We start from the raw sequence: 115343 nt of genomic DNA on the forward strand, positions 1-115343 counted from the left end.
TATTCTAAAAGCCATTTTTTTTGGGAGATATTACGCTTACAAATGTAAGACTGCAAATTCTATATTTATCTGATTTTTATCATGTAATTATTTGAAACTTAAATGCCCTCAAATAAATTTTAAACAAATACTTAAATGTTGATAAATATTTAAGTTTAACATTATTTTTAAGAAGTTTATTTGTGTAATTAAAAATTAAATTTGAATATTTGCAAATAAATAAACAATACATGAATTTTATTCAATTACATCATCATCATTTTTACAATTGCAGTCAAGCGATTTAAAGATGTATTGAATAATATCAAGATATTTATAAACCCGTTTGAGCAAATCAAGCGGGTTTTTTAATTTTAAACCGTATTTGCTCAGGCATAAAATAAAACAAAAATGAGTAATTTAAGAATTGCAGTACAAAAGTCAGGAAGATTAAATGAAGATTCAATGAGAATCTTAAAAGACATTGGTATCGCTATAGACAATGGAAAAGATCAATTAAAAGCATCCGCTAGAAATTTTCCGGTAGAAGTTTTCTACCTAAGAAATGGTGATATTCCGCAATATTTAAAAGATGGAGTGGTTGATGCAGCTATTATTGGTGAGAATGTTTTAATTGAAAAAGGAGCTGATATTCAGTTTATTGAACGTTTAGGCTTTTCTAAATGTAAAGTCTCTATTGCAGTACCAAAAGAATCCGAGGCGAATTCCTTAAAAGATTTAGACGGAAAAAGAATTGCTACTTCGTATCCAGAAACTGTAAAAAAATTTTTAAAAGAGCAAAATATAAAGGCAGAATTACATATTATAAATGGTTCTGTAGAGATTGCGCCAAATATTGGATTAGCAGATGGAATTTGTGATATTGTTTCAAGTGGTTCTACACTTTTTAAAAACGGATTAAAAGAAATAGAAGTTCTACTAAAGTCAGAAGCAGTTTTAGCCGTTTCTTCGCAAATATCTGAGAACAAAATGGCTATTTTAAGAAAGATTCAATTTAGAATTCAGTCGGTTTTAAAAGGACGAAATTCTAAATATGTTTTACTAAACGCACCTAATGATAAATTAGAGAGTATACTGAAACTGTTGCCAGGAATGAGAAGCCCTACTGTATTACCATTAGCTGAGAAAGGCTGGAGTTCAGTACACACCGTAATTAGCAAAAATGAATTTTGGGAAATTATAGACGAGCTTAAGGCTAATGGAGCGGAAGGTATTTTAGTATGTCCTATTGAAAAAATGGTATTATAAAATGAAAACAATTATAAACCCATCAAAAAAAGATTGGACTCAAATATTAGAAAGACCAACAAAAACGGTTGATGATATCGAAAAGACAGTGAATCAAATTTTTGAGGATATTCATAGAAATGGAAATGCTGCAGTACAAAAATATACAGACTTATTCGATGGTGTTTCCTTAGAAAATAACATTGTTTCTGTTGAAGAAATTGATGAAGCAATTACAGAAGTTACACAAGAATTAAAGGAAGCTATAAAACTTGCAAAAGACAATATCACCAAGTTTCATATAGCTCAAAAAACAGATAAATTATTTGTAGAAACTGCAAACGGAATCTCTTGCTGGCAAGAAAAAAGAGCCATTCAAAAGGTTGGTTTATATATTCCTGGAGGAACAGCACCATTGTTTTCCACTGTTTTAATGTTAGCTATTCCTGCTACAATTGCAGGTTGTAAAGAAATTGTGTTATGCTCTCCACCAAATAAAGAAGGAAAAATTCATTCTGCAATTTTGTATGCTGCTGATTTGTGTGGCGTTACAAAAATTATAAAAGTTGGCGGAATCCAAGCAATTGCAGCCTATACATTTGGTACAGAAACAGTTCCAAAAGTATATAAAATATTCGGGCCAGGAAATCAGTTTGTAACGGTCGCTAAACAATTAGCAACAAAATATGGTGTTGCAATTGATATGCCTGCTGGTCCTAGTGAATTGTTGGTGGTTGCCGATGATTCCGCAAACGCAAGTTATGTTGCATCAGATTTATTGAGTCAAGCAGAACATGGAGCAGACAGCCAAGTAATTTTGGTTTCTACTTCAAAAAAGATGATAGATAAAGTTTCAATAGAAATACAAAAACAACTTTTAGAATTGCCCAGAGTTGACATTGCACAGAAAGCAATCGCGAACTCAAAATCTATTTTTGTTGAGAATGATGAAACTGCTTTAGCTCTAATTAATGAATATGGTCCTGAACATTTCATTGTTTGTACGAATAACAATAATTTTTATATTGATAATATAGAAAATGCAGGTTCTGTTTTTATTGGAAATTATACTCCAGAAAGTGCTGGTGATTATGCTTCAGGCACAAATCATACATTGCCAACAAACGGATTTTCTAAAGCGTATTCAGGTGTAAATTTAGATAGTTTTACAAAAAGTATTACATTTCAAAAAATATCTAAAGAAGGAATAAAAAATATAGGAAAGGCTATTGAAGTTATGGCAGAGGCAGAAGGATTACAAGCTCATAAGAATGCAGTTTCAATTCGTTTAAAAGATTTAAAGTAACATCTTAATTGTAATGCTAAGCTTGTCTAATTTTTAGTAATATGAAAATAACTTTTAACATCAACAACCTAATTAGAGAAAACATTAAATCTCTAAAACCTTATTCCTCTGCAAGAGACGAGTATAAGGATGTATCTGCTGCTGAAATGATTTTCTTGGATGCAAATGAGAATCCATTTCAAAACGGTGTAAATCGATATCCAGACCCACAACAACATACGGTAAAAGATTTGTTATCTGAAATTAAAGGAATTGACAAGAAAAACATGTTATTAGGAAATGGTAGTGATGAAGTTTTAGATTTAATTTTCAGAGCCTTTTGTGAGCCAAATAGAGATAATATTATCACGTTACCTCCAACTTATGGCATGTATAGCGTTTTGGCAAATTTAAATGCTATTGAAAACAGAACCGTTTTATTAAACGAAGATTTTCAGCCTAAAGTGAGTCAGATTATAGAGGCAGCGGATTCAAATAGTAAAATTTTGTTTTTGTGTTCTCCAAATAATCCCACAGGAAATAGTTTTACTGCTGATGCCGTTGAAGAATTACTTTTAAATTTTAATGGCGTAGTGGTTTTAGATGAAGCTTATATTGATTTTTCAAATAAAGAAACTTGGTTAACAAAATTAGACGAATTTCCTAATTTAATAATAACACAAACTTTATCAAAAGCCTATGGTCTTGCAGGAATACGTTTGGGGATCTGTTATGCTTCAAAAGAAATTATTAAAATTTTAAATAATATAAAACCGCCCTATAACATAAACGAGCTAACCCAGCAAAGAGCAATGATAAGATTGCAAAAAATGACTGAGATTAAAAATGAAATTGCTCAATTAATTAGTGAAAGAAAACGCCTGAAAAAAGAGTTGGAATATTGTGTTCCTTTTATTGAAAAAGTATATCCTTCAGATGGTAACTTTCTATTAATAAAAGTTGACGACGCTACAAAACGTTACAATGAATTAATAGCCTATGGAATTGTCATAAGAAATAGAACGACACAGCCTTTATGTGATAATTGTTTACGTATAAGTGTTGGAGTTTTTGAAGAAAATCAACGTTTGATTAGAACTTTAAAATCCATATCATAAAGCATTATTCCGAGCATGCCTCGGAGTTATTAAAGAAAATAAAATGAGTAAAAAAGTATTATTTATTGACAGAGATGGAACTTTAGTTATTGAGCCACCTGTAGATTATCAATTAGATAGTTTAGAAAAGTTAGAATTTTACCCAAAAGTATTTCAATACATGGCAAAAATTGCTTCAGAATTGGAATATGAATTGGTAATGGTTACAAATCAAGATGGTTTGGGTACAAGCTCTTTTCCCGAAGATACTTTTTGGCCAGCGCAAAATAAAGTGATGAGTGCCTTTGAAAAAGAGGGCGTGATTTTTTCTGATGTTCTCATTGATAAGACTTTTCCGCATGAAAATGCTGCAACTAGAAAACCAAGGACAGGTTTGTTAACCAAGTACTTTTCTGAAGAGTATGATTTAGAAAATTCGTTCGTTTTAGGTGATCGGATTACAGATATGGAATTGGCTAAAAATTTAGGGTCTAAGGGAATTTATTTATCTGAAAACCCTTTATTAGGATTTGATGAAATAGAAACTTCAAAACAAGAAATTTCAGATTGCATCGCTTTAACTAGTAAGAATTGGGCTGAAATTTATGAGTTTTTAAAATTAAAAGATCGAGTTGCAGAAATCACAAGGAACACCAATGAAACCAAAATTTATATAAAATTAAATTTAGATGGTTCGGGTAAAAATGATATCAGTACTGGTTTATCATTTTTCGACCATATGCTCGATCAAATTGGAAGACATGGTGCTATGGATTTAACCATAAAAGTTGATGGAGATTTAGAAGTTGATGAACATCACACAATAGAAGACACCATGATTGCTTTTGGTGAATTATTCAACAAAGCACTTGGGAATAAATTAGGTATTGAAAGGTATGGTTTTTGTTTACCCATGGATGATTGTTTGGCGCAAGTTGCGGTTGACTTTGGTGGTAGAAATTGGTTAGAATGGGATGCTAAATTTAAACGAGAAAAAGTTGGTGATATGCCAACAGAAATGTTTTTTCACTTGTTTAAATCTTTTACAGATGGCGCAAAATGTAATTTAAATATAAAAGCTGAAGGAGTAAACGAACATCATAAAATAGAAGGTATTTTTAAGGCGTTTGCAAAAGCAATGAAAATGGCCGTTAAAAGGGATGCTAATAAAATGTTTTTACCATCAACAAAAGGAATGTTATAGATGAAATTAGTCATTATAGATTATGGAGCAGGTAACATTAAAAGTATTCAGTTTGCTTTTAAGCGTTTGGGTATAGATGCTGTTTTGTCAAATAATATTGATGAAATAAAACATGCCGATAAAGTAATTTTTCCGGGAGTTGGAGAGGCAAGCTCAGCAATGAAAATGCTCAAAGAAAGTGGACTAGATAAAATAATTCCTACTTTAAAACAACCTGTTTTAGGTATTTGTTTAGGAATGCAATTAATGTGTAATTCATCTGAAGAAGGAAACACGAAAGGCCTGGGTATTTTTAATACTACTGTGAAAAAGTTTTCAAATGAGCTTAAAGTTCCTCATATGGGATGGAATGTTATCAAGGGTTTAAAATCTAGTTTATTTTCAGGAATAAATGAAAATGAATTTATGTATTTGATACACAGTTTTTATGCAGAGCATTGTAAAGAAACTATTGCAGCGACAGATTATGGATTAAATTATGCATCTGCATTGCGGCATAATAATTTTTACGGAGTACAATTTCATCCGGAGAAAAGTGGACTTAAGGGTGAGGTATTATTAAAAAATTTTTTAGAATTATAATATGAGAATTATTCCAGCAATAGATATAATCGACGGAAAATGTGTTCGTTTAACCAAAGGTGATTATACTACTAAAAAAATTTATAATGAAAATCCGTTAGAGGTTGCGAAAGAATTTGAAGATGCAGGTATAGAATACTTGCATGTGGTAGATTTAGATGGGGCAAAAGCGAATCAGATTATCAACTACAAAGTACTGGAAAAAATTGCTTTAAAAACCAATTTGAATATAGATTTTGGTGGTGGATTAAAATCTGATAAAGATTTAGAAATCGCTTTTAATTCTGGTGCTAGTCAAATAACGGGTGGCAGTATTGCTGTGAAAAACACAACAATTTTTGAAAGTTGGATTGAAAAATTTGGTTCGGAAAAAATTATTTTAGGAGCTGACTTTTACCCAGATACTGAAGGAGGAAAAATAGCTATAAATGGTTGGCAAGAAGAAAGTTCTTTAGCATTAATTCCTTTTATAAAAGAATATCAGCAAAAAGGAATTCAATATGTAATATGTACAGATATTTCTAAAGACGGCATGTTACAAGGTCCAAGTTTTCATGTATATCAAGAAATATTATCAGAAGTGAAAGATATAAAACTAATTGCTTCAGGAGGAATTTCAACTTTTAATGAACTTCCTAAATTAGCAGAAATGGGCTGTGAAGGAGTTATTATTGGAAAAGCAATTTATGAAAATAGAATAAGCTTAAAACAGTTAGAAAATTTTATATTAACAAACTAAATGTCATTGATGGAACCGAAGCAATCTCGTTATTTATAGATTGATTGCTTCGTCATTCTTCCTCGAAATTACAAATATGAACAAAAAATGTTAACGAAAAGAATAATACCTTGTTTAGATATTAAAAACGGAAGAACTGTAAAAGGAGTTAATTTCGTGAACTTAATTGATGCGGGAGACCCTGTGGTTTTAGCAAAGCAATATGCTGAATTAGGAGCAGACGAATTGGTTTTTTTAGATATATCTGCTACTTTAGAAGGCCGAAAAACCATGATAGAAATGGTACATCAAGTTGCCGAGCAAGTAAATATTCCGTTTACCGTTGGTGGAGGAATTTCATCCGTAGAAAATGTAAATGAATTATTGAAATGGGGCGCAGATAAAGTATCTATCAACTCATCTGCGGTAAAAAGACCAGAACTAGTAAACGAATTAGCAGAAAAATTCGGAAGTCAATGTGTGGTTGTGGCTATTGATGCAAAACAAATTGATGGAGAATGGTTTGTACATTTGGCAGGAGGAACAATTCCTACAGATATAAAGTTATTTGAATGGGCAAAAGAAGTAGAAGAACGTGGAGCAGGTGAAATTTTATTTACTTCAATGAATAACGATGGAACAAAAACTGGTTTTGCAAATACAGCTTTGGCTCGTTTATCAGAATTATTAAATATTCCAATAATTGCTTCTGGAGGTGCAGGAACTATCGAGCATTTTGTAGATACATTTAAAGAAGGAAAAGCAGACGCAGCGCTAGCAGCAAGTGTTTTTCACTTTGGTGAAATTCCAATTATGGAATTAAAAAAAGAATTAAAAGAAAATAATATTCCTATCCGAATTTAATTTCAAAACTGTATAAATGAATGATTTAGAAATTAGACCTTATGAAGATAAATATCATAAAGATTTTAAAAAAATCAACTTACATTGGTTAAATAAATTCGAACTTTATGAAAAAGCAGATGATGCTTTATTAAACCATCCAGAGGTATTCATTAAAAATGGTGCAACTATATTATTGGCTCATTTAGATAGTAAAATTGTAGGTACTATTTGTGTCAATCCAATTGAAAAAACTTTAAATGAAATTTTAAAATTTGCAGTTATAGATGGTTATAAAGGTTTAGGAATAGGAAAAAAATTAATGAATTGTGGTATTGATATATGTAAACAAAATAAGGTAAAAACAATAATTTTAGAATCTAGCAGTAAATTAAAAGATGCTTTAAAAATGTATGAAAAATTCGGTTTTCAACATATAAAAGTTAAAAATACTCACTTTGTAACAGCAGATATAAAAATGGAATTAAAATTAAAATAATGAATATAGATTTTAATAAAAATAACGACGGATTAGTGCCTGCAATCATTCAAGATGCAATAACAAAAAATGTATTGATGCTCGGTTATATGAATAAAGAAGCTTTTGCTAAAACTAAAGAATCAAAATTAGTCACTTTTTTTAGCAGAACTAAAAATCGTTTGTGGACAAAAGGTGAAGAAAGTGGAAATACTTTGAATTTAGTCGACATAAAATTAGACTGTGATAACGATACATTGTTAATTCAAGTAAATCCAAATGGACCAACCTGTCATAAAGGGACTGATACTTGTTGGAATGAAGAAAATAAATCCAATTACGGTTTCTTTTCAACGTTAGAAAATGTAATTACTGAAAGAGTTTCAAACAAAAATACTCAGAAGTCTTATGTAGCGTCATTATTTGCTAAAGGAATTAATAAAGTAGCTCAAAAAGTAGGTGAGGAGGCTGTAGAGACAGTTATTGAAGCTATGGATAACAATGATGAGTTGTTTTTATATGAATCAGCAGATTTGATGTTTCATTACTTGATGCTATTACAAGCCAAGGGGTTCACTTTAAAAGATATTGAGGCAGAGTTAAAAAGTAGACATAAATAATAATCAGCTTATTTCGTCGAGCGCAATCGAAAGATTAATAAATAAAAAATGTTTTTGACTGCGCTTATACATGCATAAACTTAGGAGTTTATCAAATCTAGAGTGACCAAATAGACATCCTGTTTGGTCATTTTTGCTTTTAACCAAGCGAAAAAACTCATTATAAAAATATCTTCTTTTTTTCTTTCAATCCAATCAAAAGAATCTTCTACTTTTTTATGAAACGCATCAGAAGTCACAATTTCAGGGTTTTTATAATAAGTTTCCACCAATTTTAAGTAGGTAATAACTCTTTCCTGTTTAATTTCTTTAAGGTGCTTAAAATAGTTTCTTTTAAAACTTAAAATTCTAGAGTCTACAATATCAATATTTCCTAAATCGATTTGGAGTAAAATTTCTAATATGCTTTTTTTAATAGTCCAATAAATTCCAGCCTTCTCAATATACCATTTATCTGTGTGATAAAATTTTGAAAATAAACGCTGCGATTCTTTGTACTTTTTTTGTTGAGAATAAAACACAATTAAAGACAAATAAATATCTAGTTGAGAAACAATATCAATATCCTTTTTATTGATAAAAGGTGTTAATTGGTTTATTGCAAAATCTTGATTTTGAATATAATTATGATTTAAAGCTAGCAGTAATCGATACTTTAAATGAAACTCTTTAAAGTATTTGTTGCTGTTTTTATGCATATACAAATTCATCAAATCTAAGTAGTTCAAAGAAACTAAAAACTTTTTATTTCTAAATAACGTATTGGCAATTACATACAACACTTTTATATGGTAATACAATTGCTTGTCTTTTGATTTATGATGTTTTAATATTTCATATGTTTCTAATAAAAAAGGTTCAATATTCCAATATTCATAATTTTGAGATGAAGAGATATTGGTAATTTCTATAATTTGATATAACGATTTAAAGGATAAAGAATCAGAAATTGTAATTGAACTCTCTTCTAAAACCTCTTTAATCATTGATTTTATGTCGATAATTTTATGTTGATGATTTACTTGATTTAATAGAATTCTAATTTTAGCATATGCAATATTTAAATATTCTTCTAACTGATGTTGTTTTTGATTCTCCTTAAATTTTTCTATTAAATCATCTATATTTAACGTTGAAATATGATGCGTATATTCAATTTTTGTGTGATAAATTTCAGTTAATATTGAAAAGAGTTGATGCTCATTCGCAATAATTTCGGCTTTCTCTAAAATTTTATAGCCTACTTCATATTGCTCTTTTTGTAGAAAAGTTCTTGCAGATAAAATAAATTTAATGAGTTGTATATCAATAGAATTCTCTTCTTTTAAGCTAGAATTTGCAGTAAAATCGATCAAAGATTGAAACAAACGCTTTCTTAAAGCGTGGAATGCTACTTTATTATCCTTTCGATATAATTGAATACAAATTTCTTTTGATGATACTTCTGAATTGATTAAAAGGTGCACCAATTGTACGTTTTTTGCATCTTTTCTTTTATTCTTTTTATGCAAATAACTGACAAAATTTTGTTGTTGTTCTTTAGTAAATGAATTTATTATTTCTCTTAAATCAATCATTATATCGTCAGTAATATTTAATCAAATATATGATATAGTTTGTAAATTATAAATTATTTATTATTTAATTCGTCAGTATTTTTAAAAAATAGATTTTACAGAGTTGTATATATGACGCAAATTTGTAGTGTAATTAAAAACAAATAGTATGAAACAAGATCTAAAAAAAATAATCGTAATCGTGGCATTTGCAATAGGTGTTATAGGATTTAATTCCATTAAAAAAACAACTGAAAATCAAATATCAAAAGGCATCAATTTTATATGTAAAAATTCTGAAAAGGGAATCACTATTAATTACTAATTATCAAATTATTACTACTAATTATTAAACTAAACATTATGGATTATCAAACTACAGCTTCTACAAATGAAGGAACAAAAAAACAAACAAAAACAAACAAATTAAAAAACAAATTCAACATGAAACCAACATCAGCCTATATTGGCGCAACTTGGGGAGTAGTTATTATTGGATTGCTATCTTACTGTATTGGTTTGTGGAACGCAAATATGGAGCTCAACGAAAAAGGATATTATTTTGCCATTCTTTTAATGGGAATTTATGCTGTTATTTCGTTGCAAAAAGCAATTAGAGACAAGGCCGAAAATATTAAAGTAAGTGATATTTATTATGGCATAAGCTGGGTTATTGTTATCACTTCTTTACTTTTATTAATTATAGGTTTAAGAAATGCAGACTTGTTATTAAGTGAAAAAGGATTTTATGCTATTTCATTTCTGTTGAGTCTTTTTGGTGCCATTACGGTTCAAAAAAATATTAGAGATATTGATTTTACCAACGCTAAAAATGAAGAAGAAAATAGTTAGTTTGATAATGGTTTTGTAAACCAAAACCTCATAAGTGTAGGCTTGTGAGGTTTAAAAAACAACCCTCGCCATTGGCGAGGGTTTTCTAATTTTTAATAGAATAGAAAGTTTAATACTCATTCATTAGAATTACCTCTAAGTTTGGATAGTTTTCTTTAAATTCTTTTTATAAACCAATTTTCATGAATTTCCCTAATGTTGGCGTAATTCCTGTTTTACCTTTTTCTTTTTTAACAATAGGTTAAAAAAACCGATTGCTGATAAACTAAAACAGTAAAAAGCAAATAAACCTTGATAAGTAAACCCTTTTACATAAAACGCTGTTGAGAATGGTAGTAGTAAAATAAAAAAAAGAAGTAAGAAGTTATCCCACAATATTTTACTATCTATTGTAGATGAAAATTTAAAAATTCTCATATTAGCTTTCCAATATAAAGCAGTAACCATAAAACTAACAATTAAACCAATATAACTGGGAATCCTATTTTGTAAAATTTGTACTGTATTGCCAGTTTGAAGTTCTTTATTGCCAGGAATAAATACTTCAAGAACTAATAAAGGCATCGCAATGGAGAATACTGCATCGCTAAAGCTATGGACTCTTGACTTATCATAATTTTCATTTTCAATCATAATTTAATTTATTCTTCTCGGACTAACATTTTTTTTTAAATACAATACTTAATAATAGTACTTTTGTGAAAATAATTTAATTAATTGAAAAATTCAAAAACACTTATAATTTTAGCGTTTATAGCTATTTATTTTATTTGGGGGTCTACCTATTTATTTAATAAAATTGCGGTTACAGAATTACCACCATTCTTTTTAGCTTCCATTCGTTTTTTTGTTGCGGGCATACTAATGTCTGGTCTAGCTTTACTTTCAAAGCAAAAATTAGCTATTTCTAAAAAGCAATTATCAAACTCAGTGATAGCAGCATTCTTCTTTATGGTTTATGGAAATGGTGTTTTCGTTTGGGCTCTAAAATTTGTTGATAGTGGTTTTGGAGCACTATTGGCATCTACACAGCCTTTATTTGTTTTGTTTTTATTAAGATTGATCGATAGAAAACCCTTTCAAAAAAAATCACTAATTGGTGTGGCTTTGGGCATGATAGGAATGTATTTATTAGTAAGTCAGGTAGAATTAAGAGCCTCTGAAGGAAGTTTACTGGGTATTTTTATGATACTAACTTGCGTCTTAAGCTGGAGCTATGGTAGTGTTTTTGTTTCAAAAGCGGATTTACCTAAAAGTTTTATGGTAAGCACGGGTTACCAAATGTTAGCAGCGAGTTTTATTTTATTCATAGTTAGTATTAGTTTAAATGAACAATGGAGCTCTCCATTAACTTGGAGTACAAATGTTCAAATATCAATGCTAATACTAATTGTTTTTGGAGGTATTTTTGCTTTTACAGCCTTTAATTATTTATTAAAAGTAGTTTCACCAGAAAAGGTTTCAACTTCAGCTTACGTAAATCCAGTCATTGCTTTGTTTATGGGATGGTATTTTTTAGATGAAGTTTTATCAACACAATCCGTCATAGCATCGGTTGTTTTATTGACGGGTGTTTATTTTATTACTTCTAGAAAAAGGAAATAGAAAATACTTAGAATTCCTATTAAAACCGAATGCACTTAAAATTGGCATTCATTTTCGAATAAATTTGTGTTTAGCTTTTATGCTTTTGTAACTATGAAAATAGAATCAAAAAAACACCTATTAAAATCCCAAAAAGAGGAACTAATTTTTTGCGCTTATTTTGTTCTTTAAAAATGACGCCACCAGCAACAACAGCTATCAATATTTGACTTCTTTTTATGGCAGATAATAATAATATAAGGGCCTCTGGGTCCTGCAGCGCTTTAAAATAAAAGTAATCTGCTGTTTGCAATAATATTCCAACTGCAGGTATAGACCATCTCCATTTAAAAACTTTTCTTTTTGCTGCGAAAGGAAACCATGTCAAAGATAATATTACAAATAAAACAAGCACGGTGTAAAAGCAAAACCAAAATTGCAATGTTTGCGGATTTAAAGCTAAATTCTGAATTAAAAATTTGTCGTATAAACCGCTTGAAGCTCCTAAAAAAGTAGCCCCAATAATAGCATAAATCCATTTGTTCTTTTTAAAATGAATTCCTTCTTTTTTTCCTATTCTAGAATATAATAATACGGATGTTATAATAAGAATAAAACCAATCCATTGTAGATAACTTGGTCTTTCTTGATAAATAATTAGTGCACCAATAAAAGTAAAAAAAGGACCTGCAGAACGAATTGGAGTTACAATTGTGATGGGTAAATGTTTTAATGCTTGATAAGCCAAAATCCAAGAAGATGCCATTATCATAGACTTTATAACTATAAATCCATGAGTTTTCCAAGTAATATCTGTAATATAGAAACCTATTTTCAGCATATAGTCAGGATACCAAATGGACCCCACATAAAAAGGAACAATTAATATAAAACCCGCAGAAATAGTGCCCAACAAAACAGGAAAAACTTCATTTCCCTGCAGTGCATGCTTTTTACATAAATTGTGTAACCCTAAAAATAGAGCAGCTAAAAGTCCTAAGTACATCCACATAATGCGCGCGAAGATACTAGAATGAAAAAAATACTTAACAGTAATTAATTAATAATATTTAAATTATTTTTTAACAAGATTAAACTCATTTTATTTTGAACTAATCACTAGTTAGTTAACTAAAAATTAATCAAGAATGCAGTATCATAAATTGTTTATTCTAATCAAAATGAAGTCTGTAAAACAGCTCTATTTTAAAAATAGCGCCATCTGAAAAGCCTTCATTTAACCGTGTTCTGTTATCCCCAAAATAAAAAGAGGTAACAGCCAAGTCTATTTTATCATCAGCATCAAACACTTTATAGTTTCTTCCAAAAGCATATCCCAGTTTAGTATTTAAATATAACGATTTACTCATTTTAAATCTTAAATAGGGCGCAAATTCAATAGAATTTTTAGAAACATAAGCACCATTATTACTGTAATTTTGATTATTTAAATTATAACTAGTACCTATGCCATCAAATCTAAATCCTAACCAGAATTTCTTATTTAACTCATAATTAATATCTGCTAGAAATGGCAATGTGAGTTTAGTTTCAAATTTTTTATTAGGACTTAAATAATATAAACCAAAAATTGGAATTACTGCCAATCCAAATTCTTCAGTATTCACAAATACTCCGTATTTATATTTTAAGTTTGTGCGCTTTTTTTTAATAAATAAAGATAAAAAACCTAGCTGTAAATTATCACTAGAAAGTGCAAGATTATCTGAGGAAATTTTAGGATAAACCATAAATGTAGCTGACCATTTATCGTTAAACGTTTTATTAATTCCTAGATTAAACCCTAAAACTTGTAAATTTGAATTAGATACATTAGCATCTAAACTTACCCTTGTTTTGTTTGCAAAAAGACCTGTTAATAAAATTGTTTTTTTACTCAGTACTACTGGAAAATTAACTTCTAAATTTAACTCATTTACTGCAGTTTGGTCATTTGATACTTTAAAATTGTTTGCTGGGGTATCTATATATGTTAAATTTGCAATATCAAAATAATTTTGTGAGGCTCCTTGAAATACAATACAGAAAAATGCAATACTTAAAATATACTTCATTTCTTTTTTTTGTGCAAGATACTATTATTACCAGGAGCATAATTATATATCTTAATTACACAAAATACTACGCTTTCTTTCTTTTAGAAAAATATTTTTTTTTAAAAAAATTAGTATTACTTAAAATTGTTTGTAAACAATCTAGTGATTAACAATATTAAAGTCCTTTTTAAATAAATAAAATAAACGTTATTACTATTTTAAATTCTTAAGTTTTATCGGTTTTAATTGAATAACACCAAATGTATTTAATAGTTTAATTATTAAATAAGTTATATCAATCTCATACCATTTTACACCAAAATTAGCCCTACTGGCATGTTTATGATGATTATTATGATATCCTTCTCCCATCATTAAAAAATCAAAACGAAAGAGATTTTTACTCGTGTTTTTCATTTTATAATTGACATAACCATAAATATGACCAAACCAGTTGATGATTACACCATGGATCGGCGCCATTAAAAATGTTATCGGTAATAATAGCCATTGCCACCAAGCGGTCGCAAAGAATGCAAAGAATAAAATATAACCCGTAATCCAGAGTAGGCGAGAAAAACGAGAACCAGCAAACAAATCAAAAGATTTCCATTGAGGCACATTTTTAGTAAAACGATCATCAATAAAAATACGTTGATTATTGATGTCTTGATAAGTGTTTTTTGTTTTCCACATCATGGCAAACATATTAGGATCATGCGATGGAGAATGTGGATCCTTTTCCGTATCTGTATATGCATGGTGCATACGATGCATAATTCCATAACCATAAGCACTTAAATAACTGGACCCTTGAAAAATCCAAGTTAAAATAAATGCAATTTTTTCCATGGTTTTGGACATGGTAAACACTTGGTGTGCCGCATACCGATGTAAAAAGAACGATTGAAAAAACAGACCTCCATACCAAAGCACTAAAACGAAAGTAACAATAAGCATCTCTTTATTTTTTTGACAAAGATAGTTCGACACTATAAGCGAAACAATGAACCTAAATCAATTAAATTCGTTTTCTAATTCGACTTAACGCCTGTGCCGTAACTCCTATATAAGAACTAATATATTTGAGTGGAATAACTTTCAAAAGCTCTGGACGCTCTTTAAATAATTTCAAATAACGTTCTTCTGCAGTAAGATTCAAAAGATTTTGTTCTCGTTTAGATTTTATTAAAAAAAGACGTTCTGCTGTTAATCTGCCAATAAGATTACCGATTTGAGTTGTTTTATAAACTGCTTGTAAATCATTATAAGAAATACTTAAAAGAGTTGTTTCGGTCAATGCTTGTAATTGATATGCTGATGGTCTTTGTGTTAAAAAAGAATCATAGGCACTAATAAACTGATCTTTAAAACTAAATCCAAACGTGATTTCTTTTTCTGGATTTTCTTTGGGAAGATATAATCGAACAACACCATATTCAATAAAAGAAATATAATTTTCTATCTCATTTAGTTTTAAAAAAATAGTTTTTTTTTGAATGACACGACGATGTAACTTTGAAGTAAAAAAATCCCAATCTGATTTAGATATTGTTGCTATTTGATCTAAGTATGCTTTTATCTGTTGCAAATCTTTTATTCCTATTGATTTATAAATACAAATATAAGGATTCATAAAAACTGCACTAAAAGAAATGTAAGTATATAATTGTTATTTTATTTTCAAATGAAACATTTTAAATTCACAAGTAATTATTTGTCCATTTTACAAGAACGTTATCAGTACCTTTGCAAAAATTTTATTTAATGTCAACAACGTTTTCAGAGTTAGGTATTCATGCAGCATTGCAGAAGAGTTTAGCTAAATTAGAAATTTCTATACCTACAGATGTTCAAGAAAAAACTATTCCTTTAATTCTACATAAAAAGGAAGATGTTGTGGTTTTAGCAAAAACAGGAACAGGAAAAACAGCTGCTTTTGGATTACCTATTTTACAATTAGTAGATTCAGAAAGTAAAGATATACAAGTATTAATACTAGCTCCAACTAGAGAATTAGGACATCAGATATACGATAACCTAATATCTTTTGCTGCAGAAGATCAAAAAGCAACAATTGCCTCTATATGCGGAGGTATCCCTATAAAACCTCAAATAGAACGTTTAAAAGAAACGATTCATATCGTTGTTGCAACACCAGGACGTTTGGTTGATTTAGCAGAGCGTGGCGCTATAGATATAAAAAACATCAACTATTTTATCCTAGATGAAGCAGATGAAATGGTTAGTGCCTTGAAAGAAGAAGTAGATACCATTATCAAAGAGATTCCTAAAACTAGAAGAACATTCTTGTTTACGGCTACAATGCCCGGTGCTATCAAGCAATTAGTGCAAAACTATATGTCGAAACATGTTGTACATGTAGAAGCAGATATGGCAACTATAGGGCATCAAGGAATAGACCATCAATTTGTGGTCGTTGAACCCATAGAAAAACTAAATGTTTTACTTCATTTCTTATCTTCTAAAGAAGGAGAACGTGGAATTATCTTCTGTAAAACGAAGGCTGCTGTTAATAAATTAGCAAAAAACTTAGCCATTAACAAGTTCTCTTCTGGAGCTTTACACGGCAGTTTAACCCAAGGGATAAGAGATCGTATTATGGGGCAATTTAGAGAAGGTCATATCGATATTTTAGTAGCGACAGATTTAGCTGCCCGTGGAATAGATGTAAAAGAAATATCTTATGTGGTCAATTATCATTTACCAGATAGATATGATACATATGTGCATAGAAGTGGTCGTACTGCGAGGGCAGGAGCAGAGGGGCTTTCTTTAAGTATCATACAAAAAGAAGAATTGGAAGAGATTCCTGAATTTGAAGAAGATTTAGGGTTGGTTTTTAAAGAATACAAAAAGGCAGATGCACAAAGTATTGAAGAGAACAATGGTTTGCTGTGGGCTAAAAAAATATTTAAAATTAAACCAAATCGTGATGTATCTGAAGATTTTAAAGCGCAGATAAAAACAATATTTCATCATTTAACAAAAGAAGAATTGGTGGATAAAATACTTGCAAATTACTTAGCACAAACTGCGACTGCAAAAACAAAACCTGAAGTATCTAAAAAGAAGAAAAAGAAATAAGTATGGCAAATATTATAAAAACGCAACAGGATATTCTAGAAAAGTTACAAATAGAAGCTTTGAACCCTATGCAAATTGAGGCTGTTTCAGTAATTGAAAAGAATGCTAACACCATCTTATTATCTCCAACAGGAACCGGAAAAACATTGGCTTTTTCTCTGCCTTTGTTAAAATCATTAGATCCTGAATGTAAAGACCTACAAGCATTGATATTAGTGCCGTCTCGAGAATTGGCCATACAAATAGAACAAGTTATTCGTTCTATGGGATCTGGATATAAAGTTAACGCGGTATATGGCGGTAGACCAATGTCTAAAGATAAAATAGAATTAAAACATATTCCTGCTATTTTAATAGGAACACCAGGTAGAATATCTGATCACTTTGCAAACGATCGTTTTTCTAAAAACAATATAAAAACCTTAATTTTAGATGAGTTTGACAAGTCTTTAGAAGTAGGTTTTGAGTATGAAATGCGGAATATAATTAATCAATTATCTACTGTAGATAAACGCATTTTAACCTCTGCTACTCAAGGTGTTGAGATACCTGATTTTGTGCAATTAGAGGAGCCTAGAATTATCAATTACTTAAAAGGAAAAAGAACCTCTCAACTAGCTTTTAAAACAGTGGTTTCTCCTAATAAAAACAAAATGAGAACCTTGGTAGATTTAGTACAACATATTGGGAATGAACCTGGTATTGTTTTCTGTAATTTAAAGGATACCATTACACAGTTAAGTGCTTTTTTAGACCAGCACAAAGTAAGTCATGCTTGTTTCTCTGGAGGAATGGAGCAAAAAGACAGAGAACGTGCTTTAATTAAATTTAGAAACGGAACCTGTCAATTATTAATTGCTACAGACTTAGCGGCGAGAGGAATAGATATTCCAGAAATGAAATTTATTATTCATTACGAATTGCCAAAACATGAGGAGGAGTTTATCCACAGAAATGGACGAACTGCAAGAGTCAATGAAAAAGGAACGGCCTATATTTTAAAATGGGAGAATGAACGTTTACCAGATTTTATTAAAGCTAGTAAAGGGATAAACATCTCCAAAAAAGCAGAGTATGTGCCTCAATATTGGGAAACTTTGTTTATTTCTGGTGGACGAAAAGATAAAATATCTAAAGGTGATATCGCAGGATTATTCTTTAAACAAGGAGGTATTTCTAAAGATCAATTAGGTGCTATTGAGTTGAAACCAGATTGCGCTTTTGTTGCAATTCCTTTAGCACTTGCAGATGATTTGGTCGAAAAATTAAACAATACCCGTTTAAAAAAGAAAAAAGTAAGAGTTACCGTATTATAATTTATATGAGTGAAAAAGATCATAATCAAGACATTGCAAGGTGCATAAACACATTACAGCAATTATTAGAAGACACCAATCAACTTTTTGATTTACCTGAAGCACAAAGAGTTGCACTTTTTAAAGCAGCTGGTGAATTAACGAGACCGAATCGTGCTGAATTTGAGCGTAGAAGAAAAGATGCCAAAAAAGCAGCGAAACGTAAAATGATTGCGAAAGATACGCATGCTAGAAAAACAACTGGTATTCGTTCTGCACGTGAAGCGGCACTATTTGTAGCACCCAAATTACTTGGGACGGCAGCAATTAATGAAGATACTTTAGAACTAGAATCACCAAGAAACTGTTATGTATGCAAAACAGTATATACAAAATTGCATCATTTTTATGATACCATGTGCAAAGAGTGCGGTGATTTAAATTATGCCAAACGTTTTCAAACCACAGATTTAAAAGATCAAGTTGCCGTAATTACAGGCTCTCGATTAAAAATCGGATATCATATAACTTTAATGTTGTTGCGTTCTGGAGCTACAGTTGTTGCTACCACACGTTTTCCTGCAGATTCTGCGATTCGTTTTTCTAAAGAAGACGATTATAAACAATGGAGTGATCGTTTACATATCCACGGACTCGATTTAAGACACATACCAAGTGTAGAAATTTTTTGTAATTATATTGAACAAAAGTACGATCGATTAGATATTTTAATTAATAACGCAGCCCAAACAGTAAGACGGCCTTCCGGTTTTTATTTCCATTTAATGGAAAATGAAAAGTTACCTTTAGATCAACTACCAAAACTTGCGAGAACGTTGTTAAAGGATCACACTAGTTGTTTAGAAGAGTTAGCAAATTTAAGTGTATCCACTTCTAAAACAAGTAAAAACAATGTTCTGCCAGTTACTTGGCATGGTCCAGAACCAGGAATTGGATTACGTAATTCGGCAGAATTATCCCAAATTCCGTATAGTTTTGACAACTCCTTGCAAACTGCAGAAGTGTTTCCCGAAGGCGAATTAGATGCTGATTTACAACAAGTGGATTTAAGAAAAACCAATAGTTGGCGTTTAAAATTAGGCGAAATTGAAACCACAGAAATGGTGGAAGTACAGCTAGTAAATTCGGTAGCTCCCTTTGTTTTATGCAATCGTTTATCTCATTTAATGATGAAAGAAAATACCGGCAAAAAACATATTATTAATGTCACAGCCATGGAAGGTAAGTTTCACAGATTTAAAAAAGTTGACAGACATCCACATACTAATATGGCAAAAGCGGCATTAAACATGTTAACACACACATCTGCATCTACATTGGCTAAATCAGGAATTTATATGAATGCAGTGGATACAGGCTGGGTTACAGATGAGGATCCAGCTGAATTATCTAAAAGAAAAGTGGCAGTGCATGATTTTCAACCTCCTTTAGATATTGTAGATGGCGCTGCCAGAGTGATGGATCCTTTAATTGACGGAATTAATACTGGTAAACATTGGTGTGGTAAATTCTTGAAAGATTACTTTCCTATTGATTGGTAGATTTATATAATAACTAGTGGAGATAAGCCAAAATTAAAATGATAAATTCTTAATATTTATGAATTTAGAAAACACCAACTTTATCTACAAAATTGGTGATCATTATAAAAAAAAATTAATTAATATGTTGAATATCAAAAAAATGGTAGGATATTTGAAGATTAATTAATAATATATATAATGAGCAAAGGAACAGTAAAATTTTTTAATGATGCCAAAGGATTTGGTTTTATCACTGAAGAAGGAGTAGAGAAAGATCATTTTGTACACATTTCAGGTTTAATAGACGAAATCAATGAAGGTGACAATGTTGAATTTGACTTACAAGAAGGAAAGAAAGGATTAAATGCAGTAAACGTAAAAGTTATCTAAAAAATATACTTCAAGTTTTACAAAAGCCCATCAATAATTGATGGGCTTTTTTTATCTTTATTTTTATTTACATATTAATATATAATTATTAGTGGTGTTCTTTGAAAACTTTATAAAATTAGAAATTAATAAAATACTCTATTTTGATTATTTTAAAGTGAAAAATCAAATTATATCAATACTCTTTGATTAAATTAAGTTAGAATAATTAATATTGGATTAATTACAAAGTTTAAATTCTAAATTTATTAGAAATATTTTAATAAAGAATTAGGGGTTTACATGAGGTTTTCATTTTTTGCCTTTTAGTTTTTAAAAAAACTTCACAGCGCGTTTACTCCTCAAGAATTTTGAAGCCTTTTTAGAAAGGTTATGCTATATCTTTAGTAAGATTTAATGCTTGTTATCTTTTTAAATTGAATTCCTTTTCTACTATCCACATAAACTTTTTCTTCTTTAGAAATTCCGTTAGCAGCTGTTAGTAATATAGAAATAGTATTCTTTCCTTTTTTTAAAGGAATTCGAGCATAATAAATACTATTCGGTAAACTTTGCCAGTTCCTTGTATCTGCTCTTTCAGTTAAGGCGTTAAAGATTCCTAAAGCAGCTCCTAAATCTTTATTTTCTTCTTTTAAAAGGTGTTCTGATATTTTTTTTGTGCCTAATCTAATAGCTGCTTTACTTACTTCACGCACGGCGCGGTCTTTTAATGTTTTAAAAGCAACATCCTCATAGTTTTGAGCTAATTGAAAATCAGCAGTTGTAATAGAATCTTTTATAATGCTAGCTTTAAAAAAATAAGGATTTCTTTTAACGTATTTAGGAAAAGCTACGTTAAAAATCTCAATATCAGAAAATTTATTATTTTTTCCTTTTCCTTTACTTATTGGAACTGGAAGTGTAAGGTTCAGCTCCTCATTATAGATAGAAACAACACCATCTGTATTTCCTGGTAAAACTGTAAAACTATAAAAAGTTTGATCTTTAAAGGGAATTAAACCGTTTTCCCAAAAAAGAATTAACTCTCCTTCTATATTTTCTTCTTTTGGAGAATAAGTAGTTGCAAGTAGTTTTTGATACCGATCAAGTTCATCTGTAAAACCCAGTGCTGCAGCTGTCCTTAAAACATCTTTTTTCAATTGCTCGGGTAAAGTAGTTCCAAAAAAAGAACCACTATTAGCTAAATATAAATTTACGGCATTTCTGTAAGAAATAAAAGCGTTATTCAAATCTCCAGAAGCTTCATACAAAAAACCTTGTATATTTAAGGAGAATCCGTCGGAGGTATATCTATTTTTTTGCCCTGCAGGATATTTGTCATTAAGCTGCTGCAGTTGAAGGTTAATTCTTTTTGCTTCTACTAGAGCTTCATCTAATTTGTTTAGAAAAATATAGTTTAAGGCTTTGTAGTAATGAATAGTAACTTTTTCAAAATCTTCACCTGTATAAGTCTCCATTTCCGAATTTAAGAGCATACCCAAAACTTTTCCTCCCAAATATTTTTTATTTTCTTCAATAAACAGATCTGCTTTATTCAATAAAGAATTACTTAATTCATAATCTCCATTGAGGTATGCTATTTTTCCTTTTTCGAAATAATAAAGTAGTAAATTTCTTTTCTTTTTTAAAAAAGAATTCGCATCGATAAACTTAAGTGCTTTCTCAGTTTCACCCTGTTGAAGAGCTGTTTGAAATTCTTGACTTTTTAAATTGTAAGTAGCGCAACTATTAAAAAATAGAAAAAACAACAATAAGGTTGTATATAAAGCAGTTTTCTTCATATTAAAAAAAGAAGTTATTTTTATTAAAAAAGCTTTTCTATAAATGAGAAAAGCTTTTTTAATATCTAATTAAGTAATATTAATTTTTAACAAACTTTTTAATTTTTTTATCACCTATCCAAACTTTTTCACTTGTCTGAAGGTTTGTTAGCTCTAAATCTATTTGGTAATATGTAATTTTCTCTCTTTTATGAGCATCTACAATAGAATTAATACTTCCCTGTAACATAAAATCAGCACCTGTTTCTAATCCGAATTTTTTTACAGTAGAACTTGCTGAATTTGTTTGTTGATCAGCTCGTTCTGCTCTTAATTCTTCCCTCATTTTTCCGCCAGAAACAATTCGAGCACTTTGTTTTTTAATCAAAACTTTTTCAATATCTTTAATAAAAGTTTCTGATTCAATATGTTCATGAGATTTATTTCTAACTAAGCCAACAATTAACACAGGCTTTTTTCCTTCATTTGCTTGCATAAAATCAGTAAGCCAATCGCCATTTAAAATTTCATCAGTTAGTTCTTCGGCCGCTAACCTAGAATCTGTGTCATTCCATCGTCCACTAATATCTATTTGAGTATTCGAATTTACACGCGTTACTTGCCTAGCACAAGATGCTAAAGCTAATGAACCAGCAATAATTAACGTTACAATAATAAGTTGTTTTCTCATAATTTTTCTAATATATATATTCGTTTTTGTGATAATCAAATTTAGTCAAAATTTAATAAAGTAGGACTCTTTAGTTTAATAAAGAATGGTTATTAAACCAACTTCTATTAAAGAAATTATTACCATATCTAGTATTAAAACTTCTATTTCTACCTCTAAAGAAAGATGGGTTTTTAGCACGCTCAAGACGTTCTTGATGTCTCCATAAAGGGCGCTGAGATCTAAAATATTTTCTTAACTCTTTCCGTTTTCTTTTTTCTTCCATAGGATCTATCGCTACATAGGTTTCTTGAGAAGTAGTGCCTTGAGTTAAGGTTTGACTAATATCTTTACTTGCTGCAACATATTTATCTAAACTAATTTTATAGTTCGGATTCTGATCAGTTCCTAATTCAATGGAGTTCTGAGCTATTCCCATAAAACTTAATAAAGTACATAGGATTATTGTAAAATTCTTAATTTTCATTTTTTCTTTATTTAACAACTAAAATACCAACTACTATGCCAATAATTTAAAAAAACAAAAACTTTTTGTAAAATATACCTAAATATTTTTTTTTAAGAATAACTCTTTTGGCTTTTTCTAGAGCTTAATGTAATTTGTTTTGAACAAATTTAATTTAAGTTTATTTTTGGTAATAAAAAATATTTTTTTCAATAAACCTTACTTGAATATGATTCCATTCCTGATATCTATTTTTAATTGATTGAAAATAACTTCAAAGTAAATTTCTTTTCTTTTTTCAGAATGAAATAAAATTTTACAAATTTGAAGCTTAATAGAACACTACAATCAGATTATTTTTTATAAATTCGTTTCAATTCATACTAATTAAAAATATAAATTAATGGATCTAATCGACTATGTAATTATTGTATTAAAAATTATTATCTCAATCAGTATGTTAAATGTTTGGTTAATTCAATCAAGAAAACCTACAAAATGGAGAGGTGGTGCTTCCAAAAATATTATTGAAGAATTTAAAGTATATGGTTTATCAAAAGAGTTTTGTTATGTAATTGGCTTTTTAAAAGTAAGTTTGGCTTTAGTATTAATAGCTTCGATTCGATTTGATAACTTAGTTTTAATAGGAAGTTTAGGTTTAACCATTTTATTGATAGGATCAATAATAATGCATATTAAAGTAAAAGACGAGTGGTATAAATCATTTCCTGCCTTTTTATTTATTGTAATGAACCTGATTATTGCCTATGCATCTCTTTAAAAGTATTGATTAAAAGTCTTAAAAGCGATACATAAATTTAAAACTGCAAAAATAAAAGAAGGAGAAGATTTTATAAAATTATCTTTAATTTTTATTCTCACTACAAAACCAGCAAACATTAATAAAGATAACCCTATGGATGCTGCTAGTAGTAATATTGGAATAAGGTATAGACCACTTAACGAACCCATTGCACCTATTAATTGTAGAAATCCAGTCATTTTTCTATACTGTGGTAAACCATAACGTTTAAATTCTGAAATAATAAATTCTGAATAAAAACAATTAATTCCGAAATAAATAAACGCCAAACTCGAAAACCAAGTTAATACTGAAAGTAAATCCAATTTATTTTTATTTAAAGTTAAAGAGTTCTAGTTTTGTACAAGTTTACGATAAAACAGTTAATATTTAAGCTAACAACAAAGTTTTATATATAATTTAAAAAGTAATTAAACATTTCTGATTCAACACGGATAGGTTGAAATTAATATATATATTCTAATTTGTATTCATAAAACTTGCGTTACTAGGAAATTCAAAAATTTCTAAACTAAAATAGGGCACCGCAGCTATGATATGATCGAATATGTCTGCCATAATATATTCATAATTTTTCCAGCGTTTATCATTGCTAAAAGCATAAATTTCTAAAGGAATTCCTTGCGTGCCTGGAGCTAGTTGACGTACCATAATCATCATCTCTTTATTAGTGCCAGAATGGTTTTCAATGTAGGTCTCAATATACTTTCTAAACACCCCGATATTTGTCAAGTTTTTACCATTTAATAGTAACTCTTTGTTGATATTATGATTCGTATTATAGTCTTCAATATCAGATTGACGGGTTTCTAAATAAGAAGCAATAGAATGAATTTTTTTTAACTTAAAAACCTCTTCTTTAGTTAAATAACTAATACTATTTAACTTAATATTTAAAGACCTTTTTATACGTCTTCCGTCTGAATTTTCCATTCCTCTCCAGTTCTTAAAGGAGTCAGAAATTAAAGCATAGGTAGGGATCGTAGTAATGGTTTTATCAAAGTTTTGCACTTTTACCGTAGATAGATTGATCTCAATAACATCACCGTCTGCTCCATATTTTTCAAAGGTTATCCAATCACCAATTCTTACCATGTCATTTATAGAAACCTGAATACTGGCGACAAAGCCTAGAATGGTATCTCTAAACACAAGAATAATAACCGCCGAAGCTGCACCAATAGTAGTAATAAATTTAATGAACTCTATTCCCGTAATAATGGCAAAAGCTGATAATATACCAAATACCCAAGCCAATATCATAATAACCTGAATATAGCTATCAATGGGTTTATCTTTTAAACTAGATAATGTTTTGAAGTAATCTTTGAGAGTATTTAGGAGGCTTCGAACAATCCAGAGTATAAGGACAATTGCAAACACTTGCAATCCTTTTTTAACAATCCCTGCAAAAAAAGTAAAATCAATAAAAACAATCGGCACAAGTTCTAAAACCACAATTAATGGAATAATTTGAGCGATATTTCTAGGAGCTTTATTTTTTACAAGTAAATCATCAAAATTACTCCTAGTTTTTGCTGCAAACTTCGTGAATAACTCCATTATAATTTTTCTAATGATAAAATGTACTAAGAACGAAATCACTAATAATGATGCTAGTAAAACGAGCATATTTAAATATTTTGCTGATGTCTCAGACATTCCCTTCATTACTAAATAGTCATATAAAAAGTGACCAATATTCATAAGTATGCAGTTTTATAAAAAGTAAAAGAGTAATATCCCTTAAACTTCTAATTTGTCATAAAAATAAGTATTCCTGTATATATATCCTTTAGTTTCGTAAGTTTTATTTCAATGGATTTCTCAATAAACAAAATGAATATAGAATAAGAAATAAAGAAATTGAAAGAAAATTAATTTTTAGTGCAAAACAACATATCTAGACTCAGAATTAAACTGTAATAATTTGCATCACATCTGCGCATTCTATTTGAATGTATGGCGCAACTCTTTTGTTGAAGAAGCTTTTAATAATTGATTAAATGTTCTTATAACATCAAAATTCTTAGTGATTACATCCGATACAGCAATTCCAGAAATACCCGTTTCTAAAATCGCTGTAACGTCTTTTGTATTGATGCCTCCAAAACCAATAATTGGTGTCTCAGTTTTTAAAGCTTCAATAATTTCGTTATATCCGTTTAAACCTAAAACTTTAAATATATTGCCTTTAGTTACTGCATGCCTAAAAGGACTTAAACTGATATAATCAACTTGTTTACTGATTAATGTTTCGCAATCTTGTAAGGTATTTGCGGTTCCTCCAATAATTTGCCAAGTGTATAAATGCTTTCTTGCCTCTAAAGGGCAGCAATCTGTTTCACCTAGATGAACACCATCTGCTTTTATGGCTTTTGCTATTTTATAGTAATCGTTTATTATCAGTCTAGTTTGAAAATGAGAAGTAATTTCTCTAGCTTCGGTAGCTAATTTTAAGCATTTTTTTTCTGAGATATTTTTTAAACGCAATTGTACTAATTCTGAGCCACTTGAACATGCTTTTTGGATATTATCTAGATGCTCTTTAGGAGAGTTCCCCTGAGAGATGTAGTGTAGTTTAGGAATCATAATGTCTTCATTTTAATAAAAAAATAACTTAGATAATTAAAAAACGTTTTTATCCAGCTACCGTCCTAGAATACTGCATAAAATTAGTTTCTAAGCGTTTTAACATAGAATTTATTTTTTCTGAATATAACACATATTGACATTTTTGAATGCCTTGTGTAATCGCCAAAAGATCTGTATAAGCAGATTTAGAGCTCAAAAAATCGGCATCGTCTATATTAAATATTTTTAATTGCGTTAAATTTATACCTTCTAATAATAGCAACTTACAGACTGTTTTGGGCGTAGCAATAAGAATATCTACACCTTCAAAAATCTCTGAAGTTAGCAATTCAATGTGATGTTTATCATCACATGCATAAACACGCAACGAACTATGTCTCGTGTATGGCATAAAAGCTTCATGTAAAGCTAATACACAATCTCTATCTTCTACTAAAACCATCGCTCTCGGTGCAGCTCCAACTTCTTCACATTTTAATTTATGTAAGGTGGTAAGTATAAGGGTAGTAGTTTTTCCTGTATTTTTAGAGCCTGTACAAAATATATTAGCACCACTTTTTATTACTGGTATGCTAGTCTTCTGAAAAGGGGTTGGTGTTGTGATTTCTAAAGATTCGAGCTCCTCTTTTATATGAGAATGTAATTTATTAAAAGGCATAAGAATTAAATAGATAATTGTTTCGTAAACTATTGACTATAAAGTGGACAAATGTACAACTAAATTGACGTAAGTATTTTTATGTTATGCTTTTTGTTGGTAACAATTTACTAGATAAATTCAGATCCTTTTACTACTTTTTATCTCGCTTATTTATAAAGTTTATATAGAGTTAAATATCAAATGATAAATATTATTAATTTGTCTGTAGCATGAGTAACTTATTGTTTAAAAATCGTAGCCGAAACACTTGCACCATTGATAAACTTCAAATTTAAAAAATAGGCTCCCTTGTGAAGTGCACTTATATCAATTTCTCCTGACTTAAAATTGACTTTCGTTGCTCTTAATTCCTGCCCTAAAAGATTGAAAATTGTGATTTTTTGTATGGTTTGTTCCGAGTTTATTTTCAACTTATCTTCGGCTGGATTTGGATAGACATTAAAAACGAATGCACTGTGATTATAAGCATTCGTGTCTAAAACTAAATTTGAACTAGCTTTCCAACTACTCGCCAGCGAATTATCAGAATTAATATCTATAAGCTCTAAATAAAATCCAGCACCATCTGCAGATTCTGGCCAAGGTGCCTTATCCGAATATTCAACTTGATCAATGAGATTTCCAAAAGCATCTACTAAAACTAAATTATGGCTGCTATTTGATAAATCTCTTTGAAATGTATCAAAAGGTACAACACCATATCTAGCTATGAAAGTATCTCTATCTCCTGCTAATTGAATAGATTGACCAGCTTCAATGGTTGCATTATTTTCGAATTGATATGAAACACCTAGTTTAATCAAATAGATTCCGGTTAAATCTACGTTTGTAGTTCCTGTATTTTTAATTTCTATAAACTCTAGGTCATCACTCTCAGGAAACTCATTTGTTTCTTGCGGATTGTAATCAATTTTAGTAATTACTAAAGAAGGCGTGTTTATCGCTGTACAATTAGAAAATCCACCAAGGTTATTCCCCATCCATGTAATTCGTTCTTGTATCCACGTTTTCATATTACTCACTTCGCCTGAAAAATCAGGAATTGTATTCCATCGTTGATTTTCACGAACTACAGCTTCAGAAATTAATGCAACGGTGTTGTCTATTAAATCTGATATGTAGCTATAATTTAAGGCTCCTCCGGGATTTGTAACTTCATCAAATCGTTTAGATAAATAACATTTAAACGTTGCGTTTTGAAATAAATCTCCCCAAAAACCTGCTCCTGTATTACTATAGTTAAACTGCCAAACATCCGTAAAGCTTCGGTCATAATAAGTTCCAAATGCATTAAACAAGTCATTACCAAAGGTTAAATTATAATCCCAAATAGGACCCGCTCTTAATTTACCACCTCGATCTTTATGGTAATACGTGCTAAGTGCATAGGCATCCACATTCGATGCTATTTCTGCCATAAGCATATAATCTACAAATGAAGGCACATCGATAATAGATGGGTAGCCACTTGTAACATTTGAATTCGTAGCATTATCGTCTAAATCTCTGAAAACTGATTCTATATAAGAAGACTGTATTTGTGTGATATCATCTGAATTTGGTTTTTCATGAATGTACCCAGCGCCATTGTTATACCAAGCCTCAGGGTCTTCGGCATCTGGTCTATCGGTCTGCATTAAATATCCACCAGTTACCTCTGGAAATGAATTTTCATCATCAGATAATTTTGCGATATCTACTCGGTCTCCATCACGTTTTATTTTTTCTGAAAGTGCATACAAGCCTATGTAATCTCCATTAAGTACGACTTCACAATATTTTAAATTAGCTGCATATTGTCCCATTTTTCTGGCCATTTCGTAACTAATATAGTCACGCATCATACTGTCATCAAAAGCAAATGAATTTAAAATCCAGTCATCTTCCTTTGCCATGCCTAATAATTCCACACCTTTATCTTCTATACCATCATCCTCTAAAGTATCAATTCCATAGGGTTTTTTTGGTAAGGTTTGAGAAGAAGAACCTCTGGTTTCGATTCCAATTGTTCCAGAGTAATTTAAAAATTCTTCAGTATTGGCATCGGCTAGAAAATTCCTATCACCATCAGGCCTTTGAATTATTTTCATAGTCCCAAGTATTTTTGGTTCATCAGGAATTGTAGCACCATTTTCTGTGTTGATAATAACGATAGGTAAATTACTACTCGTAAATGAACTATTGTTTAAAATATATGATTTAGTATATACTTGAGATGGCAAATAATTTTCAGAAAATATCTGTGCGCGCACAGTAATACTCTCATTAATTTGAATAGGACTTGTATATATTGGCGAGGTATCTGTAGGATTATTTCCATCGATTGTATATCGTATTGTTTCCTCTGAAGTATTTCCTGATAAAATTAAACTAAGTGGTACATCAAAAAGACCACCTGGTTGAGAAAAAACAACTTCACTCTGAATACTTCCTAAATATTCTTCGTTAGAATTTTCATAACCTGGCGTAGTCTCCAAATAACTTACAATCTCTCCAGAAGTTCTAGATGTACCAATAGAAGTATTTTGGGGAAGATTTTCTGCAATTATTTGGTAAACAAGAGTTCCTGAAGCATCCGTTAAGCTTAAAGTTTCTGAACTAGATGATATTTTAAAATTTGTATGAAGATTATTCTTTGTTAAATCCAAAATAGCCGGTGGATCAATACCAGAATTGTTAGGAACTGAAAAAACTGCAGATAAAAAAGGTATTATTGTGAAATCCGAAGAGTTTGAACTGATATTGTGTGCTTGAATTGTTAAAATATTATCACCTTCATTTAAAATTGAATTGACATTTGTTATAAAAAATCTTTCTGGATTACCCCCAGAATACATTCGAGCTTCATGATCAGTAATAGTACCTGAATCATAAGCGGGTGGATTGCCATTAATATTAGCTCTTGCAACTTCAACACCATTTATGTAAGCAACGAAGGCATCATCATAGTCTAAATCTAAGATTAATGAGGAAACAGTTGATAAGTTACTTATATTAAAATTTTTTCTCAGAAATACAGACTGTGTGCCATTCGGAATGAGCGTAGTATCATCTCCATCAGCATATCCAAACCCTGAAGAACCTGAGGACCAATTTGCATCATCAAAATCTAAAGTATTCCAGTTAGAAGGAGGCTCGGAGTTAGGAATTAAGTACTTAAATTCATCTCCTTGATTGATAAGTGTTCTATAATAATTATTGGTTCGACGATCTTTTGATGAAGCCCATAAAAGCATGTATTGATTGGGACTTAATGTAATATTTGGAAATGTCCATTTTGTAAGATCATTTACATCATCTGATAAAGACCAACCATTAATTGAAACCTCTTGATTTCCAAAATTATGAATTTCTAACCAGTCTGGAGAATCTCCATCTTCATCTGTATATTCAGAATTAGAGGAAACTACTTCATTTATTCTTATTGTTTGGCCATAAGAGAATATAGTAATTGATATAAAGAATAGTGTAAATAAATTTTTCATAAATAAAATTTCGAAAATAAATGATGTACAAAATTAATCTATCTTTCCTCATTGAACAAAATAAACGACAATACATTTGCCATACAGATTAAACAAAACGTCTGTAAAAGAGAAATAAACGACAATACATTTGCCACACAGATTAAACAAAACGTCTGTAAAAGAGAAATATAGATTAAATGACCAGTCTTTTAAGTTTAATTTCAGAAAGGTTTTTTAGAGCTTATAGCAAGAATTAGTTCTTTTAAAAAAAAGAGGCGAAATTTAAATTATATTAATCCACTTCTTTAAGTATTGGCTCTAAAATTTTCCAAACATTTTTAGCTAATATTTGATGGCCTTCCTTTGTTGGATGAATTCCATCAGATTGATTTAATTCGATAACGCCCCCTACATCTTTTAATAAAAATGGAATTAATGATAATTTGTTCTTTTCAGCTAAAACCGGAAAAATAGTTTTAAACTCAGCTGTATATTCTTGTCCCATATTTGGAGGGATTTGCATACCTGCCAAAACAATTTTAGTTGCTGAGTTTTTGGATACAACAGCATTAATAATTACTTGTAAATTTTCTTTAGTTTCTTTTAAAGAAACCCCACGTAAACCGTCATTTGCTCCTAACTCTAAAATAAAAATATCTACTTTTTGATTTAGTACCCAATTAATTCTACTTTTACCTCCAGCACTTGTTTCGCCACTTATACCAGAATTTATCACCATATAATCTAATTGTAGTGAGTCAATTTTTTGTTGAATAATTCCCGGAAACGCATCATTTACATCCTCCAAACCGTATCCAGCTGTTAAGCTATCTCCAAAAAACACAATCCTTTTTGATGTACTATTTTCTTTTAAATTATTGTTAGTTTCAATTTTATCTTTTTCAATATTTTTTTCTTTTTTAGAGTTATCTGACCCACAAGATATTAACAGTAATACTCCTGAAAAATAACAAAACTTTAAGAAAATCTTCAGAACCCTTTCCTTAAAATTAAGGATCAATTGTTTATTTTTAAATTTTCCCATTTCTTGGTAATATATATTAAATGAATACTATGTCAAAGATATTAAAGATACATGAACTAGAGAAAACTTATACCAGTGGTTCAAAAAATTTAACGGTATTAACCCATATTTCTTTTGAAATAGAGCAGGGCAGTATATTTTCTATTGTTGGTCCTTCAGGAAGTGGTAAAACTACACTGCTTGGTTTGTGTGCTGGTTTAGATCACCCAAGTGCTGGCGACATTGAATTATGCGGAGTAAATTTAAAGGATTTAGACGAGGATCAACGGGCACAATTGCGGAATAAAGAGGTTGGCTTTATATTTCAGAACTTTCAATTATTGCCTACACTAACTGCTTTAGAGAATGTAATAGTACCTCTAGAATTACAAGGCGAAAAGAATGCTGTTAAGGTTGGTATGGAATTGTTAGAAAAAGTAGGATTATTAGATCGTTCCCATCACTATCCCTCTCAATTATCCGGAGGAGAACAGCAGCGTGTTGCACTAGCAAGGGCATTTTCTAACAAGCCTTCAATTTTATTTGCTGATGAACCTACAGGCAATTTAGATGAGGAGACTGGTGAAAAGGTTATTCAATTACTTTTTCAATTGAATAAAGAAGCCGGAACAACTTTAGTGATTATTACACATGATTTAGATTTAGCTAATAGAACGGAACAAATATTGAGATTAAAAGGAGGGAAGGTAATGTCTAACGAAAAAACAACAGTTCTTTAATGAACAAAATATTTTCAAAAGTTTTGATGCAATGGCTTTTTAAAATGGCCTGGAGAGACGGGAAGGCAAGTATCTCTAGATTACTACTTTTTATGGCCTCTATTATTTTGGGTATTGCGGCGGTTGTTTCAATACAATTATTTAGCGAAAATTTAAAAGACAATATTAAAAATCAGTCGAAAGCTTTAATGGGTGCTGACTTTATTATCGATAGCAAACAACTTCCTACAAAAAAAGTTCAATTTATTATAGATTCTTTAAATGCGTCTGGTTCAGAGGTTAATTTCGTCTCGATGGCTGCTTTTCCTAAAAATAAAGAAACAAAGCTTGTAAAAGTTCGTGCCATAGAGGGTCATTTTCCTTTTTACGGAAACTTAGTTACAATGCCACCAAATGCTGGTTCGGAATATCAAGAATTGGGCGGTGCAATTGTAGATGCCACACTTTTATTACAATTCAATTTAAAGACAGGAGATTCTATCAAATTAGGGAAGCTCATGTTACCTATACTAGGCGCTTTAAAATCCATTCCGGGTAGTACAGCGATTTCTTCTTCAGTAGCGCCAACTGTGCTCATTCCTTTCCGACTTTTAGACAAAACAGAATTGTTACAATTGGGAAGCAGAAAAGAATACCAATACTTTTTTATTGCACCACCGGCAATGGATCTGGAACTTTTAGATAAAAAAATAGATCCTATTTTAGATGATGAAAATGCTGATTTAGATACACATACAAGCACTAGTAGACGCTTGGGTAGAAGTTATGAAAACGTTTTTAAATTTTTAAATTTAGCTGCATTTATTGCCCTTTTATTGGGATGTATAGGTATTGCAAGTTCAGTTCATATTTATATCAAAGAAAAATTAAAAAATGTAGCCGTCTTAAAATGTTTAGGAGCTACAAGAAAACAGACTTTTTTCATTTATTTATTGCAAATTATTGGAATTGGACTGATAGGAGGGATTATCGGTTCTATAATTGGTATCGGTTTACAATACGTATTTCCATATATTTTAAAAGATTTTTTACCATTTGATGTTCAAATATCAATCACTGCCCAACCATTGATGATTGGCGTAACATTGGGTGTTTTAATGTCAGTATTATTCGCTTTACTGCCATTGTTAGGTACTTGGTATGTTTCACCGTTAGAGGTATTAAGAGGATCAGAAGAAAATTCGATAAAACCAAGAAAGGCACGACTTCTTATATTAGCAACTATCCTACTTTTTATCTTTTTATTTTCGTTTTGGATGTTAAAAAACGCCCTTAACGGATTCATATTTACGATTGGCATTTTAATTACATTCTCTATTATGGCAGGTATTGCAAGTCTGTTTATGAAAGTGATTAAAAAATATTTTCCCACGAACTGGGATTTTACAAAACGCCAAAGTTTACTAAACCTATACCGCCCAAATAATCAAACAATGGTATTGATTTTAGCAATAGGTTTGGGTACTTTCTTAATTAGCACACTTTATTTTACGAAAGATATTTTGCTAGCTAAAACGGCTATTGATAACAAAAAAAATAGTGCAAATATTATTTTAATGGATGTTCAAACCCAACAAAAAGAAGCAGTTCTGAATACCATGCAAACAAAAGGTTTAGAGGTAATAGATAACATTCCGATTATCACTATGAGGATGCATCGCATCAAAGGAAAGTTGGTAAATGATATCCGCAAAGACACGGTTTCGAAAATGAATAGATGGATTTTAAATCGAGAATTTAGAACAACCTATCGCGATTCATTGCTTGATTCGGAAGAACTATTGGAAGGAAGTTGGACCAAAGAAGTGACAGCGGGTGAACCTATTTTAATTTCTATTGCCGATAATATTGCAAGAGATGCAGATTTAAAAGTCGGAGATTTTGTCGTTTTTAATATTCAAGGGGTTTTAATGAAAACCACCATTGGAAGTATACGAAAAGTAAATTGGGGAAATATGCAACTTAATTTTTCAATTGTATTTCCTGCTGGCGTTTTAGAAAATGCACCTCAATTTAATGTGATGACGACCTATGTATCAGATAATGTGAGCTCTGCTGCTTTGCAACGAGATTTGGTCCAGAACTTTCCTAATATTACAATTTTAGATTTAAGACAGATTTACACGATTGTTGAAGACATTTTAGATAAAGTCTCTTGGATTATTAATTTTATGGCCTTCTTTAGTATTCTTACGGGTATTATTGTTTTAATAGGTTCAGTTAGAAATAGTAAATATCAACGAATAAAAGAAAGTGTATTACTAAGAACACTAGGAGCTAAGAGCAAACAAATTTCACAAATTACGGCGCTAGAATATGTCTATTTAGGAATGTTAGGAAGTCTAATTGGTATTTTACTGTCTTTAATTAGCAGCCAGCTATTAGCAGCACTTTTATTTAAAGAACCTTTTATACCCTCTGCAATTCCTTTTTTAGTATTTCTTCCCGGAATTACTATATTGGTTGTAATCATTGGATTAACAAATATTAGAGCTGTTTTAAAAAGCCCTCCATTAGAAGTTTTAAGGAAAGAAGTTTAATACAATATGTCTGTCATTTTTAACTTTTTTTGAGGTCATCTTCATCGAAGATTTTACTGATGGCCATCAAGGGGTATGGACACATTATGGACTTATTATAGTAGGTGTTTCATGTTTTGTTAGTGCATTACATAAAATATTAGATGTTTGGAATGATAAGGATTGATATTTTGACAAGAAATTGAGAAATTTCAGACTTGATATTTAGCGCCATATAAAAGGAAAGGGTTGATAACCCTTTTTTTACGATTAAAAATCTCGTTTTACTGCAAAACTGCTTTGTAATTATTTTAGGTAAATCAAATTAATTAAATAATATCTAATAAAAACAACCAAAAATAAAATTTCAAAAATTTTCTCAGTTTGATTTAATTGAAATTTTATTTTTGGTTGTTTCTTTTAATTATTATAATCAATAATATTGAACCTTTTTAAGAGAATACAATTTTTTAAATACATCATGTGTTTTTATTAATCATCGGGTAAATCCGGAATTATATCCTTTATAAATTCAAATAAAGGACTATCAATAACTCTCTCTTTATTTACATTCTGTATCAATTCTATTATTTTTTCTTGACATTCTTCAGCTTCACGATCTCCAATAACTTGCCCTAAAGGAGTATAAATACACATTTTATTTTGACCTACATCAAATCTTTTTTCTCCTTGTTTCTTGTTTAAAATTATGGTTGAATTAGGGTGAACTGCCTCTCTAATTCCTACTTCATACATTGCGTTTGCATTATCTGTAGTTACGTATGCAATTACCAAGTCAGCTTGCATTAGTATTGCATACATACTTTTTTCGATTATCCCTGAATCGTCAATTTCATTAGCTCTAATACATTCATATCCTAATTTTTCAGCCGCGGGTCTTATAATTTTTTGATACGCTTTGTCTAAGTCAAATGTTATGCCAAAATCAGTATGGTTTTTTTTTCCAAAACCCATTATTACAAAACATGTGTTTTTCTTTAATTTCATTTTAATTAGCTTTTTAATTTAAGTTTCGGATTACCAAAAATGAGTGTAAAAACATTTTAAATACAATGCTTATTTAGCCTGCATAACTTTCTGCGATATATTCATAATAGTGAATTATGGCTATCATTTATTATTTCAATAAAACTGTACTATAATGTTCTGCGTTATGTAACTTCAGCTTTGCTTAAAAGCGAAAGTTTATCTACAGTTTCTTAAAAAAATTATTCTCAAAAGTTTCTTCTACAATGTTAATGGAACACTTTTTATGCGACGACATAGGAGGGAAGCATATTGTGTGTGAAATGAAAAAATAAAACTTATTACATTCTTTTATAGTATTCAATTTGAATATTAGATTATATTCAAAAACACATTAAAGTTAGATCTAAAAATTCTTCACTAAAAATTTATCTACTTACTAAAATATTTTACGAACGATTTAAATTTTGTTTTAAATAAGTTTTGTATCAACAAACGAATATAATTCATTTAAAACACATGATAAAAGAATAGTTTACTGTAATAATAATTATATATGAATATATATATAGTTTTGTCCTATAACAATGAATTTAAATAATTATAAATGATAAAAATAGTATATGTAGGATTTGGAATTGTATCACAAGGATTAGCTGAAATTATTTTAAGAAATAATTCGATAGTACCGCTAGCTAAAAATCTAGAAATACAAACAGTAGGAATTTTGGATACAATGAAAGGTAGTAAGATCGATGCTAATGGTATAAATATGCAGAATATACTTGCAAATGCTAATAATGGTGATTATAGTTTATTAACAGAAAATATACTTGACATTCCTAAAGCAATACAAGAAATTAATGCAGATATCATTATTGAGGCTAGTTTCACAGATATTAATACAGGACAACCAGCACTATCCCATATAGAAACTGCATTAGATTCTGATAAACATGTTGTTACTAGTAATAAAGGTCCTTTTGCTTTAGGGTATAAACACATCTTTAATTTGGCTAAACTAAAAGGAAAGACGTTAGCAATTGAAGGAACAGTAATGAGTGGTACACCTATTATAAATGTTTTAAACAATGGTCTTTTAGGTTCAGATATTACTATTGTAAGTGGTATTATGAACGGAACATCTAATTATATTCTGTCTAAAATGGAATTAGGAATGTCTTATAATGATGCACTTTCACAAGCACAAAAACTAGGATATGCAGAGGCAGATCCTACAAGTGATGTTGAAGGTTTAGACACGTTGGCTAAAGTAATGATTTTGGCAAATGTTGTTTTTAATGTGCAATTAATTCAAGAAGATATTGAAGTGAAGGGAATATCTAAAATTACACTTTCGGATGTAAAAGAAGCATCAGCAAATAATAAGAGATGGAAACTAATTGGAAGCGTTTGGAAGGATGATAAAGGTAATGTTCATGGTTCAGTTTGCCCTAAATTGATACCAATGAATGATTCATTATATGGTATTTCAGATGCTACTAATGCCTTAAAAATCACCTCTAGTATTTTAGGAGATACTACGATAGTTGGAGCAGGAGCAGGAAAAATTGAAACAGGTTTTGCTTTGTATAATGATATCATATCAATAGTTAACGGTTAAAACTCAAAACATGGTGATAGATAAAAAAAACACAATTACTGTACCTGTTTATAATAGTTACACAGGAGATAAAATCGGAACAGTTCCTCAGTCGACTAAGCAAGATGTAATGAATGCACTTAATTTAGCAAAAATAGGAGAGGCTATTGGTAAAAAAATGTCTCCTTCAAAAAGAATAGCAATTCTTAGAAAAGTCGTAACCATAATGGAGCGAGAATTTGATGTATTATCGAATCTTATAGCAACAGAAGGAATAAAAACAATAGTTCAGGCAAGAAAAGAAGTCAGTAGAGCTCTAAATACTATGCAACTTTCTGCAGAAGAAGCAGGAAGAATAATTGGAGCCACCATTCCTTTTAATGCTGTTCCAGGTTCAGAGGATAGAATTGGGTACGAAACCAAAGTCCCTATTGGTATTGTTGTTGCCATTACACCTTTTAATGACCCTTTAAACTTGATTTGCCACAAATTGGGACCCGCAATTGCTGCAGGAAACCCGGTGATATTAAAACCGAGTGATTATACACCTTTAGTAGCCATTAAGTTTGGAGAAATTCTTTCTGAAGCTGGTTTACCAAAAGAAATGTTAAGCATAATTACAGGTTCTCCAGAATATTTTGGAGATGCGCTCATTAGCGATGATAGAATAAGATTGATAAGTTTTACGGGTGGAGTGGAAGCAGCAAAAATTATCCAGAAAAAAGCAGGTTTAAAGAAAATAGTGATGGAACTTGGTTCTAATTCTCCTGTAATCGTTTTATCTGATGCTGATTTAGAAGACGCTGTTCAATCTTGTGTTTCAGGCGCATTTTTTGCAAGTGGTCAAAATTGTGTTGGTGTAAAACGAATTTTTGTTGAAGAGGATATTTACGATTCATTTTTAAATAATTTTTCTCAATTAACTTCTACTTTAAAGATTGGTTCACCATTATCTGAAGATATAGATATTGGACCAATTATAAGTAAAGAATCGATTAATCAAATTGATAAATTTATTAACGAAAGTATTGAGCATGGAGCTAAGATAATTAGTGGTGGAAAAACAATTGGAAATTGCTATACACCAACCATATTGGAGGCTGCCTGCAATAATGATATTGCCAATTACAAAGAAGTTTTTGGGCCTGTGGTAACTATTTCAAAAGTAAAAAACTTAGATCAAGCTATAGAGAACTGTAATAAGTCTCCTTTTGGATTACATATGGCAATTTTTACGAATGATATCAGTAATGCACATAAAGCAATTAATGAACTAGAGTGTGCTGGTGTAATGATTAACGATTCTACAGATTATAGAATTGATGCGATGCCTTTTGGTGGCGTTAAAAGTAGCGGAATAGGTAGAGAAGGAGTAAAGTCCGCTATTGAAGCGATGTCTGAAACCAAAGTTGTTTGTTTCAAATTAAAAATATAAACAAAATTTATTTTTTCAATTAGTAATTATAGAGGAGAAGATCTAATCATTAATTTAATTAGATTTTCATCTCTATTCATCTTTTAAATAAATTGGAAACAATGGGTTTTGTGAAAAATCGTAAATCAAAGAGGTTTCTAAACTTTTTACATAATCTTTTGTGACATGATCCATTACAAAATCTCTTAAATGATTTTTATCTCTTACTGCAATGTAAAGCAGAAAATCTATTTGCCCCGCTAAATGGTAAATATTCACAACTTCAGGTAACAAAGACATTGCGTTTTTAAAATGATCAACTTGATCTTTTGTGTTTTTAGTTAATTTTATAGCAACCATTGCTTCTATATTCGTACCAAGTTTAGAAGAATCTACAATAGCATGAAACCCGAAGAATATTTTTTTTCTCTGTAATTTCCGCATCCTTTCAGAACAGGTAGATTCTGCAATACCAACTTCTGCAGCAATTTGCTTATTAGATAATCTAGCATTCTTCTGTAAGAGTTTAATTATTTGTTCGTCAATTTTGTCTAATTCGTTAGTAGAGTTGTTTTTTCGAATAGTATCCATATTTTTGATATTTTTATTATTTATTACATTGTAAAAGTGTAATAATACAAAATTAAAATAATTATGATTGATAAACCAAAAGTTTAGTTTTATAATATTATGTAAAATAGAATCTCGATATTTAACTTGGCCTCATAAAATTTTGGTAAAACAATAGGTGAGTGGAGCGTACATATTTTAGGCTATACAAATGCAATTATCCTGTGGATGATTGTATTAGGATACAATACTTTACTAAAACCTTGTTTCAAATCGTATTTAACTAAAAATGTACTTTGGGTACATTTTCTTAACGCTAAATAGTCTAAAATATAGCGAATGAACCGTTAATTGTTTCCAAAATTATATGCAGCCTTGAATTTTTGTTTCTTTTGTTTCAAGACATTATTTTGAAGAATTGATTGAGAATCAATTTTTAAAATACTTAATAATGAAACATTAAAAAAAGGATTATTTGAAGTTCTAAATATAACAAGTGCATAGAATTTTATTTTTACTCACATATTTAATTATTTGCAGAAACTTCAAATGTGTTCGTGAATCTCCTAAAAAGCGATTTCTTAAAATTTATGCTCTTGTGGCAAGCTCACGAGAATCGTCTAAATTTTTTTATTGTGTACATTTTATCGAATACGCGATTTTTAATAAGAGTAAAAAGGTTAGCTTTTATTTTGGCGTTGGCAAGCGATGGATAATTACTCGCGTTATTTCTATTTAATATTTTGGAGCTCGTGAATGCTACGCATTTGAGTTATAAAACAATCGAGCGCTTGGTAGCGGCTATTTTACATAACGGCTAATTATAGATACAAATGTTTTATAAACGCTGCGAAGCAAACCGCTTAATAGTTTAATGACCCAAGTAATAAGGTTTCTTTTGAATACTAGATATTCTGGGATATTTTACATAATACTACATTATAGCTATCATTTTTTTTATAAATAAAATGTGTAGGACTAAACATCATAATTTCGCCAGCGCGCCACCATCTGTGTTATAAATAGCTTCATCCACAAGATAAACCTATTTATAAAATGTACTATAATGTACTGCATTATGTTACTTTGCTTTGGTAAAAAGCTTAAAAAAACCAATCTTCTTTATTTTTTTTCTTCTAAAATCTTTCTTTAAAAATGTAATGGAATACGCTTTTTACGAAACGGAGCTTGTCTTTATCGTAGTCGAAAGGATAGGAGTGGAGTGAAATGTGTATGGAATGGGATTGTTGTTTAAATATTAATTAATAGCTCCTAATTTTGGAATGTTCTATGAATATTGTATTTTACACCAATAGTATGATTATTTAAACGTTTTTTATAGCAACAGTTCGCAAAACGGTAACCTTTACTGAGCAACAAGATAAATGGATAAAAGCTCAAATCGAAGCTGGAGAATATACTAATGATAGTGAATATTTACGAAATTTTGTGCGTCAAGACCAAGCAAGTAATGCAAAATATCTCTCTCTTAAGTCTAAAATAATGGAAGGACTTGAAAGCTGCATTAGTAATCAATCATTACCGGAAATCATGAAAGAAGTAGAAATACGTATGCGCAAAGATGGGCGTTTATAAACTCTCCAAAAAAGCCGAAACCGATTTGGCTAAAATATATGAATTTGGTATCCATAAATTCGAGCTAACTCAAAAACAAATAATTAAAGTTTTACCTGATTTTAGTTTTGATACAACTTAAGCTTACGGTAATGTGTTGGAGAATATTTAACAATCCGCTCAAATTGAGAAGCAAAATAAGAAGGACTAGAATAGCCCAATCTATAACCAATTTCACTAATAGATAGTTTCGTATATTTTAAATACTCTTTTCCTTTCTCTATTCGTTGTGCATGAATAAAGTTAATTGGAGTTGTACCAAAATGTAGTTTAAATTGTCTGAAAAAAGTAGCCTTACTTCAACAGGTACTTTAGAAACCGTATTGGCAAATAAACTATGTGCTCCCATGCAGTAATGATAATTATTTTCTGCGCTTATGGTAAGAAAAACTACTTCCGCCTCTGCAGGTGTGAAATTCCCCTCCAAACGAAACTAATTGTGTAACCATACATTTAAGCATCTAGAAGTGCCGGAAGATTAATAATTGGGGATTATTTTATTTTCCTTCCTTGCTTTTAGAAGCAAGACTTTCTGTCGGTTATCAGCTACTTTCAGCCCTATGAGAGGCTCATTTTAAATTTCTTCATAGTTTAATTGTGTTCTGTACTCATTCAGTAATAGTATCAAGTTTATTGATCCAATAATGAATGATTTTGGCAATATATTTCCAGTTTGGTTCCAGCATTAGATCGTGAGCAGCATCAGGAATTATTTCCAGATCTGCGGCATATTTTCTGGCTGTATACTCAAATTCCCGAAGGGTGAACAATTGATCTTTTGAGCCTCCCATGACCAGCAAATTATGATGAGCTGCTGTACTTTTTTTAATGGCTATTGGAAAGAGCATCTGCAGATAAGCCACAAAAGACTCTGAGCAAAGCATTGATTTGTAATATGATAAAGCATGCGAATCAATATCAGCTCTAAACATAAATTGTGGGTATGCTTGGGCAAAGCCAAGTAAATCCCGATTCAACAAATACTTAATTGCGCCCGGCCTAATTTTAATTACCCTAAGGCTGGAGGCTAATGCCCCACTTGGTGGTACAGAAGCCATCAGGATTGCTTTTGTGGGAAGGCGGCAGTTCTTTAAGTAAAGCTGCACAATAAATCCTCCCATCGAATGACCAACCAAAATTGGCTGGGTATCAAACGTTGAGATGGCGTTTTCAACATCCTTAACATAATCACTTAATTTAAGATGATTGTTTGAAGCAGAACGTCCGGCCACTTCATGACCGCTCAGGTTTAATGTATGGCAGTCATAACCTAATGATTCAAAGTGAGGAATAAAATGCTCATGCCAACACCATGCGCCATGGCATAAGCCATGAATGAACAGGAGGGGAGAAAAGTCGACTCTTTCCACTATGCATTGACCTTTAATGTATTCCTTATTGGATTTTTAGATACATAATCTTTTGGCAGTTGCTGTTTTAACTGCTTAACAAATAAATGATAGTCCACGGTGATTGTATGTCGTGCAGTATTGATCTGTTTTATATGTGGGTGCGTGACTTCTCTTTTACAGAGTTCTGCAATGTTCTTTGCCCGTTTCCATTCACCTGTAATGGCCCTGGCGGCTAATTTTGCCTGAAGTTCAGATCCTGGCCAGATACAACCAAGCGGTTGAAACATGCCAATGAAAAACAGATTTTCATATTGTTCATGAAACATTTTCAGATAAAGGGGCACATCAGAATCGCTGTAGTCAATAAAATGCTTTTCGAAAAACGGATGGGCTAATATATAGCCTGTACATGCTACGATAACATCAAATTCTTCGATCGTACCATCTTTAAAAACCACCTTTTTACCATCAAACCGTTCGATATCTCCTTTAGGAAAAACCTTGCCATGTCTTAGTTTATATAGCAACTCATCGTTAATAGTAGGATGCGTACTACCAAATTTAGTTTTTGGTATTTCAAGTCCATATAATCGATTAGAGCCAGTAAGGATTTTAATGGTTAATGCAGAGAAGAAATACCTTAACTTTTTAGGCAGAAACTTTAGTTTGGAGCTGACCACATCACTTGGTTTTCCAAACAAGAATTTAGGAATGATTTGATAACCTCTGCGCCAGCTGATACTGGTTTTCTCACTGATTCGGCTTGTTTCCACAGCCACATCACAAGCAGAGTTTCCTCCTCCAATGACCAACACACGCTTATCTTTAAACGGAGCGGCTTTTTTATAATCATGTGAATGCATAAACTCTCCAGTGAAAACACCTGGATAATTCGGATACCTTGGTTTCCAGTGGTGGCCATTGCAAACGATAAGGTGCGTAAACACTTCTGTATGTTCCTGCCCATTTTTTTCGGTAGTGACCATCCATTTTTCTCGATCGATACGTATACATTTCTTTACAAGAGTGTTGAATTGAATGCAAGGATATAAATCAAAGTGTTTGGCATAAGCCTGAAAATACATTCTCAGCTGGTCATGGGAAGGGTAGTCAGGAATGTTTTTTTCAAAATCATCGAAAGTGAAATCTTCATATTGTGATAAGTTTTTGGAGCTAATGATATGCGTAGTTTCAAAAACACTGGAATTACCGCCATTTTCATTATAAATCCAATTGCCTCCGACATCATGGTTAAAGTCATAAGCAATTACGTCCAGACCTTTATCTTTTAAATTTTTTATGGTAGTTATCCCCGAAGGTCCTGCACCTATTACACAAACTTTTTCCATTATATTCTTTATTTATAAAGCAAATATACTAATAAATGACACTTGTGTCAACTTTTATAAAAAATAGATTATCCTTTTTTGAGAAAAATGACCAGAATTCCTTTTCTTTATGGCTTAATAAATCGAACAGATTGGGGAAATTACAGGAAAATAAGAAACGAAATGAAACTACAATTATCAATGCGGCATTCGAATTATTTGTAAATAAAGGACTTGACAGCACAACTATCAGTGATATTGTAAAGGGCAGTAAACTGGCCAGAGGTACTTTCTATAATTATTTTCAAAGCAAGGAGGAAATATGGGATTTAATCGTCAAAAAACTCGTGGAAAATGTCAATGCCCGTCTTATAGAAGAGCGTAAAAATGCAAATGATATATATGAATTTACCTATAACGCCTTTTTAGGATATGCTCATGTTCTTCAGGAAAATAAATATTTAGATTTGTTGATTAGAAACCAGGCCAATTTCAGAAAGAGTGTTTTTTCAGCTGGGTTACTTAATTCTATTTATGCTTACCTCGAAAAGGATATTGCTAATTCGCCTTATTATAATGGATTGACGATGAGTCAAATTCAATTAATAAGTTATTCCATGATCGGGTCTGCAATCGAACTCATCATCCAGGCACACCTAAATCAACAAACTACATCCATGGAGGAATTGGGTAAATATTTTGCGGATCTATTTATTGGCGGATATGAAAGAATTATATCTAAATCCAGACGAGAAAGTCAGATAAAATAGCGGAGAGATTGTGGCGCTAGTTTTAAATACTTCAATTTAGTGGCAGAATAGAATTTACATTACTAAACTTTTGAAAAGCGCAACAAATAATTAAGGAATTCGCTGAATCAGATAGGTGGTAATCAGTATTATCGTGACAGCAAATATTATATTAAGTAGAATCTTCTCTACAACTAGGCTGGCTGGTAAGGCAGAATAGCGGGTTGTGTTTTGTTTTGTGGGCTGAAGCTTTATTCTGTCTTGATTTTTTTGTTTCTTTTTTATCAAGAAAAAAAGATATAATGAAAACTTAAGAAGTTCAAAACATCAATTTCAATTTTACATAATATTGGAAGTTCCAGTTAAATAAAGGTTAAATAGTAACGAGAATAGAATAAGTGCTTAGAATTTTATTTTTCTTAAAATTTAAGCTCTTGTGGGAAGTTTACGAAAATGGTATTAGAAAAAAATATTGACGGAATATTATAGAATAACATAATCTTATATAAATTAGAAATGTTAGCTTTTGTGCGCTGGCAAGTGTTGGAAAATTGTGTTTAAAAAAATTACTGCGTAGCATAATTATTTTAAAAAAGCAATCGAGCGCATTGGTGTGCGGCAATTTTACATAATGGCTAATTATAGTTACAAACAGCAGGATGTTTATTATTTAGTACTAAACCCAAGAGCCTAATGTTTAATGACCCAAGTTCTACAGTTTATTGTGTGGATAAGATTTCTGGGATATTTAACATAATAGAGAATTATAGCTATCAAATAAAATCCAGAAGTTAATTAGCCGTAATTTCTTTTAACATAATATCTATCGATATAAACCTAAAGGTATTATATCTGATATTATGTGTAAATAGCCTGAAATACGGCTATACAGAAATTACTGTATATTTGTACTATAATTTATATTATGTTAAATAGGTTTTTTGATAATATATAAACCTACTCTATAATACCTCTAACGTTCAATTTGAAAAATGCCTCCTATTTGAGAATACAAATTAACCAACAACTTGTATTAATCCAACCACTTTAAAAAATAAGCCGTAATTTCTTCTTTCAATTCATAGTGCATTTTAATATAAGTTCTCATATCTTCAACTATAGGTTTGTGTTCTCCAAAATAATTTTCATTAAGTTTATGACTATTGAGAATAGTCAATTCCTTTTTACATCTGTGCTTTAATTTTGAAATTACATCTTTTTCAATTAAAATTCTATTTTGAAATTGCTCTAAAGGAATTAAAGCGTTTTTGTTATATTCTCTTTCAGCAACTTCTTCTAGTTTTTCTTCAAACGTGCACATTTCATCAAAATGAAAACTCAACTCTTTTCGCCAAGTTTCTAAATTAAATTTAAAATCACTTACAAGTGATATTTTGGTTTGCATTTTATAAATTATTTAAATTAAACTGATTGAACAACTAACTCTTTTTGAACATTTGCAGGAACTGTTTGATAGGACGAAAAGACAGTACTAAAGGTCGCTTTTCCTTGCGTTATAGATCTCAAAACAGCAGAAAATCCAAACAATTCTACCGCTGGAGTTATGCATTTTAAAATTTGATAATTATCTTGAGTTTCAATTCCTAGAATCATAGACCTTCTCGACTGCAACTCTGTCATTACATTCCCCATCATTTGCTCCGGTACTTTTATAGAAATTTCTTTTGTAGGTTCTAACAATCTGGGATTTGCATTTAAAAATGCTTCTTTAAATGCATTTGCAGCGGCTATTTTAAAAGAAATATCATTAGAATCTACTGAATGCATTTTTCCATCATACACCATTACTCTAATATCTCTTGCAAATGATTTTGTTAACGGCCCAGATTCCATCACTTCTAAAATCCCTTTAAGTACTGATGGTAAATAACGCGTATTTATAGCCCCACCAACAATACAATTATAAAATACTAGTTTGCCTCCCCAAGTTAAATCTACCACTTCTTTACCTCTTATATTGAACCCTTCCGGCTCTGGCATATTTTCATACCAAGGGGCTATTTTCATATGAACTTGTGCGAACTGTCCAGAACCTCCAGACTGTTTTTTATGTCTGTAATTTGCCGTCGCAGAGCGCTGTATAGTTTCTCTATATTGAATTTTTGGTTTTTTAAATCCCACTTTTATACCGTAAACATGTTCCAAAATCCAAGTGATAGTGGCTAGATGCAATTCTCCTTGACAACCTAATAAAGTTTCTTTAGTTTCTTTAGAATAACTCAGCACAATTGTTGGATCCTGACTTTGTAAACGTCTTAAAGATTCACTTAATTTTTCTTCGTCTTTTGTATTCTCCGCGAAAACAGCTTTCGTAATTCTTGCATCTGGATACTGAATTGGTTTAATCGTAAAACCTTTTTCTTTGGTTGATAAAGTATCATTTGTTTCCGTAAATTTTAATTTGGTAGTGGCGCCAATATCTCCTGTAGATAATTTATCAACGGGTTCTTTATTTTTGCCATCCATAATATATAATTGATTGATCGTTTCTGTTTCACCATTTCTGCTATTTATCAATTTGTCATTTACATGTACTTCACCAGATTTTACTTTAAAAAAGGTAATTTGACCAAGATTTGGTTGATATGTTGTTTTGAACACAAACAAAACAGGATCTGCATCTTTGTTGCGCTGTATTTCATTTCCTTCTAAACTTTGTTCTGGTTTAAGATCTGAAGCTGCTGGTGCAACATTATCTATAAAACCCATTAAACGACCAATTCCCATATTTTTTAATGCAGAAACACAAAAAACAGGAAAAAGATCATGATTTAACATTCCTTTCTTAATTCCTTTTCGCATTTCATCTTCATTTAATGTGCCTTTATCAAAAAAAAGTTCCATTAATTCTTCATCATTTTCTGCTGCTTTTTCTACTAACTCATTATGCAGTTGATTGGCAGTTTCAAGTTGTTCTTTAGGAATTGAAAATTTTTCAGGCTTCCCTCCTTGTGCATCAAATTTGTACATTTTCATCTTTAAAACGTCAATAATGCATTGGTTACCATCCATAATTAAAGGATATTGAATTTTTATAGCATTGCTACCAACTAGTTGCTTTATACTATTAAAACTATTTTCAAAATCAGCTTGCTTATGGTCTATTTGGTTTACCACAAAAAGTGTTGGCTTGTGGTATTTGTCAATATAATTCCAAATAATTTCTGTCCCAATTTCAACACCATATTTGGCATTTATAACGGTTGTTATTGTATCAGAAACTCTAATTGAAGAAATAATTTCTCCTATAAAGTCATCTAAACCAGGTGTATCTATAATATTAATCTTATAATTTCTCCATTCTGTGTGCAAGGGTGTTGCAAAAACTGAGGCCTCTCTTTGATGTTCTATCTCATGATAATCTGAAACAGTGTTTTTATTCTCAATTGTTCCTCTTCTTTTAATAATTCCTGCCTCATACAGCATTGTTTCAGCTAAAGTGGTCTTACCACTATTATGAGCACCCACAAAAACAATGTTTTTTATGTGTTTATCATCATATATTTTCATAAAGATATATTTATAAGTTTGCCCCATAAATTTAAAAACTTTATAAAATTAAAAACATGATTTTTATTAGGTTTTAAAATTATTTACATATTCCGTATATAAAAATTATAATCTTTTAAAACAGATAGCCTAACACCTATAATCGGAACTTAATAAATTAGATACTTTACTAAATAATGTTAAAGTTGCTAGTTTAGTGACCTCATCATTACTTTATTTTTTTAAATTTTAAACTCTTATTAAATTTAAATAAAGGTATTTTTGACCCGTGGAAATAAAACAGAAATCAGAACTAGAATTTATAATTGTAATGGCATCTTTAATGTCATTAGTGGCATTATCTATCGATGCCTTATTACCAGCAATTGCAGATATCAGTAAAGCAATACATATTGTAAACCCAAAAAACAATCAGTTATTTATAACAATGATTTTTTTGGGATTGGGTTTTGGACAACTTATTTCAGGACCTTTATCAGATAGTTTTGGCAGAAAACCAATTATTTATGGAGGTTTTATCGTTTTTGCTTTTGCTAGTTTAATATGTGTTTTTGCATCCAGTTTAGAAATCATGATTGTAGGCAGAATTTTACAAGGAATAGGACTCTCTGCTCCAAGAACTATTAGCATAGCAATGGTTAGAGATCGTTTTAGCGGCAATTACATGGCGAAAGTAATGTCTTTTATTGTGGTGATCTTTATTCTCGTACCAGTAGTTGCTCCTGCAATAGGAAAGCTAATGTTAGATATATATGGATGGAAATCTATTTTTTATAGTCAGCTGTTATTTGGTTTTTTTACCATGATCTGGGTATGGAAACGGCAACCAGAAACATTAAAAATAGCACATCGTAAAAAATTTAAATTTTCCCTTTTTATAGAGGGCACTAAAGAATTTTTAACACACAAATATGCTGTTATTTTTACATTATTTTCCGGTTTTATTACGGGTTCTTTCATGGTCTATTTAAGTGCAAGTCAACGGATATTTGAAGAACAATACTACCTAAAAGAAGAGTTTCCATTTATTTTTGCCGGTCTAGCCATAAGTATTGGTTTGGCAACTTTTTTAAACGGAAAACTAGTTGTAAAGATTGGTATGCATAAATTGGTGTCAATCTTTACTATAGTATTTACGATAATTCCAGTTTTTTATATAGTCCTGTTTTCTGGAGAAAAGAATCCAAGTATTTATGTTTTAATTGTATTTTTCGGTTTACAATTCTTTTCTATTGGTTTTCTTTTTGGAAATACTAGAGCGCTGGCCATGGAACATATTGGACATATTGCTGGCATTGGAGCTGCTATAAATGGTTTTGTTTCTACAATTATGGCAGTACCAATAGCCACATTTATAGGAAGTTATATTAACGAGACTGCGCTACCTCTTTTTATTGGTTTTTTTGTTTGTGGATTTTTGTCTTTATTGTTAATTGCCTCTTTAAAATTTAAAAAAAAGGAAGGCCTAGTTTTAAAATCAACTTAAAATATGAGTTTAGAAATTATCTTTGAAGATGAATATCTTTTGTGCGTCACAAAACCCAATAATGTTCTGACCCATCATGCATTTCATTCTAGAAATGTTGCAGATGAGGATTCTTTATTACAAATTATACAAAAAGAGAGAGGTTTAAAGGTATATCCAGTGCACAGGTTAGATCGAAAAACTTCAGGAATTATGATGTTGGCAAAAGAAACTCGTTTTGTTTCTAAATTTCAAGAATTGTTTACCAATAAAGAAATTCAGAAAACCTATTTTGGTATTGTTCGCGGATTTTCTCCGGAGACTAGAACCATAGATTCTCCTGTAAAAGGAAGAGATGGAAAAATACATAAAGAAGCATTAACAGAGTTAAAAACGTTAGAAACGGTCCTTTTAAATATCCCTGTAAAACCCTATGATTCTTCTCGGTATAGCTTCGTTGAATTAGCACCAAAAACAGGAAGAATGCATCAGTTAAGAGTACACACTAATAAAATTAGTCATCCTTTAATTGGAGATTCTAAATATGGTGATAAAAACCACAATGTAATGTTTGATGAAAATTTTGGATGTAAAAACTTGTTTTTACATGCAGGAAAACTCGAGTTTATAAACCCTTTTACCTCAGAAAAAACAATTTTAAAAGCTACTTTTCCAAAAGATTGGATTGCTTTATTTGAACAATTTTCTTGGAGAAATCCTTTGATATAGATATTCATCTAACTTTTAGTGAATAACAACAAATTATAAGGACTCTTATTTCACGCGAAAAAAAAAGATTCATAAAGAAAAATTTTCAAATTCTCTATGAATCTTTATCTAATACTATTTTATTGCTCTATCGATTCAGAATCAAATCGAGTCAATTCATTTTCTTCAAAAGCAGCTGTTAATTCTATGGGATTGCAACAAACTTCACAATCTTCTATATACGTTTGTTCTCGAACACTTGCATCTAAAATCATTGAAATTTCTTCCCAACAATATGGACATTGAAAAAAATGTTCCACTAATCTTCAATTACTTTTAAAACAAGTTTACCTTTTTTATCCCCAGAAAATAATCTATTGTAAGTTTCCTGAAAATTTTCTATTCCTTCATAAATATCTTCTTTAGATTTTAGTTTACCTTCTTTCATCCACATACCCATTTGCTGCGCAGCTTCCCCAAATTTTTCAGTATAATCCATAACTACCATTCCTTGCATTGTAGAACGGGTTACTAATAAAGATAAATAATTACTAGGTCCATCAATTTTAGATTTGTTGTTATATTGAGAAATTGCTCCACAAATAACAACTTTTGCGTGCATTCTTAGTTTACTTAAAGCAGCATCCAAAATAACCCCACCAACATTATCAAAATATACATCCACTCCTTTTGGACACTTTTTCTTTAATGCTGTATAAATATTTTCAGATTTATAGTCTATAGCTTCATCAAAACCTAATTCATTAATAAGATAATCACATTTCTCTTTTCCGCCAGCAATGCCGATTACTGTACATCCCTTAATTTTTGCAATTTGTCCTACAATACTTCCAACAGCACCTGCAGCACCAGAGACTAATACAATATCTCCTTCTTTAATTTTACCAACTTCTGTAATTCCAAAATAAGCGGTCATCCCTGGCATCCCTAAAGTACCAATATACATTGGCATTGGTGCTAAACGCTCATCCACTTTGTACCAACCATCTCCATTGGTAATTGCATATTGTTGCACACCTCCCCAACTTGTAACGCAATCTCCAACTTCAAATTTAGGATTTCCATTATTTTTAATCACTTTTCCTACTGAACCTGCTCTCATTACATCATCTATAGCAACTGGTGGAATATATGATTTTGTGTCATTCATCCAACCCCGCATTGCAGGATCTAAAGAAATATAGTGATGTTGTACTAAAATTTCTCCTTCTTCTAATTCAGGAATTGGATTTGATTCTAATTGCCATGTATCCGCATTCGGAACCCCAGAAGGACGTTGTTTAAAAATAATTTGTTTATTGTTCATAAATGATTTTTTTTTCGAATGCTAAATATAATCAATAATTATGTAAATCTTGAATTGCTTCTAATAAGGTTGATTTCCCTAAATATTGTTGTTCCAAATCTGATTGAAAAGGAATTGGCGTATCTATACTCGCCACACGTTTTACTGGTGCGTCTAAAAACTCAAAACAATTTTCATTGATTAAAGCGGAAATATCACTTGCAATTCCGCCAAACATAGAATCTTCTTGCACTAAAAGTGCTTTTCCTGTTTTTCTAACAGATTGATAAATTGTTTCTACATCCAGAGGTTGCAGGGTTCTTAAATCAATTACATCTGCAGAAATATCCAATAAAGTTTCTAAAGCTTCTAGCACCCAATGAACGGCCGCTCCGTAACTAATAATTGTTATATGATTTCCTTTTTTCAAAACAGCAGCTTTACCAATTTCAGTTGTAAAATAACCGTCAGAAACTTCCTGATATATAGACCTATAGAGTTCCTTATGTTCAAAAAACAAAACAGGGTTTGGATCATTAATAGCAGACGCTAATAAGCCTTTTGCATCTTGTGGAAATGCAGGATAAATCACTTTTAAGCCTGGTGTTTTTGTAAACCATGCCTCATTTGTCTGACTATGAAATGGGCCAGCTCCTACTCCTGCTCCACAAGGCATTCTGATTACAACATCTGCATTTTCAGACCACCTATAATGTGATTTTGCCAACAAGTTCACAATGGGATTAAATCCTGAGGAGGCAAAATCTGCAAATTGCATTTCCATTACTGATTTTATTCCGTTTACCGATAAACCATATGCTGCAGCAACAATGGCTGATTCACAAATCGGAGTATTTCTTACCCTTTCTTTACCAAAAGCCTTTACAAAACCATTTGTAATTTTAAATACTCCACCATATTCTGCAACATCTTGTCCCATAATGACCAAATCATTATGTTTTTCCATGGACAGTTTTAATCCATCAGAAATAGCATCTACTAAACGAATTTTTGTTTTTTTTGATGATGGTTTTACTTCTTTATAATTAAACTCTTTATAAACATCCTTGATTTCAGTTTTTAAATTTGGAATTATTTTTTCTTCATCAAAAGCCATATTAAGATGCTCATTTATTTCATGCACTATTTCTTCTTTATAAGCAACTTCAATCTCTTCAGTAAGAATACCTTTGTTTATTAGATACTCTTGATAATTTTCTATAGGATCTTTTGCTGTCCAAAAATCTAATACATCCTGAGGAACATATTTTGTACCACTTGCTTCTTCATGTCCTCGTATTCTAAAAGTTTTAAACTCTAATAAAACGGGTCTTGGATTTTTACGGACACTTTTAGCTAACGCAAGAACTTTTGTATATACTTCAAGAATATTATTACCGTCAATAATATGACTTTCCATGCCATAACCAATTCCCTTATCCGAAATATTTTCACAATTAAATTGTTCTTCTATAGGCGTAGATAAACCATAACCGTTATTTTCTACGCAAAATAAAACAGGTAAACTCCAAACTGAAGCTACATTTAAAGCTTCATGAAAATCACCTTCGCTAGTGCCTCCTTCTCCGGTAAAAACAGCACAAACCTTATTATTATTCTTCAGCTTATTAGCTAGAGCAATTCCATCTGCCACCCCTAATTGCGGACCTAAATGCGAAATCATTCCTATGATATTATATTCTTGGGTCCCAAAATGAAAACTTCTATCTCTACCCTTTGTAAAACCATTCATTTTACCTTGCCACTGAGAAAACAATCTATGTAATGGAATTTTTCTAGTTGTAAAAACTCCTAAATTTCTATGCATTGGTAAAATATATTCGTCTTTATCTAGAGCACATGTAACTCCTATAGAAATTGCTTCTTGACCAATACCAGAAAACCATTTAGAAATTTTACCCTGACGTAATAAAATTAGCATTTTCTCCTCAATCAAACGAGGTTTTAACATGCTTTTGTACAAATTCAATAATACACTCTTATCTAAGTTGTTATTTGAATTATATTCAATTTTTGGGCTCATAAATTATAAATTACATAATTTAACAAACATACAGATAAAGATGTTTATTCCATAAAAAAATCCTCATCAATTGATGAGGATTTTAAATATTCAAAATATCTTATTTTTAAAATTACAATTCTTTAAAAATTGCGTGCATCATTCTTTTCTTATCATTAATACTTTCCTCAAGAGCTATCATCGTTTCCGTTCTATTTACTCCCGGAATTTCATCTATTTCATAAATGATGTCTTTCGCGTCATTCGTTCCTTTTGCTCTCACCTTACAAAAAATATTATACTTACCCGCTGTTACGTAAGCTACTGTTACATTTGGTATTTTCCTTAAGTTTTCAATCACATTTTGCGTCATAGAAGTTTTTTCTAAAAACACTCCAACATGCGCTATGAAAGAATAACCCATTTTTTCATAGTTTAAGGTTAAAGTAGAACCTTGAATAATACCTTCATCTTCCATTTTTTTTACACGCACATGAATTGTTCCTGCAGAAACTAATAATTGTTTTGCAATATCCGTAAATGGTGTTCTGGCATTCTCTATTAAGATATCTAATATTTGATGATCTATTTCGTCTAAGATGAACTTTTTCATTTTTTTATATATAATTCAATTTATAAGGCAAATTTATGAATTTAATTTAATTTAAAACAATAAAAAGTGAGAAAAGTTTAATGTTTTTTGCTTTCGAAAACGATTTCGTTATGTCCAAATTTCAATTTTAGGTCTTTTTCATCAACTTTATTCAATTTTGAAACTAATTGATCATTCATAATTTCATCTAAATATTGATAAGCTACATCTTCTTTTGAAATGGAATATCTATGGATAACATCATAGAAAATTTTAGTATTATTTGGAATTGTAAAATAGGATTCATAATCGTTAAAATTATCGGAAGTTGCAATGTGATACAATCCTTGTATAATTGCATAAAAAGTATGCTCGCGCGCAATTTCTCTTTGATAGTCATCAGGAAAATGACCCGATTCAATTAAAATTGTATTATATCCTAGTTTTTGAAAGTTATCTCCTGTCGCAGTTGGGTAAAATTCATCTGTATATCTACCAACAAAATCAGGTATAAGTTTTTGCAACAATCTGTTCATAGCAACAATAACATCCATGGTTTGAATTCGACCTTTTGTTAAGGCTCTAGTTTCCTCTTCTGAAGGAGCCAAAAAGGAAATAGTTGCTGGGTTTTTAGTTCCTTCTACGCCAAAAATAGTTCTTTGATCATGTAAATTAAAACAAAACTGTGGATTGAATTCCTCTAAAGTATCTCTTAACAGATTACTTTCTTTTGCAACTCTATTTACTGCATCTCTATTTAAATCTACATTATTTGCATTAACTCTTGTATACGCTTGAGAGCCATCAGGATTTAACATGGGTATAAAAACTAAAGTACATTCTTTTAAAATAATTTTAAATTCATTCTCAGAACAAGTAGAAAAGCAATTGAATATATCAAACAATGCTTTTGTACCTGTACTTTCATTTCCATGCATTTGAGACCATAATAAAATTTTCTTTTTTCCCTTACCTATTTTTAATTTATAAATTGGTCTTTCCTGTTCAGAAAATCCTAAATGTTTAATTTCAAAAGCTTCTTGATATTTTAAAAATAGGTTTTCAATATTTTTAAGAGTAATCCACTTGCCAAAAAGAGATGATTCTTTTTGAGCTTTAAAAATATTCTTTAATAACTCTGGTGATAAAATTTGCACTTGATATTCTATTTAGAAAAACAAATTTACATTTTTGAAAATAAGCAACCTATATAAATGTTACAAATGTAAAACAAAGTATTGTTACAAATGTAAATCGAATTTTCACAAACTATAGTTACTTTTGTAAACCAAAAATCTTTTTACCTAACGTTCTTAAATTATAAAATATGAGATGTTTTTATAATTGATTATAATTTTAATTAAAATACTTTATATAAACATTTTACACATAAAATATAAAGTATTAGTTTAATGTAAAATAAATTCATATTAACATTTAAAACATTCTATTTTGTTGTTTCATAAGTTTGATTTACATTTGTAATACAACAAGTATTTACAATGATAAACAGCTTAGACTTTACAAGTAGAATAAAAAAAGTAATGGATTTTCATCAATTATCTGCTTCTTTATTCGCAGATAAAATTGGTGTTCAGCGTTCAAGTATATCGCATATTTTGTCTGGAAGAAACAAACCAAGTTTAGATTTTATTTTAAAAATAACTTCAGAATTTAAGGATGTAGACATACATTGGCTGCTGCATGGAGATGGTTCTTTTCCTAAAAAAGCAGAACTTACAAACCCCGCTTCTACTCCAACGGTATTCGCTACCAGCTCTAATGATAAGAAAAAGATTCAAAGAATTGTTGTTTTTTATAATGATGGCACTTTTGAAGAGTATAGAAAGTAGTTGAAAATTGAAGAAAATTAATCACAAAATGAAGCTTCCTTTTTTGTTTTGAATTTGTCTAAATATTATATTTTAGCAATAATGAATACAATTGAAATTAGAACTGTAAATGTTGTTCAATATATTTCTCCTTTGCGAGAAGGTGGCTCTTTACCTGCTATTGTAAAAGCTGATGATGGTTTTTTATATGTGCTAAAATTCAGAGGAGCTGGACAAGGGAAAAAAGCCTTAATAGCAGAATTTATAGGTGGCGAACTTGCAAGAGCTATTGGTTTAAAAGTTCCTGAATTAGTTTTTATGAACTTAGATGATTCTTTTAGTAAAACAGAACCTGATGAGGAAATTCAAGATTTATTAAAATTTAGCGTAGGCTTAAACCTTGGATTGCATTTTTTATCAAGTGCTATTACGTACGATCCTTTGGTATCTAAAGTAGATTCATTAACTGCTTCTAAAGTGGTACTTTTAGACAGTTTACTTAGTAATATAGACAGAACAGCTAAAAATACAAATTTACTCAAATGGAATAAGGAATTGTGGATTATTGATCATGGAGCAAGTTTATACTTTCATCATAATTGGCAAACTTGGGAAAATCATCTCAAAAAGACTTTTCCTATGATAAAAGATCATGTACTCTTAACTAAAGCAACTTTATTATCAGAAGCTTCAGCAAAAATTAAACAAAGCATAAATATTGACACAATCACTGAAATTATATCTAAAATACCTGAAGATTGGTTACTAAGTGAAGGAGATTTTTTAAATTCTGACGAAATGAGAGCTGCCTATGTAGCCTTTTTAAATGCAAAAATTTTAATGATTGATGTACTAGTAAAAGAGGCTGAAGATGCAAGATAAATACACATTTGAATATGCAATTATTAGAATTGTACCAAAAGTGGAACGCGAAGAATTCTTTAATGTTGGCGTTATCCTTTTTTCAAAAAGAAAAAATTTTTTAGGTATTAAATATGAAATCAATAAAGATAAATTGAAAGCTTTTTCACCTGAAATAGAATTGGATTTATTAAATGGTTATTTAAATGCTTGGAAATTAATTTGCGACGGAAAATCTTCTGGAGGTAAAATTGGTGAACTAGAAATTTCTGATAGATTTAGATGGTTAGCTTCTTGCAGAAGCACAATAATACAAAGCTCTAAAACTCACCCCGGACTTTGCAATGACCCTAAAAAAGAGTTACAAGATATTTTCGAAAAGTATGTACTCTAATAAATCTACTTGTTTCTGAAAAAAGTTCTTGTCTTTTTTTTTATTTCAAAAAAAACAACCTTAATATTGACTGATTTAACAATAAAACTAGAGTAACTTCGTCATTGCCATTTTAATAATTTCTATATTTTTTTCTCTATTTAATTTGTTAGCTTTCTTTTGCTCTTGTATCATTGTCCTCATTAAATTAATAACAACTTTATCAAAATTAAAACTTTTATATTGATTTCCTTTTAAAATCATATCATCGACCACATTCTGTATCGCTAGCGTATTATTGCTTTCTGAAATTTGTTTAAATGCTTTCTGGAACAATACTTTAGTCGCATCATCTCCAGATAAAAACATCCCAGAAACCACACTTTTTGCAATAAAAGGGAGTTCAGAATCATCTTTTTCTTCAATGAAAATTCTTGTTAAAGGTGTTGCTAAAATTTTTCTAATTTCATCTGGAAATTCTTTTGATTTTGCGATTGCAATTTGTTTGTCAATGTAATACATAGAAACTAAGGCTTTACCCAACACAGAATACGATTTACTCTGTAATCCTTTTTCAAAAATAGATTTTAATTCAGGATCTGTTAATTTACCTAAAGTATTAATTGCCTCTGCTTGAACTAACGTTTTTACATCAGTATTCGCAATCTCCATAATTTTTTTAATGGCATTTTTTTTAGAAAACTTATTAATTAAATCTATCTTTTGTAGAGCTAAAATTCTAATTTCATAAGCTTCATCATCTAAAGCACCGACAACCGCACTAAAAGCAATTTTATCGTCTTGTTTCTTTGCTACCTCCAAAAAAGCCTCTCTTCTATGTCCATAATTATCCGCATTTTTAAGCTGGAAAATATAATCACTTAAAACTTTATTTTCATTGATAACACAAAGTAAAGCTCCATCTGCATTCACCTGAATTAAATTAGGCTGTTTTCTGTATGGAAAGGTAAAAGAAGCATCATTACCATCCACAAAAACATGATGTCTCGTTCTTTTTGACGCTTCAAAAACATCAATTGCAAAAGGGAATTTAAACTTTTCTGTTTGTAACTGAATCACATTTACAGTCACTGTTTTTCTTAAGGTATTATAATCATATGAAATTTCAATATTTGGATGACCACCTCCAAAATACCATTGATTAAAGAACCAGTTCAAATCTTTCCCTGTGAGTTTTTCAAAAATTAACCGCAGCTGATGCACTTCTGCTGTTTGATATTTATAGGTAGTCAAATACTCCTTTAAGCCTAAGAAAAAAGCTTCATCGCCTAAATACGATCGCAACATATGTAAAATTGATCCACCTTTATTATAGCTAACCAAATCGAACATATCTTCTTTATCATTATAATCAAAACGGACTAAATGCTTGTTTTCACTTTGTCCTTTTAAATAAGCTTGCATATTTTTATAAAAATGCATTTCAGAATTTACTTTTCCGTATTTATATTCTCTCCATAAATACTCGCTATAATTCGCAAAAGACTCATTTAATGTTAAATTGCTCCAACTTTCAGAAGTAACTAAATCCCCAAACCAGTGATGAAAAAGTTCATGAGCTATCGTGTTTTCTTGCACATTTTCATCAATTAACTGTCCGGGTTTCTGATATGCTCTTTCGCCATGCATAACAGCAGTGGTATTTTCCATCGCTCCAGAAACATAGTCTCTACCAACAATTTGACTGTATTTATTCCAAGGATATTCAACGCCTAATTTATCGGAAAAGAAACCAATCATTTCTGGTGTTAAACCAAAAATATCTTTTGCAAAAGGCGCATATTCTTTTTCTACATAATAATTTACTGGAATATTTTTATATGAATCTTGCACAATTTCATATACACCAATTCCCATAAAAAATAAATAAGGAGCATGTTTTTTATCAAACTTCCAATAATCTATTCTATTGTTTCCCTTATTAACTTGACTTACCAGTTCGCCGTTAGAAAGCGTTACATATTTATTTGGAACCGTAATATAAATTTCTTGAGATGTTTTTTGATTCGGAGCATCTAAAGTAGGAAACCAACAGCTACTTGCTTCAGTTTCACCCTGTGTCCAGATTTGTGTTGGCTTATTTTTATCAGATCCATCTGCATTTATAAAATAAAGTCCTTTTGCCCCTGTAATTGCTGTACTTCCCTTTTGATATACTTTTTCAGGTTGTGCTGTATATTTTATATAAATAGTAAATTCTTCAGCTCTGTTGAATGTTCTTGGTAAATCAATACTTAATTTTAAATTGTCATAAAAATAGTTTAGCTTTTTATCATCCATGGAAACTTCATGAATTAGCATTGCTTTCGCATCTAGAGTTATTTTGTTCTTACTGTAAAAATGTGGTTTTGCAGTTAACCAAGCTTCACCATTCATAGTTTTATCTTCAAAATTAAAATCTACTTTTAATTTCGTGTGCACTAAATCATGGATTTTTTCTTTTTCTGGTTTGTAGGATGCATTTTGCGCAATACTAACGAAACCAATCAACATAAAAAAAACCACAACTATTTTCTGATATTTCATAAAATATATTCTGTCGCCTCAAAAATAAGAAATATGAAGGAAGAACTTGTTAATGAGCAGTTAAAATGATTAAAAGAAAAAAAAACTTAAAAAAGAAAGTCTATAATTTTTTAAAAACTATAGACTTTAAAAATATTTGTAATTAACCTTTATTTTCCTGCAAAAATAGTGCTAAAACTTTCTAGATTACTGGCATCCATATTTACACTATTCATCATTTCTATTATTTTTACAGGATTCATATTCTCGCCTAATAATCTTGCGACTCCCACTCCAGCTTCTTTACTATAACCAAAAACAATAACCTCATCTAAAGAGTCTGTATTTCCTGTATAATAAACTTTCATGTTCATTCCTTTTGCTTTTATACTGCCTAAACTCTTATAATCTTCGCTAGTGAAAATGTTTTTTAATGTTCCTATTTCAACTTCATACGTAGTAGAATTATCATCTGTTTTTCTTAAGAAAGCTACATTAATTTTTTTGATACTTTTCATAGTCTCTTTTATTTCATCAGAAACATCTGCTTTTACAGATAATATAGAGCTTACAGGCAAATCTCCTGTAAAAAAACCATCCCTGCCGCTGGATTCTACTAAATAACTTTGTAGCGATTTTTCATTTTTGCAAGCACTAACAAATAATACCAAAAAGACTAAAGAAAATATGGTGGTTAATTTTTTCATTATATATGTTTTAATTGATAAAAGTCAGATTTAAAAAACCTGACTTTTAAATATTGATTTTACTATTTGTTTTTCGTAAAAGTATCGGCTAACTCGGACATCTTGTTAATGTCTATATTACCTGTTAAAGAGATAACCATAGCTTCAGACATTTTATTTGTTTTTTTACTGATACCTTTAACAAACATTAAAACTTCGCTAACATAATCTTTGTTTTTACTTGCTTTTACATAAATTTTTACACGAGAGTCATCTTCTTTAATGCGCATTAACTCTGTTAAATTCTGTTTTTTAATGGCAGTATTTACCATGTTACCCATTTTACTTGCTACAGCTATGTTTTCTGTAGAAAACATTTTAAATTCTTTTAAATCTTGAATCATTTGAAAGACTTTCATTCCTTCATTATCATCAATCTTTATATTTTTGAACTTAGAGATTAACTCAAAAGCGTCTTTGGTTACAACAACAACATCTACCCCATCCATATCTTCTAAGGCCTCAAAAAATGATTGCGCATTGGTCACCATTGGAGCAACTACGAATGCTATTAATACTAATATTTTTTTCATGATTTCTTTGTTTACTTGGTTCTATTAATTTCTACTTGGTTTTATTTTAATATTTTATTTACAGTGTTTTCATAAGTATATAAACTCGCGACTGCATTTTCTCCTTTTTTAAGGTTTGAAGATAACAATCTTAATCCTTTACTTATTTGTTCAAACTGTTTTTTTGCCTGGTGCTTTTCATATTCTTGTTTGCCAATAAATACACTAAACAAAAGCATTACTGATGCCGCTACAGATAACCATTTAAAGTTTCTTTTTTTAGATTTCTTAGGTTCTAACTCAATGGTTTTTGTATAAGTTTCATCTTTGGCAGAAGCAAAATAATTAAACATAAACGCATATTCTTGCAAATGAGGTGCAACAGAACCTTCTTTAAAATAGTTTTTTAAGGTTGTTTCTTCTTGCAAAGTAGTTTCTGCATCTAAGTATTTTTCTACTAATTTTTCTATGTTAGCTAACTCCATAGTTGTGTTTTTTAATGAGTTCTTCTCGTATTGTTTTTCTTGCTCTAGATAATGCCACCCGAACTGCTGTTGGTTTCATATCTACCATTATACAGATTTCTTTAAAATCATATTGTTCAACATCTCTTAATTGAATAATAATTTTTTGTTGTTCTGGTAATTTCTCTATCAATTTGTGCACTTGGTTTACACTGTCTTGATATTCCATCTTTTTATCTAAAGATGTTTCTTTCTCTTTATAATTACTGTGAATTAATGTTAAATTACTTGCTTGTTTTGATTTTAATCTGTCATAACAATAATTTTTTGTCATCGTCATTGCAAACGCCTCAACATTTTTGTAATCAGCAATTTTCTCTTTACTTCTCCACAATTTAAAATACAATTCTTGAGTAGCATCTTCAGCTTCCTCCGCAGAAACTAGCAACCTTTTTGCTAATCTAAAGACCTTATCTTTAAATGGTAAAACTACTTTTAAAAAGTCTGATTGGTTCATTATTTATGTTTGCTTTTCTAATATTTTTTTATCTCTTATATCAGATTTACATGATTACGACGAAACAAAATTTATTTTGTTACAAGCAAATTATAAAAAAATACTAAATATGTTTAAATTGCGTTAAATTTATCACAATAACCATAAATACTTAAATGAGGGATTTTTTTAGAATTATTTGCCTTATAATATTAACATACATCTTTACTAGTTGCTCAAAAGAATACGAAATTCCTCAAAACTTAGTTATTCATGATTTTGTTTGGAAAGGTTTAAATGCATATTATTTGCATCAAGATGAAATTACCGATTTGGCTGATACACGTTTTAATTCTGATAAAAACCTAAATACTTACTTAACTACGTTTACTGATTATAACACGTTGTTTTCAAGTTTATTAATTCCTTCGGATATAAAATCGAATTTAATAGAAGACTATAATATTATTGTTGATCCTGAATTGAGAACTTCGTTTACAACTGGTTTAGAATTTGGTTTAATTAAAGAGCAAGATTCAGATACTGTAGTTGGTTATGTTTTGGATATCCTTCCACTTTCCTACGCATCCACTCAGGTAATTTCTAGAGGCGATTATTTTTCTGCTATTGTAAATATAGATAACGACACACTAAATTTAACAAAGGAAAATTATGAAGATTTATTATTAAATTATAATCAAGACACTTTAAAATTAGTAATGGTAGATTATGATGGAAAAGATGTAGCACTAAAGAGTAAAAAGACTGAATTAGTGAAAAAAAATTATACGCATAACCCTATGAGGTTAGAAAATACTTTCTTATCTGATGGTAATACTATAGGGTACTTAATGTATCATAATGATTTTTCAAAAAATTATATAAATAATTTAAATAATACATTCTTAAATTTTAAAAATAAACAAGTAAGTGAACTAATTTTAGATTTAAGATATAATATTGGCGGTGGTAGTTTTGCGAAAAATATTTCACAAATTTCGAGTATGATTTCAGGTCAATTTATAAATGAAGTTCTCATTAAAGAAAAATGGAATGTAAAAGCACAACCTTGGTTTTTAGCAAATCAACCAGACTCTTTATTGACGAGATTTCCAGAATCGTTAAATACAACAACCAATATTAATAGCTTAAATTTGACAGATGTATATATCATTTTAAATGGTGATAATTTTACGGGGTCATCAGCCATTGAATTGTTAATTAACAGTTTAAAATCACACATAAATGTACACCTTATTGGAAATCAAACTGCCGGTAATAGTACTGGCTCTATTACACTATACAATTCAGATGACTATAATTTTCCTTTAAAAAACAACGCTCACACAGTCGCTTTGCAACCAGTTGTTTTAAGTTTTCTAAATAAAAACGATGAAAGCTATGAAAACGGATTTGCACCAAATTTAGCACTTTGTGCAAATGAAGATATTTTAAATTTAGGTGTTTTAGGCAAAACCTCAGACCCCATTTTGCATAAAGTTATAGAATATATTTCTACAAGAAACACAGGCACAAATAATATATGTAATCCTAATAATTTTGAGTATTTATTTAATACTATTAGTGCTCAAAGAGAAATTGATCATGGTGTGTTTATACGTCAAGATTTACCAAATACCAATTAAGAATGAAGAGATTTTTTACAATCAGTGTTTTAACTATCATTTTTTTATTTACTTCTTGTGAAAAAACAAAAACTTACGGAGTTGATGTAAATGTAAATGATGAAATTAACTATTTTATTTGGAAAGGTTTGAATACCTTTTATTTATGGCAACAAGATGTACCTGATTTAGCTGATAAGCGATTTGCAAATTTCGCTGACTTATATCTCTATTTTCGTGGATATTCTTCACCTGAGGATGTGTTTGAAAATTTACGCTACGAGCCAGGAACTATAGATCGTTTTTCTTGGATCGTGAATGATTATGTTGCTTTAGAAAATTCTTTTCAAGGAATTAATCTAAGTAATGGAATGGAATTTGGACTAGTGAAATATAAGAATGAATCTGATAATGTTTTTGGCTATGTGCGTTATGTCGTTGCTAATTCTGATGCAGAGTCTAAAGGCGTTTCTAGAGGCAATATTTTTAACTCTATAGATGGTACTCAATTAACATTAACGAATTACCAAAGTTTATTATTTAATGATAACAATAGTTATACAGTTGGGTTTGCTGCTTATAATAATGGCTCTCCAAACTCTAATAGTAATGCTGTTTTATTAACAAAAGAAGAAATACAAGAAAATCCTGTTGCCATCACTAAAGTTTTTACTGAAGGAACTAAAAAAATAGGTTACCTGTTATACAATCAATTTGCTAAAAATTATGATAGTCAATTAAATGCTGCCTTCTCTAATTTTAAATCAGAAGGTATTAACGAATTAATTATTGATTTAAGATATAACGGTGGAGGCTCTGTAAGCACTGCAACCTATTTAGGAAGCATGGTTACTGGCCAGTTTAATGGGGCTTTATACTCTCAAGAAATCTGGAATGATAAAGTTAAAAGTGCTTTACCTGAAGAAAGATTTTTAAATTACTTTACAGATGAAATTAGAAATACCGATTCTCAAGGAAATTTAATTTTACAAGAAACTATTAATAGTTTAGGTTTAGATAATGTTTATTTTATAACAACATATAGCTCTGCCTCTGCCTCAGAATTGGTTATAAATTCTCTAAGCTCTCATATAAACGTGCAATTAGTTGGTAAAACTACGAGAGGAAAACAAGTGGGGTCGATTACTTTGTATGATTCTGACAACTTACAAAAAAGTGGCAGCAACCTTAATTCAAAGCACAAATATGCAATGCAACCTTTGGTTTTAGAAATAAGTAATAAAGACAATAAAAATTATCCTGATGGAATTATTCCAGGAAATACTTTACCAGGGATAGAATTAGGGGAAGATTATAATAATTTAGGAGTTCTTGGAGAACGTTCAGATCCTTTATTAGATAGAACTCTAGTTTATATTACAACAGGGTCTAAAGGAAATCAAAAAACAATTGTTTCTCATGATTTTAATGAAGTTTACAACTCAAAATTAGCAACACCTGCAAAAGATTATATGTTTATCGAATTTAAAAAGTAATCCCAAACATAAAATATAAATTCAGCTAAAAAGCTGGATTTATTAATGGCATAAAACTTAGCTTTCTATACCTGCTCTTTCATTCTTAATTTGTTATGATAATACATCAGGTCTGAATTCAGTCATTAATTCCTCTCTTTTAGATTTGGCATATTTAAAACCAGATTTCCACCATTTACGCATCAACTTTTGGTCAAAAACTAAAGAATTTGTTGTTAAAACTGTTGGTGTATAATAAATATTCAATTTTACACCCTTGTGGTTTGCTGCTAATTTTCCAATAGTTATATTATGTTTTTCGACGTGAGCAAGCATAAAATCAAAAACATCAAACAGCAATGAAAAAGGATTTTTAGAAGGTATTTTGTTAATCTGAGTAACTTCAGTTTCCAAGATAATAGCATCAATTTCTGTTGCCCCTCTTAAAATTGCTTCTCTTATTGGCACTAAAGCACCAAACCCCCCATCTGCATATTGACAATGATTTTTTTCCAATAAACTCATGAAAGGCACATAGTTGCAAGAACCCCAAATCCAGTCACAAAAATCTTCATAAGAACAATCATTACTAGATTTATATTCGATTTGATTAGCGGTTAAATTGGAAACTGTTACCACAACCTCTTTATCCGTTTTCTGAATTTCTTCAAACATCTTTCTTGAAACATTTTCTTTTATCAACTTCCGTAAGTTTTTACTTTCGCCAAATGTTTTTCTTCCGTTTAAAAAGTTCCAAAGCGTATTTAAATGGTTAATACTTACTACTTTTTCCCCAGCGACCCTTTTAATATGAAAAGGATTATTACTGAAAATAGTTTTTTGATTTACGTTCGTATAAAGTTCTTTTAATTCATCTAACATACCCAAAGCCAGATGCGACACCATTAAACTACCCGTAGATGTACCTACAAACAAATCATAATCTCTATTTTCTTTTTTCATTAAATATTGTGCAACTCCTCCTGCAAATGCTCCTTTACTTCCTCCTCCAGAAATTACCAATGCTTTTTTCATAAACTACAAATGATTTGTTTAATTTAGTCGTATAAAAATATCAAAAATGAAAAGAATATCAATATTAATATTCACTTTCCTAATAATCATTTCTTGTTCGAGTGAATACATACCAAGAATTATTGAAAATATTGAAATCCAAGAATTTAAAATAGACAGCACAAATATCAGAGCAATACAAGGAACCAATTCAGAAACAATTTATTATGTAGGCTCTAAGGGCGATTTTGGTTTTACAGCAGATGGAGGGAAATCTTGGTTAATAAAACACATTACCTATCAAGATTCTATCATTCCAAACTTTAGAAGTTTAGCCAAAAATGGCGATAACCTATTTGCGCTTTCAATTGCGAATCCCGCATTATTGTATAAAATTTCTAAAAATAAAACAGCCTTAGTTTATACTGAAAATCATAAAAAAGCATTCTATGATGCATTACAATTTTTTGATGATGGTAAACACGGAATTGCGGTTGGAGATCCAACAGAAGAATGTGCGTCCATTATTTTAACTTCCGACGGAGGTAACTCTTGGCGCAAAATCTCATGTGCAAATTTGCCAAAATTTGCAGAAGGAGAAGCTTTTTTTGCAGCAAGTAATACGAACATTAAAACAATGGGAAGTACAGTTTGGGTTGCTTCTGGCGGAACAAAAGCACGTGTTTTAAAATCTGAAGATTATGGCGTTACTTGGGACATTTTTGAAACACCAATTATTCAAGGAAATGGACCTCAAGGAATCTATTCAATTGATTTTACTGATGAAAAAAATGGAATTGTAATTGGTGGGGATTATTCTAAACCCGAAGAAAACAAGGGCAATAAAGCAATTACAAAAGATGGTGGAAAAACTTGGACTTTAGTTGCCAATAATCAAAATCCGAATTATAAAAGTTGTGTGCAATATGTGCCTAACACAAATGGAAAAGAAGTTTTCGCTGTTGGTAAAACAGGCATTTCGTTTTCCAATGATTCAGGAAATACTTGGACAGAAGTTTCTAAAGAATCTTATTATACCATTAAATTTGTAGATAAAGATACTGCTTGGTTAAGTGGTTCTCAAAAAATTGGAAAACTGATTTTAAAATAAATGAGAACATCAATTTTAATACTTTTTACTATACTCCTCTATTTTTCTTGCAAGAAACAATCAGAAGTTCATGAAGCTTTTAATTGTAATTCATCAACCTTTAAAAATTTGGAAGAAGTTGAAGGTCTTAAAAACATGTTTTCTGTAAAACTTCCTGAAAATTGGAAAATCAATTTATATCAAGATGAAATACAATCATCAATTTTTGCAGCAGATACAACTATACAGCTTACAGAAACTGTTTTATTAGATGTAACTTTTATCAATAATAATGTAAATTTTGATGACGCTTTTATGCTTGATCAAGAACAAGACAACTTAGCAAGAAGCTTGGTGAAAACAAAATCAAAAAAAATTACACTTTTAGAAAAACCATCTATTTATATTATTTATAAAGGAAATAAAGGGCAATTTAATTATCAAACTTGTCATGTTTTCATCAAAATAAATGAACAAAATTTCATCTTTGCAAAAATAGAAGTTTATGGAGATTCTATTGTAAATCAAAGATTTTGCAACGCTTTCTCATTAATCGAAAACCTTAAAATACATCAATAAAAATGATTCATAAACAACATATCATAGATCGCTTCATAAAATACGTAACTATCGATACAGAGTCAGATCCTAATAACCCTGAATTTCCTAGTACAGAAAACCAATGGAATTTAGCAAAAGTTTTAGAAAAAGAACTCAACCAAATTGGTATGCAAGAAGTTGAGTTGGATAAAAATTGTTACATCATGGCAACTTTGCCAAGTAACTTAAATTATAAAGTGCCAACAATCGGTTTTGTAGCACATATAGATACAAGTCCAGATTTTACAGGCGCAAATGTAAAACCCCAAATTATCGAAAATTATAATGGAAAAGACATCACTTTAAACAAAGAAAAGAACATTATTTTATCTCCAGATTATTTCGAGGATTTATTGCAATACAAAGGTCAAACCATAATTACCACTGATGGAACCACTCTTCTAGGAGCAGATGATAAAGGCGGAGTTACAGAAATTGTAACAGCTATGGAATATTTAATTAACCATCCAGAAATTAAACACGGTAAAATTAGAATTTGTTTTACACCTGACGAAGAAGTTGGTAAAGGAGCCCATTTATTTGATGTAGAAAAATTTGGTGCAAAATGGGCATATACCATGGATGGCAGTCAAATAGGAGAATTAGAATATGAAAATTTTAATGCTGCAAGCGCAAAAGTTACCATTACAGGAAAAATTGTACATCCAGGTTATGCAAAGGGAAAAATGATCAATTCAATTTTGATTGCTAATGAATATATTGCTGCAGTTCCAGAAAATGAAGTCCCAGAAAAAACTGCGGGATATGAAGGTTTTTTCCATTTACATGATTTAAATGGAAATGTAGAAAAAACTGTTTTAGAGTATATAGTTAGGGATCATGATTTTTCATTGTTTGAAAAAAGAAAAGAGTTACTTCAAAAAATTGCCTCCGATTTCAACAAACGTTTACACCAAGATTTGGTTAAAGTTGAAATCAAAAATCAATATTTTAATATGAAAGAGAAAATAACCCCAGTTATGCATATTGTTGATATTGTTGAAGAAGTAATGAAGGATATTGATATTACTCCCTTGATAAAACCTATTAGAGGTGGTACAGATGGTTCTCAGCTTTCTTATAAAGGTTTGCCTTGTCCTAATATTTTTGCTGGAGGACATAATTTTCATGGACGATTCGAGTATATTCCGGCAGAATCTATGATCAAGGCAACCGAAGTAATTATTGGTATAGCACAAAAAGTTTCTGAAAAATTTAAATAAAACTAAATATCTAAAGTTAATATTTCAATCCAACTTTTTTATAATTAAATTCCTTCTTTAAAAATAAACAGAATGGTTTTCTTCGGCATAAAACTAATTTTAGATGAAATATGAAAATTGTTTATGACAATTCAGGTTTTTTACCTTTTACGTTTTCGTAAAAAGAATAAAAGAATTTAAAGTCTTTTTCTTGATCATCAGTCGGATAATAAGGTTCCGATATTTTAATCTTCTTATTTTCAAAATCCAAAGTTGCCATAACTATAGGAACCTTTGCTCCTTTTGCTATGAAATAGAAGCCTGTTTTCCACTTTTCCACTTTTTTTCTTGTTCCCTCCGGCGATAACCCAAGAATAAACTTACTCTTGCTATTAAATATTTGCACAATAGCATCTACTAAATTATTACTTTTACTTCTATCTACGGGGGTACCTCCTAATGCTCGAAAGAAAAACCCGAAGGGACCATTAAAAAGAGAATTTTTACCAATAAAATGAATCATAGTACCAGAAGCCATCCTAGCTAAGATGGCAATAGGAAAATCAATCCAACTAGTATGTGGCGCTGCTATAACTACATATTTTTTTATTTCTTTAGAAAAATCTCCTTCTAACTTCCAACCCAAAATACTAAATAAGATAAATCTTGCAAATCCTTTCATTGTGTCTTTTAAAAGTGATAAATTTAAGGACTTAATTTGATATGATGAACGAATTGATTACATACTTCTTAATTGCACTGATTTTTAGCATTATAAGCTTTTTTATTGGGAAACTTTTATCCAAATTAAATTTTGAAAAAGAGAAAACTTTAATAGAAAAAGAGAAATCTACTTTGGAAGAACGGGCTTCATTACTACAACAATCAAAGGATATGGTAGAAAATAACTATATCGAACTTCAAAAAGAGCTTAAGAATAATCAGCAAGAAAAAGAACATTTAATTTCTATAAATACGAGACAAGATTCAGAAAACATAAATTTACAACTAAAGTTAGATGAGCATAAAACCGAAGTTGAAGAATTACAAGAAAAATTTACTAAAGAATTCGAAAATTTAGCAAATAAAATTTTAGAAGAAAAATCGAATAAATTTACAGCACAAAATAAAGAGAACTTAAAAATAATTTTAAATCCATTACAAGAAAAAATTAAAATCTTCGAAGATAAAGTAGATAAAACTCACAAAGAAAGTATTGATTATCATGCAGCTTTACGTCAGCAAATTTTAGGTTTAAAAGAATTAAACCAACAAATGAGTAAAGAAACTCTAAACTTAACAAAAGCGTTAAAAGGAGACAATAAAATGCAAGGAAACTGGGGGGAATTAGTTTTAGAACGTGTTTTAGAAAAGTCTGGATTAGAGAAAGATAGAGAGTATTTTGTGCAGCAAAGCTTTACGAATGATGATGGAAAAAGAGTGTTACCTGATGTAGTAATTCATCTTCCAGATAATAAGAAAATGATTGTCGATTCTAAAGTGTCACTTACTGCGTATGAGCAATTTGTAAATGAAGATGATGATACTTCAAAAGCACAATTTCTAAAAGAACATATAGCCTCTTTAAAGCGACATATAGAGCAATTATCAGAAAAAAAATATGAAGATATTTATCAAATAGAATCTCCAGATTTTGTTTTGTTATTTATCCCTATTGAACCAGCTTTTGCTGTAGCTATTAATTCTGACAATCATTTATATAATAAAGCTTTTGAGAAAAATATTGTTATCGTTACCCCTTCAACATTATTGGCAACATTAAGAACTATAGATTCTATGTGGAATAACGAAAAGCAGCAAAAAAATGCGATAGAAATTGCAAGACAAGCAGGCGCTCTATATGACAAGTTTCAGGGTCTTTTAAGTGATTTGATTACCATTGGAAAACGAATTGATGATAGTAAAAAGGAATATTCTAATGCAATGAATAAATTAGTAGATGGTAGAGGGAATTTAATTACTAGTATAGAGAAATTGAAGAAAATGGGTGCAAAAGCTAAAAAATCAATTCCAGAAAATATTATTGAAAGAGCAAGTCAAGACGATTAAATAAATTCACTAATTTTTCTATCTCTTTTAATAAAATAAAAATTATCTCCTTTAACCATTTTTTTTCTGTAGCCAAATAAATGGAAAATTTCAATAGCCAAAAACTTGGCTGTTCTCGGGTTTACAATTAAAGTGTAGGCGTTTCTTCTATCTAATTTTACCCCAGGTAAAAGTCTTAGTAATTGGTGAAAATGAAGTTTTCTGGCGACTAAGGAAACTTTTAACCAAAATTTAGAAATTTTTGATATGATAAAAAAACCATCATTTCCTTTTTCTTGATATAACGGCATAAAAATTTTACCTTTAATATTAGAGTGGATTTCCCTTTGATTACTATATGCTAGCAATTCATTTTTTGTAATCTCTTCAAAATTTCTATAACCTTCAATCATTTTGAAATTCTCAAAAGGTTTAATCGTATATTTATAGTCAATTTTATAAAAATCTTGATCTTCTTTAAAAAGGGATAATGAATGTTTAAAATAGGAATACTTTTTTACTTCTTTCTTATGTATGCATTTTGCGGCCACTAAAGCTAACCATAGAAATGCTACACAATTATCTACAGATACCTCTTTATCATGCTGACCTGCCTCAAAACCTACAGCAATATGACCAAACTCGTTAATAAAGGTTAACAATGGCCCGTTTAAATATTCTTCGATTCCTAAAATAGTTGGAATAGAAAAATTTGAAGAATATCTTCTATTATTTAAAGAGTCACTAATAATAATAAAAGGTTGTGTATCTGAAGATGTAGTATGCAGGTCTAAAAAATAAAAAGGTCCTTTTTCTTTATTTAGAATATCTTTTATAATAAAATATATTTCATTTTGTTCTTCTGATTCAATTTCTAACTCATCTTTTAAATATAATTTTAAAATTTCTTCTTTTGTCCAAATTCTATTTAAATCTACATTTTTAAAACGAATATTTTCCGAAATAGCGTTTATGTTTCCTGCAATTCCATAAAAATTTCCATTCAAGCAAATATTTTCTTCTTCTATTGTTTGAAAGACTTTTAATAGTGCATTTAATCCGGCTCGTTCATTACCATGAATCCCGCCAATTGCAATCACAGTAGGAGTTTGTTTTACACCTTCTACACTGCCTAAAATTCTTTGAACAAAGATTTTTTCATTAAAGGATTCAATCACTATTTGATTAATCATTAATTTTTCTTAATTTTTTCTATTCTCTCTAAATCACTTTTAGTAAAAATACCAACTAATTTATCTTCAGTTATAACTGCAACACAAGTATTCTTTGTGTTTAGAATTAATTCTTTTGATTTCTTGTAAGACATTTCTGGGTGTGCAACATCAAAATCTTTATTCATTATATTTTTAGCAACCATATTTAATACTTTTTTTGATGAAAAATCGAGTTCATCTAATTGTTTTTTCTCAATAACACCAACAATCTTATTCCGTTTATTAACCACTGGAATATGATTGATTTGTTTCCATTCCATTATCTTTAAGGCCAACTTTATTAAATCATTTTCATGAACTACAAAAATACTTGTAGACATTATTTTATATAATTTATTATATTTTTTATCACTTTTATTCTCATAAAGATCAACAGAATCCCATTCTGAAATGACTTTATTTGATATTTGATTTCTATAAATATGTTCTGTTAGAATTACATTAGACTCATATTTAGAAACTTTTTCTCTTAATTTTCGTTTGTTTCTAATAATCCATTTACTGCCAGTTGTACTTGTATCAATTCTTTTTTGAATGATTCCTAAATAATAGTTAATTTCAGATTCATTGATCTTTGATTTTAACAAACCCTCTTTTGCCATCGGAATTAAAATATTTTCTAGTAACTTTTTTGCAGAAATTCCTTTATCAAACCAGTTAAAATAAGTATTTATTCCAGTTCTTGCAGCATTTATAAAATTTCCACGAGCATCATAAAAAGACATTTTCTTCCAAATTTTCTGATATTTTTTTGGCATACCTTGCATAACACCTACCCATAAAAGTGCATTTGCTATTTCATCTTTGACACTGGGTCCAGAAGGAATATATCTATTTTCAATTCGCAAATGCGCTGTATTTTCATGAACTCCGTAACACAATCTATTCCATTTATATAAAGTGCCATTATGTAAATTCAGTGCCTTTAGTTTGGGCATAATTCCCTTTTTGACAGACTCTATAGAATTCTCCTCAAATTTTGAAAAAACTAATGGTGGATATCTAGAAATATCGTCTGTAAACAATTCTAAAATCGAATCTTTTACCCAACTATTACCAAAAGAAACTCTTGGTTTTTGCTCTCTAGATATATGAGAAACGTTGCGTAAATCTATACTTTGCTGAAAAAGAGCTATTCTAGTTTCACTCCATAATTCTTTCCCTAATAAAATTGGAGAATTGGTCATAATAGATAGCATTGGTCCTGCAATTGCTTGCGACCAGTTATATTTATCTATTATATCTTCTGGGCTTACTTGTAAATGCACTTGAAAACTAGTATTACAAGCCTCAAATAAGATGGATTCGTGCTTAAGAATCAGTTCATCTATTCCTAGAATATGTAATTTAAAATCATCCCCTCTTATTTTTTTTAAAACTTTATTCAACGTTTTATAACGTTTAAAAGGAGTCACATTTTTAAAGATTAGATCTTTTTTTCTTAATGTAGGTAAGATTCCGGTAAGTATAATTTTATTATTATCAGTTTCTGCGGCAACTTTATACCCTTTTTCCAATAAAGCTATAAGTTGTTTCTCAATATCAGAAAAGCATGTATCCTTTAATTCACAAGGATCTAAATTAATCTCTAAATTAAACAAAGCTAACTCTGTTGTGTAATGAATATCATTAATTTTATTAAGAATTTCTAAAGCATTTGTAGAAGGTCTGTAATCTTTATCTACAATACATAATTCTTGTTCTACTCCTACACGTTGAATTCCATTTTCAAATAAGTCATTTTTAATCATATACTCTAATGCCTCTATATCATTGAGTAAATGGTGTACAAAATCCTTACGATTTTTTTGTGTTTTAATGGCAGTTACAGCGTGTGAGCCCATAATAATCATATTATACCATTGCGAAGTACAGAAATAATTTTTAAAGTAAATATGATAATTGTCATTACAAAAAAAAACATCAAGAGTTAACTTGATGCTTTTTTAACATATTTTTGATTCAGTAAAATACCTTATAACAAAGTCTTACTTTCTACATAACAAATAATCTTCTTGCACTCATCATTTCAGAAACTCGCTCTCCAATTTCGTTCAACGCATCTTCATTTTCTGCATTTTGTATAGCTTCATCGATAAAATCAACAACAGACTTCATATCTTCTTCTTTTAAACCACGCGTAGTTATAGCAGATGTACCAACACGAATTCCTGAAGTTATAAATGGGCTTTTATCATCAAAAGGAACCATATTTTTATTTACAGTGATAGCTGCTTTTCCTAACGCAATTTCAGCATCTTTACCAGAAATGTTTTTATTACGAAGATCAATTAACATACAATGGTTGTCTGTTCCTCCAGAAATTATTTTATAACCTTTGCTAACAAACTCTTTAGCCATTGCGGCAGCATTTTCTTTTACTTGTATTTGATATTCTAAAAACTCATCTGTTAATGCTTCTCCAAAAGCAATCGCTTTTGCAGCGATCACATGTTCTAACGGACCACCTTGATTACCAGGAAAAACTGCAGAATTAAGTAATGTGGACATTTTTTTTAATTTTCCACTTTTCAAAGTTTCTCCGAAAGGATTTTCAAAATCTTTACCAATCATTATAATCCCTCCTCTTGGTCCGCGTAAGGTCTTATGGGTTGTAGATGTTACAATATGACAATGAGGCAAAGGATCATTTAAAATACCTTTGGCTATTAGACCAGCAGGATGCGAAATATCTGCCAATAAAATAGCACCAACACTATCAGCAATCTTTCTGAAGCGCTTATAATCAATATCTCTAGAATATGCAGAAGCACCGGCAATAATTAACTTTGGCTGCTCTTTAGTTGCTGTTTCTTGAATTTTATCATAATTTAAAACTCCAGTTTCTTTATCAACACCATAAAAAGTTGGATTGTATAATCTGCCTGAAAAATTTACTGAAGAACCATGTGTTAAATGACCTCCATGAGATAAATCGAATCCTAAAATAGTATCTCCTGGTTTTAAACATGCAAAAAATACTGCTGTATTTGCCTGAGAACCAGAATGAGGTTGCACATTTACATACTCTGCACCAAACAATTCTTTAGCTCGGTCAATAGCGATTTGTTCTACAATATCAACAATTTCACAACCTCCATAATATCTTTTTCCCGGATATCCTTCAGCATATTTATTGGTTAAAATAGAACCTTGGGCCAACATCACTTGATCGCTTACAAAATTTTCTGAAGCGATTAACTCTATACCATTTAATTGTCTTTCTTTTTCTTCCTGTATTAGGTCAAAAATTTGATTATCTAATTGCATTGTGGTTGTTTTAAATAAGCATCAAAAGTAACAAAAAACAACTCTTTTAAAAATAAGTTTTTATAAAATTTAATAACTTTTTCATCTTATTCTCAAATTGACTATAAAGTGTTGTTAAAATTCATTTTTTCATGATTTTTTTATTTAAAAATGCTAAAAAATTATGTAGGTTTGAAAAAACAAAAAAAAAGACAATGATTATAACAGCAAATAATCCTAATAGAAAATCATGGTTAAAAGTTAATGAAGACTCAGATTTTCCAATACAAAACATCCCTTTTGGTGTTTTTATTACTAGAGATGATATTATTACAATTGGCAGTAGAATTGGAAATTTTGCTATAGATTTAGGAGCTTTTCATCAGTTAGGCTATTTCAAAGGTATTCCGTTAACAGATGATATTTTTTTACAAGATAATTTAAATGATTTTATTGCAGATGGTAGAAAAACATGGCGACTTGTGCGAAATAGAATTGCTGAAGTCTTTGATGTTACCAGTGGGGATTTGAGAGACAATGCAGATCATAAAGATAAAATTATCTTTAGAATGGATGAAGTAGAAATGTTATTACCTGTTGCTGTTGGTGATTATACAGATTTCTATGCGAGTAAAGAACACGCCACGAACGTAGGTTCTCTATTTAGAGATCCTGAAAATGCATTATTACCAAATTGGTTGCACATTCCGATTGGATATCACGGTAGAAGTTCTTCTATTATTCCTTCTGGAACACCTGTTAGAAGACCTTATGGCCAAACAAGACCAACTGAAGGAAGTAAAACTCCAGGTTTTGGCCCTACTACATTATTAGATTTTGAGTTAGAAATGGCTTTTATTACAACGGACGCAAATGCTTTAGGAGATAGAATTCCTATTGAAGAAGCTGAAGAATATATTTTTGGTTTGGTTCAATTTAACGACTGGTCCGCTAGAGACATTCAAGCTTGGGAATACGTGCCTTTAGGGCCGTTTTTAGGAAAAAGTTTCGCCTCTACCATTTCTCCATGGATCGTAACTTTAGACGCTTTAGAACCATTTAGAGTGGATAATCCTAAACAAGTTCACGAACCTTTACCTTATTTAAAGCAAAAAGGAAAAGGAAGTTATGATATTCATTTACAAGTAGGAATTCAACCAGAGAACGGAGAAGAAACTGTCGTTGCAAATTCTAATTTTAAATACATGTATTGGACAATGGCGCAACAATTAGCGCATCATACAGTAAACGGTTGTCCAATAGAAGCTGGAGATATGATGGGTTCTGGTACTATTTCTGGTCCGACTAAAGATAGTTATGGCTCTATGTTAGAGTTAACTTGGAGAGGACAAAATCCTATCAAATTAAAAGACGGAACAGAACGTAAATTTATAAATGATAATGACACCGTCATTATGCGTGCTCATTGCATAAACGATAAAGTACGCATTGGATTTGGTGAATGTGTTGGTAAAGTATTACCTGCTAAATAACATTCTTATCTTTCCAAAATTTTAAAAAATATTACTTATTTAACCTCACTTTTGTGAGGTTTTTTTTGCACCTAAAATAATTATTTTGTGCACGGCATAAAACCCGAAAGATTAAGAGTTTTATATTATTAATCATTCCTCTATTGGAGGGTGCCCAAAAATCTCTTCATAGACTTCATCAAAATTAGAACGTAAAAAGGCATTTAACTTTTTTCGATAATCATCTTTTAACCAAGTAACGAAGTTGTGTGTACTTTTAGAAATACATTTTGCATATCTATTTATTCTATCATCTATCTCCTCGCCCAGTTTCTTAGCTAAAATTAAAGCATCAAATACATCTTCACTGTTTTCAATACACATTTTTGCATGGTGCTCTATCGACTTCTCTAAAACTCTTTTAGAGGATTCTCCAGCCCTAATGGTATCTATGTAAACGAATTTCATGTCAAAATATGTATCCTGAGAATTGGCAAATTCTTTTTTAACATCTGCTGGTAATTCATATCTAAAAGTACTTTCAATATCCTCATCAGAAAGAATTGCATTTAGATAATAATCAGGAGCTCTAAACATTTTTTGCCAATCTAAATCTGCACCCCAAGGTCCAAATCTGTGAAAATTGTTACCTAAATCAATAACTTCAAAAGTATTCTTTTTACTATATATTCTAGAACCACGACCAATCATCTGATAATATAATGTAAGAGATTTTGTTGCTCTGTTTAAAATAATAGCCTCAATACTCGGTTCATCAAAACCAGTTGTTAAAATACTTACAGAAGTGATAATGGCATTCGGTGTTTTATGAAACCATTTTAAAATAAAATCGCGTTCTTTTCTTGTATTAGTATTGTCTAAATGAGCAATAGGGTAACCCGCTTTTTTAAAAGCGTGATACACCTGAATAGAAGTATTAATACCATTATTAAAAATTAAAGTCTTTTTTCCTTTTGCCGTTTCTTCATACGCAGAAACCAATTTAGAAAGCATATCTGAATTAGTATACAAATCTTCTGATGATTTAACCGTATAATCGCCATTTGCACCGACTTCTAAAGAAGTTAATCCTACATTATATGAATATAGGTTAGCACTTGCTAAATATTCATTATCAATTAAATGCTGAATAGATTCTCCCACAAACAACTCTTGATAGTTCTCATACATAGGCAATTTCACATTAGAACTTAATGGAGTTGCTGTAACACCTAATATGAAAGATTTATCAAAAAACTTAAAAATTTTAGTAAATGAATTGTAATGTGCCTCATCCACAATGACTAAACCTATATCGGAAATATCTAGTTTTTCATCATTTAAACGATTCTTTAAAGTCTCAACCATTGCAACAAAACAACTGTATTCATCTTGGTCATCTAACTTTGCTGTACTGTTTATGATTTTGTTGTTAACACCGAACTCGTCCAACATTTTAGACGTTTGTTTGCTCAACTCTATTCTGTGTGTTAAGACTAAAACCTTCTTTTTAAACTTTTCTAAATAACGCCTAACAATTTCTGAAAAAATAACTGTTTTTCCACCTCCAGTTGGCAACTGATATAACAGATGATAATCTTGAGGAGCATCTTCAAACCTTCTAAAGATTTCCTGAAGAGCGTCTTTTTGATATCCGTATAATTGTTTACCTACTTTTTTTTCTGAAGTGCTTATTTCTGCCAAAGGAATATAAATTTGAGATACAAAAATAAGACTTAAAATAGGTTTTTCACGAATTTAAACTATATAAATCTTGTTAAATTAATTTGAGTAATATCATTATGCGAGACAGCATGCACGGAAACTTCATTTTTAATAACCAATAATTGAGGAGATTGATGTATTACTTGAAAGGTATATCCTACTTCATCAGACACATTCCTGTAGTTTAACAAGTCTAAATAATATACTTTTAAGTACTGATGATTTTCTTGAAACAAACCTTCAAATTGTTTGATAACCATTTTACTAATTCCACAACGAGTGGAATGTTTAAAAATAAGTATAGATTCAGTTTTAGATTGTTTCTTTATTGTATCTAGCTGCTCTAAAGAGGACAATGGTATCCATTTTAAATAAGATACTTTTTCTTTTTGAGGTTCTTTACTACCAAATAAACTGTTGAATACGCCCATGTTTTTTTTTATAAATGCAAATGTATGAAACTTTTATGTGTCAAAAAGTCAGTTTTCTCAAGATTTAACAAGACAAAATGACTTTATTTTTTTCGTTTTAGTTGATGGTATTAAAGTTGATTCATTTATTATGAAAATTAAATTGTAAATCCTTTGAAAAAGGGAATCAAAAAACAAAAGAAAATGAACTTGAACAATTACACCACAAAATCACAAGAAACCATACAGATGGCGCAACAAATTGCCCAAAGTTTTAGCCATAATCAAATAGAAAATGAACATTTTTTTAAAGCATTAACTCAAGTTGATAAAAATGTATTACCTTTTTTATTGAAGAAATTAAACATTAATAGTATTGTTGTTGACCAAATTTTAGATAAACAATTAGAAAGTTTACCTAAAGTTTCTGGCGCAGAATTAATGATCTCCAGAGAAGCAGGTAAAACTTTAACAGAAGCAGCTGTCATTGCTAAAAAGATGAAAGATGATTATGTTTCAATAGAACATTTAATCTTAGCTATTTTTAAATCCAAAAGTAATATTGCTCAAGTTTTGAAAGACCAAGGAGTTACAGAGAAACATTTACTAGCAGCCATTGAAGAATTACGAAAAGGTGAAAGAGTTACTTCTCAAAGCCAAGAAGAAACCTATAATTCTTTAAATAAATACGCCAAAAACTTAAATAAATTAGCCGAAGATGGCAAATTAGACCCTGTAATTGGTAGAGATGAAGAAATACGTAGATTATTACAAATTTTATCACGGAGAACGAAAAATAACCCAATTTTAGTTGGGGAACCTGGAACAGGAAAAACAGCGATTGCAGAAGGTTTAGCGCACAGAATTGTAGATGGGGATGTCCCAGAAAACCTGAAAGACAAGCTTATTTTCTCTTTAGATATGGGAGCCTTAATTGCTGGTGCAAAATATAAAGGAGAATTTGAAGAACGTTTAAAAGCGGTTATAAATGAAGTAACAATATCTGCTGGAGATATTGTACTCTTTATTGATGAGATTCATACGCTTGTTGGTGCTGGAGGAGGTCAAGGAGCAATGGACGCGGCAAACATTTTAAAGCCAGCTTTAGCTCGTGGAGAATTAAGGGCAATTGGGGCAACCACTTTAGATGAATATCAAAAACACTTTGAAAAAGATAAAGCTTTAGAAAGACGTTTTCAGAAAATTATTGTGAATGAGCCCGATACTGAAAGCGCTATTTCTATTTTAAGAGGAATTAAAGAAAAATATGAAACTCATCATAAAGTTCGTATTAAAGATGAGGCCATTATTGGCGCTGTAGAATTATCTCAACGTTATATTTCCAATCGTTTTTTACCTGATAAAGCTATTGACTTAATGGATGAAGCCATGGCAAAACTTCGAATGGAAATCAATTCTAAACCAGAAGAATTAGATGTATTAGATAGAAAAGTAATGCAGTTAGAGATAGAAATTGAAGCCATTAAGCGTGAAAAAGACGAAGTGAAATTAAAATCTTTACGTTCAGATTTAGCAAATTTGAAAGAGGAACGTAATGAAATGAGTGCCAAATGGAAGTCTGAGAAAGAAGTTGTAGATAACATCCAAAACGCAAAATTAGTCATTGAAAATTTTAAAATTGAAGCAGAAAAGGCCGAGCGCGACGGTGATTATGGAAAAGTTGCAGAGATACGATATGGTAAAATTAAAACTGCACAAGAAAATTTAGAACAACTGCAAAAAGATTTACAAGAAAACCAATCAGAAAGTTCTTTAATAAAAGAAGAAGTAACTTATGAAGATATAGCTGAAGTTGTTGCAAAATGGACAGGAGTTCCTGTGACGAAAATGATTCAGTCAGAACGTGAAAAATTATTAAAATTAGAAGATCAATTACATAAAAGAGTTGTTGGACAAGAAGAAGCAATTATTGCAGTTTCTGATGCCGTAAGAAGATCTAGAGCAGGATTACAAAACCCTAGCAAGCCAATTGGTTCTTTCTTATTTTTAGGAACAACTGGAGTTGGAAAGACAGAATTAGCAAAAGCTTTAGCTTCTTATTTATTTGATGATGAAAATGCCATGACAAGAATTGATATGAGTGAATATCAAGAACGCCATTCTGTGAGTAGGCTAATTGGTGCTCCTCCGGGATACGTGGGTTTTGATGAGGGCGGACAATTAACAGAAGCTGTAAGAAGAAGACCTTATTCTGTGGTGCTTTTAGATGAAATTGAAAAAGCACATCCAGACACTTTTAATGTACTATTACAAGTTTTAGATGAAGGAAGATTAACCGATAACAAAGGACGTGTAGCTGATTTTAAGAATACCATTATTATTATGACTTCAAATATGGGAAGTCATATAATTCAGGAAAAATTTAGTGATCCAAAAGCTGATCTAGAATCTATAACTGAGTTGGCAAAAGTTGAAGTTTTAGGATTGTTAAAACAATCCGTAAGACCAGAATTTTTAAATAGAATTGATGATATAATTATGTTTACACCACTTACAAAAAGTGATATTTTTGAAATAGTTAAATTACAATTAGCTCATTTAAAGAAAATGATTGGCAAACAAGATATCTATATAGATGCCACAGATGAGGCTATTGAATATTTGGCTAGAAAAGGATATCAACCAGAGTTTGGAGCTAGACCCGTAAAAAGAGTGATTCAGAAGGAAGTATTAAATCAACTTTCAAAAGATATTTTATCGGGAAAAGTAACGACAGATAGTATTATTCTTTTAGATGCTTTTGATGATCAATTGGTTTTTAGAAATCAGTCAGATTTGGTTCAGAATTAATCATAAAAATTTAGTTATTCTTAAAAGCGGTATTTCAAAAATACCGCTTTTCCTTTTTTAGTATATTTGGAGTGAAAAATATTATCATGAAAAAATTCCTTATCCTATTTATTTTTATATTTAGTTCATTAATTTCTTGTACCTCAGAAGAAACTAAAACTACGTATTATCTAATTAGGCATGCAGAAAAAGACAGAACAGACGCAGCTAATAAAGACCCAAATTTGAATAGAAAAGGTTTAGAGAGAGCAGAAAGATGGGCTGATTATTTTGAAAAAATTAATTTAAATGCTATCTACTCTACAAATTACCACAGAACAATGCAAACCGCTGAACCCACGGCTAAAAGCAAACAATTAGCCATTAATAATTATGACCCAAGAGATATGTACGATTCAATATTTCAAAATAATACAGCAGGAAAAACAGTTTTAGTTGTGGGTCATAGCAATACAACTCCAACTTTTGTAAATAACATTTTAGGAGAAGAAAAGCATAAAAACATGGATGATCATGACAATGCTAGTCTATACATTGTAACTATTACTGACGGTAAAAAAATGAGTAAAATAGAGAAAGTTGAATAACGTATTTTAGAAATTGTGTGAAATTTATTTTTATATCAAATTTGTATCAAAATACTTTTTATAAAATTATTAGATAAAAATTTTTCATTCTCCAAAAATTACCACAGCTAACAACTTTAGTTTAAAATATCAACTTTAATATCTTCCAAAATAATCTCAGAAACTTTTTTAAGCTGATTTTCTTCAAAAGCTTGATCAATATCAATTAAGGAAATTGAGTTATTTAATGGTTTATAATTATCATAATCTACAAAACGAATTCCTTTTTTATTGCTTTGCTCCTTTAAAGCTCTAAACCGTTTCCCTCCTCCATTTGTATGATAAGCGTACGCTAAGTAATCAATTAAAAAATCCTCTTTACCAATCCAGTAAATAAATACATCTTCAAAGTCTTCTCCTCCTCCATCTTCAGAAAATGTGATTTCAACTTTGTAATATTCTTTCCCTTTTATTGTTGATGAAGGCAAACGTTTTGCATGAACCGCTTTATCATCCAGTCCAAAAGGAAGTACGGAAAAATAATGCACAGAATTAACGGAATTAGCATACTTTAAAGCCATTGAATCTGCAACCTTAATCTCCACTCCTTCAGCGAATCTTGTAAAATTATTATTACTTAAAATATCCTTAATCGAATCAAAACTTCTAGTTAAATTAAAAAGTCCCTTGTTTCTTTTTGCACTATATTTTTTATCTCTAAATTTAAAGGCAATATTAGCGTTAGAAACCTTATTTGCTCCCGAATTTATGATACAATTATCTATGATGTCCTGAGCAGTATACTCCTTTTTTGAAGCCTTGCATGAAATAATGAAAAGTGCTAAAAGTATATAGAAGTATTTCATTCTGTGTTTTTTTAAGTTATTCAATAGTTGAAGTACAATATTACACTTCTTTATCTTAACCAAAAATGTATATTTGTAAAAATAATTTTAAAACTAAATCAGTCAATGACTGTTCAGAAAAAGATAAATATACAGAATAAAAAAGCACGTTTTGAATTTGAAATTCTAGACAAATTAGTTGCTGGAATTCAATTAACGGGAACAGAAATTAAATCAATAAGATTAAGTCAGGCTAGAATTACAGAAAGTTTTTGTGAATTTAATGAACGTGGAGAATTGTTTATTGTGAATATGTATATCCAAGAATATATGTTTGGTCATCATTTTAATCACAAACCAAAAAGTGAACGTAGATTGCTTTTAAATAAACGCGAATTAAGAAGTTTACGAAAAGATGTTGAAGCCAAAGGAAATACGATTGTTCCTTTACGTTTGTTTATAAATGATAGAGGTTTTGCTAAATTAGAAATTGCATTAGCTAAAGGGAAGCAAACGCACGATAAGCGTGAAGTTCTTAAAGACCGAGATAACAAAAGGGATTTAGCCAGGATTAAAAAGAGTTTCAATTCGTAATTAATTCCTGATGTTAAGAGAAAAATTAAAAGATTATAATATAATTTTAGCTTCTGGCTCTCCAAGAAGACAGGAATTCTTTAAAGATTTGAATATTGATTTTACAATTGAACTGAAAGAAGTTGCAGAAGTATATCCAAAAGAGTTAAAAGGTTGCGAAATCACTGATTTTTTGGCTGATTTAAAATCAAAGGCATTTACAAACTTATCAGAAAACGATTTATTAATTACTTCTGATACTATTGTTTGGCTGGATGGTAAAGCTTTAGGTAAACCAAAAAATGCAGCAGATGCATTTAGCATGTTAAGCGCTTTATCAGGAAAAAAACATGAAGTAATTACTTCAATAAGTATTAAAAGTAAATATTTTCAAAAGATAATTAGCGATACAACCATTGTTTCTTTTAACAATATTACTGATGAAGAAATTAATTATTACATAAAAAACTATAAACCTTTTGACAAAGCTGGTGCCTACGGAATTCAGGAATGGATTGGCCTTATAGGTATTAATAACATAGAAGGAAGTTATTTTAATGTAGTAGGATTGCCTGTTTATAAACTTTATAAAGAATTGATGAACTTGTAATTTCTCATCATATTTAGTTTAAAAAATTTAAATCTTGGACTTCCTCACATTATGTTAAAAAGTCTTTTTTCTAATCTCGCTTTTCTCTTCTTTAAAGGGAAATAAAAGTTTATTTTTACGCAAATTTTACAACACAACAAGTTTACAATGAAAAAATATACATACACAGAGAAAAAAGATACACGTTCTGGTTTTGGTGATGGTTTAACTGAATTAGGAAGAACAAATCCAAACGTAGTTGCTCTATGTGCAGATTTAATTGGTTCTTTAAAAATGGATCAATTTATTAAAGAAAATCCAGAAAGGTTTTTCCAAATTGGAATTGCAGAAGCAAATATGATTGGTATTGCTGCTGGTTTAACCATTGGAGGTAAAATACCTTTTACAGGAACGTTTGCCAACTTTTCCACTGGTAGAGTTTATGATCAAATACGCCAATCCGTTGCATACTCTGGAAAAAATGTAAAAATTTGTGCTTCACATGCAGGTGTTACTTTAGGAGAAGACGGAGCAACACACCAAATTTTAGAAGATATTGGTTTGATGAAAATGTTACCAGGAATGACTGTCATAAATCCTTGTGATTATAATCAAACAAAAGCAGCTACTATAGCAATTGCAGATTTCGACGGACCAGTATACTTGCGCTTTGGACGCCCAAAAGTTCCTGTATTTATGCCAGAAGATGCAAAATTTGAAATTGGAAAAGGAATTCAATTAACAGAAGGAACAGATGTAACTATCGTTGCAACTGGTCATTTAGTTTGGGAATCTTTGCAAGCAGCTGAACAATTAGAGGCTGAAGGAATTTCTGTTGACGTTATAAACATTCATACAATTAAACCTTTAGATGAAGAAATTATCTTAAAGTCTGTTGCAAAAACAGGTTGTATTGTTACCGCTGAAGAACATAATAAGCTAGGTGGTTTAGGAGAAAGTGTTTCTAGAACCTTAGCTTTAAACAATCCAACTCCACAAGAATTTGTTGCTACTAATGATACTTTTGGAGAATCTGGAACTCCAGCTCAATTAATGGCGAAATATGGTTTAGATGCGGCAGCAGTTTTAAAAGCTGTAAAAAAAGTAATTTCGAGAAAATAAGAACGTTTTCATTTTAAAAAGTGTAAAATAGAAATCGATAAAACTTAAATTATGAAAAAAATAATTTTAATATTGTGTTTGACTTTAGGATTAAGTCAGGCGTCGAATGCTCAATTAGATTTTGGTGTTAAAGGAGGTTTAAACTATAACTCAAATTCAATTAAAGAGGTTCAATCTGACGTTTTCTCTGGCGCAAAAAGTAAAACTGGTTATCATGCAGGAGTTTGGTTACGTTTTAAATTACCTATTCTTGGTTTTTATGTTAGACCAGAATTGGTGTATACAAATTTAGAAAATGAAGTGTTTTATAAATTTGCAGCCAAAACTACTTCATATTCGTTTCAAAAAATAGACATTCCTATTTTATTAGGAAAGAAAATTTTTGGAATTGGCAATGTTTTTATTGGGCCATCTTTTCAATATATTTTAGCTTCTAATTTTGAAATTAGTGATATTTCTACTGTCGATGCTGATGGCTTTACAATGGGGCTTCAATTTGGTGGGGGAGTTGAATTTGGCAAGTTAGGAATAGATCTAAGATGGGAAAGAGCTTTTTCTGGAATTGAGTCTACCTTTCTTGCAGGTGCAATAGAACGAAATTTTGATACTAGAATCAATCAAATTATTATTGGTTTGTCCTATAAATTATAACAAAAACTTCTTTCATTAAAAAATGCTCTTGATTTCTCAAGAGCATTTTTTGTTTTTTAGTAAGAATTAAATTTATTTATTTAATATCTGGATTTAAATAATCTGCCAATGTTGGATTATTAGAATCGCTAAAATCATTTGCTGGGTTTCCATCTCCATTAGCATCCTCATCTTTTGTTAATACCCCGTCTCCATCATCATCAATATCAGAGTAATTTGGAACCCCATCTTTATCTGTATCATCATCTCTAGGATCGCCATTACCATCTACATCTTCATTAATTGAAGGGATACCGTCATTATCATGATCTGTATCTTGCACAAAGTCAAATAAATTTATATAGAAAAAGACAGATTCATTTGCTAAAATAGGACCTTTACCTTGATTAGAATATGCCAAACCGGAAGGAATAAATAAAATTCCATTTCCTCCATTTTCGTAAGTAATTGGACCATTATCCGTTATATTATCTCCTCCTTTGAATTTTGTGTATCCAAAAGTCCAGCCTCTAATCACGCTATTAAGTGTAAACCAAATACCATTATTATTATCAAAAGAGTTACTAATACTATCAGTATTAACGATTCTTTGACCAAAATATTTTACAAACACAGAATCCATTACTGTTGGGAATCCTTTATCTATGCTCGGACTACCTATTCTATTAGTATAATAATATAAAGTATAATCTACTTCAAAATCTGTAACACTCATCGACTTTAACTTAGAATCATCATAAAGCGCAGTCTCTCCAGAAACTAAAGTTTTTACCGAATCAACAGAAGTATCAAAATAATGATTTTTTAAAAATTTCACTAAAGTATCATTATCCATTAAAGCTTGCGCTTCGTAATCAAAATCATCAACAACTCCAGTAGACGAGGTACCGCAAGCATAAATAATTAGAGTAAAAACTATAAAAGCTACTATGTTTTTTATTTTATTCATTTATTATCAAAATTTGTGCTCGCAATTTACCATTTTTATACCTTTGTAAAAAGACAAACTTTAATTTTTAACTTTTTTTATGAGAATTGATAAATACTTATGGTGCATCCGATTTTTTAAAACGAGGAGTATAGCAACTACAGCTTGTAAAAAAGGACAAGTTAAAATTGAAAATAAGAATATAAAACCCTCCAAAGAAATTTTTGGAAGTGAATTGATTTTAGTTAGAAAAAATCAAATTAATTATCAAATAAAAGTTTTAGATTTACCAGAGAGCAGAGTTGGGGCAAAATTAGTAGATATTTACAGAAAGGATATTACACCAAAAGAAGAATTTGAAAAGAATGAACTTTTAAAATATTCTAAAGATTATTACCGAAAAAAAGGTACTGGAAGACCTACTAAAAAAGATAGACGAGATATAGAAGGATATCAGGAGGAGACAGAAGATACAGAAGAAAACTTATGACAGTAGAAAGTAACATCATATTAAATACGGTTCAAGTAAACCAAAAAATTAAAAGAATCGCCTACCAGATTTACGAGAGCAATAGCAATGAAAAAGAAGTAGTTATTGCTGGTATTGTGGGAAATGGTTATATTTTTGCTAAAAAACTAGTGGAAATTATTCAAGAAATTTCTACTCTAAAGGCAACTATATGCCAAGTAAATATTAATAAGAAGAAACCATTAGAACCAGTTTCAACTTCATTAGAAGTTAAAGATTACAAAAACAAATCATTAGTCCTGGTGGATGATGTTTTAAATTCTGGAACTACATTAATCTATGGCGTAAAGCACTTTTTAGATGTTCCTTTAAAAAGATTTAAAACTGCAGTTTTAGTGAATAGAAATCATAAAAAATATCCTGTTAAGGCAGATTTTAAAGGAATTTCATTATCAACTTCAATCAAAGAACACATCCAGATTGATTTTTTAGATAAGGAAGCTACAGCCTATTTAATTTAATATTTTCTCTAATTCCGCCGTAATTTCCTTTTTAGATTTATCATCAATTTTAATAGTCATTTTAGCCTGCTCATAAAAAGGACGTCTTTCAAAAATATGTTTAGCGACAAACTCAGGAATTTTATCATCTCCTAAAAAAGCAATTAGCGGTCTTTTGCTTTTCTTTTTAATTAGTCTTTTAATTATAGTTGGAATACTTCCTTGTAAATAAACAGAAATTACATCACTTTTATTGATTTCTTCCATGTTATTTCCATAACAAGGTGTCCCTCCACCTAAAGAAAGTATGAAATCATCATTTATCGACAGAATTTCACTTAAATATTTGCTTTCAATTCGGCGAAAGTAGATTTCACCCTTATTTTTAAAAACATCCTGAATAGACATGTGTTCTTTTTCAATAATGTAATCATCTAAATCTATAAACCTCATAGACAACTTCTTAGAAAGTCTTTTTCCAACGCTAGATTTCCCAGAAGCCATATACCCTAATAAAACTATTTTCACTTTTTTATATTTTAAGCAAATATCTTAAAAATTATTCGATTTTATATTTCAAATTACAATGTTTGATAGTATATTTGCACCACTCTTAAATTAAGACCTGGTAGCTCAGTTGGTAGAGCATCTCCCTTTTAAGGAGAGGGTCCTGGGTTCGAGCCCCAGCCCGGTCACAATAAAAAGTTAAGCTCATTGCTTAACTTTTTTATTTTAGTTCTTAAAAAGCGCGTATGGCGGAATTGGTAGACGTGCAAGCTTGAGGGGTTTGTGTTCGCAAGAACGTGCTGGTTCGACTCCAGTTACGCGCACTTTTATAGAATTAAAAATGACTTCTTCACAAAATATTAACCTTTCTATACCGTTTTATTCTTAAATTAGCCATTATGCAAAAGAACCTATTTATTCTGTGTTTATTTTTAAGTTTAAGCGCATTTTCGCAAAAAGATTCTATCCAATCTAAAACCTTAAAAGGTCAAATTATACACGCTTTAAGCAAGTACCCTTTAAGTGCTGCTCATGTTTTAAATTTGAACACGGTAAAAGGAACCATTACGAATGAAAAAGGTTTTTTTGAACTACCTACAAAAACAAATGACACCATTTTAGTTTCTTATTTAGGGTTTTCTTCAATTAAATTAAAAATTACAAATGATTTACTGAAAGGCAATGAGCTAGAAATTGCACTGTATGAAAAGCCTGAAGAAATTAAAGAAGTTATTATAAAGTCAACCAAGTTAATTGGAGTTTTAGAGATAGACATTAAACAAGTACCAAAAGACAGATTTACCAGAATCCATATTAACGGTTTGCCACAAACGTATGAAGTTGGGAATCCGAAAAGTAAAAACTTCTCCTCTCCTATTGCTGCTTTATTTCAACCTATTGATTTCTTATATAATCTTTTTGGGAAAAAACCTAAACAGTTAAGAAAGCTTCAAAAGCTAAAAAAAGAAGATAATTTACGTAAAATGTTAGCCGGTAAATTTGATAGAGAAGTTATGATGGAATATCTAGATATGGATAGACAAGAATTAACAGACTTACTTGTTGATTGCAGTTACTCAGATTACTTTATTAAAAAAGCGTCTGATTTACAAATGATTGAAGCTGTATTAGATTGTTATGAAAATTACAAAGCACTCAAGAAAGGCAAAATAGAACGTAATAAAATTCCGGTAAAAAACTAATTAAGTCAATTGTTTGTCGTTGGCATTTATAGAATTTAGGAACCTCTATCCTTTTTAAAGATCTCCTTTTTGTTTATAGCACGGCCGTCCTAACGAATTTTCATTTTACTTTTATGATATAAAGTTAGAAAGTGCTTGCACTTTGTAGAAATAGTAAAAAATAACTACATATATGAATATAAAACAATAAAAAATCCAGCTTTTAACTGGATTTTTATGTTATCATAAGAAATAATTTTTTATTGATTTCCTAATATAATTGGCATTCCAGATTTCCCAGAACCAATAATAATTACTTTACTATTCGGAGATTTAGAAAGCTCTAAAGTAGCTTCAATTCCTTTTTCTTGTAAAATTTTATCGGTTAGAGATGCACTTAAAATTTTATTTGCTATCGCTTTACCCTCCGCATCAATTTCTTGTCTTTTTGCTTCTTTCTCTGCTTTCGCAATTCTAAACTCGTATTCCAAAGATTCTTGCTCTTGTTTTAACTTAGTTTCAATTGCTGTTCTAATAGTGGTTGGTAATTTAACATCTTCTACTAGTACTCGTGTAACCAACAAATATTGATTTTTTAAAACTATTTGAATTTCATCTAAAATTTCTTGCTCAATTACATCTCTTTTACTCGAATATAATTGTTCTGGTGTATAACGTCCAACAACACTTCTTGCTGCTGCATTAATTGCAGGGTCTAGCAATTCACGCTCATAATCTTCTCCTTTCGTTTTAATTAGTAATCCCAAATTTTTAAACTCTGGTTCATACCAAATTGTACCATTTACTTTAACTTCTAACCCATTTACGGAAAGCACATTCATTTCATCTGAAATAGATTGTTGACGAACTTTTCTTACAATCATTCTATTCCAAGGAGCTACAATATGAAATCCTTCTCCATACGTTCTTTCAGTATTTATACCACTTCCTAAAGATTCAAAAATAACTCCTCCTTCTCCAGGACCAATAGTTATCGTAGATTTTGAAAATAAAATTATTACTGCTACAATTATTACAACAAAAAAGATGCCTCCTTTTGGTAAATTTAATTCCATTTGATTATTTGCCATTTTATATGTTTTTAATTATGATCAAATTTACGATATAAGTTCTTTAAACACAATCTATATACTAAGAATCTTTAGAAACTTAAATTTATAAAGTGATAGGACTTAAATAAAAATAATCTTTTAAACTTCACCAAATTCATTTTATAATTCAGTCTTTTTTTTTCAAAAATAGGTTTCTAAAGCATCTTTAAATACACTTTTAAAATATTAGATTCAAAATTTACCAACCATAGACTAATATTATCGATTTATTTTATGAATAAAAAAATACAAATAAAGGTTAAACAGACTCGTACTTTTCATATAAAGTTAAAAAAACACGTATGATAAAATTAAATTTTACCATGAAATTTTCTAATGAACCATTCCGCTGTAATTAAAGAAATTACAAAAAATAAAATCCATTTCCAATCAATTAAATTTTGTTGTTTAACTGATGATTTTTGAACTGTATAAAAAGATTTATTTTCTAAAAGTTCATTTTTTAAATCATCAATCTGATTTTTATAAAACAGTTTCCCCCCTGTTTTTGTAGCCAATTGTTTTAACTTATTTACATTAGCATTTGTAAACTGCTCTTCAATTTGATATTCGGTAATTTTAAAACGCCCATATTTATGAATATCCTGATCTAAAACCTCAACTCTATAGGTATATTCTCCGGAAGTTAGGTTCTCTATCTCTAATTGATAAGAATTGTTAATTAATGAAAAAGGAATTTTTATAACTTCTCTTGTTTCTTTATTTGTTATCAATAATTCTAAAGTTGCTCTTGCATCAAATCGATAGTTTTTATCTGTATAAAATGCTGAAATATTGACCGTTGAATTTGCAGGATAGATATTTTCTGCGGCTACTTCTAAACGATCTCTCTTTTTATTAGATGCCAAAAATTGGACTAAACTTCCTGTAAACTTATCAAATTCTTCAAAAGAATTGGTCGTTAGAAAACTGGCAGCTCTCCATTTCCAAATTCCTTCTCCAAATAAAACTGCAGATTTTTGATTATTCACATCAAAATTGACCAATAAAGGTTGTTTGGTTTGAATTCCGTTAATATTTTGGTGCAATAAGATTTGATGCTCTTTAGAAATAGAAACTTCTCCGAATTTATCTTTTAATGGGGGATAATTATTAAAACCAATATCCTCTTGTAAAAAAGTTAAAAATGAATCATTATAAATTGCACCATAATTTTCTGTTTGATTAATTGCTATCTTTCTAAAACCTAATTGATTTTCATTAATAAAATTCCAATCTGTATTTGCACCAGAAATCATGAAAAAATTTCTATTATTTTGTTTTATTTGGGTAAATATAGAATTAAACTTATTGTTTGGTTGATATAATATAACTAATTCATAATCAATTAATTCATTTTTAAATTTATCAATTAAAAAAAAATCTACAGATCGCTGTTTATTGCGCTCTATTGACTTTTTTAGAGTGCCAATATCTGGGTGTATAACTGAACTTAAAACAAGAATTTTTGTTTGTTCATCTATAACCTCTACTGAAAAATTCTTAATGTTATTTTTGATGTTTTTTTCATTTGTGAGTTTTCTAATAGAAGCTGTAAAATATTGCAGACCTTCTTTAGAAGCATTTAAATTTGCCACTATCGTTACTGATTTTTTAGAAGGTGAAAAACGAACATTTTTTCTAAAAATTGTTTTTCCATCAGTGAAGATTGAAAACTGTGAAGTTATACTTTTATCACCTTCATAATTTAAAATTATTTCAACAGGAAATTTATTCTTTATATAACTGTATTTGTTAGAATTTAGCTGCGTAATTTTTAAATCAACATACTTAGCAGTATCACCAATAACAATAGGGTAAATAGGTTGTTTAGAATTTAGGAATTCATAATCTGATCCTATCGTTTGGTTGCCATCAGTAAGTAAAATAATAGGTGCAATTTTATCTTTATGTAATTCATTTACCCCAAGTATTGCTTCTGAAATATTAGTTTGATTTTCCAAAAAACTAAAGCTATCCGTTACTTGTAAAGCAGCACCAAAAGAAAAATTGCTAAGCTCAAATTTCTTTTTTAAATCAATATTGTCATTTAAATTCTTAATTAAATTTAAGACGTTTTTATTCTCCTGAAAAAAAGACACTGATTTAGAGTTGTCAACTAAAATTGATACTACTGGTTTTATATTATTTATTTCTTTTATTTCAACTTTTGGGTTGATTAAAAGTAAAATTAACAGAAAAAGACTTACTGTTTTTAAAATAAATAAAATTGGGGTTACTTTAATCCTGTTTTTTAATTTGTAATATTGAAAATAAGCCACGGAAAGACTGAATAAAAATCCTAAAGTTATAGATATTATGAAAGTGAGTTGCAATATATTTATTTTAGTGGCAAAATATAAATATCGTATAAAAAAGAGAAACCTGCAACGTTATATGTGGCAGGTTTCTGAATAATTGAAAATTAAAAAAATTAAGTACTTTTAAGGCATAAAAAGAAGCTTTAAGGTTATCTAAACTATAGCGTTAAATAATGATATTTAGCACCTTCTTTCATGTAACTTTTTAAAATCCCCATACTTTTTAAATCATCTAGTATGTTATACAAAATAAGTATTAATGAGATATTTTTTATTTTCTTTAAAATCTGAAAACTTGTCAAATGATTTTCTTTTAAAGCTTCAATAACAGCTTGATGTGTGGTCGATATTTCTTTTACATTCATAATTCAATATTTTTTTCTACCATAAATTTACAGTATAAATTTGTTTTGTGGCATTAAAATTAGATACTTGACCATATTTTAAAGATAATTTGAAGCTAACAGTAGATGAACTAAAAAAAACACTAAAGAAGTGATTATGTAAGCATTCCACCATCAACAGACAAAGTTTGTCCAGTAATATAAGAACTCATATCAGAAGCTAAAAATACGCATGCATTTGCAATATCTTCAGGCTTTCCTCCTCTTTTTAGTGGAATAGCATCTCTCCAACTTTGTACAGTTGCTTCATCTAATTTTCCTGTCATTTCTGTTTCTATAAATCCAGGCGCTATTACATTACTTCTGACGTTTCTTGAACCTAATTCTAAAGCTACAGATTTTGAAAAACCTACGATACCTGCTTTAGATGCCGCATAATTTGTTTGACCAGCATTTCCTTTTAAACCAACCACAGAACTCATATTTATAATAGAACCTGATCTTTGCTTCATCATTGGTCTAATCACAGCTTTTGTTAAATTAAAAACTGATTTTAAATTTACCTCAATTACTTTATCAAAATCTGCTTCAGAAATACGCATTAACAAATTATCTTTTGTAATTCCTGCATTATTTACTAAAATATCTATTGAACCAAATTCTTTTTGAACTTCTTTGGCCAATTCTTGGGCTGCATCAAAATTTGCTGCATTTGATTGGTATCCTTTCGCAGAAACTCCAAAAGATTTTAATTCTTCTTCTAAAGCATTTGCAGCATCTACCGAAGAACTATATGTAAAAGCAACATTTGCACCTTGTTTTGCAAATTCAACTGCTATTCCACGTCCAATTCCTCTAGTTGCACCAGTAATAATTGCTGATTTATTTTCTAGTAATTTCATATTGTTTATTTAGTTGATGATCAAATATAAAAAAGAAATTCCCGTTTTCACGGGAATTTATATCTCATTCTCTTTTTAGAGCTCGTTTATTTTAAGACACTTGAAACCATTTCTCCAATTTTTGCTGGAGAACTAACTACATGTATTCCGTTTTCTGCTAAAATTTTCATTTTTGCTTGCGCAGTATCATCAGCTCCGCCAACAATTGCTCCAGCATGTCCCATTGTTCTTCCTGCGGGTGCAGTTTGACCTGCAATAAAGCCTACAACTGGTTTTCTATTACCATCAGCTTTAATCCATTGCGCAGCTTCTGCCTCTAAATTTCCACCAATTTCACCAATCATTACAATTGCTTCTGTTTCATCATCATTCATCAGCAATTCAACAGCTTCTTTTGTAGTCGTTCCAATGATTGGATCTCCTCCAATACCAATTGCAGTAGATATTCCAAAACCTTGTTTTACAACTTGATCCGCAGCCTCATAGGTTAATGTGCCTGATTTAGAAACAATACCAACTCTACCTTTTTTAAAGATAAAACCTGGCATAATTCCAACTTTAGCTTCACTTGGAGTGATTACTCCAGGGCAATTTGGACCAACTAATCTAGTATCTTTATTATCAATATATGCTTTTACTTTTACCATGTCCGCAGTAGGAATTCCTTCAGTAATACAAATAATTACTTTAATTCCTGCATCTGCAGATTCCATAATTGCATCAGCAGCAAAAGCTGGTGGTACAAAAATAATTGAAGTATCTGCTCCTACTTTTTCAACAGCCTCTGCAACTGTATTAAAAACTGGCTGATCTAAGTGTTTTTGACCTCCCTTACCTGGTGTTACACCACCAACAACATTAGTTCCATAGTCAATCATTTGACCGGCGTGAAAAGTGCCTTCACTACCCGTAAAACCTTGTACAATAATTTTTGAATTTTTATTTACTAAAACACTCATGGTTTATTATTTAAATTTGTTCCGCAAAAATAGTTTATTGATTGTTTCTAAGAAAGAATTTTAGGAATTCTTTCTATCTTTTAGAAAACGTTTTATTTCTGCCATTTCTTTTAATTTCTCTCTAGATTCTGAAATCGGAGTTCCAAAATAACTTTTTCCTCCTGCTACCGACTTTGTTACTCCTGTTTGACCTAATATGATAGCTCCTTTGCCAATTGTTATACCACTATTTGTCCCGACTTGCCCCCAAATAGTTACTTCATCTTCAATAATAACACAGCCAGCGATACCAGTTTGTGAAGCTATTAAGCATTTTTTACCAATAACTGTATCATGTCCAACATGAACTTGGTTATCTATTTTTGTTCCTTCTTTAATTATGGTATCTCCTGTAACCCCTCTGTCTATTGTACAAGAAGCTCCTAAATCTACATTATCTTCCAAGACAACTCTTCCTCCAGAAATAAGTTTATCATAACCTTCTGGCCTATTTTTGTAATAAAAAGCATCAGCACCTAAAACTGTATTTGCGTGTATCGTTACATTATTTCCAATAACTATATTATCATAAATTGTAACATTGGGATGAATTACAGAGTTTTTACCAATTTTCACATTGCTACCAATAAAAACATTAGGCTGTATAATTGCGCCTAAACCTATAACTACAGTCTCAGATATACTTTTTTTAGAGGCAATAAATGGATTGAAATTAATTGTTAATTTATTAAAATCTCGAAAAGGGTCTTCGGAAATTAAAAGTGATTTCCCCTCTGGACAATCTACTCTTTTGTTAATCAATATAGTTGTTGCAGCTGATTCTAGAGCTTTCTTGTAATATTTTGGATGATCCACAAAAACGATATCTCCTTTTTCTACTACATGAATTTCATTCATACCTTTTATAGAAGAAGAGGCATCACCAACAAACTCACAATTCAAAATTTGAGCAATTTCTATTAAAGTATGTATTCTTTTAAAATTCAATTTATTATTTCAATTTAAATGCACTCTAATTTTTCTTGAAAGAAATGATTAAAAAACTAATGGATATAAAATAGCCATCAAACTTTATTTGATATCCATCTGAAAGAAAAATTATTCTTTAATACGCTCTTGATACGTTCCTTTTGTAGTTTCAATTTTAATTTTATCTCCTTCATTAATAAATAAAGGCACGTTTACTGTGGCACCGCTTTCAACAGTTGCAGGTTTTGTTGCATTAGTAGCTGTATTTCCTTTTACACCAGGCTCCGTATGTGTTACTTCCAAAATTACACTAGCGGGCATATCAACAGATAACGGCATATCATCTTCAGAATTAATGATAATAGTAACAGTTTCTCCTTCCTTCATTAATTCAGGAACATCGAGAGCACTCTCTAATAAACGAATTTGAGAGTAATCTTGTTCGTTCATAAAATGATAAAACTCACCATCGTTATATAAATATTGAAACTTATGTGTTTCAACTCTTACATCATCTATTTTTCTACCTGCAGGAAATGTGTTATCTACCACTTTTCCATTCGTAACACTTTTCAATTTTGTTCGAACAAATGCTGGACCTTTACCTGGCTTTACATGTAAAAATTCTATAATTTTATATATATCATTATTATATCTAATGCATAATCCGTTTCTAATATCTGATGTAGTTGCCATTTAATTTTTTATTTGTTTTGTTATAAGTATTTTATTTTCAAAATAATTACTAATTAATTTACATTGAAGTACCCTTTCATAATTCCTCTATGTGAATCTTTTATAAATTGTATAATTTCATCACGTTCAGTAGTTGCTTCCATTTCTGCTTCTATAATATCAATTGCTTGCGTATAATTATAATTTTTCTGAAATAAAATTCTAAATATATTTTGAATTTCTCTTATTTTTTCTGTCGAATATCCTCTTCTTCTTAGTCCTACAGAGTTAATACCTACATAAGATAGTGGTTCTCTTGCTGCTTTAACATAAGGAGGGACATCTTTTCTAACCAAAGATCCACCGGTAACAAATGCGTGTTTTCCTACAGACGCAAATTGATGTACAGCAACCATTCCTGCTAACACTACATTATCACCAATCGTTACATGCCCTGCTAAGGTTGTATTGTTAGATAAAATACAATTATCTCCAACAAAACAGTCATGTGCAATATGACAATAAGCCATTATTAAGCAGTTATTACCAACTGTCGTTTTCATTCTATCTTTCGTGCCTCTGTTTATGGTTACACATTCTCTAATGGTAACATTATCTCCTATTTCTACAGTAGTTTCTTCATCATCAAACTTCAGGTCTTGTGGAATTGCGGAGATTACTGAGCCAGGAAAAATTCTACAATTTTTACCGATCCTTGCACCCTCCATAATAGTAACGTTAGAACCAATCCAAGTTCCAGAACCAATAACTACGTTGTTATGTATTGTTGTAAAAGGTTCTATTACTACATTTCTCGCAATTTTTGCTTGAGGGTGTACATATGCTAATGGTTGATTCATAATTTATTTTTTTCTAGCAATTTGTGCCATTAATTCTGCTTCTGCAACTAATTTTCCATTTGCATAAGCATAAGCCTGCATATGACAAATTCCTCTTCTTATGGGAGTAATTAATTCCGCTTTAAAAATTAATGTATCCCCTGGTAAAACTTTTTGTTTAAATTTAACTTTATCCATTTTCATGAAATATGTTAAATAATTTTCCGGGTCAGGAACAGTACTTAACACTAAAATTCCACCACATTGCGCCATCGCTTCAACTTGTAAAACTCCTGGCATCACTGGCGAACCAGGAAAATGACCTATGAAAAAACCTTCATTCATAGTAACATTTTTCATACCAACAACGTGTTTATCTGAAAGCTCTATAATTCTATCTACCAATAAAAAAGGTGGTCTATGAGGAAGAATATCCATAATTTGATGAATATCTAATAAAGGTGGTAAATTTAAGTCATATTGCGGAACATAATTTCTCTTTTCTGCTTTTATGATTTTTGCCAATTTCTTAGCAAACTGGGTATTTATTAAATGACCTGGTTTATTTGCAATTACTTTACCCTTTATACGTATTCCAATTAAAGCTAAATCACCAATAACATCTAATAATTTATGACGAGCTGCTTCATTTGCCCAATGCAAAGTTAAGTTGTCTAAAATCCCATTTGGCTTTACAGCAATATCATCTTTTTTAAATGCTTTCTTTAATTTTTGCATTGTACTTTCTGATAATTCTTTATCAACATATACAATTGCATTATTTAAATCTCCTCCTTTAATTAAATCATTTTCTAACAGCATTTCAATTTCATGCAAAAAACTGAATGTTCTTGCATCTGCAATTTCTTCTTTAAATTCAGAAATATGATCTAAAGTAGCATTTTGAGTTCCCAATATTTTGGTACCAAAATCTACCATCGTCGTTACTTGATATTCATCAGAAGGCATTAAAATAATTTCACTTCCTGTTTTTTCATCTCTATATGAAATAACTTCTTTCACAACGTATTCTTCGATGTATGCATCTTGTTCCTCTAAACCCGCTTTTTCTAAAGCTTCAACAAAATATTTAGATGAACCATCCATTATTGGTGGTTCTGAAGCATCAATTTCTATTAATAAATTATCAATATCTAAACCAACTGCTGCTGCTAAAACATGCTCTGAAGTTTGAATTTTAACACCATTTTTCTCAAGATTTGTTCCTCTTTGAGTAGTTACAACATACTCCGCTTTTGCTTCTATAGTTGGAGAGCCTTCAAGGTCTACTCTACTAAAAGCAAAACCATGATTTATAGGAGCCGGTTTTAATGTCATTGATACAGTATTACCCGTGTGTAAACCTACACCCGATAAAGTAATTTCTGATTTTATAGTCTTTTGTTTCTTAATCATATTTATTGATTTTGAGCATTCAATTCTTTTTCAATTTTATGAACCGATGCTGCAATCTTTGGTAAATTTCTAAAATAAACGTATGATTTGCTGTAATCTGAATATTTCATTGCTGGCGTACCTTGGACCTTTTCTCCATCTTTTAAATTTTTGGTAATTCCAGATTGACCTTGAATTTTCACATTATTACCAATAATTAAATGCCCCGCAAAACCAACTTGCCCGCCAATCATACAATTTTCTCCTATTTTGGTTGAACCCGCAATACCTGTTTGTGCAGCAATTACCGTGTTTTTTCCAATTTCTACATTATGCGCAATTTGTATTTGGTTGTCTAACTTTACACCTTCTCTAATAATAGTTGAACCTAAAGTTGCTCTGTCTATTGTTGATGCAGCACCTATATCTACATGATCTTCTATAATTACATTTCCTATTTGCGGAATTGCTTTATATTCTCCCGCTCCATTCGGCGCAAAACCAAAACCATCAGAACCAATTATACATCCTGAATGAATTTTACAATGATTTCCTATTTGTGTTTCTGAATAAATTTTAACTCCAGAAAAAATAACACAATGATCACCAATAATACTATTATCGCCTATATAACAGTTAGGATAAATTTTAACATTAGCACCAATGATAACATTCTCTCCAATGTAAGAAAAGGCACCTATATATTCATCATCACCAATTTCTGCTGAATCAGCTATAAATTGAGGCGCTTCCCTGCCCATCTTATTATTCTTTACTTCATTATAAAATTCTAATAATTTAGAAAAAGATTTATAAGCATTTTCTACTTTTATTAAAGTTGTAGCAATTTGTTTTTCTGGCTGAAAAGTTTTATCGACGATAGCAATAGAAGCATTTGTTGTGTACAAAAAAGGATTGTACTTGGGGTTCGATAAAAAAGTTAAAGACCCTTTCTCTCCCTCTTCTATTTTTGATAGCTTAGAAACTTCTTCATCAGGATTACCGACTACTTCTCCTTCTAAAATATCTGCTATTTGTTGTGCTGTAAATTTCATTAAACGCAAAAGTATAAAAATTATAGCTATTTGGCTAATATCATTTTACTTTGGATAGCAAATAAAATGTTTTATTACAGGTTTTGTTAAGGCTTGTATATTGAATTGATCAGATGCTTTGGCGATATCTTTTAACTTTCCTTTTTTATTTAAGATAAATATTGGTTTTTCTGAATTATAAGCTTGATTTTTAATTTCTTGCGAAAAAACAAAGGAATTAGTTTCTTCTTCAGATAAATTTAATTTCTTTGAATACTTGCTTATTTTTTTATTGATTTGATCAACATCAAAAGCATCTTTCTGAATTTCAATGCGTAGTAATTTTCTATCAACAATCATTTGAGACAGTAAAGAAAGTACTTTATCTTCATGGTTTGTCCATTCTTTTATGGCTGATAAAATATCATAATCATCTAATTTAGAAAACATTTCTAAAGTTTCATCTGTAAAATTATCTTGATTTATTTCATTGTATAAAAAATATCTTAAAGAAGTACTTGCGAACAATTCATCTCCTTTTTCTGCTAATTCTTTAGCTCGTAGTAAAACATTTACCAACATATGTTCTGCCACCAAACCTGTTTTATGCAAGTATACTTGCCAATACATTAATCTTCTAGCAATCAAAAATTTCTCTACAGAATAAATTCCCTTTTGTTCAATCACTAATTGATCGTCATTAACATTCATCATAACGATTAATCTGTCTGATGAAATATTGCCTTCCGTAACTCCAGTGTAAAAACTATCTCTTTTTAAATAATCTAATCTATCAATATCTAATTGACTAGAAATAAGTTGATAAAAAAATTTACGATGATAATTTCCTTCAAATATTTCAATTGCTAAATCTAATTTTCCATCAAATTCATCATTTAACTTTTTCATGAATTTTAATGAAATTTCTTCATGTGAAATTCCATGCACAATACTATGCTCTAAAGCATGAGAGAATGCTCCATGACCAATATCATGCAACAAAATAGCAATGCATAAAGCTTTTTCTTCTTCCTTCGTAATTTCAATTTGCTTAAATCTTAAAACTCTTATGGCTTTTTGCATTAAATGTATGCATCCTAAAGCATGATGAAAACGTGTATGATTTGCTCCAGGATACACCAAATTTGAAAAACCCATTTGTGAAATCCTTCTTAAACGCTGAAAATAAGGATGTTCTATTATGTCAAAAATTAACGAATTCGGAATTTGAATAAACCCATAAATTGGATCATTTAAAATTTTTAATTTATTTGGTGTTTGTCTCTTCAAAAGATGGGTTTTATCAATGTATCGCAAAATACAAACATTATTTTTTTTGGCAATATTTTATCATTTTAAAAGAACAAAAAATATAACAAAACAGTACTTTTAACGTTAAATGTTAAAATTTAAAGGAAGTTTATGAGCAGCATACAGATTTTATGGGTTGATGATGAAATTGAATTACTAAAACCTCACATTCTTTTTTTAGAGCGTAAAAATTACAAGGTAACCACTTGCACAAACGGGGCTGATGCTATTGATTTAGTAGATGAAGAAAATTTTGATATTGTCTTTTTAGATGAAAACATGCCTGGTTTAACAGGTTTAGATACACTAGCAGAAATTAAACAAAAACAGGCTAATTTACCTGTTGTAATGATTACTAAGAGCGAGGAAGAATATATTATGGAAGAGGCCATTGGCTCTAAAATTGCAGACTATTTAATTAAACCTGTAAACCCTAGTCAGATTCTGTTGAGTTTGAAAAAAAACTTAGACCATTCTCGCTTAATTTCTGAAAAAACCACTTCTAGTTATCAACAAGAATTTAGGAAAATCTCTACGGATTTAGCAATGGTAAACAGCTATGAAGATTGGATTGAACTTTACAAAAAATTAGTTCATTGGGAATTAGAATTAGAAAACATTAGCGATTCTGGAATGTTGGGTATTTTAGAAAGTCAGAAACAAGAAGCGAATAATCAGTTTTTTAAATTCATCAAAAGAAATTATGAGGATTTTTTAACCGCACATGATAGACCTACTTTTTCTAATACTTTATTTAAAGACTATGTGGTTCCAGAACTGAGTAAAGAAAAAGGAGTTTTATGGATTATAATTGATAATTTAAGATATGATCAATACAGAATTTTAGAACCTCTTATTAATAGCTATTACAAAAAAGAGCAAGAATATTCTTATTTTTCCATTTTACCTACTGCTACTCAATATGCTAGAAATGCAATTTTTTCTGGTTTAATGCCATCGGAAATGGAAAAACGTTATCCTAATTTCTGGAAAAATGACACTGATGAAGGTGGAATGAATCTCTTTGAAAATGATTTTTTAACTGCTCAAATTAAAAGATTAAATTTAGATATAAAACATGAATATTATAAAATAACCAATTTAAAAAGTGGAAAGGAGTTAGCAGATAATTTTAACGGTACAAAACAAAATGACTTAACTGCCGTGGTTTACAACTTTGTTGATATGTTGTCTCATTCTAAAACCGAAATGGAAGTGATTAAAGAATTGGCGGGAGATGATAAAGCTTACAGAAGCTTGACTTTAAGTTGGTTTAAAAATTCACCTTTATTTGAAATTATACAAAAAGCACAACAGCTAGGTCAGAAATTAATAATTACTACAGATCATGGGACTATTAATTGCAAACACCCCACAAAAGTAGTTGGCGATAAAAACATCAGCTCAAACTTGCGTTATAAAACTGGTAAAAGCTTGTCTTATGAGGAGAAAGATGTGTATGCAGTTAGAAACCCTAAAGATATTTTCTTACCAACTGTTGCTATGAATAGTCCATTTATTTTCGCGAAAGAAGATCTGTTTTTTGCGTATCCAAACAATTTTAATCATTTTGTAAAATACTATAAAAACACCTATCAACATGGAGGTGTATCTCTTGAAGAAATGATTATTCCATGCGCTGTTTATAGCCCTAAATAGTAAGATCATTCTAATACTAACAAAGAAAATAAACCTATACTCTTTAAAAAAATTGTTCTCTCACAGTTCTTTGTGATAACAATTTTAATAGACACATAAAACAAGAATAGTTGATATCATTTTTTTTTACTAAAATCAAAAGTTATTTTAGTAAAACAATCTATTTTTGCAATATGAATAAAAACTATTCTTTAGAGGATTTATCATCTATTGCTGCCATAATTATCTCATCAGTGAAAATTAAAACATTATTGTTTTATGGACAAATGGGTGTTGGAAAAACTACATTAATTAAAGAAATTTGTAAACAATTAAGTGTTTTAGACAATATTTCTTCTCCTACTTTTTCATTGGTAAATGAATATAAAACATCATCAGACCAAAAAGTTTTTCACTTTGATTTTTATAGAATTACGAATGAAGAAGAAGCATTAGACATGGGGATTGAAGAATATTTTTACAATAATGATTGGTGTTTAATTGAATGGCCTGAAAATATTGAAAATTTACTACCTTTAGATGCTGTTGAAATTCATCTTACAACTTTAGATAATGGAAAACGCAATATGCAATTAAAATAACCAAACTATGAGTCAATTTTCTCCTTTTAGTAAAGAAGAGTTATTACCACAAGCAGAAATGCTAGAAATCAAAAAACAAAAAGGAGAACTATTTATCGGCCTTCCAAAAGAAACTTATTTAGGTGAAAAGCGAGTTTGCTTAACGCCAGATGCAGTAACGGCATTAACTTCTCATGGTCACAGAATTGTTGTAGAAACGGGTGCAGGCGATGGCGCAAATTATACCGACAAAGAATATTCTGAAGCTGGTGCAAAAATTTCTTATGATCTTAAAGAAGCTTTTAAATGTAATATTGTTTTAAAAGTAGCTCCTCCAACAGAAAAGGAAATTGAATATATAAATCCACAAACCATATTAATTTCTTCACTTCAGTTAAAAACACAATCTAAAAATTACTTTGAAAGTTTAGCAAAAAAAAGAATTACAGCAGTGGCTTTTGATTTTATAAAAGATGAACACGAAACCTACCCTATTGTAAAATCGTTGAGTGAAATTGCGGGTACAGCTTCTATTTTAATTGCTGGTGAATTAATGAGCGGCGTAAATAAAGGAAATGGACTGTTATTTGGCAATATAGGTGGAGTTCCACCAACAAGTGTGGTTATTTTTGGAGCTGGAACTGTTGGCGAATATGCCGCAAGAACTGCCATAGGATTGGGAGCAAGAGTTAAAGTTTTTGATAATTCTATTACCAAACTTCGTAAACTACAAAATTGTTTAAATGCGCCTATTTATACGTCCACTTTGCAGCCAAAATCAATTACAAAAGCATTAATGAGATGTGATGTTGCTATTGGTGCCATAAGAGGTAAAAATAGATCTCCAATTATCGCTACCGAAATGATGGTTGAGCAAATGAAAGAAGGTGCTATTATTGTTGATGTAAGTATAGATAGAGGTGGATGTTTTGAAACTTCTAATGTAACCACTCATCTTACACCAACTTTTGTAAAACATGGAATAATACATTATTGTGTACCAAATATTCCTGCGCGTTATGCTAGAACCGCATCTTTGTCTATTAGTAATATTTTGACTCCATATTTATTAAATATTGCTGAAGAAGGTGGTTTTGAAAATGCCGCCCGCTTTGATAAAAGCTTACGAAATGGCATGTATTTTTATCACGGAATTTTAACAAACAAAACAGTTGGTGATTGGTTTGATTTACCTTTTAGAGATATTAATTTATTGATTCTTTAAGAATTTAAAGCAAAAAAAATACTTAAATTTGAAAAGTTTATTATGGTAAACATCAAGAAATAAAATCGTCTTATCTTCAGAAAATAGCCTCAAAAAAAGGTAACTTTACAATTCAAATTTTGACAATGCTTTTAAAAAGAATAGGGTATTATTTAGTTGGTTTATCATTAGGGTCTATTGGTGTTTATTTTTTTTGGCAAAAGAAACAAGCTACTTTCGACTATGGAATGGATGCGAGGACTTTAAAAACTATTAGAATTAAAAAAAGAGTTTTTTCTGATGAAGCTAAAAGCACTATGGAAAAATTTAATATTGATACTTTAAAAATTTCCACAATTTTGTATTCCGGTGATGTTGATTTTGGAAAAGGAAATCCAAGAGAAAAACCTTGTGCTGAATATTATATTACAGGTGAAAATGAGTTAGAGAACATACATCTATATGTAAAACGGTGCGATTCCACTTCAACTATTGAAAAAATAATTATTGATTAAAATTGATTCTTTTTTAGAAATGAGATTTAAAATTGATTGTAAAGTCTAAATCCTTTTACTTTTTTGTTTTTAAGGTATTCATTATTCTTAATCACAATCGGAAAAACATTTATCAATTTCAAGTTAATTATTATTTTGATAATAATGTTGTTCAATTTTATCAACATTTTTAATGGTTTTCCTTACCCAATCCAAATACAAAATTTCTTTTTCTTCTTCAGATAATTTCCAATCAACATTAGACATCCTCAATTTTGTAGTAACATCTTGCAAGATAATTGCAGCGGCAACAGAAATATTTAAACTCTCTGTAAAACCAACCATTGGTATTTTTAAAAAACCATCTGCATTATCTTTTACATACTTAGAAACCCCTTCTGCTTCAACTCCAAAAACAAATGCTGATTTCTTGGTAACATCAAAATCCTGCAAAAGACAAGAGTTGTTATGAGGTGTTGTTGCTATGATTTGATATCCTTTTTCTCTTAAAGTATTTAAACAAATTTGTGTATTATTCGCATCTGATTTATACCGTTTTGAAGTTATCCATTTTTGAGAACCTTTTGCAACATGCCTAGAAACCTTATTTGTATATTTATTTTCAATGACATGAACATCTTGAATACCAAAAATATCACATGTTCTTATAACTGCGCTTGCATTATGTGGTTGAAAAATATCCTCTAAAACAACTGTAAAATGACGCGTTCTATCTTCTAAAACTTTTTTAAAGAGTGCTTTTCTATTCTCTGTTAAATAACCTTCAAAATATTTTAATAATTTTTCATCCATCATAAAATATAAATTTAGTAAAAAAATAAGTCCTTAATTACTCTGATTTAGATTAAAACTTAATTGATGTTTCAAATTTGTGTTTTTTAATTTAAAAAGTCCTAACCTAATAACACATCTTGTCATTGATAAAAAAAAAGTTGTTTTAAAAATAGTATGAATTTCTATTAAAGCGAAATTAAAACTCTTGGAAATTAATAAAATTATTAAGATAGACACTATCTAAATAGTAGCCTTTTAAAATGAATAATTTAAGTTATGGTTGAAAGCAGCACATTTACATAGTAAAGAAATTTGTGTTTTTTAATAGAATTATAATAGGTCTAACCGCTTCATTAACTCCTTTCTTTTAGAACGACTAACAGGCACTAAATCTTTTTTGATTAATACACTGTTGTCTTCTATATCTATAATTTTCTTAACATTAATAAGATAAGAGCGATGTACTTTTAAGAATAAAGAATCAGGTAATTTTTCTTCTATCTTTTTTAATGTAGAATGCACAACATAATTTCCATCTTCCGTCTTAATATGAATGTAATCTCCTTTCGCTTCAATTAAGTATATACTATGCAAATCAATTTTTATTAATCTTCTATCTATATTAACATAAAATTCGTTTATGAGGTCAAGTTCACTTTTTTGACTTGTTTGCCTCTGAAAAAAGAGTTGTGTTTCTACTTTCTTTATTGCCTTTTCAAAACGCTGTAACTCGATAGGTTTTAATAGATAATCAACAATAAAATCGTATTCAAAAGCTTTTATTGCGAACTGAGGGTCTGAAGTAGTGAAAATTATTTTAGGTGGATTTTTTATGGTTTTAACAAAATCTAATCCACTAAAATTTGGCATATGAATATCTAAAAAAACAAGATCAACTTTATGCTCGTTCAAGTATTTAATTGCTTGAATAGCATTTGAAAATTCATGAACAAGGTTTAATGAGTTTACTTGATCGCAAAGAGTTTTTATAATAACTCTTGCCATTTTTTCATCATCTATAATAATACAATCCATAGTGTGGGGCTAAATAGTTAACAAATATTCAGAAATAACTTTTAAAATTTTATCAAAATCTTGATGTTCTTTTAAATCTAATTGATTTTCTCGAAGATTATGCTCAAATTTATTTGCTTGAGCGTACCCTTTTTCTAGTCCTAGGATACTAAATTTATGTTTAATTCTATGAACATTATCTTCGATTCTTTTAAAATCCTTAATCTCTATACTACTAAAGTAGTCTCTTATTTCATCAGGGAATTCAGTTTTTATGACACCTATCAAAGTTTTCTTTATGGATTCTTCCCCTCTAGCAAGTTGTTCTATATACTTTAAATTTGGTTGTTCCATGTTTGTTTTTTTATTTTAAAATAAAAAATAGTTTCTACATTTGGTAAAGATTCTAACCAAATTTGCCCTTCGTAAGTTTCTATAATTTTCTTAACAATTGACAAACCAATGCCTGTAGACTTATAATCATTTTCTAGTTTTTGGAAAGCTATAAATATTTTATCAAAATACTGTTCTTCTATTCCTTTTCCATTGTCTTTTATGATAAATTGCCAAAATTCATCTTGTTCAGAACAACGAATCTCTACAAAACCACCTGTTTCTTTATCATTAAATTTAATTGCATTATAAATTAAATGGCGAAATAATAATTCTAGTCGATACTGATCTCTTTTGATAATAGGTAATTTTCTAGGAACAGAAATTATAACGCCTTTTGGATTCTCAAAAGTTAATATAAGATCATTAATTAATACATTTAAATCCACTTCATAGATTTCTTTTTCTACTTTACCAATGGAAATATATTCTGAAATTCCAAAGATTAATGTATCTATTTTTTCAATATTCTCTCTTATATGATTTATAATTTCTCTTCCTCCTTCTCCTAAAACTTCGAAATAATCTTGTTTTATCCAAGTTGTTAAAGCATCAATACTCTGCACAGGTGATTTCAAATCATGAGAGACCATATGTGCATATTCATTTAACTCTTGATTTTGTCGCTCTAAATTTGATACAAGCTTATCTTTCTGTTTATTTATTTCTATTAACTCTCTTGTTTGATTATCTATAAAATCGACTAATTTTAAAGAATCTTTAGTTTCTAATTGAAGGTTTTCTTTAAGACCATAGAAATTTAATGTATTTATTACATTATTAAGCTTCTCTATGATTTTTTTTTGAGATTCCGACTCCTCTTTTAATTGTTGATTGGAATTAAAAAGTTCTTCAGAACTTATAGATGCCGCCCTTTGAAGTCTCGAGAACTGATCTTCTGAAGTTGCATAAGATCTATCTACGGCATCTAAAAAAGCATGCAAATCTTTATTAGATTGCAAATCTTTAGGTAAATATTTTCTTAATTGTCTTTTTAAAAGAGGGTTCATCATTCACTAATTAAGGTAATAGCCATAGTTTGGTTGTGAAGTTGACAGTTCTTTTCTCCGTTAAACGGAACTATTTCTCCATAGGAATAGAAACCTAAAATTGTTGTTTCTTTATCTAAAACTTCTTCTACTTCTTCTATTTCTTCTTCTACTCTTTGGTCTAAAACTAATTTTCTACCAAAACAACTTACTAAAATTGCTAATTCTGGTTTGTTCTTTCTTAACTCTAAAGCACTTACAGCAGCAATCTCTGCCGCAGTTACGATGCTATCTACATTTGTCATCATTAACTGAACTTTAGAACCTTCTAATATATCACCCGCTAATAGCATTGAGTTATTTTCGTCATTAATATTTAAAATGGTTCTTACAATTGATTTTTTTTCATCTGTAGATTTCACTTTTAATGGATACAATAATGCTGCACTAGGTAATTCTTTAGATTTTTCTCCTAAATAAGTCTTGTATAAATTTAATGCTGGTTTACCATCTAATTCAAATAAAATATTATTTTTTGATTTCGTTACTACTCTTTCGGGTCCAAAAGGTGTCCAGCCTCCATTTGATGCAAAAGTTACTTCTAAGGTCTCACCATAAAAACCAATAGCAACTATTTTTCCTTCCTTCGGATTTTCATTATAAGATGACAATGTAGTGTCAAATCTCACTCCATCTCCGCACAAAGCGCCAGTTATAAAAAGACGATCTTTGGAAGCAAAATTCATACCTTTAGTAAGTTGACTTCCGTTGGTATAACTTCCATCAGCAACAACAAAGGCATATTTTAAATCTTTTTTCGGTAATTTTAAAATTAATTCTTTACCTGTTTTAAAACTATCAATTTGAGCGTTAGAATTTAAAACATTTGCTGTTTTAATTAAAAATTTACTCTTTTCAAATTCTATTGCAGTAATAGTTATACTTTCATCATCAACAGATTTTGAGATTATATTTCCAGAAGTTGAACCAAAAACTATATGACCGTCTTTAAAAATATCTCTAACTTCATTAAAAATATTTTTTTCTTGCAACATAAATCTATTACCAAATACTAAAACTAGAGGATCTTTTAAAGTAATCTCTTCTGTTAAATACTCAAATTTTTGATTTTTATTTTTTTTTAATTGTACGGTTTTCATTTTTAAGAAACGTTTTCTTTCCCAGTATATCTATATTGTTCTTGTTTTTTTTGTGAATAATATATTCTAAAATAACTTCAGATTAATCTTTTTGAATAACGAATCTCACTTCTGTTCCGTCCTCTTTTATTTTTTGAAGCTCAATTTTTGCTGTAGAATTAAAGTGTGAAAAAGTTTTATTCATTAAACCTAGACCAAAATGATGCATAGCTCTACTAGACTTATAAATCATGATTAAAGAATTTTTATGTTTTTCTTCTACAATAAAAGTCGGCAACTCTGCATCTGGGTATATTTTTTTAACCTCTATATGAATGTGATTCTCTATAGATGCAAGCATTTCTATAGGATCTTTAAAAGAAGCCAATAAGCCGGGATAACTCTTTTCTATCACCGAAAAAAAATGCTCACCATATATAAGTAAAAGGCTATCAACTGAAATGGTTGTGTTCTTACTTAAATTTTGCAATAATTGCAGCATTTCTGAAAAGCTATAAGTACCTATGGTTGTATATATTCCGTTAGATTCTAGTTGAGCTTCAGAAATTATTTTGTCTACCATTTCTAAACCAAACTTATCTTCAACAAGTTCTAAAAATTCAGTGAAAACAATTCCTTTCATACTGTTTTATAATTTTCTTAATTCATTTATACTCCAATAAACTAAAACACTTTCAATTTTTTTAACATAATCCTCATATTTTAAAGGTTTTAAAATATAGCCAGAAATGCCTTCTCTATAGCATTCTAATAAATCTTTTTCATTACTTGATGTAGTTAAAATAACGGTAGGAATGTGTTTTAAGTAACTCTCTTTTTTTAAGATTTTAAGAAACTCAATACCATTAATTTTAGGCATATTTAAATCTAGTAATATTATATCTGGTAAATTAGTTCTATCCTCCTCTAACAAAATTAAAGCTTCTTCACCGTTTTTTGCTTCGTGAAGAATATGATCTAATTTTAAAAATGAAATTGTTCTTTTCATCTTCATAACTTCGATTAAGTTATCTTCGACCAATAAAATTTTTAATTTTTTTTCCATTCCATTTTATGAGTTGATTTTTTTCATTTTACAAGATAAAGTTTATAAAAAATAAATTCTAATAAATAATGATGATAGACAACTTTAAGATGTTTAAATACCATAAAGTATCGATGAAATGTATTTTTTAGTCAACGAGTGTGTTTCACAAAAGGATATAAAAACACACCATATTTATAAATTAAATTAACTAATTATAGTATTAAAATATTCAAAAATTTCTCCTTTTGAAATCGAACTTCCTTTTTCAATTAAATCGAAAATTTCTAGATTTCTTTCGAAGTTATAAGGTTTTGAACCTTTAAAAATATCCACAGAGTTATCCATTGGATTTTTCATCAGCCACTCAAAACCTTTTTGCTCTAATAGGTTAATATCCCAATTTACTTTAATAGCAACTCTATGTATCTCATTATCATCACATTTAAATAAGTTCACTGAAGTTTTTGAGAAATGTTCTGCATAATTGGTTTTTGATAAAACATCATCCCAAACGATATCAGAAAAAACATTCATTTGATCTTCTGCGATACTTAATTTTTCTTTTTTTATTTGGGTCCATTCTTTAACATCTATACTTTGAGATGCTAAAAACTGTGAAAATTCTGCATGTAAACTTTCAAATTGTTCTTTAGTAAGTTGTCTGTATTTCATTTTAAAGTAAAAAGTTGATAATATGAACTAAAGCTTTAGATAGTAATCTGTTATTCCAAAAGTAAGAAAAGTAATACTATAAAAATACTTAAAAAAAAGGTTTAGACTTTCACTTATCTTAAGTAAAATATAAATACTGAACCTTTGGTTAAATTTAAAAAGCCCGTTATTTCTAACGAGCTTTTTAATAAAAAATTTTAAGAGAGTTACTATTCAGCAACCACTTCAAAAATAATATCTGCAACTACTGCTCTGTGTAATCTTACAGAAGCCTCGTATTTACCTAATCTTTTAACAGAACCACCAACAACTTTGATAAATTTCTTATCTAATTCTGTTCCTGCTTTTGCTAATGCTGCTGCTAAATCTATGTTGTTCACAGAACCAAATAACTTGTCTCCTGAACCTGTTTTAGATGCAATCTTAATTTCGTATCCTTTAATTGTTTCTGCTAATTTATTAGCGTCTTCAATTAATTTAGCTTCTTTATAAGCACGTTGTTTTAAATTCTCTGCTAAAACTTTCTTTGCAGATGAAGTAGCTAAAACAGCTTGCCCTGTTGGGATTAAAAAGTTTCTACCATAACCGTTTTTCACAGATACAACATCATCTTTAAATCCTAAATTTTCTACGTCTTGTCTTAATATTAATTCCATATTCTACGTCTTTATTATTTTAACAAATCTCCAACGTAAGGCATTAACGCTAAATGACGCGCTCTTTTGATTGCTTGCGCAACTTTACGTTGATATTTTAATGATGTTCCTGTTAAACGTCTTGGTAAAATTTTACCTTGTTCGTTTACTAAATACATTAGGAAGTCTGCGTCTTTAAAATCGATATACTTAATATCTTTCTTTTTAAATCTACAGTATTTAGCTTCCTTTTTAGTGTCTATATCTAGTGGCGTTAAATATCTAACGTCAGCAGATTTACCACCTTTTGATTGTTGTTCTATTGTTGCCATTTTTTATTTTTTTGCAGATTTAACACGTTCCGTTCTGATTTTAGCCCAAGCTGCTGCATGTTTGTCTAATTTAACAGAAAGATATCGCATAACGCTATCATCTCTTCTAAACTCCAACTCATAAGCAGAAATTTCTTCTCCAGCTACTTTGAACTCTAATAAATGGTAAAAACCACTTTTTTTCTTTTGGATTGGGTATGCTAGCTTCTTTAAGCCCCAATCTTCTTTTGAGATCATTTCAGCTCCTTTGGAAACTAAATAATCTTCGAATTTTTGTACTGTCTCCTTTATCTGAGTATCAGATAAAACGGGATTCAAAATGAAAACAGTTTCGTAATGATTCATAAATTAAATATTTATTGTTTATTTTTAAGGCTGCAAATATACATACTTTTTTGTATTCTAAAGCATATTTTCTACATTAAAATCTCTTCATTTTTATAATGAGTTAAACTATTTAAAATACTGATATGCAAATACCTGAACTACCAAATTTAATTCATTATGCAATTCCCTTTTTTATCCTAACTGTAATTCTTGAAATAATTTTAACCGTAAAAGTAAAACTGGAAGATTACGACTTTAAAGATGCTACCACTTCTGTTTTAATGGGTTTAGGAAATGTTTTTCTTGGTTTTTTAAGTAAAGCCATGGTTTTAACTCTTTTTTTATTTCTTTATAACTATCGCATATTTACGATTTATTTTACTTGGTGGTCTTGGATTTTAATACTATTTGCAGAAGATTTTACATACTATTGGTTTCATCGAATTAGCCATGAAAGCAGATTATTTTGGGCTAGTCACGTTGTACATCATTCTTCAAAAAAATACAATTTAAGTACTGCTTTAAGACAAACTTGGTCTGGAAGTTTTTATAGTTTTATTTTTTGGCTTCCTTTAATTTTAGTAGGATTTCATCCAATAATGGTAATGGTTCAAATGTCAATCAGTTTGATTTATCAATATTGGATTCACACAGAATTAATTAATAAATTGCCAAAATGGTTTGAAGCTATTTTTAATACACCAAGTCACCATAGAGTTCATCATGCCACAAATCCTCAATATCTAGACAGAAATCATGCAGGAATTTTTATTATTTGGGATAAGCTTTTTAAGACTTTTGAAGCAGAAGTTGAAAAACCTATCTATGGTTTGGTTAAAAATATTGAAACTTATAATCCTGTTAAAGTAGCATTTATTGAATGGTTTGAAATGTTTAAAGATTTTTCTACATCAAAAATTTCTATAAAAAATAGATTACTTTATTTAATTAAACCACCGGGATGGAGACATGATGGAACTAGTATTTTATCTGATGATTTAAGAAAAGAATGGGAAAAAAATAAAAACACTAACAATTAAAACGTAGATTCATTTGTGAATAATTTTACTACAATTAATTATTTTTGAATTATTAAAAATAGCTTTCTTTTAAAATTATAAATAAAACAGCAATGAAAAAGTTAATTTATATTTTCAGCATACTCTTCACTTTTAATTTTATAGCCCAAAACAAAAATAAAACTGTATACAATCTAAAAGAAATTACAGGAATTATCACTTTGGAAGATTCCCCGCTATCTGGTGTAAATATACTTATTAAAAATTCTAATAGAGGTACAAATACGAGCAGAAAAGGGTTTTATAAAATTAAAGCTAGAGCGGGAGAAATAATCCAATTTTCTCATTTAAATATGAAACCAATAGAAATGCTCGTAGAAGACGTCACGACGATTTTAAATTTAGAAATGATTCCTGCTGAAAATATTTTAAATGAAATTATTATTACAAGTAAACTAGACAATAAAAAAGGAATAGGGATAAAAACTCCAAGAAAATTTTCATCAGCAAGAATGAATATAGATACTAGAAGAGCCGGTTTTGCTGCTGCATTTATAAAAGGAGATGACCTCAATAAGTCTGCCTCTAGTATTGCTCAAGCACTGCGAGGTAAAGTTTCCAATTATAAATTAATAACCGATTTAAATGGTCTTGAATATGTTCGATTAAGAGAAACCAGTTTTATCGGCACTGTTTCCTATGCACTTTGGGATGTTGATGGAACTCTTTATACTCAGGTTCCTAACATAGATTTAAATGATGTTAAAGATATCGCTGTAATTAAAGGTTTAGCAGGAACAGTAAAGTACGGTTCTCAGGCCGTTGGAGGTGTAATTGTTGTAACAACAAAATCAAATTATTTTGCTTCAGCTACTGCTAAAAACATTAAATCTAAAGACAATAAATACACAAATAAAAATTATTATAATAATGATGCTGTTGCCATAAATGATTTAAAAATTGGTGAACCAAATTATTATAAGTTATTTGAAGCTGCTGGAACACCAAGCGCAGCTTATGAGAAATATAAAAACATATATCCAGAATGTAAGGCTAAATCCAATTTTCATTTTAAC

At 30.0% G+C, this 115343-nt stretch carries 113 protein-coding genes, 2 tRNA genes and 1 pseudogene (1 of these 116 only partly in view); 52 read left to right on the forward strand and 64 right to left on the reverse strand.

Going from position 1 to position 115343, the window contains the following annotated elements; translation table 11 throughout:
• Positions 1 to 390: 390 nt before the first annotated feature.
• The 9 genes from hisG to hisIE all read left to right on the forward strand — a co-directional run bounded on the left by hisG (position 391) and on the right by hisIE (position 8054).
• On the forward strand, positions 391 to 1248 hold the full coding sequence (hisG, locus tag BLT88_RS07785) for an ATP phosphoribosyltransferase (protein ID WP_036786393.1): 858 nt from the start codon (positions 391 to 393) through the stop codon (positions 1246 to 1248).
• 1 nt (position 1249) lies between these two features.
• Positions 1250 to 2533, forward strand: coding sequence for a histidinol dehydrogenase (gene hisD, locus BLT88_RS07790; protein ID WP_091955719.1), 1284 nt, complete (start codon positions 1250 to 1252; stop codon positions 2531 to 2533).
• Positions 2534 to 2574: 41 nt separating this feature from the next.
• Positions 2575 to 3630, forward strand: a complete 1056-nt coding sequence (gene hisC / locus BLT88_RS07795) for a histidinol-phosphate transaminase (RefSeq protein ID WP_091954051.1) — start codon at positions 2575 to 2577, stop codon at positions 3628 to 3630.
• Between the two features lie 43 nt (positions 3631 to 3673).
• On the forward strand, positions 3674 to 4813 hold the full coding sequence (gene hisB, locus BLT88_RS07800; protein ID WP_036786397.1) for a bifunctional histidinol-phosphatase/imidazoleglycerol-phosphate dehydratase HisB: 1140 nt from the start codon (positions 3674 to 3676) through the stop codon (positions 4811 to 4813).
• Entirely contained in the window at positions 4814 to 5395 is a 582-nt protein-coding gene (gene hisH / locus BLT88_RS07805) for an imidazole glycerol phosphate synthase subunit HisH (RefSeq protein ID WP_036786399.1), read from the forward strand.
• Between the two features lies 1 nt (position 5396).
• Positions 5397 to 6134 carry a 1-(5-phosphoribosyl)-5-[(5-phosphoribosylamino)methylideneamino]imidazole-4-carboxamide isomerase gene (hisA, locus tag BLT88_RS07810; protein WP_036786401.1) on the forward strand — a complete coding sequence of 246 codons (738 nt, stop codon included), beginning with the start codon at positions 5397 to 5399 and terminating at the stop codon, positions 6132 to 6134.
• A gap of 87 nt (positions 6135 to 6221) precedes the next feature.
• Positions 6222 to 6977, forward strand: a complete 756-nt coding sequence (hisF, locus tag BLT88_RS07815) for an imidazole glycerol phosphate synthase subunit HisF (protein WP_036786402.1) — start codon at positions 6222 to 6224, stop codon at positions 6975 to 6977.
• Between the two features lie 16 nt (positions 6978 to 6993).
• Entirely contained in the window at positions 6994 to 7455 is a 462-nt protein-coding gene (locus BLT88_RS07820; protein ID WP_036786404.1) for a GNAT family N-acetyltransferase, read from the forward strand.
• Positions 7455 to 8054, forward strand: a complete 600-nt coding sequence (gene hisIE, locus BLT88_RS07825) for a bifunctional phosphoribosyl-AMP cyclohydrolase/phosphoribosyl-ATP diphosphatase HisIE (protein ID WP_036786406.1) — start codon at positions 7455 to 7457, stop codon at positions 8052 to 8054. Before BLT88_RS07820 ends, hisIE begins: the two co-directional genes overlap by 1 nt.
• A gap of 80 nt (positions 8055 to 8134) precedes the next feature.
• Here hisIE and BLT88_RS07830 read toward each other — a convergent pair whose 3' ends face one another.
• Complete coding sequence (locus BLT88_RS07830; RefSeq protein ID WP_091954052.1) at positions 8135 to 9631, reverse strand: hypothetical protein; 1497 nt, start codon at positions 9629 to 9631, stop codon at positions 8135 to 8137.
• A 148-nt stretch (positions 9632 to 9779) separates the two neighbouring features.
• On the opposite strand from BLT88_RS07830, the gene BLT88_RS14145 reads away from it, so the two are divergent.
• Together BLT88_RS14145 and yiaA are read left to right on the forward strand one after the other, a co-directional pair.
• Positions 9780 to 9935, forward strand: coding sequence for a hypothetical protein (locus BLT88_RS14145; RefSeq protein ID WP_156105382.1), 156 nt, complete (start codon positions 9780 to 9782; stop codon positions 9933 to 9935).
• A gap of 38 nt (positions 9936 to 9973) precedes the next feature.
• A complete protein-coding gene (yiaA, locus tag BLT88_RS07835) occupies positions 9974 to 10462 on the forward strand; it encodes an inner membrane protein YiaA (protein ID WP_091954054.1) in 489 nt (162 codons plus the stop codon).
• Positions 10463 to 10654: 192 nt separating this feature from the next.
• Here yiaA and BLT88_RS07840 read toward each other — a convergent pair whose 3' ends face one another.
• Positions 10655 to 11095: a TMEM175 family protein gene (locus tag BLT88_RS07840; protein WP_091954055.1), complete on the reverse strand. Its 441-nt coding sequence runs from the start codon at positions 11093 to 11095 to the stop codon at positions 10655 to 10657.
• Between the two features lie 84 nt (positions 11096 to 11179).
• Here BLT88_RS07840 and BLT88_RS07845 point away from each other — a divergent pair, with 84 nt between their 5' ends.
• Positions 11180 to 12067 (forward strand): EamA family transporter, encoded by an 888-nt coding sequence (locus BLT88_RS07845; protein WP_091954057.1) that lies wholly within the window; start codon positions 11180 to 11182, stop codon positions 12065 to 12067.
• Positions 12068 to 12158: 91 nt separating this feature from the next.
• Here the strand turns inward: BLT88_RS07845 and BLT88_RS07850 are convergent, their stop codons facing one another.
• The 4 genes from BLT88_RS07850 to BLT88_RS07865 all read right to left on the reverse strand — a co-directional run bounded on the left by BLT88_RS07850 (position 12159) and on the right by BLT88_RS07865 (position 15694).
• Positions 12159 to 13058, reverse strand: coding sequence for an EamA family transporter (locus BLT88_RS07850; RefSeq protein WP_091954058.1), 900 nt, complete (start codon positions 13056 to 13058; stop codon positions 12159 to 12161).
• Between the two features lie 160 nt (positions 13059 to 13218).
• Complete coding sequence (locus BLT88_RS07855) at positions 13219 to 14121, reverse strand: DUF6268 family outer membrane beta-barrel protein (RefSeq protein ID WP_091954060.1); 903 nt, start codon at positions 14119 to 14121, stop codon at positions 13219 to 13221.
• A gap of 195 nt (positions 14122 to 14316) precedes the next feature.
• Entirely contained in the window at positions 14317 to 15063 is a 747-nt protein-coding gene (locus BLT88_RS07860; RefSeq protein WP_091954061.1) for an acyl-CoA desaturase, read from the reverse strand.
• Between the two features lie 61 nt (positions 15064 to 15124).
• Positions 15125 to 15694 (reverse strand): Crp/Fnr family transcriptional regulator, encoded by a 570-nt coding sequence (locus BLT88_RS07865; RefSeq protein ID WP_091955720.1) that lies wholly within the window; start codon positions 15692 to 15694, stop codon positions 15125 to 15127.
• Between the two features lie 176 nt (positions 15695 to 15870).
• On the opposite strand from BLT88_RS07865, the gene BLT88_RS07870 reads away from it, so the two are divergent.
• The 4 genes from BLT88_RS07870 (at position 15871) to BLT88_RS07885 (ending at position 20440) form a co-directional block, all read left to right on the forward strand.
• A complete protein-coding gene (locus BLT88_RS07870; RefSeq protein WP_091954063.1) occupies positions 15871 to 17211 on the forward strand; it encodes a DEAD/DEAH box helicase in 1341 nt (446 codons plus the stop codon).
• A 2-nt stretch (positions 17212 to 17213) separates the two neighbouring features.
• Complete coding sequence (locus tag BLT88_RS07875) at positions 17214 to 18527, forward strand: DEAD/DEAH box helicase (protein WP_091954064.1); 1314 nt, start codon at positions 17214 to 17216, stop codon at positions 18525 to 18527.
• Between the two features lie 5 nt (positions 18528 to 18532).
• Positions 18533 to 20068, forward strand: coding sequence for an SDR family NAD(P)-dependent oxidoreductase (locus tag BLT88_RS07880; RefSeq protein WP_091954066.1), 1536 nt, complete (start codon positions 18533 to 18535; stop codon positions 20066 to 20068).
• 180 nt (positions 20069 to 20248) lie between these two features.
• Positions 20249 to 20440 (forward strand): cold-shock protein, encoded by a 192-nt coding sequence (locus BLT88_RS07885; RefSeq protein ID WP_036786425.1) that lies wholly within the window; start codon positions 20249 to 20251, stop codon positions 20438 to 20440.
• Positions 20441 to 20823: 383 nt separating this feature from the next.
• On the opposite strand, the gene BLT88_RS07890 is transcribed toward BLT88_RS07885, so the two are convergent.
• The 3 genes from BLT88_RS07890 to BLT88_RS07900 form a co-directional block, all read right to left on the reverse strand.
• Entirely contained in the window at positions 20824 to 22221 is a 1398-nt protein-coding gene (locus BLT88_RS07890) for a COG3014 family protein (RefSeq protein ID WP_036786427.1), read from the reverse strand.
• Positions 22222 to 22300: 79 nt separating this feature from the next.
• A complete protein-coding gene (locus BLT88_RS07895; protein ID WP_091955722.1) occupies positions 22301 to 22891 on the reverse strand; it encodes a penicillin-binding protein activator LpoB in 591 nt (196 codons plus the stop codon).
• Positions 22892 to 22961: 70 nt separating this feature from the next.
• Positions 22962 to 23357, reverse strand: coding sequence for a hypothetical protein (locus BLT88_RS07900; protein WP_157691158.1), 396 nt, complete (start codon positions 23355 to 23357; stop codon positions 22962 to 22964).
• A 382-nt stretch (positions 23358 to 23739) separates the two neighbouring features.
• On the opposite strand from BLT88_RS07900, the gene BLT88_RS07905 reads away from it, so the two are divergent.
• On the forward strand, positions 23740 to 24117 hold the full coding sequence (locus BLT88_RS07905; protein WP_036786429.1) for a DoxX family protein: 378 nt from the start codon (positions 23740 to 23742) through the stop codon (positions 24115 to 24117).
• On the opposite strand, the gene BLT88_RS07910 is transcribed toward BLT88_RS07905, so the two are convergent.
• The 6 genes from BLT88_RS07910 to BLT88_RS07935 form a co-directional block, all read right to left on the reverse strand.
• Positions 24114 to 24464 carry a DoxX family protein gene (locus BLT88_RS07910; RefSeq protein WP_036786431.1) on the reverse strand — a complete coding sequence of 117 codons (351 nt, stop codon included), beginning with the start codon at positions 24462 to 24464 and terminating at the stop codon, positions 24114 to 24116. The genes BLT88_RS07905 and BLT88_RS07910 overlap by 4 nt on opposite strands.
• 154 nt (positions 24465 to 24618) lie before the next feature.
• A complete protein-coding gene (locus BLT88_RS07915) occupies positions 24619 to 25866 on the reverse strand; it encodes a mechanosensitive ion channel family protein (protein ID WP_036786434.1) in 1248 nt (415 codons plus the stop codon).
• A gap of 243 nt (positions 25867 to 26109) precedes the next feature.
• Entirely contained in the window at positions 26110 to 26751 is a 642-nt protein-coding gene (locus tag BLT88_RS07920; protein ID WP_036786436.1) for a thiamine phosphate synthase, read from the reverse strand.
• Positions 26752 to 26800: 49 nt separating this feature from the next.
• A complete protein-coding gene (locus BLT88_RS07925) occupies positions 26801 to 27412 on the reverse strand; it encodes a DEAD/DEAH box helicase (protein WP_036786438.1) in 612 nt (203 codons plus the stop codon).
• 221 nt (positions 27413 to 27633) lie between these two features.
• Positions 27634 to 30900 carry a CotH kinase family protein gene (locus tag BLT88_RS07930; RefSeq protein ID WP_091954069.1) on the reverse strand — a complete coding sequence of 1089 codons (3267 nt, stop codon included), beginning with the start codon at positions 30898 to 30900 and terminating at the stop codon, positions 27634 to 27636.
• 274 nt (positions 30901 to 31174) lie between these two features.
• Entirely contained in the window at positions 31175 to 31927 is a 753-nt protein-coding gene (locus BLT88_RS07935; RefSeq protein WP_091954070.1) for an arylesterase, read from the reverse strand.
• A gap of 29 nt (positions 31928 to 31956) precedes the next feature.
• On the opposite strand from BLT88_RS07935, the gene BLT88_RS07940 reads away from it, so the two are divergent.
• Both BLT88_RS07940 and BLT88_RS07945 read left to right on the forward strand, forming a co-directional pair.
• Complete coding sequence (locus tag BLT88_RS07940; protein WP_091954072.1) at positions 31957 to 32646, forward strand: ABC transporter ATP-binding protein; 690 nt, start codon at positions 31957 to 31959, stop codon at positions 32644 to 32646.
• Between the two features lie 44 nt (positions 32647 to 32690).
• Positions 32691 to 35186, forward strand: a complete 2496-nt coding sequence (locus BLT88_RS07945) for an ABC transporter permease (protein ID WP_091955724.1) — start codon at positions 32691 to 32693, stop codon at positions 35184 to 35186.
• 471 nt (positions 35187 to 35657) lie between these two features.
• Here BLT88_RS07945 and BLT88_RS07950 read toward each other — a convergent pair whose 3' ends face one another.
• Complete coding sequence (locus BLT88_RS07950; RefSeq protein ID WP_157691160.1) at positions 35658 to 36173, reverse strand: hypothetical protein; 516 nt, start codon at positions 36171 to 36173, stop codon at positions 35658 to 35660.
• A gap of 586 nt (positions 36174 to 36759) precedes the next feature.
• Here BLT88_RS07950 and BLT88_RS07955 point away from each other — a divergent pair.
• Both BLT88_RS07955 and BLT88_RS07960 read left to right on the forward strand, forming a co-directional pair.
• Positions 36760 to 37776 carry a homoserine dehydrogenase gene (locus BLT88_RS07955; protein ID WP_091954075.1) on the forward strand — a complete coding sequence of 339 codons (1017 nt, stop codon included), beginning with the start codon at positions 36760 to 36762 and terminating at the stop codon, positions 37774 to 37776.
• A 10-nt stretch (positions 37777 to 37786) separates the two neighbouring features.
• The gene (locus BLT88_RS07960; protein WP_091954076.1) at positions 37787 to 39190 is read left to right on the forward strand and encodes an aldehyde dehydrogenase family protein; all 1404 of its coding nucleotides are present in this window, start codon (positions 37787 to 37789) and stop codon (positions 39188 to 39190) included.
• A 72-nt stretch (positions 39191 to 39262) separates the two neighbouring features.
• Here the strand turns inward: BLT88_RS07960 and BLT88_RS07965 are convergent, their stop codons facing one another.
• Positions 39263 to 39760 carry an Lrp/AsnC family transcriptional regulator gene (locus BLT88_RS07965; RefSeq protein WP_091954078.1) on the reverse strand — a complete coding sequence of 166 codons (498 nt, stop codon included), beginning with the start codon at positions 39758 to 39760 and terminating at the stop codon, positions 39263 to 39265.
• A gap of 1317 nt (positions 39761 to 41077) precedes the next feature.
• Between BLT88_RS07965 and BLT88_RS07970 the strand changes: the two genes are divergently transcribed.
• Complete coding sequence (locus tag BLT88_RS07970) at positions 41078 to 41335, forward strand: type II toxin-antitoxin system ParD family antitoxin (RefSeq protein ID WP_091954079.1); 258 nt, start codon at positions 41078 to 41080, stop codon at positions 41333 to 41335.
• 101 nt (positions 41336 to 41436) lie between these two features.
• Here BLT88_RS07970 and BLT88_RS14515 read toward each other — a convergent pair.
• From BLT88_RS14515 to BLT88_RS07985, 3 genes and pseudogenes are all read right to left on the reverse strand, one after another.
• Positions 41437 to 41661: pseudogene (locus BLT88_RS14515) on the reverse strand (helix-turn-helix domain-containing protein); the annotation flags it as partial.
• Between the two features lie 321 nt (positions 41662 to 41982).
• Entirely contained in the window at positions 41983 to 42744 is a 762-nt protein-coding gene (locus BLT88_RS07980; protein ID WP_157691162.1) for an alpha/beta hydrolase, read from the reverse strand.
• Positions 42744 to 44075: an NAD(P)/FAD-dependent oxidoreductase gene (locus BLT88_RS07985; RefSeq protein WP_091954083.1), complete on the reverse strand. Its 1332-nt coding sequence runs from the start codon at positions 44073 to 44075 to the stop codon at positions 42744 to 42746. The genes BLT88_RS07980 and BLT88_RS07985 overlap by 1 nt, the downstream gene beginning before the upstream one ends.
• Before the next feature lie 131 nt (positions 44076 to 44206).
• On the opposite strand from BLT88_RS07985, the gene BLT88_RS07990 reads away from it, so the two are divergent.
• Entirely contained in the window at positions 44207 to 44824 is a 618-nt protein-coding gene (locus BLT88_RS07990; protein ID WP_157691164.1) for a TetR/AcrR family transcriptional regulator, read from the forward strand.
• Positions 44825 to 45836: 1012 nt separating this feature from the next.
• Here BLT88_RS07990 and BLT88_RS07995 read toward each other — a convergent pair.
• On the reverse strand, positions 45837 to 46208 hold the full coding sequence (locus BLT88_RS07995; RefSeq protein WP_091954086.1) for a hypothetical protein: 372 nt from the start codon (positions 46206 to 46208) through the stop codon (positions 45837 to 45839).
• 17 nt (positions 46209 to 46225) lie between these two features.
• Positions 46226 to 48334: a translation factor GTPase family protein gene (locus BLT88_RS08000; protein ID WP_091955726.1), complete on the reverse strand. Its 2109-nt coding sequence runs from the start codon at positions 48332 to 48334 to the stop codon at positions 46226 to 46228.
• Between the two features lie 268 nt (positions 48335 to 48602).
• On the opposite strand from BLT88_RS08000, the gene BLT88_RS08005 reads away from it, so the two are divergent.
• Positions 48603 to 49820 carry a multidrug effflux MFS transporter gene (locus BLT88_RS08005; protein ID WP_091954088.1) on the forward strand — a complete coding sequence of 406 codons (1218 nt, stop codon included), beginning with the start codon at positions 48603 to 48605 and terminating at the stop codon, positions 49818 to 49820.
• A 3-nt stretch (positions 49821 to 49823) separates the two neighbouring features.
• A complete protein-coding gene (locus BLT88_RS08010; RefSeq protein ID WP_036786458.1) occupies positions 49824 to 50528 on the forward strand; it encodes a pseudouridine synthase in 705 nt (234 codons plus the stop codon).
• A gap of 119 nt (positions 50529 to 50647) precedes the next feature.
• Here the strand turns inward: BLT88_RS08010 and BLT88_RS08015 are convergent, their stop codons facing one another.
• The 5 genes from BLT88_RS08015 to BLT88_RS08035 form a co-directional block, all read right to left on the reverse strand.
• A complete protein-coding gene (locus BLT88_RS08015; RefSeq protein ID WP_157691166.1) occupies positions 50648 to 50827 on the reverse strand; it encodes a CPXCG motif-containing cysteine-rich protein in 180 nt (59 codons plus the stop codon).
• Positions 50827 to 51834, reverse strand: a complete 1008-nt coding sequence (locus BLT88_RS08020) for an NADP-dependent oxidoreductase (protein ID WP_036786463.1) — start codon at positions 51832 to 51834, stop codon at positions 50827 to 50829. Before BLT88_RS08020 ends, BLT88_RS08015 begins: the two co-directional genes overlap by 1 nt.
• A 31-nt stretch (positions 51835 to 51865) precedes the next feature.
• Positions 51866 to 53857 carry a thiamine pyrophosphate-dependent enzyme gene (locus BLT88_RS08025; RefSeq protein WP_091954091.1) on the reverse strand — a complete coding sequence of 664 codons (1992 nt, stop codon included), beginning with the start codon at positions 53855 to 53857 and terminating at the stop codon, positions 51866 to 51868.
• Between the two features lie 112 nt (positions 53858 to 53969).
• Positions 53970 to 54449 (reverse strand): Lrp/AsnC family transcriptional regulator, encoded by a 480-nt coding sequence (locus BLT88_RS08030; protein ID WP_036786467.1) that lies wholly within the window; start codon positions 54447 to 54449, stop codon positions 53970 to 53972.
• A 77-nt stretch (positions 54450 to 54526) separates the two neighbouring features.
• Positions 54527 to 55585 carry a M14 family zinc carboxypeptidase gene (locus BLT88_RS08035; protein WP_091954092.1) on the reverse strand — a complete coding sequence of 353 codons (1059 nt, stop codon included), beginning with the start codon at positions 55583 to 55585 and terminating at the stop codon, positions 54527 to 54529.
• Between the two features lie 345 nt (positions 55586 to 55930).
• Between BLT88_RS08035 and BLT88_RS08040 the strand changes: the two genes are divergently transcribed.
• From BLT88_RS08040 to BLT88_RS08050, 3 genes are all read left to right on the forward strand, one after another.
• Complete coding sequence (locus tag BLT88_RS08040; RefSeq protein ID WP_091954094.1) at positions 55931 to 56281, forward strand: helix-turn-helix domain-containing protein; 351 nt, start codon at positions 55931 to 55933, stop codon at positions 56279 to 56281.
• A gap of 81 nt (positions 56282 to 56362) precedes the next feature.
• Entirely contained in the window at positions 56363 to 57142 is a 780-nt protein-coding gene (locus tag BLT88_RS08045; protein ID WP_091954095.1) for a HipA family kinase, read from the forward strand.
• A complete protein-coding gene (locus tag BLT88_RS08050) occupies positions 57132 to 57515 on the forward strand; it encodes a DUF3037 domain-containing protein (protein WP_036786475.1) in 384 nt (127 codons plus the stop codon). The genes BLT88_RS08045 and BLT88_RS08050 overlap by 11 nt, the downstream gene beginning before the upstream one ends.
• A gap of 87 nt (positions 57516 to 57602) precedes the next feature.
• Here the strand turns inward: BLT88_RS08050 and BLT88_RS08055 are convergent, their stop codons facing one another.
• The 5 genes from BLT88_RS08055 to BLT88_RS08075 form a co-directional block, all read right to left on the reverse strand.
• Positions 57603 to 60041 carry a M1 family metallopeptidase gene (locus tag BLT88_RS08055; RefSeq protein ID WP_036786477.1) on the reverse strand — a complete coding sequence of 813 codons (2439 nt, stop codon included), beginning with the start codon at positions 60039 to 60041 and terminating at the stop codon, positions 57603 to 57605.
• A gap of 149 nt (positions 60042 to 60190) precedes the next feature.
• Complete coding sequence (locus tag BLT88_RS08060; protein WP_091954097.1) at positions 60191 to 60727, reverse strand: DUF4252 domain-containing protein; 537 nt, start codon at positions 60725 to 60727, stop codon at positions 60191 to 60193.
• Positions 60728 to 60789: 62 nt separating this feature from the next.
• A complete protein-coding gene (locus BLT88_RS08065) occupies positions 60790 to 61299 on the reverse strand; it encodes a DUF4252 domain-containing protein (RefSeq protein ID WP_036786481.1) in 510 nt (169 codons plus the stop codon).
• Between the two features lie 41 nt (positions 61300 to 61340).
• Positions 61341 to 61763: a hypothetical protein gene (locus BLT88_RS08070; protein WP_091954098.1), complete on the reverse strand. Its 423-nt coding sequence runs from the start codon at positions 61761 to 61763 to the stop codon at positions 61341 to 61343.
• Positions 61750 to 62259 carry an RNA polymerase sigma factor gene (locus tag BLT88_RS08075; RefSeq protein WP_091954100.1) on the reverse strand — a complete coding sequence of 170 codons (510 nt, stop codon included), beginning with the start codon at positions 62257 to 62259 and terminating at the stop codon, positions 61750 to 61752. Before BLT88_RS08075 ends, BLT88_RS08070 begins: the two co-directional genes overlap by 14 nt.
• Positions 62260 to 62414: 155 nt before the next feature.
• Here BLT88_RS08075 and BLT88_RS08080 point away from each other — a divergent pair, with 155 nt between their 5' ends.
• Both BLT88_RS08080 and BLT88_RS08085 read left to right on the forward strand, forming a co-directional pair.
• The gene (locus BLT88_RS08080; RefSeq protein ID WP_091954102.1) at positions 62415 to 63884 is read left to right on the forward strand and encodes a S41 family peptidase; all 1470 of its coding nucleotides are present in this window, start codon (positions 62415 to 62417) and stop codon (positions 63882 to 63884) included.
• 2 nt (positions 63885 to 63886) lie between these two features.
• Positions 63887 to 65359, forward strand: coding sequence for a S41 family peptidase (locus tag BLT88_RS08085; protein WP_091954103.1), 1473 nt, complete (start codon positions 63887 to 63889; stop codon positions 65357 to 65359).
• Positions 65360 to 65452: 93 nt separating this feature from the next.
• On the opposite strand, the gene BLT88_RS08090 is transcribed toward BLT88_RS08085, so the two are convergent.
• Positions 65453 to 66373, reverse strand: coding sequence for a patatin family protein (locus tag BLT88_RS08090; RefSeq protein ID WP_091954105.1), 921 nt, complete (start codon positions 66371 to 66373; stop codon positions 65453 to 65455).
• A gap of 46 nt (positions 66374 to 66419) precedes the next feature.
• Between BLT88_RS08090 and BLT88_RS08095 the strand changes: the two genes are divergently transcribed.
• Genes BLT88_RS08095 through pepT form a run of 3 tightly spaced genes read left to right on the forward strand, consistent with a single transcriptional unit; the run spans position 66420 to position 69265 of the window.
• A complete protein-coding gene (locus BLT88_RS08095; RefSeq protein WP_091954106.1) occupies positions 66420 to 67463 on the forward strand; it encodes an oxidoreductase in 1044 nt (347 codons plus the stop codon).
• A complete protein-coding gene (locus tag BLT88_RS08100; protein WP_091954108.1) occupies positions 67464 to 68021 on the forward strand; it encodes a hypothetical protein in 558 nt (185 codons plus the stop codon).
• A 2-nt stretch (positions 68022 to 68023) separates the two neighbouring features.
• The gene (gene pepT / locus BLT88_RS08105; protein ID WP_091954109.1) at positions 68024 to 69265 is read left to right on the forward strand and encodes a peptidase T; all 1242 of its coding nucleotides are present in this window, start codon (positions 68024 to 68026) and stop codon (positions 69263 to 69265) included.
• A 121-nt stretch (positions 69266 to 69386) separates the two neighbouring features.
• Here the strand turns inward: pepT and BLT88_RS08110 are convergent, their stop codons facing one another.
• Complete coding sequence (locus BLT88_RS08110; RefSeq protein WP_036786497.1) at positions 69387 to 69926, reverse strand: 1-acyl-sn-glycerol-3-phosphate acyltransferase; 540 nt, start codon at positions 69924 to 69926, stop codon at positions 69387 to 69389.
• 44 nt (positions 69927 to 69970) lie between these two features.
• Between BLT88_RS08110 and rmuC the strand changes: the two genes are divergently transcribed.
• The gene (rmuC, locus tag BLT88_RS08115; RefSeq protein ID WP_036786498.1) at positions 69971 to 71314 is read left to right on the forward strand and encodes a DNA recombination protein RmuC; all 1344 of its coding nucleotides are present in this window, start codon (positions 69971 to 69973) and stop codon (positions 71312 to 71314) included.
• On the opposite strand, the gene BLT88_RS08120 is transcribed toward rmuC, so the two are convergent.
• The 3 genes from BLT88_RS08120 to glyA all read right to left on the reverse strand — a co-directional run bounded on the left by BLT88_RS08120 (position 71311) and on the right by glyA (position 75798).
• Positions 71311 to 72486 (reverse strand): succinylglutamate desuccinylase/aspartoacylase family protein, encoded by a 1176-nt coding sequence (locus tag BLT88_RS08120; protein WP_091954111.1) that lies wholly within the window; start codon positions 72484 to 72486, stop codon positions 71311 to 71313. The two genes, rmuC and BLT88_RS08120, sit on opposite strands and share 4 nt — an antisense overlap.
• Positions 72486 to 74372 carry an HPP family protein gene (locus BLT88_RS08125; protein ID WP_172824282.1) on the reverse strand — a complete coding sequence of 629 codons (1887 nt, stop codon included), beginning with the start codon at positions 74370 to 74372 and terminating at the stop codon, positions 72486 to 72488. Before BLT88_RS08125 ends, BLT88_RS08120 begins: the two co-directional genes overlap by 1 nt.
• 151 nt (positions 74373 to 74523) lie before the next feature.
• Complete coding sequence (gene glyA, locus BLT88_RS08130) at positions 74524 to 75798, reverse strand: serine hydroxymethyltransferase (RefSeq protein WP_091954114.1); 1275 nt, start codon at positions 75796 to 75798, stop codon at positions 74524 to 74526.
• 194 nt (positions 75799 to 75992) lie between these two features.
• Between glyA and fahA the strand changes: the two genes are divergently transcribed.
• Positions 75993 to 77270, forward strand: a complete 1278-nt coding sequence (gene fahA, locus BLT88_RS08135) for a fumarylacetoacetase (protein ID WP_036786505.1) — start codon at positions 75993 to 75995, stop codon at positions 77268 to 77270.
• Positions 77271 to 77402: 132 nt separating this feature from the next.
• Here the strand turns inward: fahA and BLT88_RS08140 are convergent, their stop codons facing one another.
• Both BLT88_RS08140 and ytxJ read right to left on the reverse strand, forming a co-directional pair.
• A complete protein-coding gene (locus BLT88_RS08140; protein WP_091954115.1) occupies positions 77403 to 78953 on the reverse strand; it encodes a DEAD/DEAH box helicase in 1551 nt (516 codons plus the stop codon).
• A gap of 59 nt (positions 78954 to 79012) precedes the next feature.
• Positions 79013 to 79405: a bacillithiol system redox-active protein YtxJ gene (ytxJ, locus tag BLT88_RS08145; protein WP_091954117.1), complete on the reverse strand. Its 393-nt coding sequence runs from the start codon at positions 79403 to 79405 to the stop codon at positions 79013 to 79015.
• A gap of 183 nt (positions 79406 to 79588) precedes the next feature.
• Here ytxJ and clpB point away from each other — a divergent pair, with 183 nt between their 5' ends.
• A complete protein-coding gene (clpB, locus tag BLT88_RS08150) occupies positions 79589 to 82195 on the forward strand; it encodes an ATP-dependent chaperone ClpB (RefSeq protein ID WP_091954118.1) in 2607 nt (868 codons plus the stop codon).
• A gap of 86 nt (positions 82196 to 82281) precedes the next feature.
• Complete coding sequence (locus tag BLT88_RS08155) at positions 82282 to 82782, forward strand: histidine phosphatase family protein (protein ID WP_091954120.1); 501 nt, start codon at positions 82282 to 82284, stop codon at positions 82780 to 82782.
• A gap of 116 nt (positions 82783 to 82898) precedes the next feature.
• On the opposite strand, the gene BLT88_RS08160 is transcribed toward BLT88_RS08155, so the two are convergent.
• The gene (locus BLT88_RS08160; protein ID WP_036786523.1) at positions 82899 to 83627 is read right to left on the reverse strand and encodes a DUF6503 family protein; all 729 of its coding nucleotides are present in this window, start codon (positions 83625 to 83627) and stop codon (positions 82899 to 82901) included.
• 105 nt (positions 83628 to 83732) lie between these two features.
• On the opposite strand from BLT88_RS08160, the gene smpB reads away from it, so the two are divergent.
• From smpB to BLT88_RS08180, 4 genes are all read left to right on the forward strand, one after another.
• Entirely contained in the window at positions 83733 to 84200 is a 468-nt protein-coding gene (smpB, locus tag BLT88_RS08165) for an SsrA-binding protein SmpB (protein ID WP_036786525.1), read from the forward strand.
• Between the two features lie 10 nt (positions 84201 to 84210).
• Entirely contained in the window at positions 84211 to 84789 is a 579-nt protein-coding gene (locus BLT88_RS08170) for a Maf family nucleotide pyrophosphatase (RefSeq protein WP_091954122.1), read from the forward strand.
• A gap of 147 nt (positions 84790 to 84936) precedes the next feature.
• Positions 84937 to 85890 (forward strand): transketolase family protein, encoded by a 954-nt coding sequence (locus BLT88_RS08175; RefSeq protein ID WP_036786529.1) that lies wholly within the window; start codon positions 84937 to 84939, stop codon positions 85888 to 85890.
• A 51-nt stretch (positions 85891 to 85941) separates the two neighbouring features.
• Complete coding sequence (locus tag BLT88_RS08180; protein WP_091954123.1) at positions 85942 to 86541, forward strand: porin family protein; 600 nt, start codon at positions 85942 to 85944, stop codon at positions 86539 to 86541.
• A 76-nt stretch (positions 86542 to 86617) separates the two neighbouring features.
• On the opposite strand, the gene BLT88_RS08185 is transcribed toward BLT88_RS08180, so the two are convergent.
• Entirely contained in the window at positions 86618 to 87490 is an 873-nt protein-coding gene (locus BLT88_RS08185) for an FKBP-type peptidyl-prolyl cis-trans isomerase (protein WP_091954125.1), read from the reverse strand.
• A gap of 79 nt (positions 87491 to 87569) precedes the next feature.
• On the opposite strand from BLT88_RS08185, the gene BLT88_RS08190 reads away from it, so the two are divergent.
• Both BLT88_RS08190 and BLT88_RS08195 read left to right on the forward strand, forming a co-directional pair.
• Complete coding sequence (locus tag BLT88_RS08190; RefSeq protein ID WP_036786536.1) at positions 87570 to 87959, forward strand: RNA-binding S4 domain-containing protein; 390 nt, start codon at positions 87570 to 87572, stop codon at positions 87957 to 87959.
• Positions 87956 to 88459, forward strand: coding sequence for a phosphoribosyltransferase family protein (locus BLT88_RS08195; RefSeq protein WP_091954127.1), 504 nt, complete (start codon positions 87956 to 87958; stop codon positions 88457 to 88459). The genes BLT88_RS08190 and BLT88_RS08195 overlap by 4 nt, the downstream gene beginning before the upstream one ends.
• Here BLT88_RS08195 and BLT88_RS08200 read toward each other — a convergent pair.
• Positions 88451 to 88966 carry a shikimate kinase gene (locus BLT88_RS08200; RefSeq protein WP_036786540.1) on the reverse strand — a complete coding sequence of 172 codons (516 nt, stop codon included), beginning with the start codon at positions 88964 to 88966 and terminating at the stop codon, positions 88451 to 88453. The genes BLT88_RS08195 and BLT88_RS08200 overlap by 9 nt on opposite strands.
• A 94-nt stretch (positions 88967 to 89060) precedes the next feature.
• Between BLT88_RS08200 and BLT88_RS08205 the strand changes: the two genes are divergently transcribed.
• The 3 genes from BLT88_RS08205 to BLT88_RS08215 all read left to right on the forward strand — a co-directional run bounded on the left by BLT88_RS08205 (position 89061) and on the right by BLT88_RS08215 (position 90147).
• Positions 89061 to 89133 (forward strand) — tRNA-Lys (locus BLT88_RS08205).
• Positions 89134 to 89184: 51 nt separating this feature from the next.
• Positions 89185 to 89268: transfer RNA gene (locus BLT88_RS08210), tRNA-Leu, on the forward strand.
• Between the two features lie 75 nt (positions 89269 to 89343).
• Positions 89344 to 90147 carry a carboxypeptidase-like regulatory domain-containing protein gene (locus tag BLT88_RS08215; RefSeq protein ID WP_036786542.1) on the forward strand — a complete coding sequence of 268 codons (804 nt, stop codon included), beginning with the start codon at positions 89344 to 89346 and terminating at the stop codon, positions 90145 to 90147.
• 239 nt (positions 90148 to 90386) lie between these two features.
• On the opposite strand, the gene BLT88_RS08220 is transcribed toward BLT88_RS08215, so the two are convergent.
• The 11 genes from BLT88_RS08220 to BLT88_RS08270 form a co-directional block, all read right to left on the reverse strand.
• On the reverse strand, positions 90387 to 91217 hold the full coding sequence (locus BLT88_RS08220) for a prohibitin family protein (protein ID WP_036786544.1): 831 nt from the start codon (positions 91215 to 91217) through the stop codon (positions 90387 to 90389).
• A gap of 332 nt (positions 91218 to 91549) precedes the next feature.
• The gene (locus BLT88_RS08225; RefSeq protein ID WP_231959942.1) at positions 91550 to 93340 is read right to left on the reverse strand and encodes a VWA domain-containing protein; all 1791 of its coding nucleotides are present in this window, start codon (positions 93338 to 93340) and stop codon (positions 91550 to 91552) included.
• A 377-nt stretch (positions 93341 to 93717) separates the two neighbouring features.
• Positions 93718 to 93924: a hypothetical protein gene (locus BLT88_RS08230; protein WP_036786547.1), complete on the reverse strand. Its 207-nt coding sequence runs from the start codon at positions 93922 to 93924 to the stop codon at positions 93718 to 93720.
• Positions 93925 to 94058: 134 nt separating this feature from the next.
• Positions 94059 to 94805, reverse strand: coding sequence for a 3-oxoacyl-[acyl-carrier-protein] reductase (fabG, locus tag BLT88_RS08235; RefSeq protein WP_091954128.1), 747 nt, complete (start codon positions 94803 to 94805; stop codon positions 94059 to 94061).
• Positions 94806 to 94891: 86 nt separating this feature from the next.
• On the reverse strand, positions 94892 to 95764 hold the full coding sequence (sucD, locus tag BLT88_RS08240) for a succinate--CoA ligase subunit alpha (protein ID WP_091954130.1): 873 nt from the start codon (positions 95762 to 95764) through the stop codon (positions 94892 to 94894).
• Positions 95765 to 95824: 60 nt separating this feature from the next.
• Positions 95825 to 96751, reverse strand: coding sequence for a UDP-3-O-(3-hydroxymyristoyl)glucosamine N-acyltransferase (locus BLT88_RS08245; protein WP_091954131.1), 927 nt, complete (start codon positions 96749 to 96751; stop codon positions 95825 to 95827).
• A 111-nt stretch (positions 96752 to 96862) separates the two neighbouring features.
• Positions 96863 to 97429 (reverse strand): elongation factor P, encoded by a 567-nt coding sequence (gene efp / locus BLT88_RS08250; protein ID WP_036786554.1) that lies wholly within the window; start codon positions 97427 to 97429, stop codon positions 96863 to 96865.
• A gap of 53 nt (positions 97430 to 97482) precedes the next feature.
• Positions 97483 to 98268, reverse strand: a complete 786-nt coding sequence (gene lpxA / locus BLT88_RS08255; protein ID WP_036786556.1) for an acyl-ACP--UDP-N-acetylglucosamine O-acyltransferase — start codon at positions 98266 to 98268, stop codon at positions 97483 to 97485.
• A 3-nt stretch (positions 98269 to 98271) separates the two neighbouring features.
• The gene (locus BLT88_RS08260; protein ID WP_036786557.1) at positions 98272 to 99663 is read right to left on the reverse strand and encodes a bifunctional UDP-3-O-[3-hydroxymyristoyl] N-acetylglucosamine deacetylase/3-hydroxyacyl-ACP dehydratase; all 1392 of its coding nucleotides are present in this window, start codon (positions 99661 to 99663) and stop codon (positions 98272 to 98274) included.
• Between the two features lie 2 nt (positions 99664 to 99665).
• Positions 99666 to 100697: a UDP-3-O-(3-hydroxymyristoyl)glucosamine N-acyltransferase gene (gene lpxD / locus BLT88_RS08265; protein ID WP_036786560.1), complete on the reverse strand. Its 1032-nt coding sequence runs from the start codon at positions 100695 to 100697 to the stop codon at positions 99666 to 99668.
• A 45-nt stretch (positions 100698 to 100742) separates the two neighbouring features.
• Positions 100743 to 101966: an HD domain-containing protein gene (locus BLT88_RS08270; protein ID WP_172824283.1), complete on the reverse strand. Its 1224-nt coding sequence runs from the start codon at positions 101964 to 101966 to the stop codon at positions 100743 to 100745.
• Between the two features lie 132 nt (positions 101967 to 102098).
• Here BLT88_RS08270 and BLT88_RS08275 point away from each other — a divergent pair, with 132 nt between their 5' ends.
• From BLT88_RS08275 to BLT88_RS08290, 4 genes are all read left to right on the forward strand, one after another.
• Positions 102099 to 103646: a bifunctional response regulator/alkaline phosphatase family protein gene (locus BLT88_RS08275; protein WP_091954133.1), complete on the forward strand. Its 1548-nt coding sequence runs from the start codon at positions 102099 to 102101 to the stop codon at positions 103644 to 103646.
• 173 nt (positions 103647 to 103819) lie between these two features.
• Positions 103820 to 104227, forward strand: a complete 408-nt coding sequence (tsaE, locus tag BLT88_RS08280; protein ID WP_036786564.1) for a tRNA (adenosine(37)-N6)-threonylcarbamoyltransferase complex ATPase subunit type 1 TsaE — start codon at positions 103820 to 103822, stop codon at positions 104225 to 104227.
• Between the two features lie 7 nt (positions 104228 to 104234).
• The gene (locus BLT88_RS08285) at positions 104235 to 105431 is read left to right on the forward strand and encodes an alanine dehydrogenase (RefSeq protein ID WP_036786566.1); all 1197 of its coding nucleotides are present in this window, start codon (positions 104235 to 104237) and stop codon (positions 105429 to 105431) included.
• A 125-nt stretch (positions 105432 to 105556) separates the two neighbouring features.
• Positions 105557 to 105925, forward strand: coding sequence for a DUF4258 domain-containing protein (locus BLT88_RS08290; protein ID WP_091954134.1), 369 nt, complete (start codon positions 105557 to 105559; stop codon positions 105923 to 105925).
• A 123-nt stretch (positions 105926 to 106048) separates the two neighbouring features.
• Here the strand turns inward: BLT88_RS08290 and BLT88_RS08295 are convergent, their stop codons facing one another.
• The 11 genes from BLT88_RS08295 to rpsF form a co-directional block, all read right to left on the reverse strand.
• The gene (locus tag BLT88_RS08295; protein WP_091954136.1) at positions 106049 to 106720 is read right to left on the reverse strand and encodes an RNA methyltransferase; all 672 of its coding nucleotides are present in this window, start codon (positions 106718 to 106720) and stop codon (positions 106049 to 106051) included.
• A gap of 309 nt (positions 106721 to 107029) precedes the next feature.
• Entirely contained in the window at positions 107030 to 107734 is a 705-nt protein-coding gene (locus tag BLT88_RS08300) for a LytTR family DNA-binding domain-containing protein (protein WP_091954137.1), read from the reverse strand.
• 9 nt (positions 107735 to 107743) lie between these two features.
• Positions 107744 to 108067, reverse strand: coding sequence for an Hpt domain-containing protein (locus tag BLT88_RS08305; RefSeq protein WP_036786573.1), 324 nt, complete (start codon positions 108065 to 108067; stop codon positions 107744 to 107746).
• Positions 108049 to 109116, reverse strand: a complete 1068-nt coding sequence (locus BLT88_RS08310; protein ID WP_091955732.1) for an ATP-binding protein — start codon at positions 109114 to 109116, stop codon at positions 108049 to 108051. The genes BLT88_RS08305 and BLT88_RS08310 overlap by 19 nt, the downstream gene beginning before the upstream one ends.
• The gene (locus tag BLT88_RS08315; protein WP_091954139.1) at positions 109116 to 110255 is read right to left on the reverse strand and encodes an FIST signal transduction protein; all 1140 of its coding nucleotides are present in this window, start codon (positions 110253 to 110255) and stop codon (positions 109116 to 109118) included. Before BLT88_RS08315 ends, BLT88_RS08310 begins: the two co-directional genes overlap by 1 nt.
• An 82-nt stretch (positions 110256 to 110337) precedes the next feature.
• Positions 110338 to 110877, reverse strand: a complete 540-nt coding sequence (locus BLT88_RS08320) for a heme NO-binding domain-containing protein (protein WP_036786578.1) — start codon at positions 110875 to 110877, stop codon at positions 110338 to 110340.
• Between the two features lie 6 nt (positions 110878 to 110883).
• Positions 110884 to 111300 (reverse strand): response regulator, encoded by a 417-nt coding sequence (locus tag BLT88_RS08325; RefSeq protein ID WP_091954140.1) that lies wholly within the window; start codon positions 111298 to 111300, stop codon positions 110884 to 110886.
• A gap of 186 nt (positions 111301 to 111486) precedes the next feature.
• Positions 111487 to 111954 (reverse strand): DUF6495 family protein, encoded by a 468-nt coding sequence (locus BLT88_RS08330; RefSeq protein ID WP_091954142.1) that lies wholly within the window; start codon positions 111952 to 111954, stop codon positions 111487 to 111489.
• Positions 111955 to 112163: 209 nt separating this feature from the next.
• Entirely contained in the window at positions 112164 to 112610 is a 447-nt protein-coding gene (gene rplI / locus BLT88_RS08335; protein WP_036786586.1) for a 50S ribosomal protein L9, read from the reverse strand.
• A 14-nt stretch (positions 112611 to 112624) separates the two neighbouring features.
• The gene (rpsR, locus tag BLT88_RS08340; protein WP_036786587.1) at positions 112625 to 112921 is read right to left on the reverse strand and encodes a 30S ribosomal protein S18; all 297 of its coding nucleotides are present in this window, start codon (positions 112919 to 112921) and stop codon (positions 112625 to 112627) included.
• A gap of 3 nt (positions 112922 to 112924) precedes the next feature.
• A complete protein-coding gene (rpsF, locus tag BLT88_RS08345) occupies positions 112925 to 113266 on the reverse strand; it encodes a 30S ribosomal protein S6 (RefSeq protein ID WP_036786589.1) in 342 nt (113 codons plus the stop codon).
• A 125-nt stretch (positions 113267 to 113391) separates the two neighbouring features.
• Here rpsF and BLT88_RS08350 point away from each other — a divergent pair, with 125 nt between their 5' ends.
• Both BLT88_RS08350 and BLT88_RS08355 read left to right on the forward strand, forming a co-directional pair.
• Positions 113392 to 114288: a sterol desaturase family protein gene (locus tag BLT88_RS08350; RefSeq protein ID WP_036786591.1), complete on the forward strand. Its 897-nt coding sequence runs from the start codon at positions 113392 to 113394 to the stop codon at positions 114286 to 114288.
• 92 nt (positions 114289 to 114380) lie between these two features.
• Positions 114381 to 115343, forward strand: partial view of a carboxypeptidase-like regulatory domain-containing protein gene (locus BLT88_RS08355; RefSeq protein ID WP_091954143.1) — the 5' portion only. 780 nt of this gene lie beyond the right edge of the window; only the first 963 of its 1743 coding nucleotides appear in the window; it begins with the start codon at positions 114381 to 114383; its stop codon lies beyond the right edge, outside the window.

It is taken from the genome of Polaribacter sp. Hel1_33_78, assembly GCF_900106075.1.
Classification (GTDB): Bacteria; Bacteroidota; Bacteroidia; order Flavobacteriales; family Flavobacteriaceae; genus Polaribacter.

Excerpts from the sequence above, each read along its gene's own strand:
- pepT (WP_091954109.1), top strand. The coding sequence starts at position 68,024 with ATGATTCATAAACAACATATCATAGATCGCTTCATAAAATACGTAACT.
- BLT88_RS07895 (WP_091955722.1), bottom strand. The coding sequence starts at position 22,891 with ATGAGAAAACAACTTATTATTGTAACGTTAATTATTGCTGGTTCATTA.
- BLT88_RS08220 (WP_036786544.1), bottom strand. The coding sequence starts at position 91,217 with ATGGCAAATAATCAAATGGAATTAAATTTACCAAAAGGAGGCATCTTT.
- BLT88_RS08100 (WP_091954108.1), top strand. The coding sequence starts at position 67,464 with ATGAGAACATCAATTTTAATACTTTTTACTATACTCCTCTATTTTTCT.
- BLT88_RS08260 (WP_036786557.1), bottom strand. The coding sequence starts at position 99,663 with ATGATTAAGAAACAAAAGACTATAAAATCAGAAATTACTTTATCGGGT.
- hisH (WP_036786399.1), top strand. The coding sequence starts at position 4,814 with ATGAAATTAGTCATTATAGATTATGGAGCAGGTAACATTAAAAGTATT.
- BLT88_RS08275 (WP_091954133.1), top strand. The coding sequence starts at position 102,099 with ATGAGCAGCATACAGATTTTATGGGTTGATGATGAAATTGAATTACTA.
- smpB (WP_036786525.1), top strand. The coding sequence starts at position 83,733 with ATGACTGTTCAGAAAAAGATAAATATACAGAATAAAAAAGCACGTTTT.
- BLT88_RS07945 (WP_091955724.1), top strand. The coding sequence starts at position 32,691 with ATGGCCTGGAGAGACGGGAAGGCAAGTATCTCTAGATTACTACTTTTT.
- BLT88_RS07985 (WP_091954083.1), bottom strand. The coding sequence starts at position 44,075 with ATGGAAAAAGTTTGTGTAATAGGTGCAGGACCTTCGGGGATAACTACC.
- BLT88_RS08120 (WP_091954111.1), bottom strand. The coding sequence starts at position 72,486 with ATGATTAATCAAATAGTGATTGAATCCTTTAATGAAAAAATCTTTGTT.
- rpsR (WP_036786587.1), bottom strand. The coding sequence starts at position 112,921 with ATGGCAACAATAGAACAACAATCAAAAGGTGGTAAATCTGCTGACGTT.
- BLT88_RS07860 (WP_091954061.1), bottom strand. The coding sequence starts at position 15,063 with ATGCTTATTGTTACTTTCGTTTTAGTGCTTTGGTATGGAGGTCTGTTT.
- BLT88_RS07950 (WP_157691160.1), bottom strand. The coding sequence starts at position 36,173 with ATGAAATTAAAGAAAAACACATGTTTTGTAATAATGGGTTTTGGAAAA.
- BLT88_RS08085 (WP_091954103.1), top strand. The coding sequence starts at position 63,887 with ATGAAGAGATTTTTTACAATCAGTGTTTTAACTATCATTTTTTTATTT.
- BLT88_RS07965 (WP_091954078.1), bottom strand. The coding sequence starts at position 39,760 with ATGGATACTATTCGAAAAAACAACTCTACTAACGAATTAGACAAAATT.
- BLT88_RS08305 (WP_036786573.1), bottom strand. The coding sequence starts at position 108,067 with ATGGAACAACCAAATTTAAAGTATATAGAACAACTTGCTAGAGGGGAA.
- BLT88_RS08080 (WP_091954102.1), top strand. The coding sequence starts at position 62,415 with ATGAGGGATTTTTTTAGAATTATTTGCCTTATAATATTAACATACATC.
- BLT88_RS08075 (WP_091954100.1), bottom strand. The coding sequence starts at position 62,259 with ATGAACCAATCAGACTTTTTAAAAGTAGTTTTACCATTTAAAGATAAG.
- BLT88_RS08155 (WP_091954120.1), top strand. The coding sequence starts at position 82,282 with ATGAAAAAATTCCTTATCCTATTTATTTTTATATTTAGTTCATTAATT.
- BLT88_RS08325 (WP_091954140.1), bottom strand. The coding sequence starts at position 111,300 with ATGGAAAAAAAATTAAAAATTTTATTGGTCGAAGATAACTTAATCGAA.
- BLT88_RS07840 (WP_091954055.1), bottom strand. The coding sequence starts at position 11,095 with ATGATTGAAAATGAAAATTATGATAAGTCAAGAGTCCATAGCTTTAGC.
- BLT88_RS07870 (WP_091954063.1), top strand. The coding sequence starts at position 15,871 with ATGTCAACAACGTTTTCAGAGTTAGGTATTCATGCAGCATTGCAGAAG.
- BLT88_RS08285 (WP_036786566.1), top strand. The coding sequence starts at position 104,235 with ATGAGTCAATTTTCTCCTTTTAGTAAAGAAGAGTTATTACCACAAGCA.
- BLT88_RS08190 (WP_036786536.1), top strand. The coding sequence starts at position 87,570 with ATGAGAATTGATAAATACTTATGGTGCATCCGATTTTTTAAAACGAGG.
- BLT88_RS08040 (WP_091954094.1), top strand. The coding sequence starts at position 55,931 with ATGATAAACAGCTTAGACTTTACAAGTAGAATAAAAAAAGTAATGGAT.
- hisD (WP_091955719.1), top strand. The coding sequence starts at position 1,250 with ATGAAAACAATTATAAACCCATCAAAAAAAGATTGGACTCAAATATTA.
- hisIE (WP_036786406.1), top strand. The coding sequence starts at position 7,455 with ATGAATATAGATTTTAATAAAAATAACGACGGATTAGTGCCTGCAATC.
- ytxJ (WP_091954117.1), bottom strand. The coding sequence starts at position 79,405 with ATGGGCGTATTCAACAGTTTATTTGGTAGTAAAGAACCTCAAAAAGAA.
- lpxA (WP_036786556.1), bottom strand. The coding sequence starts at position 98,268 with ATGAATCAACCATTAGCATATGTACACCCTCAAGCAAAAATTGCGAGA.
- BLT88_RS07830 (WP_091954052.1), bottom strand. The coding sequence starts at position 9,631 with ATGATTGATTTAAGAGAAATAATAAATTCATTTACTAAAGAACAACAA.
- BLT88_RS08160 (WP_036786523.1), bottom strand. The coding sequence starts at position 83,627 with ATGAAATACTTCTATATACTTTTAGCACTTTTCATTATTTCATGCAAG.
- BLT88_RS08125 (WP_172824282.1), bottom strand. The coding sequence starts at position 74,372 with ATGGGCTCACACGCTGTAACTGCCATTAAAACACAAAAAAATCGTAAG.
- BLT88_RS07935 (WP_091954070.1), bottom strand. The coding sequence starts at position 31,927 with ATGGGAAAATTTAAAAATAAACAATTGATCCTTAATTTTAAGGAAAGG.
- BLT88_RS07995 (WP_091954086.1), bottom strand. The coding sequence starts at position 46,208 with ATGCAAACCAAAATATCACTTGTAAGTGATTTTAAATTTAATTTAGAA.
- BLT88_RS08295 (WP_091954136.1), bottom strand. The coding sequence starts at position 106,720 with ATGATGGATGAAAAATTATTAAAATATTTTGAAGGTTATTTAACAGAG.
- BLT88_RS07940 (WP_091954072.1), top strand. The coding sequence starts at position 31,957 with ATGTCAAAGATATTAAAGATACATGAACTAGAGAAAACTTATACCAGT.
- hisF (WP_036786402.1), top strand. The coding sequence starts at position 6,222 with ATGTTAACGAAAAGAATAATACCTTGTTTAGATATTAAAAACGGAAGA.
- BLT88_RS08050 (WP_036786475.1), top strand. The coding sequence starts at position 57,132 with ATGCAAGATAAATACACATTTGAATATGCAATTATTAGAATTGTACCA.
- sucD (WP_091954130.1), bottom strand. The coding sequence starts at position 95,764 with ATGAGTGTTTTAGTAAATAAAAATTCAAAAATTATTGTACAAGGTTTT.
- BLT88_RS08320 (WP_036786578.1), bottom strand. The coding sequence starts at position 110,877 with ATGAAAGGAATTGTTTTCACTGAATTTTTAGAACTTGTTGAAGATAAG.
- BLT88_RS07955 (WP_091954075.1), top strand. The coding sequence starts at position 36,760 with ATGATAAAAATAGTATATGTAGGATTTGGAATTGTATCACAAGGATTA.
- BLT88_RS08020 (WP_036786463.1), bottom strand. The coding sequence starts at position 51,834 with ATGAACAATAAACAAATTATTTTTAAACAACGTCCTTCTGGGGTTCCG.
- hisA (WP_036786401.1), top strand. The coding sequence starts at position 5,397 with ATGAGAATTATTCCAGCAATAGATATAATCGACGGAAAATGTGTTCGT.
- BLT88_RS08170 (WP_091954122.1), top strand. The coding sequence starts at position 84,211 with ATGTTAAGAGAAAAATTAAAAGATTATAATATAATTTTAGCTTCTGGC.
- BLT88_RS07930 (WP_091954069.1), bottom strand. The coding sequence starts at position 30,900 with ATGAAAAATTTATTTACACTATTCTTTATATCAATTACTATATTCTCT.
- rmuC (WP_036786498.1), top strand. The coding sequence starts at position 69,971 with ATGAACGAATTGATTACATACTTCTTAATTGCACTGATTTTTAGCATT.
- hisC (WP_091954051.1), top strand. The coding sequence starts at position 2,575 with ATGAAAATAACTTTTAACATCAACAACCTAATTAGAGAAAACATTAAA.
- BLT88_RS08330 (WP_091954142.1), bottom strand. The coding sequence starts at position 111,954 with ATGAAATACAGACAACTTACTAAAGAACAATTTGAAAGTTTACATGCA.
- BLT88_RS08055 (WP_036786477.1), bottom strand. The coding sequence starts at position 60,041 with ATGAAATATCAGAAAATAGTTGTGGTTTTTTTTATGTTGATTGGTTTC.
- BLT88_RS08090 (WP_091954105.1), bottom strand. The coding sequence starts at position 66,373 with ATGAAAAAAGCATTGGTAATTTCTGGAGGAGGAAGTAAAGGAGCATTT.
- BLT88_RS07900 (WP_157691158.1), bottom strand. The coding sequence starts at position 23,357 with ATGAAAATTAAGAATTTTACAATAATCCTATGTACTTTATTAAGTTTT.
- BLT88_RS08185 (WP_091954125.1), bottom strand. The coding sequence starts at position 87,490 with ATGAATAAAATAAAAAACATAGTAGCTTTTATAGTTTTTACTCTAATT.
- BLT88_RS08025 (WP_091954091.1), bottom strand. The coding sequence starts at position 53,857 with ATGAGCCCAAAAATTGAATATAATTCAAATAACAACTTAGATAAGAGT.
- hisB (WP_036786397.1), top strand. The coding sequence starts at position 3,674 with ATGAGTAAAAAAGTATTATTTATTGACAGAGATGGAACTTTAGTTATT.
- BLT88_RS08010 (WP_036786458.1), top strand. The coding sequence starts at position 49,824 with ATGAGTTTAGAAATTATCTTTGAAGATGAATATCTTTTGTGCGTCACA.
- BLT88_RS07890 (WP_036786427.1), bottom strand. The coding sequence starts at position 22,221 with ATGAAGAAAACTGCTTTATATACAACCTTATTGTTGTTTTTTCTATTT.
- BLT88_RS07880 (WP_091954066.1), top strand. The coding sequence starts at position 18,533 with ATGAGTGAAAAAGATCATAATCAAGACATTGCAAGGTGCATAAACACA.
- BLT88_RS07915 (WP_036786434.1), bottom strand. The coding sequence starts at position 25,866 with ATGAATATTGGTCACTTTTTATATGACTATTTAGTAATGAAGGGAATG.
- BLT88_RS07905 (WP_036786429.1), top strand. The coding sequence starts at position 23,740 with ATGGATCTAATCGACTATGTAATTATTGTATTAAAAATTATTATCTCA.
- tsaE (WP_036786564.1), top strand. The coding sequence starts at position 103,820 with ATGAATAAAAACTATTCTTTAGAGGATTTATCATCTATTGCTGCCATA.
- BLT88_RS08180 (WP_091954123.1), top strand. The coding sequence starts at position 85,942 with ATGAAAAAAATAATTTTAATATTGTGTTTGACTTTAGGATTAAGTCAG.
- BLT88_RS08350 (WP_036786591.1), top strand. The coding sequence starts at position 113,392 with ATGCAAATACCTGAACTACCAAATTTAATTCATTATGCAATTCCCTTT.
- lpxD (WP_036786560.1), bottom strand. The coding sequence starts at position 100,697 with ATGAAATTTACAGCACAACAAATAGCAGATATTTTAGAAGGAGAAGTA.
- BLT88_RS08315 (WP_091954139.1), bottom strand. The coding sequence starts at position 110,255 with ATGAAAACCGTACAATTAAAAAAAAATAAAAATCAAAAATTTGAGTAT.
- efp (WP_036786554.1), bottom strand. The coding sequence starts at position 97,429 with ATGGCAACTACATCAGATATTAGAAACGGATTATGCATTAGATATAAT.
- BLT88_RS08310 (WP_091955732.1), bottom strand. The coding sequence starts at position 109,116 with ATGAACCCTCTTTTAAAAAGACAATTAAGAAAATATTTACCTAAAGAT.
- BLT88_RS07920 (WP_036786436.1), bottom strand. The coding sequence starts at position 26,751 with ATGATTCCTAAACTACACTACATCTCTCAGGGGAACTCTCCTAAAGAG.
- yiaA (WP_091954054.1), top strand. The coding sequence starts at position 9,974 with ATGGATTATCAAACTACAGCTTCTACAAATGAAGGAACAAAAAAACAA.
- BLT88_RS14145 (WP_156105382.1), top strand. The coding sequence starts at position 9,780 with ATGAAACAAGATCTAAAAAAAATAATCGTAATCGTGGCATTTGCAATA.
- BLT88_RS07850 (WP_091954058.1), bottom strand. The coding sequence starts at position 13,058 with ATGTGGATGTACTTAGGACTTTTAGCTGCTCTATTTTTAGGGTTACAC.
- BLT88_RS08045 (WP_091954095.1), top strand. The coding sequence starts at position 56,363 with ATGAATACAATTGAAATTAGAACTGTAAATGTTGTTCAATATATTTCT.
- BLT88_RS08070 (WP_091954098.1), bottom strand. The coding sequence starts at position 61,763 with ATGGAGTTAGCTAACATAGAAAAATTAGTAGAAAAATACTTAGATGCA.
- BLT88_RS08000 (WP_091955726.1), bottom strand. The coding sequence starts at position 48,334 with ATGAAAATATATGATGATAAACACATAAAAAACATTGTTTTTGTGGGT.
- rpsF (WP_036786589.1), bottom strand. The coding sequence starts at position 113,266 with ATGAATCATTACGAAACTGTTTTCATTTTGAATCCCGTTTTATCTGAT.
- BLT88_RS08065 (WP_036786481.1), bottom strand. The coding sequence starts at position 61,299 with ATGAAAAAAATATTAGTATTAATAGCATTCGTAGTTGCTCCAATGGTG.
- BLT88_RS07885 (WP_036786425.1), top strand. The coding sequence starts at position 20,249 with ATGAGCAAAGGAACAGTAAAATTTTTTAATGATGCCAAAGGATTTGGT.
- BLT88_RS08060 (WP_091954097.1), bottom strand. The coding sequence starts at position 60,727 with ATGAAAAAATTAACCACCATATTTTCTTTAGTCTTTTTGGTATTATTT.
- clpB (WP_091954118.1), top strand. The coding sequence starts at position 79,589 with ATGAACTTGAACAATTACACCACAAAATCACAAGAAACCATACAGATG.
- rplI (WP_036786586.1), bottom strand. The coding sequence starts at position 112,610 with ATGGAATTAATATTAAGACAAGACGTAGAAAATTTAGGATTTAAAGAT.
- BLT88_RS07875 (WP_091954064.1), top strand. The coding sequence starts at position 17,214 with ATGGCAAATATTATAAAAACGCAACAGGATATTCTAGAAAAGTTACAA.
- BLT88_RS08290 (WP_091954134.1), top strand. The coding sequence starts at position 105,557 with ATGCTTTTAAAAAGAATAGGGTATTATTTAGTTGGTTTATCATTAGGG.
- glyA (WP_091954114.1), bottom strand. The coding sequence starts at position 75,798 with ATGCAATTAGATAATCAAATTTTTGACCTAATACAGGAAGAAAAAGAA.
- BLT88_RS08195 (WP_091954127.1), top strand. The coding sequence starts at position 87,956 with ATGACAGTAGAAAGTAACATCATATTAAATACGGTTCAAGTAAACCAA.
- fabG (WP_091954128.1), bottom strand. The coding sequence starts at position 94,805 with ATGAAATTACTAGAAAATAAATCAGCAATTATTACTGGTGCAACTAGA.
- BLT88_RS08095 (WP_091954106.1), top strand. The coding sequence starts at position 66,420 with ATGAAAAGAATATCAATATTAATATTCACTTTCCTAATAATCATTTCT.
- BLT88_RS08230 (WP_036786547.1), bottom strand. The coding sequence starts at position 93,924 with ATGAATGTAAAAGAAATATCGACCACACATCAAGCTGTTATTGAAGCT.
- BLT88_RS08215 (WP_036786542.1), top strand. The coding sequence starts at position 89,344 with ATGCAAAAGAACCTATTTATTCTGTGTTTATTTTTAAGTTTAAGCGCA.
- BLT88_RS08110 (WP_036786497.1), bottom strand. The coding sequence starts at position 69,926 with ATGAAAGGATTTGCAAGATTTATCTTATTTAGTATTTTGGGTTGGAAG.
- BLT88_RS08175 (WP_036786529.1), top strand. The coding sequence starts at position 84,937 with ATGAAAAAATATACATACACAGAGAAAAAAGATACACGTTCTGGTTTT.
- BLT88_RS08300 (WP_091954137.1), bottom strand. The coding sequence starts at position 107,734 with ATGGATTGTATTATTATAGATGATGAAAAAATGGCAAGAGTTATTATA.
- BLT88_RS08030 (WP_036786467.1), bottom strand. The coding sequence starts at position 54,449 with ATGAAAAAGTTCATCTTAGACGAAATAGATCATCAAATATTAGATATC.
- hisG (WP_036786393.1), top strand. The coding sequence starts at position 391 with ATGAGTAATTTAAGAATTGCAGTACAAAAGTCAGGAAGATTAAATGAA.
- BLT88_RS07925 (WP_036786438.1), bottom strand. The coding sequence starts at position 27,412 with ATGCCTTTTAATAAATTACATTCTCATATAAAAGAGGAGCTCGAATCT.
- fahA (WP_036786505.1), top strand. The coding sequence starts at position 75,993 with ATGATTATAACAGCAAATAATCCTAATAGAAAATCATGGTTAAAAGTT.
- BLT88_RS07855 (WP_091954060.1), bottom strand. The coding sequence starts at position 14,121 with ATGAAGTATATTTTAAGTATTGCATTTTTCTGTATTGTATTTCAAGGA.
- BLT88_RS07820 (WP_036786404.1), top strand. The coding sequence starts at position 6,994 with ATGAATGATTTAGAAATTAGACCTTATGAAGATAAATATCATAAAGAT.
- BLT88_RS07960 (WP_091954076.1), top strand. The coding sequence starts at position 37,787 with ATGGTGATAGATAAAAAAAACACAATTACTGTACCTGTTTATAATAGT.